The following is a 114865-nucleotide window of genomic DNA, read 5'->3' on the forward strand; positions in this document are numbered from 1 at the left end:
CCATCCGGGTGGCGAACTGCTTGTTCAGCTTCACCCGCCCCGCGTCCGGAGCGACGACCACCAGATCGTCGTCCAGACTCGCGAAGTGGTCGGCGAGCATCATCAACGCGGTCATGTGATCCACCGGGATGCCGAAGAAGCCCTGCAGCTGACCCGCGTGCAGGTCCATGGTCAACACCCGGTCCACCCCGACCGCCTCCAGCGTGCGGGCGACCATCCGGGCCGAGATCGGCTCGCGCGGGGCGGACTTCTTGTCCTGCCGTGAGTAGCCGTACCAGGGGGTCACCGCGATCACCCGGTGGGCACTCGCCCCCACGGCGGCATCGACCATCACCAGCAACTCGAGCAGGGCGTCGTTGGCGTTGACCCCGGCAGCGGGGTTGGCACACATCGGCTGGACGAGGAACACGTCCGCGCCACGGATCGACTCCTCGAACCGGCAGTACATCTCGTCGTTGGAGAACGTCTTCAGGGTGATCGGGCCGAGATCCACCCCCAGCTGCCGCGCGATGGCGGCCGCCAGCTCGGGGTTCGCCCGGCCCGAGAACAACATCAGCCGCTTGTCGTAGCCCCGCCGCAACGACACCGCCATCGGTACGCCCTTCGTAGAGGTCATGAGGTGGAGCGAACAGCACCGACGGCGCCGACGGCGCCGACGGCGCTGTCGATGGCGTCGCCGCGCGGCATGCCCGAGCGCGCCCCCACCGTGCCGACCGACAGCGAGGCGGCGGCGACACCGCGGGCGGCGGCCTCGCCCACCGGAGCGCCCGCCGCCAGGGCGACCGCGAGCACCCCGTTGAACGTGTCGCCCGCGCCGGTGGTGTCCCGGACCTCCGCGGACGGGGCGGGCAAAGCCGTCGGCCCCCGCTCGGGATCGACGACGAGCACCCCGTCCCCGCCGAGCGTCACCACGACCGGCGCACCCGTCCGCGCGACCACCGCGGCCGCCATCTCGGCCGTCTCCCCCGCGCCCTCCCCGACCAACGCGTACAGGTCCCGCAGCTCGGAGCGGTTCGGCGTGACGACCGGGCCCAGACCCAGCAGCTCCACCAACCCGGCCGCCACCGGCGCAGGATTGAGCACACACGACATGCCGTGCGCGGCCGCGGTCTCCACCGCGGCGGCGACCGCCTCCGCGGGGATCTCGGTGCTGACCAGCACGCAGCCCGCCCAGCCCGCCGAGCGGGCCACCGCGGCACGCACCGCCGCCGCGTCGACGACCGCGTTGGCCCCGGCACCCACCGCGATCTGGTTCTCGCCCCCGCCGTCCACGACGATCAGGGCCACCCCGGTGGCCACGTCGGACAGCACCGCCACGTCCTCGACGTCGATCCCCTCGGCACGCAGCTCGGCCAGCGCACCGGCCCCGGTGTCGTCCGCACCGACCGCGCCGCAGTAGCGCACCTCGGCACCCGCCCGGGCCGCCGCGACGGCCGCGTTGGCGCCCTTGCCGCCGCCGTACCGCTCGACCCCGGGCCCGACCACGGTCTCCCCCGGACCCGGCAGCCGGTCGGTGCGCACCACCAGGTCGACGTTCACCGCGCCGACGACCAGCACCCGCGGCGTCACGCGTCCGCCCTCGGCGGGCACACGGAGTCCCGCACCTGGACCACGGCGGGGAGCTCGCCGATGGCGCCGGACTCCTCGTTCTCCAGCAGGTCGAACAGGGCCGACGCGGCCCGGAAGCCCATGTCGTGCGCGGGCTGGCGGACCGTGGTCAGCCGCGGCGTGAGCAGCGCGGAGACGGGGAGGTCGTCGAACCCGACGATGCTGACGTCCTCCGGGATCCGCAGCCCCGCCGCGCGGCAGTGCTCCATCGCCCCGATGGCCATCAGGTCGTTCATGCAGACCAGCGCGGTGGGCCGCGGCTCGGTGGCCAGGGCCCGCGCCGCGAGCTCGCGCCCGGACGCCTGCCGGTAGTCCCCCGCGAACACCGGCACGGAGTCCGGGTCCAGACCCGCCCACGCGAACGCCTCCCGGTACCCGGCGAGCCGCTGCTGGGCGGTCCAGAGGCTGGGCGGCCCCCCGATGACGGCGACGCGGCGGTGTCCGTGCTGCATCACGTGCGCGGCGACCTCCCGGGCGCCCTTGCGGGCCTCGCACACCACCGCGGGGAGGTCCAGGCCGGGGATCTGCTCGTCGACCAGGACGACCGGCCCCACGCGGGCCAGCTCGTAGATCGACGCCGGCATGGACCCGGTGCCGGACAGGTAGATCACGCCGTCGATGCGCTGGCTGCGCAGCAGCTTGGCCTGCTTCTCCTCCGGCTGCTCGGTGGCGTCCGGCACGACCAGCACCACCAGCACGTCCCGGGCGGACGCGGCCCGCTGCACGCCCTCGGTCACCATCGCGAAGAACTGGTTGGTCAGCTCCGGGACGATCATGCCGATGGTGGCGGCACCGCGGCGCTTGAGGTTGCGGGCGGACTCGTTGGGCGAGTACTCCAGCACGCGGACGGCGTCGAGCACCCGGTCCCGCCGTTCGGGCGCGACCGGCCCGGAGTCGTTGAGCACGTAGCTCACCGTGCTCAACGAGACCCGGGCGTGCTCGGCCACGTCCTTCATCGTCGGCCGCCTTCGCCTGCGGTCGGACTGCGTCACGTCAGGTCACCTTCGCGGTGTCAGGGGCTCTCGCCTGCATCGGGACCGCCTGCGGCCCAGGACAGTATCGACGTCCACAGCCTCGCGTAGTGCTCCCACTCCACGAATTCCGGCGGCGCCCAGTGCGGCGCGAGGTCGGAGGTGAAGGCCACGGAGCGGCCCCGGCCGTAGCCGCCCACCACGAGCAGCGGGTCGTCCCCGGTGCGCGCGACCACTGTGGAGCCCTCCTTGGGGAAGGTCCGGTTGTAGCCCAGCAGCATCGGCCACTCGGCGGGCGTGTCCCCCAGCACGGGGTGCGTCGGCTCGCAGACGTCGACCTTCAGCCCGTCGGACATCTCCACCCGGTCGTCGGTGGGCATCAGGTCCACCGGCAGGACGCCCGCCAGCGGGCTCATCCCGTAGCGGGCCTTGCCGTCGATGCCGGTGAACGACAGGTACCCGCCGATCATCACGAGCCCGCCGCCGCGACCCACGTAGTCCGCGACCAGGGAGAGCTTGTTGGGGGACTTCTGCGACCGCAGGAACGTCTCGTCCGGCAGCAGGAAAGAGTTGGAACCGATGTCGGAGATGACGACGACGTCGAACGCGGCCAGCGCCTCCGCCGTCTTCGGGAAGCTCGCCGAGATCTCGTGTCCCCGCACGTAGGTCAGCTCGTGGCCCGCCGCCCGCAGGCAGTCCAGGAAGACCCCGGCCCCCTCCTCGTACTCGGTGGAGTGGAACTGGTCGAAGCCCTTCATGTGGATCGTGTGCTTGATCCAGGACTCACCCGCGACCAGGACGCGCAGGGATGGGGAGCTCAGGTTGTCGGGCACGTGCCCTCCTCTCGTCTGCGCTGACTATAAACGATTCTTGTTACCGCTCGATGACGGCTGCGGACGGGCACCCGCCAACAGCTCGCGACCGAGCGCGTACGCCTCGCGGATGTCCGTGCCCTCGTAGGTGGCCGCCGCCAGCTCGACGACGGCCGGGGTCGCGTTCACCGCGACGGTGTGGCGCAGCCGGGCGAACAGCGCGAGGTCCGACCGGGAGTCGCCGTACGCGACGCAGTCGGCCTCCGCGATCCCGTACCGGGCCCGCACGGCGTCGGTGATCTCGACCTTGGCCGCGGCCGACAGCGTGACACCGGGCCGCAGCGGCCGACCGAGCTCCAGGTCCGTGCCGTAGGTCTCGTGCGCGCCCCAGTCCTCGAGCCTGCGCACGAAGAAGTGGGGGGACTGCGACACCACGATCGCGATCTCACCCCGGCCACGGATGTCGGCGAAGGTCTCCGGGACGCCGGTCATCCACGCCGCCCCGCGGAAGGCGGCGTCCACCTCCTCGGCGGAGGCGTCGCCGCAGACGTCGAGCAGGGTCTGCCAGAACTCGTCGTCGCTGATGTCGCCCGCGATCCAGCGGGCCTCGATCGCGTGGCCGGTCTCGGGATCGCCGAAGTGGCGGGTCAGCTCGAGCGCGGCGGCGCCGCGGAGCAGCGTGCCGTCCATGTCGAAGACGTGTAGGCGGGGCGCCACAGAGCGTCCTTTCCGCAGGAATCGTTTCTAGTCTGAACTCTGACGACCGGCGACGCTGCGCGCGCACGCCGCCGCTGCGCTCGACCCTAGCCGCGAACGGGAGCGCAGAACAACATCACGAACGTTTCCATCTGGTTAGCCGGCTCGACCCGGCCCGCGCTCCGGCCCGCCCGGTGGGCGGCCCCCGAACGGCGCAGGACCCAGGTCCGCACCGGACCCGACACAGGTCGATTGTCGTGCGCACCCCCGGCTGGAGACGATCACCGCGACCCACGGCGACCGGGAGGCGACCGCGATGAGTGCCCGACGACGGGGAGCGGCGGCGGTGATCGGCGTGCTCGCGCTCGCCGGCTGCGCAGGCAGCCCCCCGCCCGCCGCCCCCGCGTCCACGTCCGCGTCCACGTCCACGTCCACGACCGCCGCACCCGCCGCCTTCAGCCCCGCGGCCTGCCCCAACCCGATCTACCCGGGGGTGACCCAGCTCGACCTCGGCCCCGGCGTCGAGTGCGGCTACCTGACGGTCCCGCAGGATCGCACGCGGCCGGACGGCCGGACCCTCCGTCTCGCCGTCGCCCGCGCCGCGGCCACCGCCCCGAACCCGAAGGCCGACCCCCTCGTCTACCTCGCGGGCGGGCCGGGCGGCAGCGGGTTGATCAGCGCGGCGCCCCGGATCGCCGCGGGCTGGAACCGCGACCGGGACGTGATCTTCCTCGACCAGCGGGGAACCTGGAAGTCCGATCCGCTGCTCTCCTGCCCGGAGATCGACGCCTTCCAGGCCGAGCTCGTCGGCCTGGTCACCACCGATCCCGCGACGGCCGCGCGCAGCGCCGCGGCGACCGCGGCCTGCCGGGAGCGCCTGACGACCGCCGGCTGGGACCTCGCCGCCTTTGACACGGCCGAGAACGCCGCGGACCTCGCCGACCTGCGGACCGCGCTCGGCATCGACGAGTGGGACCTCTACGGCGTCTCCTACGGCACGGACCTGGCCCTGCAGACCTTGCGCGACCATCCCGACGGGATCCGCGCCGTCGTCCTCGACTCGGTCGTGCCGCCGCAGCTCAACACCCCGGAGAGCTTCTGGCCGTCCGCCCGCAGCGGGCTCGGCGCCCTGTTCGCCGCCTGCGCCGCCCAACCGGCCTGCCGGACGACGTACCCGACCCTGCGCGAGGACTTCTTCCGGCTGGCCACCGACCTGACCACCACCCCGCGCACGGTGACCGTGGAGGGAACCACCGTCGTCGTCGACGGGTACAAGCTGGTCAACCTCGCGGTCACGGCCGGCCTCGTCCCCGGCACGATCGGCGGGATACCCGCGCTGGTCGAGAACCTGGCCCGCGGCGACGGCCGACTCGCCGCGACCGCCCTGCTCGCCGGGCTGCCGCCCTCCGGCGTCACCGCCTACGGCCTGGCGCTCGGGGTGTTCTGCGCCGAGTCCCCGACCACCCCGGACGCCCTGCTGGCGAGCGGCCGGGCGGCGCTGCCCGAACTGCCGGACGCCCTGCTCACGCACCCTCCGCAGATCCCCTTCCTGACCGGCGACTGCGCCGCGTGGGACGTGCCCGCGGCACCCGGCGCCCTCCGCGAACCGGTGCGGAGCGACCGGCCGGTCCTCGTCCTCGACGGCGCGCTCGACGCGATCACCGCTCCGGCCAACGGCGACGCGGTCGCCGCGACCCTCCCGCACAGCACCCGGGCCCGGTTCGCCGACGCGGCCCACGACGTCCTGCTCTGGTCGCCGGAGTGCTCGCTGCGGATCATGCAGGACTTCCTCGACGATCCGGCCGCGGTGGACACGAGCTGTGCCGCCGCCACCGCGCCCGCCCCGTTCACCTGAGCCCCCATCGGCAGAACGACCGATTGCCGCCGCCGCCCACCGGAAGGACCGTGAACCCTCGGCCCAGGGACGACGGAGAGCGGTGACGATGGGCGCCTCGCTGCCCGAGAAGTGGAACCCGGAGAACGAACCGGCACGCGTCGGGGCGAACGCGGTGACCCTCGTGGAGGGGGCGTCGTTCTGCATCTGCACGTTCGGCGGGGACATCGGCGGCAACGGGCCGTGCGGCGTCTTCTTCCGGGACACCCGCATCCTGTCCCGCTGGGAGCTGCGGGTGGACGGCGAGGTCCCCGACCCGCTGGCGGCGATGAACCCCGATCCCTACCGCGCCATCTTCCTCGGCAGGCTGTCCCGCCGGTTCGGGCGGACCGACACCAACGTCCTGGTGCAGCGGGAGCGGCGGATCGGCAACGGGCTCCGGGAGGACCTGGTGCTGCGCAACCCGGGGGCCGAACCGACGACGTGCAGCGTGACGCTCTCCGTCGAGGCGGACTTCGCGGACCTCTTCGAGGTCAAGGAGGGGCGCGTGCACCCGCGCGGCGAGCCGGGCGCACAGGCCCAGGACGACCGCCTCTACCTGGGCCTGCACTGGCGGGGGACCCACCGCGGCACGGTGGTGGAGGCGCCCGCGGGCACGGTCGCCGTGTCCTCGGGCGGCGCGGGGGCGGCAACCATCTCGTACGACGCCTACGTCCCCGCGGGCGGTCGGTGGTCGATCTCGCTGCTGGTGCGTCCCGTGCTGGACGGTGAGGCCGTCGAGGCGTCCTTCCCCCTGAACCAGCCGGAACGGGAGTCCCTGCCCGCCCGGCGCCTGCAGCACTGGCGGGAGACCACCCCGCTCGCCACGACCGGGCACGACAGCCTGCAGCGGACGTTGCGCCGCAGCCAGGAGGACGTCGGGGCGTTGCGCATCTTCGACCCGGAGGACCCCACGCTCGCCGCGGTCGCCGCGGGCGCCCCCTGGTTCATGGCGCTGTTCGGCCGGGACTCGCTGCTCACCGCCTACATGGCGCTGCCGGTCGACCGGAGCCTGGCGCTGGGCACGATGCGGACCCTCGCCCGCCACCAGGGTCGCGCGACCGACCCGGTGACCGAGGAGGAGCCCGGTCGGATCCTGCACGAGGTGCGGCTGGGGGTGGACTCGGGCCTGTCCCTGGGCGGCGGGCGCATCTACTACGGCACGGTGGACGCCACGCCGCTGTTCGTGGTGCTGCTCGCGGAGTTCGCCCGCTGGGGCGGCGAGCGGAGGTCCGTGGAGGAGCTGCTGCCGCATGCGGACCGGGCGCTGGCGTGGATGACCGACCACGGCGACCGCGACGGGGACGGCTTCCTCGAGTACCGCCGGGCGACCGACCGCGGGCTGCAGAACCAGGGCTGGAAGGACTCCTGGGACGGGATCACCTTCGCCGACGGCCGCCCGGCCGAGGCACCGATCGCGTTGTGCGAGGTCCAGGGCTACGCCTACGACGCCTTCCGCGCCCGCGCCGAGCTCGCCCGCCGGCTCGACGACGACGCGGGTGCCCGACACTGGTCCGCGCGGGCGGCGGCCCTCAAAACGGCCTTCAACGAGCGGTTCTGGCTCCCCGAGCGAGGCTGGTACGCCCTCGCGCTGGACCGGGACAAGAACGCGGTCGATGCCTGCGCGTCGAACATGGGCCACTGCCTGTGGAGCGGCATCGTGGACGACGACAAGGCACCCCTGGTCGCCGAGCACCTGCTCTCCCCCGAGATGTTCACGGGCTGGGGGGTGCGCACGCTCAGCAGCGCCATGGGCGCCTACGACCCGGTCAGCTACCACAACGGCTCGGTCTGGCCCCACGACAACGCCCTCGTCGTCGCCGGGCTGATGCGCTACGGCTTCGTGGCACAGGCGCAGCGGGTCGCAGAGGGGATCCTCGACGCGGCGGAGCACTTCGGGGGCAGGCTCCCGGAGCTGTTCTGCGGCTTCGACCGCGACGAGTTCCCCGAGCCGGTGCCCTACCCCACCTCCTGCTCACCGCAGGCCTGGGCCTCGGCCACCCCGGTCCAGCTCATCCGGACGCTGCTGCGCTTCGACCCGGAGCTCCCCCGGGAGCGGCTGTGGGTCGCCCCCGTGCTGCCCCGGGCCTTCGCCCCGCTGCGGGTCGAGGGGGTCGGCGTCGGGGAGGGCCGGCTCAGCGTGGAGGTGACCGACGCCCAGACGCGGGTGGAGGGCGTGCCCTCCGGCGTCGACCTGCGCTGCGCGCCCCGCCCGGCGGAGGACCCGTCCGGCTGACGGGACTCCGTCGCGCTCAGCGTCGCCCGCGCGGCCCAGGGTCCGGCGGGTCGTCGAGCGTTCCCGTGAGGATCAGCGTCTCGGCCAGCTCCCGCACCTTCCTGTTGCGCCGCTGGCTCTCGGCGACGAGCGCGGTGATGGCCTGCTCGTCGGTGAGCCGGCGGCTGCACATCAGGATGCCGACCGCGACGCCGATCCGTCGGTTGCTGAGCAACGCGCGCTCCAGGTTGGCCACCCGCTCCTCCGCCGCCCGGAGCCGGGCCTGCAGCTCGTCGAGCTCGGGGTCGGCGTCGGAGCGCGGTGCCGGGACGACGGAGGCCTGCGCGGACGAGCTGGTGATCATCGAAGTCCCGGTCCTCCCCCGCACGCCGCCGCGTGCGCACCGTGTGGCGCCGACCTCCAGCGTGGCGGCCCGTTCCGGCGCCCGAAATCGGCAGTGCGACCTATCCGCCGCACGACGCGGGCCGGGATGGGCAACTCTGCCGATACTGCTGCGCCGGCGGGCGGAGTCGGATGGAGCGGCGGGACGGGGTGCGACGAGGTGCGGACGAGGAGGCGGCGTGGACGCTGGCGACCAGGACGCCCGGATCATCTCCTGGCGTCGCGTGGCGGTGTCGTTCGCCGCGGGTACCGCCGCCGCGGTCGCCGTGGTCCTGCTCGGTGCGGCCGAGCTGACGGTGCTCGTCGGCTGGGCCGTCGCGGTGACGATCCTGCTGGTGTGGGTCTGGCGCATCAGCTGGCCGCAGGACGAGCGGGGCACCAAACGCCTGGCGGAGGAGGAGGGTCGGTCCCACGTCATGGACACGGTGGTGCTCGTCGCGGCCGTGGCCAGCCTGGCCGCGGTGCTCGCGGGCGTGGTCACCGCAGGCCGGCAGGACGCGGTGGCGGTCGCCGGCGTCGTCCTCGCCGTCGTCGACGCGATCCTGTCCTGGGCCCTGGTGAACACGGTCTTCGCCCTCAAGTACGCGCGGCTCTACTTCGAGGGGAACGACGGCGGCATCGAGTTCCCCCGGAACGACCACCCGGTGTACGCGGACTTCGCCTACCTCGCGTTCACGGTCGGCATGTCCTTCGCCGTGTCCGACACCGGTCTGGAGACCACCCGGATCCGCACGGTGGGGTTGGGGCACGCGCTGCTGTCCTACCTGTTCGGGAGCGTCCTGATCGCGGTGGCCGTCAGCCTGCTGACCAACGTGTGAGAGCGACCCGGGCACCGACATCGGCAGGACGACCGATTGCCGACGCCGGCCCGCACGGGCCAGCGTGGACGGTGTGAACGGCCGCAGTCCGACGTGGTCGCCGCAGCAGCTCTCCCGTCGACCCGTCAGGAGGAACACTCCATGTCCCTGAAGGACCCGATTGGCGCGCGCGGAGGCGCCGCCGTGGATCCGTGGTCGCCCGGCAGCCCCGGTGCCTCGACCCGTTCGGCCAGGCGGACCGTCGCCTCGTACGCCGACTACGCCGACGCCGAACGTGCGGTCGACCGGCTCGCCGACCGCGACTTCCCGGTCGAGCGGGTCGCCATCGTCGGCCAGGACCTGCAGGCCGTCGAGCAGGTGACCGGGAGGATGAACCACCCCACCGCGGCCTGGCGGGGCGCGGTGAGCGGGGCCGTCCCGGGCGCGCTGCTCGGCTGGCTCTTCGGGATCTTCGGCTGGGCCGACCCGTTGGTCGCCGCGATCCTGCTCGCCGTCTACGGACTGCTCCTCGGCGCGGTGATCGGCGCGGTCATCGGGATGATCGTCTACGCGTTCCAGCGGGGTCGCCGGGACTTCGCGTCCGTGGCCTACACCCGCCCCCAGCGGTTCGAGCTGGTCGTCGACGACGAGGTGGCCGACCGGGCCGCCCGGCTGCTCGCAGAGGAGGACTGAGATGGCACGCGCGGTGGGTATCGACCTCGGGACGACGAACTCGGTCATCGCCGCCTGGGAGGGCGGCGAGGCCTCGGTCGTCCCCAACGCCGAGGGGGCTCGGACGACGCCGTCGGTGGTGGCGTTCACCGAGAGCGGCGAACGCCTGGTCGGCCAGCTCGCCCGCAGGCAGGCGATCCTCAACTCCACGGGGACGATCTACTCGGTCAAGCGGTTCATCGGCCGCCGGTTCGAGGAGGTCGAGGAGGAGGCCGGTCAGGTCACCTACGACGTCGTCCCGGACGAGAACGGGAACGCCCGGGTCAAGGTGCGGGACAAGCTGTACGCGCCGGAGGAGATCTCCGCGCAGATCCTGCGCAAGCTCGCCGACGACGCCGGACGGCACCTCGGCGAGCGGGTCACCGAGGCGGTGATCACCGTCCCCGCCTACTTCAACGACGCGCAGCGCACCGCCACCCGCGACGCGGGGCGGATCGCGGGCCTCGAGGTCCTGCGGATCATCAACGAGCCGACCGCCGCGGCGCTGGCCTACGGCATGGACAAGGGCGGGCACGAGACGGTGCTGGTGTTCGACCTCGGCGGCGGGACGTTCGACGTCAGCGTCCTCGACGTCGGCGACGGTGTGGTCGAGGTGCGGGCCACCGCCGGTGACACCCACCTCGGCGGTGACGACTTCGACCGCCGGATCGTCGACCACCTCGCCGACGGATTCCAGCAGGAGAACGGCATCGACCTGCGGAAGGACCCGCAGGCGCTGCAGCGGCTCTACGAGGCCGCCGAGAAGGCGAAGGTCGAGCTCAGCTCCGTCAGCCAGACCCAGGTCAGCCTGCCGTTCGTCACCGCGGACGCCACCGGGCCGAAGCACCTGACGACGACGCTGATGCGCTCGACGTTCGAGCAGCTCACGGAGGATCTCGTCGAGCGGACGATGGGGCCGGTGCGCCAGGCCATGGCGGACGCCAAGGTCGGGGCGGACGACGTCGACGAGGTCATCCTGGTCGGCGGCTCCACCCGGATCCCGGCGGTGCAGGCGCTGGTGCGCAGGCTGACCGGCGGCAAGGACCCGAACATGACCGTCAACCCCGACGAGGTCGTGGCGGTCGGCGCCGCGATCCAGGCCGGGGTGCTCAAGGGCGAGGTGTCCGACGTCCTGCTGCTCGACGTCACCCCGCTGTCCCTGGGGGTGGAGACCCAGGGCGGGCTGATGACCACGATCGTCGAGCGGAACTCGACGATCCCGGTCCGGCGCAGCGAGGTCTTCTCGACCGCGGTGGACGATCAGCCCGCGGTGGACGTCGTGGTGCTCCAGGGCGAGCGGGAGCGCGCGGCGGACAACCGGGTGCTGGGCCGGTTCCAGCTCACCGGCATCCGGCCCGCTCCGCGCGGGGAGCCGCAGGTCGAGGTCGTCTTCGACATCGACGCCAACGGCATCCTCAACGTGACGGCGCGCGACAAGGACACCGGCGCCGAGCAGGGCATCACGATCTCCGAGAGCGCCAACCTCGACACCGCCGAGGTGGAGCGGATGGTCACCGAGGCCGAGCGGAACCGGGCGTCGGACCAGCAGCTGCGGCAGGAGGTGGACGCGCGCAACCAGCTCGACAGCGCCGCCTACCAGGTGCAGCGCCGGCTCGACGAGCTGGGCGACGCGGCCCCGCCGCACGAGCGCGCCCGGGCCGAGCTGCTGGTGACCGAGGCCCGGCAGGCCGTCGCCGACCAGGTGCCGCTCGACCGCGCCCGCGAGCTGACCGGCGAGCTGCAGCAGGTGCTGGCCGGGCTCCAGGCGGCCTCGGGCGGCTCGGCGGGCTCGAACGGCTCGGCCGGGGGCGGGGCGACCGATGACGGGGCGACCGTGGACGACGACGACATCGTCGACGCCGAGTTCGACCGGAGGTGACCTGCGGCGATGCGTGAGCCCGGACCGAACCCGCCGTCCGCCCCGCCGGAGGACGCACCGGACGCGGAGGCCGCCGAGACCCGATCGCCGCCGGAGGGACGTGCGGAGGGAGCGCCGCAGCCGGACGGAGCCACCCGGCGGGCGCTCGAGGCCGCCGAGGACCGTTGGCGGCGGGCCGCGGCGGACCTGGACAACCTGCGCAAGCGCTACGCGCGAGAGGTCGCCCGCGAGCGCGAGAACGAGCGCGGCCTGGTCACCTCGGCCTTCCTCCCGGTGCTCGACACCCTCGACCGGGCGCTCGAGCACGCCGCGGCGAACCCCGACGCCCTGGTCGAGGGCATCCGCACCCTGCGTGAACAGGCCCTCGCCGTCGTCGCGGGGCTCGGGTACGGACGCGAGGACGAGCCCGGGGTGCCGTTCGACCCGGCGCGGCACGAGGTGGTCGGGGTGGTCGACGCCGACGGGTCCGGGGCCCCGCCCGGTGCGGTGGCCGCCGTGGTCCGCCCCGGCTACGGCGCCCCCGGGCGCCAGCTCCGACCGGCCGCCGTCACCGTGGCGCAGCGGTCGGAGGGCTGAGCGGTGGCCCGCGACTTCTACGACGTCCTGGGGGTGTCCCGGGACGCCGGTGCCGACGAGCTGCAGCAGGCGTTCCGGCGGCTGGCGCGGCAGAACCACCCGGACGTCACCAAGGACCCGGGGGCGGAGGAGCGGTTCAAGGAGATCAACGAGGCGTACTCCGTGCTGTCGGACCCGGAGCTGCGCAAGCGCTACGACCGGTTCGGGGAGGACTTCCGGCGGGTCCCCGACGACTGGGAGGAGCGCGTCGGCGCCGGGGCGGGCGGCCGGGGCGGGCGCCGGGCGACCTGGACCACGGGGGGCACCGACGGCGACGGGGGGTTCGGTGGGGGATTCGAGGGCTTCGACGGTGTCGAGGGCTTCGACGGGATCGACCTGGAGGACCTCCTCGGCGGCATGTTCGGCGGCCGAGGTCGTGGGACGGGCGCGGGCCGCACCGCGGGCGCGGACCAGGAGGCCCAGCTCCCGCTGACCGTGGAGGAGGCCTACCGCGGCGGGCGCAAGGAGATCACCCTCAACGGACCGGAGGGACCGCGCACCTACACGGTCACCATCCCGCCCGGCGTCACCGACGGCAGGCGGATCAGGCTGGCCGGGGAGGGCGGGCAGGGGCTCGGCGAGGGCCCGGCGGGGGACCTCTACCTGGTGGTGCGGCTGCGACCGCACCCGCGCTTCCGCGTGGAGGGCCGCACCATCCGCGTCGAGCTGCGGCTCGCGCCGTGGGAGGCGGCCCTCGGCGCGACCGTCCCGGTCGCCACCCCCGGGGGCGAGACCACGGTGACCGTGCCGCCCGGCTCGTCGTCTGGCCGCCGTCTGCGCCTGCGCGGGCAGGGCATGCCGAACCCTCGCGGGCAACCGGGCGACCTGTTCGCCGAGATCAGGATCATGGTGCCGACCCGGCTCGACGACCGCGAACGCGAGCTGTACGCCCAGCTCGCCGCGGCGTCGACGTTCGATCCGCGCCGCACGACCGACGACGCGAAGGGCCGCCGATGAACTCGCAGACCCGCTACGCGCTGGTCCGGGCCCGGGGACCGGCCCTGCTCGACGAGGCGGAGCTCGCCCGGCGGTGCGGCCTGCACCCCGAGCTGGTGCGCCGGTTCTGGGCGTTGGGGCTGATCCCGGCCGCGCGGCACGTCGACGGCTCCCCGTGGTTCAGCCCGACCCAGGTGCCGGCCGTCGCCCGGTTGCAGCGGCTGCGGGCCGCCCTGCCGCTGAACTACGCCGCCCTCGGACTCGTGTGCGACCTCCTCGACCGGATCGCCGACCTCGAGACCGCGCTGCGCGTCCGCGGGCGCACCGAACCGGTGCGCCGACCCCCCACCCCCCAGCCGACCGACGACCGATCGGAGCGGAACTGAAGCGATGGACCCGAACCGACTGACCCAGAAGTCCCAGCAGGCCCTGTCCGAGGCACAGGACCTGGCCACCCGCGCAGGTCACACCGAGGTCGACGGCGAGCACCTGCTGGCCGCGCTGGTCGAGCAGCCGGACGGGTTGGTGCCCCGGCTGCTCGGCGAGATGGACGTCGACGTCCAGGCGGTGCGCGCCGACCTGGAGGCCGAGCTCGGCCGCAAGCCCCGCACGACCGGGCCGGGTGCCCAGCCGGGCCAGGTCGCGGTCACCCGCCGGCTGGCGGCGCTGCTCGACGCCGCCGACCGGGAGGCGCGGCGGATGAAGGACGAGTACGTGTCGGTCGAGCACCTGTTCGTGGCGCTCGCGGACGAGGGGTCCGCAGGCGGTGCGGGCCGGGTGCTGGCCCGCCACGGCGTCACCCGCGAGGCCTTCCTCGCCGCGCTGACGCGGGTGCGGGGCAACCAGCGCGTCACCTCCGCCACGCCGGAGGGGGCGTACGAGGCGCTGACGAAGTACGGGTCGGACCTGGTGGAGGCGGCCCGCGCCGGTCGGCTCGACCCGGTGATCGGCCGCGACGCCGAGATCCGCCGGGTCGTACAGATCCTGTCCCGCAAGTCGAAGAACAACCCGGTGCTGCTCGGCGAGCCCGGGGTCGGCAAGACCGCCATCGTCGAGGGCCTGGCCCAGCGCATCGTCGACGGGGACGTCCCCGAGGGCCTGCGCGACCGCACGATCTTCGCCCTGGACATGGGGCTGCTCGTGGCCGGGGCGAAGTACCGCGGCGAGTTCGAGGAACGGCTGCAGGCGGTGTTGTCCGAGGTCAAGGCCGCGGAGGGCCGCATCCTGCTGTTCGTCGACGAGCTGCACACCGTCGTCGGAGCGGGGGCGTCCGAGGGCTCGATGGACGCGGGCAACATGCTCAAGCCGATGCTCGCCCGCGGTGAGCTGCACATGATCGGCGCGACGACGCTGGCCGAGTACCGGCAGAACGTCGAGAAGGACGCCGCGCTGGAGCGCCGGTTCCAGCCCGTCTTCGTCGAGGAGCCCACCGTCGAGGACTCGGTGTCCATCCTGCGCGGGCTGCGCGAGCGGTTCGAGGTCTTCCACGGCGTCCGGATCCTCGACGGGTCACTGATCGCCGCGGCGACGTTGAGCCACCGCTACCTCACCGGCCGGTTCCTGCCCGACAAGGCCATCGACCTGGTCGACGAGGCCTGCGCCCGGCTGCGCACGGAGATCGACTCCATGCCCGCCGAGCTGGACGAGATCACCCGCAAGGTGATGCGGCTGGAGATCGAGGAGGCGGCGCTCGCCCAGGAGGAGGAGGACCCGCCGTCCCGGGTGCGGCTCGACCAGCTCCGCCGCGAGTTGGCCGACCTCCGCGGCGAGGCCGACGCGATGCGTGCCCAGTGGAACGCCGAACGACAGGCGATCAAGCGGGTCCAGGACCTCCGGGCGGAGCTGGAGCAGGTCCGCCACGACATCGCCGAGGCCGAGCGCTCCTACGACCTCAACCGCGCGGCGGAGCTGCGCTTCACGCGCCAGGCCGACCTCGAGCGCAGGCTCGAGGCCGAGCAACACCGGCTCACCGAGAAGCAGGGCGAGCACCGCCTGCTGCGCGAGGTGGTGACGGCGGAGGAGATCGCCGAGATCGTCTCGGTGTGGACCGGCATCCCGGTCTCCCGGCTGACCGAGGGCGAGCGGGAGAAGCTGCTGCGTCTGGACGAGGTGCTGCACCGGCGCGTGGTCGGGCAGGACGAGGCGGTCCAGGCGGTCGCGGACGCGATCATCCGGGCCCGGTCCGGGGTGAAGGACCCGCGCAGGCCGACGGGCTCGTTCCTCTTCCTCGGCCCGACCGGGGTCGGGAAGACCGAGCTGGCGAAGGCGCTGGCCCAGGCGTTGTTCGACTCCGAGGACAACATCGTCCGGCTCGACATGAGCGAGTACCAGGAGCGGCACACCGTGTCCCGGCTGGTCGGCGCCCCGCCCGGCTACGTCGGCTACGAGGAGGGCGGCCAGCTCACCGAGGCGGTCCGGCGGCGTCCGTACGCCGTCGTGCTGTTCGACGAGACGGAGAAGGCGCACCCGGACGTCTTCAACACCCTGCTGCAGGTCCTCGACGACGGCAGGCTCACCGACGCGCAGGGCCGCACCGTCGACTTCCGCAACACGGTCATCATCATGACGTCCAACATCGGGTCGCAGTACCTGCTCGACGGGGTCACCGCGGACGGCAGGCTGGAGCCGAAGGCCCGTGACCTCGTGCTGGCCGAGCTGCGGGCCCACTTCCGGCCCGAGTTCCTCAACCGGGTGGACGACACCGTGCTGTTCACGCCGCTGAACGAGGGCGAGATCGAGAACATCGTCGAGCTCATGCTGTCCGACCTGCGGGTGCGGCTCGTCGAGCGCGACATCACCGTGGAGATCGACGACGCCGCCCGCCGCTTCATCGCCCGCGAGGGCTACGACCCGGTGTACGGGGCCCGTCCCCTGCGCCGGTTCATCGCCCGGGAGGTCGAGACCCAGGTCGCCCGCGCGCTGCTGCGCGACGGGGCCATCGAGGGCTCCACCGTCCGGGTCGACGTGGGCGACGACCGGCTCGTCGTCACCCACGAGCCCGTCGGGGCGCCGGCATGAGCGCCGCGGCGGCGGAGAGCACGCGCACGATCCCCTGCCCGCACTGCGGGACCCGGAACCGGGTGCCCGCCTCCGCGGCCTCGGTGCCGAAGTGCGGCCACTGCCACGAGCCCCTGCCCTGGATCGCCGACGCGGGGGACGACGACTTCGCGGTCGTCGCGGAGCAGGCCCCGGTCCCGGTGCTCGTGGACCTGTGGGCGACCTGGTGCGCCCCCTGCCGGATGGTGAGCCCGGTCCTCGAACGGCTGGCCACCGACCGCGCTGGCGTGCTCAAGCTGGTCAAGGTCGACATCGACCGGTCGCCCCGGCTGGCGCAGCGGTTCGAGGTGCAGGCCGTCCCCACCCTGATGGTCCTGCGGGACGGCCGGGTGCTGGCCCGCCAGCCGGGTGCCGCGCCCGAGCCCGCGCTGCGGAGCTGGCTGGACGAGGCGCTGCAGTCGAGAGGAACCGAGAACCCATGACCCTTCCGCTGGGCATCGACCCCCACCTGGCCTACGTCCGCGCGGACGTCGAACCCCGCACGCCGCAGGGGTGCGAGGAGTGCCTGCGCACCGGATCCCCCTGGGTCCACCTGCGGCTCTGCCTGACCTGCGGGCACGTCGGCTGCTGCGACCAGTCCCCGGGCCGCCACGCCCGCAGGCACGCCGGCCTGGTCGGCCACCCGATCATCCGGTCGTTCGAGCCGGGTGAGGACTGGCGCTGGTGCTTCGTCGACGGGGCACCGGTGTGACCACCCGGGAGCCCGCCGACGTGCCGCCCGGGGAGACGCCGGACGTCTCCGGGGCCTTCCCCCGCCTCGAGGAGACGCGCCTGCGCGAGCTCGAGGAGTGGGGGGAGCGTCGGCCCACGACGCGCGGGGAGGTGCTCATCACCGAGGGCGAGCCGGAGGACACGTTCTTCGTGCTGCTCTCCGGCCGGGTCGCCGTCGTCGAGGCGCTGGGGACGCCCGACGAGCGGGTGGTGCGGGTGCACGGGCCCGGCCGCTTCCTCGGCGAGCTCGGGGTCCTCACCGGGCAGCCCGCCTTCCTGAGCGATGTCGTCGTCGACCCGGGTGAGGTCCTGGCGGTGCCCGCCGCCAGGCTGCGCAGCCTGGCGGCGCGCGACTCCGCCTTCGGCGACCTCGTGCTGCGGGCCTACCTCGTCCGCCGTTGGCTGACCCTCGGCGAGGGCGTCGGGTTCCGGATCATCGGCTCCCGCTACTCGGCCGCCACCCGGAAGCTGCGCGAGTTCGCCGCCCGCAACCGGCTGCCCCACCGGTTCCTGGACCTGGAGACCGACCCCACCGCCGAGCAGCTGCTGCGGTCGCTGGGGCTCGGTCCCGCCGACACCCCGATCGTGCTCTACCGGGGCACGTTGCTGCGCAACCCGTCGACCGCCGAGCTCGCGCCGACGTTCGGGCTGCGTGACCTCGGCCACGGCGGCGAGATCTGTGATCTCGTGGTCGTGGGCGCCGGTCCGGCCGGACTCGCGGCGGCCGTCTACGGCGCCTCGGAGGGCCTGGACACCACCCTGCTCGACGGCGTCGCGGCGGGCGGGCAGGCGGCGCGGACGTCCTGCATCGAGAACTACCTCGGCTTCCCCTCCGGGATCTCCGGGGGCGAGCTGGCCGAACGCGCCGTGCTGCAGGCAGAGAAGTTCGGGGTGCGGCGCTCCGTCCCGTCGGAGGTGGTGGGGTTGGCGGAGCGCGACGGGCACCACGTCCTGCGCTTCGCCGACGGCGACGAGCTGGTCACCCGCACGGTGATCGTCGCGTCCGGCGTGCGCGTCCGCAGGCTGCCGGTCCCCGGCCTGGACCGGTTCGAGGACACCTGCGTCTACTACGCGGCCACCCCGCTGGAGGCCCAGCAGTGCGTCGGGGATCCCGTGGTGGTCGTCGGTGGGGGCAACTCGGCCGGTCAGGCCGCGATCTTCCTGTCCGGCCACGCCGCCGAGGTGCACCTGGTGGTCCTCGAACACACGCTCGGCGAGAACATGTCGCGCTACCTCGCCGACCGCATCGCCCAGGACCCGCGGGTCGAGGTGCACCTGCACACCGCCGTGGAGGAGCTGGCGGGTGCGGACGGCCGCCTCGAGGCCGTCGGGGTGCGGGACACGGTGACGGGGGCGCAGCAGCGGCTGCCCGCGCGCGACCTGATGGTGTTCATCGGGGGCGAGCCCAGCACGTCCTGGCTGCCGGACTCGGTGGCGCTGGACTCCGGCGGCTACGTGCTGACCGGGCCCGGTGCGCGACGGCCCGGGCGAACGGGAGCGCCCGGGGACGCCGAGCCGCTGCTGCTCGAGACCAGCCTGCCCGGGGTCTTCGCGGCGGGCGACGTGCGCAGCGGGTCGGTGAAGCGGGTCGCGTCCGCCGCGGGCGAGGGCGCGATGGCGGTCCGGATGGTGCACGAGCACCTCGCCGCCCTCCGCTGAGCCCGGGGGATCAGGGCGCGGGGACCGGCGGCGCGCCGGCCCTGCGGGGGTCCGGGGTCGGACCGGGCAGGAGGTCCTCGTAGAGCCGGACGTGCTGGGCGACCATCCGCTCGGTGCTGAACCGGTGGGCGGCGGCCGCCCGGCAGGCGGTGCGGTCGAGCAGCGCGGCGTCCAGGAGCGCCGCGGCCAGCGGGAGGGCGCCCGAGCGCAGGAACCCGGTGACCCCGTCGTCCACGATCTCGGGGGCGGACCCGGCCGGGGTGGCGACGACGGGGGTGCCGGTGGCCAGCGCCTCGATCATCACCAGACCGAACGGCTCCGCCCACTGCATGGGGTTGACGAGGGCGAACGAGTCCCCGACGAGCTCGAGCTTCTCGCTGTGGCCGAGCTCGCCGACGTACTCGACGTCCGCGCACAGCAGCGGCTTGACCTGCGCGTCGAAGTACTCGCGCTCCTCCGGTTCCCGCAGCTTGGCGGCCATGCGCAGCGGGACGCCCGCGGCCCGGGCCGCCAGCGCGGCCTCGCGCGGTCCCTTCTCCGGGGACATCCGTCCCAGGAAGCTCGCGTACCCGCCCTGCCCGTCGCCCACCGGGACCGACTCGACGTCCAGGCCGTGGTGTATCACGCCGGCGAGCGGCACCCCGTCGGCGGTGTCCGCCTGGTGCTGCGAGATCGCCACCACCGCGACCCCGCGCATCGCGCGGTAGAGCGGACCCAGGGTCGCGTCGAACGGGCCGTGGGCGGTGGTCACGACCGGCTGGCCCATCGGGGGACGCCGGTAGAGCGGACCGGCCATCGTGTGGTCGTGCACGAGGTCCACGTCGGTCATGGCGGCGTAGCTCGTGATGGCGTGGCGCAGCTCGGTCACCATGTCGGCGCACACCGGCCCCGCCCTGCCGACCTTCGCGGTCCCGCCCACCCGGGGCACCGGGCACTCGCTCTCGGCCGCGGCGGCGAGCAGCACCTCGTGACCGGCCCGGACCAGTCCGCGGGCCAGTCGGTCGATGACCGACTCGGTGCCGCCGTAGGCGAGCGGGGGAACGGGGACCCCCGGAGGGGCGATGAGACCGATGCGCATGGATGTGGTCCTCGGGAGCGGGCGCGAGTCCTGGCTCGCGACGGGACGGATGCCTGGTCCATGACACCGCCCGGCCGACCTCGTCGACCATCGGCAGAGCGACCCATTCCCGAGACGCCGCCCGCTCAGGCGCTCACCGTCCTCCCTCCGCCCCCGAGACCCCGCGCGCGAGGTGTCGGACCACCCGATAGGCGCGGACGACCGCGGAGGCCAGGGTCGCACCACCGCCCGGATAGCCGTCCCGGAACAGGGTGGCCGCGCAGTTCCCCGCCGCGTACAGCCCGGGGATCGGGTCGCCTGCCGGATCGACGACGCGGCCGTCGAGGTCCGTCGCGAGCCCACCCGCCGTGCCGAGCGCGCCGGCGTGGACCGGGACGGCGAAGAACGGCCCCTGTGCGACGGGGGCGAGGCAGGGGTTGGGCGTGATCGCCGGGTCACCGAGGTGGCGGTCCTGCGGGTTCGCGCCCCGCCCGAAGTCCGGGTCCGCGCCGCGGCGGGCGGCGGCGTTGAACCGGCCCAGGGTCGCGACCAGGCCCGCCGGGTCGATCCCCACCCGCCGCGCCAGCTCGGCCGGGGTGTCCGCGGTGACCATCCAGGGCTCGACGGCGCCGGGTGGCGACCCGGCCACCGGGTACCGCTCGCGGTAGGCCCGGTCGAACACCAGGAACGCGGTGCGACCGGCGAAGGCCCGGTTGAGGTCGTGGTAGTTCAGGGCCTCGTTCACGAACCGTCTGCCGGTGGTGTCGACGGTGACCGAGCCCGGCAGGGTCATCTCGACGTTGCCCATCCGGCCGCTCGGCATGCCGTCGTAGCGGTCGCCGGGCGGCGTGATCACGGGGACGCCCCACACCGCGGTCATCTCGTCGAGGGCCGCCCCGCGGGCGAGGCCGAGCGCGTCGCCGGTGTTCGACGGTGCGCTGATCGGCGTGATCTCGGCCGCGAGGTGGCGTCGACGCAGGTCGGCGTTCCACTCGAAGCCGCCCGACGCGAGCAGGACCGCGCCCGCCGCGACCGTCTCCTCCCCGAGCCGGACGGTCCCGTGGCCGAGCGCGGTCACGGGCGTCGCGGCGAGGATCTCGACGCCCCGGTCCAGCGCGGCGACCAGCAGCCGCCCGACGAGCGCGCCGCCCATGGTGCGGACGCCGCCGGCCTCGCGCTGTTTGACCACCTCCGGGCCGGCCGAGCGGTCGTCCCGTTCGGACATGGTGAGCAGCGGGAAGTAGGTCGGCGGGCGGATCCGCTCGGCCAGCCCCGGCCACGGGCGCGGGTCGAACGGCTCCTGGTCGAGGCCCCGCCCGTGCGCCGCGCCGGGCCGGTCGGGGTGGTAGTCGGGCCGGGGCAGCGGTCGCATCCGGACGCCGACCCGGGTGAGCAGCGCGATCGCGCGCGGCACGTCCTCGACGAACGCCGCGATCTCGGACGCCGACATCCGGCCGGTGCCGAGGTACGCCCGCGCCGCCCCGGGGCTGTCCGGTGTGGACATCAGTGCGTTGTTCGGGGCCCAGATCACACCCCCGCCCACGGCGGTGGTGCCGCCCAGCCGCGCCGCCTTCTCCACCACGAGCACCGACAGCCCGGCCTCCGCGGCCCCGACGGCGGCGGTCAGCCCGGCCGCCCCCGATCCGACCACCACGAGGTCGTGGCCGCCGTTCACAGGAGCACCGCGATCTTGCCGAGCTCGGTGCGCAGGAGCCCGAAGGCGTCGCCGACCTCGGCGAACGGCACCCGGCGGGTGACCAGCGCGGCGGCGGGTTCGGGATGGGCGGCCAGCAGCTCGAGCGCCTCCCCGATCCGCCGCAGGCTGTTGCGGCTGCCGAGCAGGTCGAGGTCCTTGACCGGCAGCGTGCGCATCGAGAGCGTGACGGGCCGGTCGGAGATGCCGACGAGCACGACCCGACCCGCGGTGGCCACGCTCTCGACCGCGGTCGTGAACGCGCTCGGCGCGCCGGTCGCCTCGAGGACGAGCGACGGCTGCCGCCCGTCCGGCTCGATCGCCCCGAACCCGCGCGCGAAGGCGGCACGGTCGGGGTTCACGTCCGTGGCGACCACCTCCACGCCCAGCGCGGTGAGGTGCAGGGTGGCCAGCAGCCCGATCGGCCCGCAGCCCAGGACGAGGGCCCGCTCGTCCTTCTCCGGCCGCCCGCGCAGCACCGCCTGCATGGCGATGCTGGTGGGTTCGGCGAGCGCCGCGACCTCCGTGGGCATCCCGTCCGGCACCCGGAACAGGTCGGTCACCGGCACGGCGACCAGCTCGGCCAGGCCGCCGTCGGTGTAGCAGCCGAGCACCGACGAGCGGGCGCAGGCGTTGATCCGCCCGATCCCGCACGCGTGGCACTCCCCGCACCAGCGGATCGGCGAGACCGCCACCCGGTCGCCGGGGAGGAAGCCGGATCCGGCGGGCGCGGTCTCCACGGTCCCGGCCAGCTCGTGGCCCTGGACGATCGGCAGCTCGGTGGCGTAGTCGTCCTCCCAGATGTGCAGGTCGGTGCCGCACAGGGTGACGGCGCGGATCCGGACGAGTGCCTCCCCCGGTCCGGGCACGGGCGCGGGCACCTCGTCGATCACGACGTGCTCGCGGGAGAGGGTCCGCGCGACCCTCACCGCAGACCGCCGAAGACGATGGACCAGCCGCGCACGGTGCGCTCGCCGATCAGTCCCTCCTGCCGGAACGGATCGCCGTCCAGGAGGTGCTCGACCTGCGCGTCGGACTCCGCTTCGAGGAGCAGCAGCGCGCCCGTGCCGTCGGCCAGCGGGCCGGAGGCGCGCAGGGTGCCCGCCTCGTGCAGATCGGCCAGGAAGTCCTTGTGGCGGGGCCGGTGCGCGTCGCGGGCGACGTCGGTGTCCGGGCCGTAGGTGTAGGTGACCGCGTAGATGCCCATGTCCTTCACGGTGCGCCCCGCGGACTGCGCCGGTCCAACACTCGATTCAGGACGGTTCATGTGCGGATCGCACAGGATCGGGCAGCACGCGGGCGGCGACCGCGAGCAGGGCCCGGACCGCCTCCGTCATCCGGCCCTCGTCCCACAGCAGCGCGCTGCGCAGCTCCGGGGCGGGGGCCGCGAGGGGGATCCAGACCGCGCCCGACGGCATGATCGGCCGCACGCACGTCGGCGCCAGCGAGACCCCGAGACCGGCCGCGACCAGCGACAAAACCACGTACGGATCCTTCACCTGCTGGGCGATCCGCGGCCGGAAGCCCGCCGCCTGGCAGGCCGTGAGCAGGACCGCCCGCAGCGCGGACTGGCCCGGCATCAGCACCCAGTCCTCGCCCGCGAGCTCGGGCAGGGCGATCTCGCCGCGGTCGGCGAACCGGTGATCCGGCGACACGACGGCGCCGAGCCGCTCGATGCTGATCGTGCGGGTGGACGGGGTGCCGGGCACCGGGAGCCCGACGAAGGACACGTCCAGCGCGCCGCGCTCGACCATCCCCAGCGCGTCCTCGGTGGTGACCCGGTCCACCAGCTCCAGCTCGACGTGCGGGTGCCGGGTCCGCAGCGCGCGGGTCAGCGGCGGGAGCGTGAGGTGGTTGAGCGCCCCGGACAGGCCGAGCCGGACCCGGCCGTAGACCTCCCCGGGACCGGCGCGCGTGGCGCGGAGCGCGAGGTCCAGGTCCTCGACGATCCGGCGGGCGTGCGGCACCAGCGCGTGCCCCGCCGAGGTCAGCGTGACGGCCCGGGTGGTGCGGTCGAACAGCGGCGCGCCCACCTGGCGTTCGAGCTTCTTGATGGTCTGGCTCAGCGGGGACTGGGCCATGTGGAGGCGCTCCGCCGCGCGCCCGAAGTGCAGCTCCTCGGCCACGGCGAGGAACGCCTCCACCCAGCGGACGTCCATCAGCTCTGCGCGGCGTGCCTTGCCGCGAGGTAGCCGAAGGTCAGGCCCGCGCCGACCTGGCAGCCCGCACCGGGGTACTCCGACGCCATGATCGAGTTCGCGTCGTTGCCCACGGCGTAGAGGCCCGGGACCGGTCGGTCGCGGTCGTCGAGCACCCGGGCGTCGACGTCCGTGCGCAGACCCAGCGCGCTGGCCAGCGGCGTCGGGACCACGGCGATCGCGTAGAACGGCGCCGTCTCGACGGGCCCGAGGTTGGGGTTCGGACCGTGGGCCGGATCGCCCGCCGCCAGGCCGAACCGGCTCTGCCCCTTGCCGAACTCCTCGTCGATCCCGGTGCGCGCGAAGCGGTTGGCGTCCGCGACGGTGCGCTCCAGGCCGTCAGGGTCCACGCCGATCTCGGCCGCCAGCGCGCGCAGGGTGGCACCGGTGCGCAGGTAGCCGCTCCTCAGGAAGGGCCGCAGGCGCAGCGCGGGCAGGTGCGGGTGCACCATCCCGAGCCCGTAGCGCGCCAGTGTCCGGGAGTCGACGACGAGCCAGGCCGGGACCGTCGGGACGTCCTTGTGCGAGTCGTACATCGCCCGGGTGAAGCGGTGGTAGGACACCGACTCGTCGACGAACCGACGCCCGGCGGAGTTGACCGCGAGGATGCCCGGCTTCGCCCGGTCCCAGATGTGCGGGAACACCGCCGTCGACCCGTCCCGGCGGCGCCCGATCGAGCTGGGGAACCACAGGGCGTTATCGTCCCGGGGCTCGCCGAGGGCGCCGCCCACCGCCTCCGCGAGCGCGATCGAGTCACCGGTCGCGCCCTCGCCGACCCGGGTGAACTGCGGCGTCGGGCTCGGCATGTGGCGCTCGCGCAGCTCGGGGCTGGCCCCGAACCCGCCCGCCGCGAGGACCACGCCCTTGCGCGCCCGGACCCGGACCGTCTCGCCCCGCCGGGAGACCACCGCTCCCACGACCCGGCCGTCCTCCCGCACCAGCTCGAGGCTCCGGGCGGTGAACCAGACCTCGCCGCCGCGCCGCTCCAGCTGGTGGTACAGGTTCGCGACCAGCGCGTTCCCCATCGCCAGCCGGGTGCCGCGCGGGTAGCCGCGGAGCAGGTCGAGCACCCAGCGCACGCCGAGCCGCAGCGCGGTGGCCAGGCCCCGCGGCGACCCGCTGAAGAGCGTGAGCAACTCGTTGACCTCGGGCCGCCGGACCATCAGCGTGCCGCGGAACAACGCGAACTCCGGCACCGGGCGGCGGACCCGGCCGAAGCGGCCCCGGCCGAGCACCCGGCCGTCGAAGGTCTTCGGTTCCAGCGCCCGCCCGAGCCCGTAACCGCTCACCTCGGGGTGGTAGTCCACGACGGCCTTGCTGTGCCAGAAGTCGACCCCGAGCTCCCGCAGCCGGGCGAGCATGGCGGGGCCGTGGTCGAGGTAGGCCTCGCGCAGCGCGCGCGGCGCCCGGTCGCCGACCAGGGTGTCCAGGTAGCGGCTCGCCTCGGCGCGGTCGTGCGCCGGATCCGCCTGCATCGGGTGGCCGGGCACCCAGCAGGTGCCCGCGGAGTACGCGGTGGTGCCGCCGAGCCACTCGGTCTTCTCGAGCACCAGCGTGCGCAGCCCCTCCCCCGCCCCGACGACGGCGGCGCCGAGCCCGCCGGCGCCGGACCCGAGGACCAGCAGGTCGACGTCGTGGTCCCAGTGGTCGGACACGTGCTCAGACATCGGTGAGTTCTCCCAGGTGGCGGCGCATCCGAGCGAGGTCGGGGGTGGCGCCGGTGAGCAGGGCGAGGGTGTCCGCGGCCTGCGCGACGAGCATCGCGCCGCCGTCGAGGACGCGGTGGCCACGGGCGCGGGCCACCGCGAGCAGCTCCGTCTCCAGCGGACGGTAGACGCACTCGGCGACCCATTGCCCCGGCCGGAGCAGCGCGGGATCGAACGGGAGGCCGGGATGGCCGGTCATCCCGATCGGGGTGGCGTTCACGATCCCGTCGAGATCGCCCTCCCCGCCGACGCCGATCTCGGCGGCCGGGAACGCGGCCCGCAGCCGGCCCGCGAGCGCGCTGGCGCGCGCCGGATCGGCGTCGACGATCCGCACCGCCGCGCCGACCCCGACCAGCGCGTACGCCACCGCCGATCCGGCTCCCCCGGCGCCGATCACGGCGACCCGGCCGAGTGCCGCGTCCGGCAGCCCGTGCCGCAACCCCGCCAGGAACCCGCTGTGGTCGGTGTTGTGCCCGGTCAGGACCCCGTCCCGCACGACGACGGTGTTGACCGCGCCGAGGGCGGCGGCCGCGGGCGACAGCGCGTCGAGCTGGGCCAGCACGGCCTGCTTCACGGGGTGGGTCACGTTGAACCCCGTGATCCCGTCCGCCACTGCGGCGCGCAGGGTGAGGTCGGGCTCGACGTCCAGGTCGCGCACCGAGTACGTGTAGTCCAGGCCCAGGGCGGCGGCTTCGCGCTCGTGCAGCGCGGGCGAGAGCGAACCGCCGATCCCGGCGCCGACCAGCGCGACCCGGTGCGCCGTCAGGAAGGTGGTCACGCGACCAGCTCCCGGACGGCGTCGAGGTTGCGCCGGGCGAGATCGAGGTCGGCCAGGCCCAGGTGCGGCACCTCGACGCTCAGCGGGGTCCCCGCAGGCGCCGCGGCCACCAGCTCGGCCAGCGGGAGCTCCCCGGAACCGATGATCCCGCGCTGCACCCGCGCCTCGACCTGCAGCACCGATCCGTCCGCCTTCATGCCGAGCGGCAGCTCGGCGGGCAGGTCGAGGTGGGTCGGCGCCTCCAGGGGGCCGTCGCAGAGCTGCAGGCAGGGGACGAGCGCGGGGTCCAGGGCGCGGACGTCCTCCAGCGAGCTGCCGCCACGTCGGAGGTGGAGGGCGTCGAGCAGGACCGCGGCGCCCGCCGCCGCGGCCAGCTCGCCTGCTTCCAGGACGGTGCTCACCGGCTGGTAGCTGATGGGCTCGAGGGTGGGCAGGATGCCGACCGCGCGGGCGTCCGCGGTCAGGGCGGCGAGGGTGTCCGTCAGCCGCGAGCGGTCCGGGTCCACCCCGACGACGCTGAGCGTGCGGGCGCCGAGCGCGGCGCCCGCGTCCAGCGCGGGCTTCCAGTCCGCGGGCCCGGTCTCCGGGCCGAGGGTCAGGAACTCGACGTCTCGCACCTCGAGACCGGTGTCGGCGAGTCGCCGCAGCGTCTCCTTCGACATCGGCGAGCCCGGCTCCATGGGGTACTGGTGCTCGCCCGCGGTCACGGCCTTCACCCGGACGCCGACGAAGTCGTAGCCCGCCGCGGCGGCGGTCGCGACGAGCTCGGGCGGGCTGAGCCGCAGGAGCGTGAGGTGTGCGATCCCGATCGGGGTCATGCGGGGATCTCCTCCCTGGTGGTGGGGACCGGTTCGGGGTGGCCGGACGCGGCCGAGCGGTAGAGCGCGGTGAGGATCGCCAGCGACTTCGCCGCCTCGCGGCCGGTCACGGCGGGTGCACGCCCCTCCCGGACAGCGGCGACGAAATCGGCGATCTGCAGGGCGTGGAACGGGGCGAGCGACCCGTTGATCGCGGCCAGGTCGAGGTCCGGGACGAGCCCGCCGCCGAACGGGGACGAGACGGCGGCGGCGCCGGGCACGGCCCACACGTCGAGCCGCGCCTCGCTCCCCTCCGGATACTCCGCGAGCCCGACCGTGGCCCCGGTCGAGCCGCTGACCTGGACCCGCGTCCCGAGACCCGGGGTCACCGCCGTCGACGCGGCGAGCGTGGCCAGGCCGCCGCCCGCGAACCGGATCGTCGCGACGGCGGTGTCCTCGACCTCGACGGGGTGCGTCACGGTGGTGTGCGCGGCCGAGACCTCGACGGCCTCGCCCGCGCCGTTCATGAACCACTGCAGCAGGTCGATGTTGTGCACGGCCTGGGTCATCAGGACCCCGCCGCCGTCGGTCGCCCAGGTGCCGCGCCAGGCCGCGGCCGTGTAGTACTCCGGCTCGCGGTGCAGCAGCACCGAGGCGTGCGCGAGGACCGGGCGGCCGAGCGCCCCGTCGTCGAGCGCGGCCCGGATGCGGCGCGCGGCGGGCCAGAACCGGCGTTGGAACAGCACGCCCAGCTGCACGCCCGCCGCCTCCGCGGCGGCGATCATGCGGCCCGCCGCGCCGAGGTCGACGGCGATCGGCTTCTCGCACAGCACGTGCACCCCGTGTGCCGCGGCCCGGACGACGACGGCCTCGTGGGTGGGGTGCGGCGTGCACACGCTCACCAGGTCGAGCCCCAGCCCGAACAGCTCCTGCGGGTCGACGGCCCGGGTACCGAACCGCGCGGCGAGGGCGGCGGCACGAGCCGGGTCGACGTCCGTGACGGCGACCAGCTCGACATCCGCGAGCTCGCGGTAGGCGGCGGCGTGATTGCCGGCCACGTTGCCGCAGCCGATCACTGCGGCCCGCATCATGAGGCGACGCGTGCCGGGACGGGCGCGCTGGACCGCGGCCTGCCGAGCTCGGCCGTGGGGACCTCGAAGGTCTCCGGCCCGGTCAGCGCCGCGATCGCCGAGGCGGCCACGAAGCCCACGCACAACCAGGCCACCGGGAGCCAGTTCGCCTGGTCGCCCGCCGTCAGCGCGGTGGCCCAGAGCGGGGTGAACCCGGCCGCCAGCAGGCCGACCATCAGGCCGATCGCCATGCCTGAGTAGCGGACCCGGGCCGGGAACTGCTCCGGGAAGTAGGCCGGGTAGATGCCGTTCGGCGCGGCGTAGCAGAGGCCGATCAGCAGCACGGCGCTCAGGTAGATCCACGGGACGTTCTGGGTGCCGATGGCGTGGAAGAACACGAAGACCATCGCCCCCACACCGACCAGCCCGGTCACGAACACGGGCTTGCGGCCGACCCGGTCGGCGAGGATGCCGTAGAAGGGCTGGGTCAGCACGGCGACCGCGTTGGCCACCGAGATCACCGCGAGCATCGTCGGCCGCGAGATCCCCTCGACCTGGGTGGCGTAGGCGAGGGCGAAGACGTTGACGATGGTGTTGACCATGGCGAAGCTGGCGCAGACGGCGATCCGGAGCACGGTGAGCCAGTGGTCGCGGAACAGCTCGACGATCGGGGCCTTGGCCGTCTCCGCGGTCTCCTGCAGCTCGTGGAAGACCTCGGGCTCCTGCAGCGAGCGGCGCAGGAAGTAGGCGACCCCGGTCACCGCGATGGACAGCCAGAACGGGATCCGCCAGCCCCACGACAGCAGCTGGTCCTCGGGCAGGGCCGCGACCGGGATGAACACGAGGCTCGACACCACGATGCCGAACATGATGCCGCTCATGGTGAAGCTGGCGAAGAACGCGCGCCTGCGGTCGGGGGCGTGCTCCATGGACAGCGAGCTGGCTCCGGGCGACTCACCTCCCGCCGACAGGCCCTGGAGCAGGCGCAACAGCACGAGGATGATCGGCGCGGCCACGCCGATCGACTGGTAGGAGGGCAGGCAGCCGATCAGGAAGGTCGAGAGGCCCATCAGCAGCAGGGTGGCCATCAGCGCGTTGCGCCTGCCGAACCGGTCGCCGAAGTGGCCGAACAGGATCGCGCCGAGGGGACGGGCGACGTAGGCCACGCCGAGTGTGGCGATGGACAGCAGCGCCCCGGTGGCGCCTGCGTCGGGGAAGAAGACCTTCCCGAACACGAGCGCCGCGGCGGAGCCGTAGATGAAGAAGTCGTAGTACTCGAGGGTGCTGCCCAGGAAGCCGGAGACCGCGGCCTTCCTCGGGTTGTTGCGGGTCGGGGCCGATGCCGTACTGGACATGGCGTTCCTTTCGAACCGGCGACGTCGACGGGGGCGCCTGACGAGGAGCCCTGCGGAGATGACGACGAGGGTTGCACCGGAAACCAAGTCCGTCCAACACTCAGTTTCACAGACTCCATGCTTCCAGCGCACACAATCAGTCCGCGGGCGTCGGGAGGACCTCCTCCGCGATCTCCAGGACCGCCTTCAGCACCGGGGAGGGGTTGTCCGGCAGCCAGGCCAGCGCGTGCCGCATGTAGGTGGGCTCGCCACGGAGCGGGACGAACACCGACGACGCGGGCATGATGTGCTGCACCCCCTGGGCCATCAGCGCCACGCCGACGCCCGCCGACACCAGCGTCAGGATCATGTACGGGTCGGTGATCTCCTGGACGATCCGCGGCCGGAAGCCGGCGTTCGCGCAGGCCTGAGCCGTGAGCTGCGCCAGCGAGGACCCGACGTCCAGGGGCAGGGTGATGAACCCGTCCTCGGCGAGGTCGCCGAGGTCCACCTCGGTCTCGCCCGCGAGCGGATGGTCGATCGGCAGCGCCACGCCGAGCCGCTCCTTCCCGATCAACCGCGTGCACACCGGCGAGGGCTCGAGGGGCAGACCCACGAACACGATGTCCAGGGCGCCGCGTTCGACCTGCTCCACGCCGTCCCGGGTCATGACGCGCCCGGTCAGCGAGAGCGTGACGTCCGGGTAGCGCTGGCGGACCGCCCTGGTCAGCGGCGGGAGCGTGAGGTGGTTGAGCGCGCCGGAGAAGCCGATCGAGACGGTGCCGTAGACGACCCCGTCGGTCGCTCGGCTGGCCTGCCTGCCCAGCTCCAGCTCCTCGAACACGCGCCGGGCGTGGGGCAGCAGCGCGTGCCCGGCGGGAGTGAGCGACACGCTGCGGGTGCTCCGGTCGAACAGGCTGGTCCCGAGCTCGCGCTCCAGCCTGCGGATGGTCTGACTGAGCGGGGACTGCGCGAGGTTCAACCGCGCCGCCGCACGCCCGAAGTGCAGCTCCTCGGCGACCGCGATGAACGCCTCCAGCCAACGGATCTCCACGACGACTCCTCCCTTGCGCAGGACGGAATCCCACATATAGTCGGCTGCCGACACAGTAAGTGTGAGATTCAGCATCGAATCCTACACAGTCTCAGACCGTTTCACACAGAGGGGACCAACGCCGTGACCCGGTACGACGTCGTCGTGGTCGGCTCGGGAGCCGGTGGGCTCGCCGCGGCCGTCGCCGCGGCCCATGGGGGACAACGCGTCCTCGTCCTGGAGCGGGACACCGTCTGCGGCGGTGCGACCGCGTGGTCCGGCGGCTGGATGTGGGCGCCGGGCAACCCGCTCGCCCGCGCCGACGGCGTCGACGAGGACCCCGCCCAGTTCCGCAGCTACCTGCACGCCGCGCTCGGCAAGGACTACGACGCCGAACGCGTCGACGCGTTCCTGGACGCCGCACCCGAGATGGTCCGGTTCTTCCACACCGAGACCGCCCTGCGGTTCGTGCCGGGCGCGCGGATCTGCGACGTCTACGGCGACCTGCCCGGCGCGGGCACCGGCCATCGGTCCGTCGCACCGCAGCCCGTGGACCTGCGAGAGCTCGGTCCGGAGGTCGCGCGGCTGCTGCGCCACCAGCTCTACGAGACCTCGTTCCTCGGCATGGGGATCATGGCGGGCGACGACCTCGGGCTCTTCCTGTCCGCCTCCCGGGGCGACCCGCGCGGGCTGCTGCACGCGACCCGCCGGGTCGGGCGGCACCTGCTCGACCTGGTGCGGTTCCGGCGCGGGATGCAGCTGGTCAACGGCACCGCGCTCGTCGGACGGCTGCTGCGCGCTGCGCTCGACGCCGGCGTCGAGATCCAGACGTCCTCCCCCGTACTGGAGCTCGTTCGCGAGGGCGACCGGGTCACCGGTGTGGTCGCGTCCACACCGGACGGACCCCGGACGATCGCCGCGGGCCGCGCGGTGGTGCTCGCCACCGGCGGGTTCCCGCAGGACGTGCAGCGGCGCCGGGCGGTCTTCCCCCGCGGGGAGGAGCACCACACGCTCGCGCCCCCCACCGCGGACGGCGCGGGGATCACGCTCGGCGAGTCCGTGGGCGGCCGGTTGCGCACCGACCTGGCCTCGCCCGCCGCCTGGTGCCCCGTCTCGCTGGTGCCGTTCCGGGTCGGCCGCCGCACGGGCGTGTTCCCGCACATCATGGACCGGGCGAAACCGGGCAGCATCGGGGTGCTGCGCACCGGGCGCCGGTTCGTCAACGAGGCGAACGGCTACCACGACTACGTCACCGCGATGCTCGCCGCGACGCCTGCGGACGAGCCGGTGCAGTCCTGGCAGATCGCCGACGCGCGGTTCGTGCGCCGGTACCCGCTCGGCATGGCCAAGCCGCTGCCCGTGCCGCTGACCCCGTACCTGCGCAGCGGGTACCTCACCCGCGGCCGCACGCTGGAGGAGCTGGCGCGAAGGTGCGGCATCGACGAGGCCGGGCTGGTGTCGACGGTCGCCGAGTTCAACCGCGCCGCCCGCCGCGGCGAGGATCCCGAGTTCGGTCGCGGCTCGACCCCGTTCAACCGCTACGGCGGCGCGCTCGCCCCCCTGGAGAAGGGCCCCTTCTACGCGGTCCGGGTGGTGCCGGGCAGCTTCGGGTCGTTCGCCGGGCTCGCCACCGACGCCCGCGCCCGCGTCCTCGACGCCGCGGACGCCCCGATCCCCGGCCTCTACGCCGTGGGGTGCGACCAGGCCAGCGTGATGGGCGGGCACTACCCCGCCGGGGGGATCAACATCGGGCCCGCGATGACCTTCGGGTTCATCGCCGCCCACGACATCGGAGGTCGGTCGTGAGAATGGACCAGGTCGGCGTGGTCGTGCGGAGCCTCGACGCGGCCGCCGACGGGATGCGCGCGGTGTTCGGGCTCGAGCCGCACACGCGCGTGGAGAACACCTACCGCCGCACCGAGTACCGCGGTACCGAGATCGACGCGACGGTCGGCGTGCTGCTCTACGACCTCGGCGGCGTCGAGCTCGAGTTCCTCGCCCCGCGCACCGAGGGGAACGTCTGGGCGGACCACCTGGCGGAGAAGGGCGAGGGCATGCACCACCTCCGATTCGCCGTGGACTCGCACGCCACGACCGCCGCGGACCTGCGCGAACGCGGTGTGGAGACCTACCAGCAGGGCGAGTCGATGCGCGGCGGAGGCGTCCGCTACGCCTACTACGACACCGTGTCGCAGCTCGGTTTCCTGATCGAGACGCTCAACCCCGGAGGCACGCCGTGAGGTATCCCGAGGGCGTGCTCGCGCTGGTCACCGGTGGGGCGAGCGGCATCGGCGCCGCCACCGCGGCGCGACTGCGGGAGGCGGGGGTCCGGGTCGTCACCGCGGACCTCGCCCCCGGCGCGGACGAGAAGCTCGACGTGACCGACCCCGATGCCGTCGCCGCGATGGTCGCCGGCATCGGGCCGGTCGGGATCCTGGTCAACAGTGCCGGGATCGTCGGCCCGTCCGGGCCGCTGGTCGATCTCGACCTGGACGCGTGGCGGACCACGTTCCGGGTCAACGTCGAGGGCACGTTCCTGCTCTGCCGCGCCGTCGCTCCGCAGATGGTGGCGGCGGGCTGGGGCCGGATCGTGACGCTGGCCAGCATCGCCGCCAAGGACGGCAACCCCGGCCAGAGCGCCTACTCGGCGTCGAAGGCCGCGGTGATCGGGCTGACCAAGTCCCTCGGCAAGGAGCTGGCGCGGACCGGCGTGCTGGTCAACGCGGTCGCCCCCGCCGCCGTCTCGACGCCGATGAACGCCCACACCGACCCGGCCGTCCTCGCCCGCTCCCAGTCCCTGACCCCCATGGGTCGGTTCGGCACGGCCGCGGAGATCGCCGAGCTGATCGCCTGGTTGTGCTCCGCGCAGGTCAGCTTCTCGACCGGCGCCGTCTACGACGCCAGCGGCGGCCGGGCGACGTATTGAGTCGGCGCCGCGGTTCCGCGGCGGGGCACCGGGGCGGCGCTCACGCCATGTCGACGTCGCGGGTCTCGGGGCCGAGCCAGGCGCCGACGCTGACGAGGAGGCCGCCGATCGCCATCAGGATCGCCGAGGCGTAGGTGGTGCCGAACAGCGCGCCGAGACCGACGAGGTAGTAGGCGTAGAAGGCCGGGACGACGAGGGCGAGGCTGTACCCGATGCCGTAGCCGGTGGAGCGCAGCGCGGCCGGGAAGCGCTCGGTCATGTAGGCGGCGATCGGGCCGAAGGTCAGGATGCCGACGACGAACGCGACGGTCAGCAGCAGGGTCGCGAGCCCGAAGCCGGGATCGGTCGCCCCGGCCAGCAGCGCGGTGGCCCCGCCACCCACCACGGCGACCAGCAGACCGACGCCGATGTAGAAGGGCCGCCGTCCGATGCGCTGGCTCAGCACCCCGGCGATCGGGTAGGTCACGGCGCTCACCGCGGAGGCGATGATCAGGGCGACGGTGAGCTGGGTCGGGGTGAGCCCGGCGACCTTCGAGGTGAGGCCCGGCAGGACCGATGCCGAGATGTTCAGCGCGATCCAGACCCCCGTCATCAGCACGAACACCTGGCCGAGGCTGCGGCGGTTGGCGCCGGTGAAGAGCTGCCGCAAGGGCGAGACCCGCTTGGCGGCGGGCTCGGCGTTCGCCCAGGCCTCGGACTCGGGGACCCGCCGGACGAAGTACACCAGGAACCCGGCCGCCAGCAGGGCGCCGATCACGAACGGGATCCGCCAGCCCCACACGGCGTAGGCCGAGTCCGGGGACCCGGCGGGGAAGATCTGCAGCAGGAGCAGGGTCATCGCCGAGATCAGGCACAGCGCGCCGGGCGAGGTCATGGTGATCAGGCCGCTGGCCAGACCCCGACGCCGCTTCGGCGTCCACTCCATCGCGAGCGGGATCGCCGCGGTGTACTCCCCGCCGAGGAACACGCCGTCGACCAGGCGCAGCAGGATCACCAGCGCGATCCCCCACAGCCCCACCGACGCGTATCCCGGCAGCAGCCCGATGAGCAGCGTCGTGACCGCGATGCCGGCGATCGCGATGATGGTCGCCTTGCGCCTGCCGGTCCGGTCCGCGATGACGCCGAAGATCGCCGCACCCACCGGGCGGCCGAGGAGGGTGGCGGTGAAGACGAACGCGGCGATGATCGCGGTCGTGCCCGCGTCGAGGCCCGGGGGCACGAAGTACCCCATCGCCGGGGCGAGCACGATCACCGGCAGGTAGATGTCGAACTGGTCCACGAAGTAGCCGACGATCCCGCCGGTCAGGGCACGTCTGCGGTTGGCCCGGTCGAGGGCGACGGGCTGGTCCTGGTCGGGACTGTGGGCGGTCTCGGTCATGGTCTCTCCGATGGGGACCGAGCGTTCCCGCGGGGCGGCAACGCTGCGCGCGATGGGGGTGGGTGGTACCGAGCCGACAGCGCGGAGCGGTCGGCGCCGGGGGTCAGAGCAGGGTCAGAGCAGGGCGGTGAAGTCCTGCGGGAAGTGGTGCTCGCCGCCGAGCTCCTTGCTGAGCTCGTAGGCGGCGCCCGCGAGATCCCGCCACGCCGCACCGGTGGTGTCGACGGGCAGGGTCCGTGCGGTGCCGATGACGGCCATGGAGGCGCAGATCCCCGACTCGTCGAAGACGGGGGCGCCGACCGCGGTGATGTCGGAGTCGAGCAGGTGGGTGCTGGCGAGCCCGGTGTCGCGGGCTCGGGCGACCCCCTCGGCGAGCCGGCGGCGCTCGGCCCCGGCGACGGAGGACACGAGCCGTTCGGCCCGCAGCTGATCCGCCATGAACGCGAGGAACACCTGGCACTGCGCGGAGTCGACCGGGAGCTGGTGGCCGATCCGCACCGTCACGACGACGGGGTTGCTGTTGTCCTCCTCCACCCGCGTGACGACGGGTCCGCTCGCGCCCCACAGGCTGAGCGCCGCCGACAGCCGGGTGCGGCGGGCCAGCGCCACGAGGTGCGGCGGGGCGAGATCGACGACCGCCCGGCGCCCGAGCGAGAAGGCGCCGAGCTGGACGAGCAGCCCGCCGGGGACGAAGGCCGAACCGTCCCGGCTACGCTCGAGCAGGCCCGCCGAGACCAGTGACCCGAAGTAGCGGTGGGTCGTGCTGCGGTTGAGACCCAGCTCGGTCGCGGCGTCCGCCACCGTGAGCAGTGGGCGGTCCGGTCGGAACAGCCCGAGGATCTGGCTGGCGCGGGTCACCGCCTGGATGTCGCCCTGCGAGGCGCCTGGCTCGGTCATCGTGGAACTTCACCATCCGAACGTCGTGTTCGCAATACGGTAGCCAAGTGCCCTGATTTCGACAAGACCCGCCCTTGTGCGCGGGCACACCCCCATGTCAGGCTCAGACGTGTTCGCAATGTGAATCTCATACGCACAATGCGAACACGATCCAGCAAAGGAGCTCTCATGGCCTACGGACCCGGCGACCCGCGCAGCGGGCTCGCCACCGCCCCGGCGCGCTCGGCGGAGCCGAACGCCCCCGCGCAGTACGTGGACTTCTCCGCCGAGGAGCCGGACGAGGTCAGCGCGCACGGCAGCCGCACCTGGTGGGTGCGCGGACAGAACTTCGCCCTCGCCTACACCCACGCCCGGGCGGGCGAGATCCTCGACCGAGCGGACCAGCCGGACGAGTACGTCGTGCTGTTCCCGCAGGACACGGCCGCCGCCAAGCTCACCGCCGGCACGCAGGAGACCGCGGTCGAGGGCGCAGCGATGGTCGTCGTCCCGGCGGGCGGGAGCCGGGTGGAGATCGGCGCGGACACCGCCGTCGTGCGGTTGTTCTCGGCGGCCTCCCCGGACCTGCTCGCCCGCTGCCGCAACCACGCCGCCTACGCCGAGCCGCATGCGAACGTCGCCCCCTTCGCCCCCTGGCCGGAGCCGGTGGACGGGCAGGCGCTGCGCGTGTACCCGGTGGCCGAGCATCCGTACGCACCGGGCCGCTTCGGGCGGCTGTTCCGCTGCAGCACCTTCATGGTCAACCTGTTCGACCCCGACCTCGGTCCCCGCGACCCCGCCAAGCTCTCCCCCCACCACCACGACGACTTCGAGCAGTGTTCGCTCGCGGTCGACGGGCGCTACGTCCACCACATCCGCAACCCCTGGACCCCGGACATGGCGGACTGGCGGGAGGACGAGCACGTCCACGTCGCCAGCCCGTCCGTGGCGATCATCCCGCCGCCGTCCGTGCACACCAGCCAGTCGGTGAGCCAGGTCCGCAACCAGCTGATCGACATCTTCTGCCCGCCACGCCACGACTTCTCGGCGAAGGACGGCTGGGTGATCAACGCCGCCGAGTACCCGGTGCCGTCGTGACCGTCTTCCGCACCCCCGGCCGCACCGCGATCGGGACCTGGGTCAAGCTCCCGACGAGCGACTCCGTCGAGCTGCTCGCCCGAGCCGGATTCGACTTCCTCGTCGTCGACATGGAGCACGCCCCGCTCGACGTGCTCACCGTCCACCAGCTGCTCGGCACCGCCCGCGGCTGCGGTGTCCCCGCCCTGGTCCGGGTCCCCGACCGCTCCCCGTCGACGATCTCCCGGGTCCTCGACTCCGGAGCGAGCGGGGTGCTCGTCCCGCACGTCGACACCGTGGCGGACGCCCGGTCCGTCGTCTCCGCAGGCCGATTCCCGCCGCACGGCTCCCGCGGCTACGGCCCGACCGTGCGCGCGGGCGCCTGGGGCGCGGACGTCCCGGGCTACCGCGCGGCCGGCGAGCAGGTGGCGGTGGTGCCCCAGCTCGAGAGCCGCGAGGCGGTGGCCGCGGCGCGCGAGATCGGCGCGGTCGAGGGGGTCGGTGCCCTGTTCGTCGGGCCCGCCGACCTCGCCGTCGCCACCGGGCTCGACGCCTCGTCGGCCGAGTTCGCCGCCCTGCTCGACGACGTGGCGAGCGCGGCGACGGAGCTCGAGCTGCCCCTCGGGACGGCGGTCGGCACGGCCGCCGCCGCCCGCGCCCTGCCCCGCCACCACGACTTCGTCCTCATCGGCAACGACGCGTCGCTGCTCGGCTCGGCCGCCCGCGCGGTCGTGGCCGACGCACGCTGACAGGAGATCACCATGAGCACCACCATCGCGATCGACCAGGTCCTCGACGGGCTCGTCGACATGCACTGCCACTCCGGGCCCTCCCCCATGCCGCGCGAGTTCGACCACGCGGGCGGCGCCCGGGACGGCTGGGACCGGCTGCACATGCGCGCCCTGGTGGCCAAGTGCCATCACCACAACACGCAGATGGACGTGCTGTCGCAGAAGGCCCTGCTGGCGGACATCCCGACCGAGGTGATCGGCGCGGTCGCCCTGAACTCGACCGTCGGCGGGCTCAACCTCGCCCAGGTGCAGCTCTGCCTCGGGCTCGGCGGTCGGGTCGTCTACCTGCCCACCGTGTCGTCCGGCAGGCACATCGACTGCCACGCCGAGAACCTCGGCTTCCCCACCCCGACCGTCAAGCTGACCGCCGAGCGCATCGAGGTCGTCCGGGACGGCGAGGTCGTGCCCGAGCTGCTGCCGATCTTCGACCTGATCGCGGAGCACGACGCCGTCCTCAACGGCGGGCACCTGCACCCCGAGGACATCACCGCCTGCTTCGCCGCCGCCCGCGAGCGCGGGGTCCGCCGGTTCGTGGTGTCCCACCCGGACTTCGTGATCGGCGCGGACCCGAAGCAGTGCCTGAGCTACATCGAGCAGGGCGCGCTGATCGAGCACGAGCTGCACATGTACGACCCCGCCGCGACCATGCGCTGGCCGATCGAACAGCTGCTGGAGTGGATCTCGGTGCTGGGGCCGGAGAACACGCTGATCGGCTCGGACCTGGGCCAGGCCGGGTTCCCGCGCCCCGTCGACGCGTTCCGCAGGGTCGGCGCGGCCCTGCTCGACCTGGGTCTGGCCGAGAAGGACCTGCGCCGGATCGTCCACGACAACCCCCGCGAGCTGCTGTCGCTCACCGACTGAGCGCCACCGCGGCACGGGCCGGCCGGCCTCAGGCGCGGTCGGCCCGGCCCAGCAGGGCGTCGGAGATGATGCGCCGCTGGATCTCGGAGGTCCCTTCGAAGATCGTGGTGAGCCGGGCGTCCCGCCAGTAGCGCTCGGCCGGGAAGTCGGTGGTGTAGCCGGCGCCGCCGTGGATCTGCAGGCCCTCGCTGGTCACCCGCTCGGCCATCTCGGAGGCCACGAGCTTGACCATCGAGGCCTGCGTCGGGCTGGGCTGCCCGGCGTCGACCGCGGTGCACACCTGGTACATCAGGGCCCGCGCGGCCTCGACCTGCGCCGCCATGTCCGCGATCTTGAACCGCAGCCCCTGGTTGACGCCGATCGGACGGCCGAACTGGACCCGCTCGCCGACGTAGGCGATCGAGTCCTCCAGCGCCCCGCGGGCCAGCCCGATCGCGCGGGCCGCGGTGTGGATGCGGGCGGTGTCCAGGTCGCCCATGGCGATCCGGAAGCCCTTGCCCGGTTCGCCGACGATCTCGCTCGCGTAGGCGCCGTCGAAGGCGAGCTCCCAGGTCTTCCAGCCGTGGTAGCCGATCTTGCGGACCGGGGTGCCGGTGACGCCCTCGGGCAGGGTGCCCCGCTGCTTCGGCATCAGGAAACAGGTCACCCCGCGGGAGCGGTGGGCCGGGTCCGCGGGCTCGGTCCGCGCGAAGACCTGCAGGTAGTCCGAGCCGTCGGCGAAGGTGCACCACATCTTCTGGCCGGTGATCCGCCAGCCCTCGCCGTCCGGGACGGCGCGACAGCTCAGGTTCGCGACGTCCGACCCCGCCTCGGCCTCGGACAGCGCGAACGCGCTGAGGAACTCGCCGCGCGCCATCGCGGGCAGGTAGCGGTCGCGCTGGTCGGCGTCGAACCCGGCGGTGAACTGCTGCCCGCGGGCGATCAGGCCGGCCACACTCATCCAGGCGCGGGCCAGCTCCTCGACGATGATCGCGTACTCGGACAGGCCCAGGCCGAGCCCGCCGTACTCCTCCGGGATGAGGATGCCGAAGAAGCCCAGCTCGGCCATCTTCTCCCGCAGGGCCATCGGGATCTCGCCGTGCCGGGGGTCGAGCTCGTTGGCGACGGGCAGGACCTCCTTCATCGCGAAGTCGCGGGCCATCGCCTGGATGGCCAGGCGGTCCTCGGTGAGGAACGGTTCGGTCATCTCTCCGTCTCCGTGGGTCGATCGCGCAGGTGGATGCCGAGCCCGGCCCGGCCGGGGGCGAGGTGGTCGCGCAGGACGAGCTCGTCGTCGTAGTCCCCGCCGTTCTGCCCGCGGAACGGGAGCGGGGTCGTGTGCGGGATGGCGAGCACCCGCTCGCACACCTCCTTCGCGGCCGTGGCGAACTCCTCGTCGGACACCCGGTTCGCGCCCGTGACGACGACGGGCGGCAGGACCTCGTAGCCCACGTAGAACAGGGTGCCGTGCTGCAGGGGGAAGAGCAGCTCGTCGAGGTGCCCGTGGACGCCGCGGGGTCCGAGGTCCGGCCCGCGCCCGCCGACGGTGGTCAGGACGAGGGCCCGCTTGCCGGCGAGCGTGTCGGCGGCCGCGACCTTGTCCTGCTCGACGCGCACGTCCGCGCTCAGCGCCCCGGCCGCGTACGCCTGCGCCGACACCGGCCCGACCCGGAACCGCTCGTCCGGGTCGTGGCCGTAGTCCGCCGCCGTGACCACCGGGTTCCAGGCCATGGCGTGCAGGTCGGAGACGACGACCTCGTGCCCGGCCTGCTCGAGCGCGGCGACGCCCGCGTCCTTCAGCGCACCGTTCAGCGAGCGGGGCTCGGGATGGGCGAGGACCCAGAGGACCCTCACGCGACGAGCTCGACGATCGCGGCGAGGCCCTGGCCGCCGCCCATGCACATCGTCTCCAGGCCGTAGCGGCTCCCGCGGCGGCGCATCTCGTACGCCAGGGTGGTGAGGATCCGGCAGCCGGTGGCGCCCGCGGGATGACCGAGGGAGATCCCCGAGCCGTTCACGTTGAGCCGCGGCTCGTCCGAGGGGAGGCCCCATTCCCGCAGGCAGGCGATGACCTGGGCCGCGAACGCCTCGTTGACCTCGATCAGGTCGATGTCCGCCCACCCCAGCTCGGCGCGCTGGAGCGCCGTGGCGACCGCGGGGACCGGGCCGATCCCCATCGTCCGCGGCGGCACCCCGGCCAGCGCGGAGGTCACGATGCGGAGGAACGGGGTGAGGCCCAGCTCGGCCGCCCGCGCGGCGGTGGTCACCACACAGACCGACGCGCCGTCGCTCTGCCCGCAGGCGTTGCCCGCGGTCACCGTGGCGTCCGGGTCCTCGTGGCGGCGGACCGGCCGCAGCCGCGCCAGGTCGTCCAGGGTGAGACCGGCGCGCGGGTGCTCGTCGAGGGTCACCACGGTCTCCGGCGTGCGGCGGGTCCCGGGCACCGTGACCGGCACGATCTCCTCGGCGAACCGGCCCTCCTTCGTCGCCGCGACGGCCTTCTCCTGCGACCGGAGCGCGAACTCGTCCTGCTCGGTGCGGCTGATCGCGTACTCGGCGCGCAGGTTCTCGGCGGTCTCGAGCATGCCGCCGGGGACCGGGAAGTTCACCCCGCCTGCGGTGGTGCGGCCCCGGGTGATCCGGTTGACCATCCGCAGCTCGTCGCCGCGGACGCCCTTCTGCAGGCCCAGCGCGTAGTACTCGGCCTGGCTCATCGCCTCGACGCCGCCTGCGACGACCAGGTCCGCCCAGCCCTGCCCGACGGTGAGCGCCGCCTGCAGGACGGCCTGCAGCCCGGAGCCGCAGCGGCGGTCGAGCTGCATGCCGGCCACGCCGACGCCGAGCCCCGCGTTCAGCGCGGCGACCCGGCCGATGGCGGGCGCCTCGCTCGTCGGGTAGCAGTAGCCGAGCACGACGTCGTCGACGTCGCCCTCCCCCAGCCCGGTCCGGGCGATCAGGCCCTGCAGGGCCTGGGTGGCCAGGTCCGCGGCGGTCAGGGTGGCGAACACCCCGCCGTCGACGCCGACCGGCGTGCGCACCGGGTCGCAGACGACCACGTCGGACGGGCTCACTTCGGGACCTCCGTGCTGTACAGGCGCGCCGCGAGCTCCCGCAGCGCGGCGGCCTTGATCTTGGAACCGTTGGTGCCGACGGTGGTCGGCATCTCCTCGACGAGGTGCACGGAGTCGGGCACCTTGAACTTCGCGAGGGCCTCGGCACACCAGGCCCGCAGCGCGGCCGGGTCCGGGGTGGTGCCGGGCACGGCCTCGACGAACGCGACGGCCTTGGTGTCCCCGTCCACCGTGACGCCGACGACCTTGCTCCGGGCCACGTCCGGGTGCTCGGCCAGGCGGATCTCGATCTCGGCGGGCTCCACGAGGAAGCCGCGCAGCCGGAACGAGTCGCCCATCCGGCCCGCGTAGTCGAACGCGCCGTCCGGGTGGACCGTGCCCAGGTCGCCGGAGCGGAACCAGCCGTCCTCGGTGAACGAGCGCGCGCGGATCGCGCCGTCGGTGTCACCGAGGTAGCCGTCGACCACGGCGTAGCCGCGGAACTGCAGCTCACCGGGCTCGCCCTCGGGCGGCGGCCCGCCCGTGACGGGGTCGACGGCGCGCACCTCGATGTCCGGGGACACGGGTCGACCACCCGCCCGCCAGCGCGCGGGCGCCGGGTCGTGCTCCTGCCAGAACGACAGCAGCGAGAACAGCTCGCTGGAGCCGAAGATCCCCATGGTCGGGGTGTCGGTCTCCTTCTCGGCCCACTCCGCGACCTGGAGGGACTTGCCGTAGAAGTCCCCGATGAGCAGGCGGCGCCACGCGGACAGGTCGCCGCCGTGGGCGCGGTGGCTCTCCATCAGCCGCCCGGCCACGTCGTCCGCGCCGGCCAGGTGCGTCACCCCGAACTCGCCCATGTGGGCCACGACCAGGTCGTCGTCGAACGTGGGCTCCAGCAGCACCGCCCCGCCGGCGGCGATCGCCGCGAGCGCCGGGACGTAGCCGAAGACCCCGGACAGCGGCAGCACGACCAGGCTGACCGACTCCGCGTCCCAGCCGCCCGCGGCGGCGACGTTCCGGGCGTGGGTGGCCACATTGCTGCCCAGGTGGGCGGCGAGCTTCGGCATCCCGGTCGAGCCGGAGGTCGTGAACGCCACGGCCGGGGCGTCCCGGGTGCCGCGCAGTGCCTGGGGGTCGGCCGCGCCCGACGGCGGGCTCGGCACCCAGGCCCCGGCGCCGACGTCGTAGGTCGCGGCGGCGGCCTCGTCCGCGGGTGGACGGCCGGGTCCGGTCACGACGGCGATGCCGGGCGCGGGCACGTCCGCCTCGGCGACCGCCTCGCGCAGCCGCGCGCGCAGGTCCAGGCCGAGGAAGTCGTGGGCGATCAGCACCACCCGCGGCCGGGCCCGGTCCAGGACGTGCGCGACGTCCGCCACGCCGTAGCGGGTGTTGATGCCGATGACGTGGGCGCCGAGCGCGGCCGCGGCGAACTGCGCCACCAGCGACTCGGACCAGTTCGGCAGCCACACGCCCACGCAGTCGCCCTCGCCCACGCCGTGGGCCCGCAGGTCCTCGCGCAACCCGAGGACGCGCGCGACCAGCTCCGCCCGGGTGACGCGGCGCGGCGCGGGCCCGCCGTCGATGACCACGGTGCTCTCCGGGGCGGCCGCGGCGGTGTCGGCCAGCAGGTCGGCCAGGGTGGTCGTGCGGCCGGTCATGCGGCCCCCCGGCTCTCGCGGGCGCCCAGCTCACCGAGCCAGCCGTGCAGGACGTCCGCGAAGCCCTCGACCTCCTCCATCGGGTAGTGCCCGATGCCCTCCAGCAGGGTGTAGCGGGAGTCCGGGATGAGATCGGCGGCGCGGCGGACGTCCGCGGGGTCGAGCCACAGGTCGTCGTCCCCGACGACGAGGTGGGTCGGACAGGCGACGCCGTCGAGCGTCGCCAGCACGTCGTGGGTGGCCCAGCCGATGAGGTCGCTGGTGGAGATCTCGGGGTCCTCGCGGCGGTGCATGCGCGCGATCAGCTCCGCCCGCTCGGCCGCCACCCGCCGCCCGACGACGGCGAGCGTGCCGAAGTAGGTCCGGTCCGAGCGGCTGGGCGCGGCCGAGTCGACCAGCTCCCGCTCCAGCCCGCGCACGCTCAGCATGGCGGAGTCGGTGCCGCCGTGCGCCGCCATCGCGACGGCGCCTGCCAGGCGCGCACCGCGGCGCACCGCCAGCTGCAGGGTGATCGCCCCGCCGATGGAGCATCCGACCACGAAGGGCCGGTCCATCCCGAGCCGGTCCATCAGCTCCTCGCACCACTGCGCGTAGACGCCCAGGTCCCGCACCGGGCCGCCGGCGGCGGGCTCCGAGCGGCCGTGCCCGGGCAGGTCCGGGACCACCACGCGGTAGCCCAGCTCGGCGAGCCGCGGCTGGACCTCCCGCCACTGCACACCGTTCTGGCCCGCGGTGTGCAGGCACAGCACCGGCTGTCCCTCGCCCTCCTCGAGCACGAAAGCGCGGGTCCCGCCCACCTCGACGTAGTCGGCCCTCATCGTGTCCCCTCCGTCCGGGCGAACGCCCGGGCCTCGTCGACCAGCGCGACGATCGCCGCGGTCAGCCGCAGGTACTCGTAGGCACTGCCCTCGACCTCGAACTCGTCCCGCAGGGTCCGCCGGGTGAAGTCGTTCCGCGGGCCGGTCAGCAGTCCGGCCCACACCACGTCCGGCGCGGAGAGCACGAACGTCGGCCCGTCCGGGGTCCGGGTCCCCGCCTCCAGCACCCGTCCACGGTAGACGCGCAGCAGCACCGGGTCACTGCCGAAGCGCAGGCCGATCGTGCCGTCCCAGGTGCTCGTCGCCCGGGTGAACGCGGCCGAGTCGCCGAGCCGAGTCGCCAGCGCCCGCACCCACTCCACCGACGGGAAGGCCCGGCCGAGCCGGGCGGCCCGGTCGTCCACGGCGTCCCGCGCCGTCACCAGCGCGGCGGTGCGGCCCACCTGCACGGTCTCGCCGTGCTGGTTGCGGACCACCACATGCCTGCCGACGACGCCGTTGCGCAGCGCCGACGTGCGACGGGTGCGGGTCACCGTCATCTCGTAGGTGACGGAGTCGCCCACGTGGATCGGGGCCACGAAGTCCCAGTGCGTGTCGAACGCGGCCTCGACGTGCACCGACAGGCCGCGGTCGTGGTGCCAGCCGAAGAAGCCGGCCAGGCCCAGCGGGCCGTGCACCACCGGGCGGGCGTCCGCGGACGGGCCGCCGTCGGTGTGCAACGCGGCCTGGTCCCCGCTGACCTCGGCGAACGCGGCCACCACGGCGGCGGAGAAGGTCCGCGCGGGACCGGTGTACACCCGCCCCACCTCGAAGTCCTCGAAATAGGGCGCCTCCGGCCGTGGTGCGGAGCCCGACGCCTCCCGGGGGGCCTCGGTGGTGCTGCTGACCATTGACCGTCCTCTCCGACGGGCTCGCCGGTGGCACCGGCCACACGAACGAACGTTCTTACGCATCTCACGGAATCATCCGATCTCCCTTCTGTCAAGGTCGGCTCGTCCAGGATACGGTGCGCTACCCTGCCCGACATGAACACCCGTTCTGGCGCTCTCGTCACCGACACGGGGCGGCGGAACGAGGCCGCGATCCTCAACGCCGCGATCCAGGCGTTCGGCTCGCAGGGCTTCAACGGCGCCTCGATGCGAGACGTCGCACGGGGCGCCGACACCAGCCTGTCGAACCTCTACAACTACTTCCCGTCGAAGTCGAAGCTGCTGGCCGAGGCTCTGCGGCACGCCAACGCCGAGCTGCGCGGTCGCGTCCTGGCCGCCGTCGAGCTCGCCGGGGACGACGCCCCGTCCCGCCCTCGCGCTGCTCGAGACGCCGCTCGCGCGATGAGTGCGCCCCGACGGGCCGCCGTCGGGAAGTCCGCAGATCCCCTTGCCCTCGTCGAGCCGGGGAGCTAGCTTCTGCGAACGATCGTTCGTACCGAGTGCCGGGCACCTCCCGGCACCAGCGCGGCCGCACCGCTGCGGCCTGGAGGTGGACTCCGATGGACCAGCACGCACCCCCCGAGAACATGGGCAGGCTCGCCGCCGCGGCGGTCTTCGCCACCGCGCTCGAGTGGTTCGACTTCCTCATCTACGCCACGGCCGCGGCCCTGGTGTTCGGCCACCAGTTCTTCCCGTCGGTCAGCCCGGTGGCAGGCACCCTCGCCTCGTTCGCCACGTTCGCCGTCGGCTTCGTCGCGCGGCCGCTCGGCGGCATCATCGCCGGACACGTCGGCGACCGCTTCGGACGCAAGCCCCCGCTGGTCGCCGCCATGCTGCTGATGGGCGTCGCCACCTTCGCCATCGGCGTCCTGCCCGGGTACGCGACCATCGGCGTGTGGGCCCCGATCCTGCTGGTGGTCGCCCGCCTGGTCCAGGGCCTGGGCGTCGGCGCCCAGTGGGGCGGGGCCGCACTCCTGCTCACCGAGCACGCTCCGATCCAGCGGCGCGGGTTCTACGGCTCGCTCGTGCAGACCGGGGCCATCGCGGGGGCGGTCGCGGGCAACCTCTTCTTCCTCCTGCTGACCACCATGCTGTCCGAGGAGCAGTTCGCCTCCTGGGGATGGCGCGTCCCCTTCCTCTCCGGGCTGGTCCTGGTCCTGATCGGCACCTACGTGCAGCTGAAGATCGAGGACACCCCGGTCTTCCGCGAGCTGCAGCAGCGCTCGGCGGAGTCCACGCGCGAGGCCGGGCTGCGCAAGGCCCCGCTGGTCCAGGCCGTCCGGCACTACTGGCGCCAGATCCTGCAGGCCGCGGGCGCGTTCTTCGTCGTCAACGCCACCTTCTACATCCTGATCAGCGGCATGCTCAACTACGCCACCACCCAGGTCGGGATGTCCCGCTCCGCGATCCTGTGGTGCGTCATGGGCGCGGGCCTGACCCAGGTCGTCTCGATGCCGTTCTTCGGCGCGCTGACCGACCGCATGGGGAGCCGCAAGAAGCTCTACCTCACCGGGACCGTGCTGATGGCGGTGTGGGCCTTCCCGATGTTCTGGCTGGTCGACACCGGTTCCGTGGTGCTGGTGTTCCTCGCCCTGCTGATCGGGTTCACGATCCACGCGACGATGTACGGGCCGCAGGCCACCCTGTACGCGGAGATGTTCCCGGCGGACGTCCGCTACTCCGGCGCCTCACTGGGCTACCAGTTCGCCTCGGTCTTCGCGGGCGGCCTGGCCCCGTTCATCATGACCGCGCTGCTCGCGGGCACCGGCGCGTCCTGGTCGGTCGCGCTGTACATCGTCGCCACGGCCGTCGTCACCTTCGCCGCGGTGGTGACCATCAAGGAGCGCTTCCGCCGCGACCTCTACGAGACCTCCGACGCCGACGTCGCGCGGCCCGTGGCCGCCGCGGAGTGACCGTCGGGTCCGGACCGCGGACCTGCCGACCGCTCACCGAGACGGCCGAGGCTGCCGCGGGAAGACGTCCGGGGTTCGCCGTCGGCGCGCCGTCTCGTCGGGCGACGGTCATCGAGAACGCCAGACCGGCGCCCGCTTCTCGGCCAGGGCCCGTACACCTTCGACTCGGTCCTCGGAGGTGTACGGGTTCGGGCCCGCGTCGAGCCGCAGTGCCGTTGCGATCGGTAGCTCCCATCCGCGCAGGTACATCGCCTTGTAGCGGAGCAGGGTGAGTGGTGCGTTGGCAGCCATCACGGCGGCCATCTCCTCGACGTGCGTCGTCACGGCGTCGTCGTCGACCAGCGCGTTGAGCAGTCCGACGTCCGCGGCGCGCTCGGCGGTGAACCGCGCGCCCGAGCACATGAGCTCGAACGCGAGGTGTCGCGGGATCAGCCGCGGCAGGAGCACCGATGCGAAGTTCGCGCCCATTCCGATTCGGGCCTCGGGCAGCCCGAAGGTCGCCGACCGCCCGGCCACCCGCATGTCACAGGCCAGGGCCAGCTCCAGCCCGCCCGCCAGCACGTACCCGCGCAGCGCAGCGATCGTCGGCTTCGGAATCTCGAGCACTGCCTCGAAGATGTTGCGCTGAACCCCTGTCATCGGCGTGGGCGGCGGCAGCCCGCCGTCGTCGTCGGCCCGCCGCATGTCCTTCAGGTCGGCGCCGACGCAGAAGGCACGGTGGCCCGTGCCACCGAGTACCACCACGCGGACGTCGGTGTCCCTGCCGACCCGGTCGACCACGTCGAGCAGGGCGACGCGCAGGTCCTCGCTGATCGCGTTGAGCCGATGGGGCCGGTTGAGGGTCACGTGTGCGACGTGGTCACGTACCTCCAACAGGACCGGGGCGTCGGCCGCGCTCATCCGCCGTCCTTCTCCGGGGTCACGAGCGCGCGCACGTCCGCTCCGTGCTCGTCCAGTCCGGGCGGTCTGCGCCCGACCGGCACTCGCCGCCCGTCGAACTCCAGTGGCAGGCTGAGACCCACCTGCCCGTCCGCAGGATCGCCCTGATCGACGAGCAGACCCAGTTCGTCGAGGAGCCCGTCACTCGCCATCGCGTCGACCCCGCGCACCACCGAGCACGGGATGCCGGACCGCGCCATCGCGGCCTCCCACTCGGCGGCCGGACGGGTGCGCAGCACCGACTCGATGACCGCCACCAGCTCCTCCCGGTGCCGTACCCGGTCCGCGTTGGTCGTGAAACGGGAGTCGTCGGCCAGCTCCGGGCGGCCCAGCTCGATGCAGAGCCTGCGCCAGATCCGATCGTTGCCCGCGGCCACCACCAGCGGCTCGTCGGCCGTCTCGAAGGCCTGGTAGGGCGCGATCCCGCCGGTGGCCGAGCCGGTCCGACGCGGTGTCGTGCCGTCCGCGAGGACACCGGCCAGCTGATTGGACTCCCAGGTGAGCGCGGTCTCGAAGAGCGACGTCGACACCTCGGCGCCGGCGCTGGTGCGCTCCCGCACCCGCAGCGCGTCGAGGATCCCGATGACCAGCCACATGGCGGAGCCCTTGTCCAGGATCGAGACCGGGATCCGGGCGACGGGCGAGCCGGGCGCACCGGTCATCGCCATCAGCCCGGTGTAGGCCTGCACCAGCGGGTCGTAGCCGAGCCGCGCCGCGGCTGAGCCGCGTGACCCGAATCCGGTCACGCGAGCGTAGATCAGGCCCGGATTGGTTGCCCGCATCGACTCGGCCGTGAAGCCCAGGCGGGCGAAAGCCCCCGGCCGCATGTTCTCGACCAGCACGTCCGCAGTGTCGATCAGGCCTCGGAGGACCTCGAGGTCGGCAGCGTCGTGCAGGTCGAGGGCGATGCTGCGCTTGCTGCGGTTCAGGGAGGAGAAGGTGACCCCGGTCCCGTCCGGCCAGAAGGGGGGGCCCCAGTCACGGGTGTCGTCGCCGCTGCCCGGCCGCTCGACCTTGATGACGTCTGCGCCCAGATCGCCCAGGATCTGGGTAGCGAACGGGCCCGCCACGTTGGTGGTCACGTCGACGACCCGAAGGCCGGCCATCGACCGGGGGGAGCCCTGCATCATGATCGCTCCGTCGACGTGAGCACGGGCCTCGCCGGGGACTGGATGGGCTCGTTCCACGGCCTGAGTGCCCCCTCGTAGACCTGCTCACCGAGTCGGAAGTGCTGCGCCTGCCGCTCGGTCTGGACCATGGGCATGTCCATGGCGAACAGGGCGTCACCCCGGGGGCGGGGACCGACTTTGGAGACGTGGCCCCACAGCGCGTGCCCGACGACCTCCTCGGCGACGTGCGCCGCCTCGATGAGCAGGGCCAGATCGACACCGGTGTCGATGCCGCGCTCGTGGAGCAGGTCCACGACGTCCTCGGTGGGAGCCATCCGAGTCATCTGTCCGTGTCCGGAATACGGGCAGCCGCCCATGCCTCCGATCGCCGTGTCCAGGACCAGCCTGTGCCGCGCGTCGAGGACCCGAACCGCCTCGTGGATCGACGCGAGCGCCGAGCCCCTGGCGTTGTGCAGGTGCAGGTGCACCGTGGTGACCTCGGGCCAGGTCTGGGTGATCTCAGTCAGCTGTTCACCGACCGTCCAGGGCGTGTTCCAACCCATGGGGTCACCCAGCCAGACCCGATCGACGGGGATGCCCGCGGCACTCCACACCCGACGCTGGCGTTCCAGCATCTCCATGCGCAGCCCAGCGGGTACGTCACCGGTCCAGTTCGAGCCCCACGCGGCGTTGACGCCGACCGTCGCGCGGGCGGCACCCGCCTCCACGGCGCGCTCGACGATCGACGGCCACAGCGCGATCTCCTGTTCCTGTGAGCGGTTGGTGTTGCGGCGCGCGAAGACGTCGCACAGGTGCACCATCGTCCGCCCGGCGATCGCGGGCTCGGCCAGCGGCGGCATGTGGGCGCGCATCCGCTCGCGCCCGCGTTCGTTGAGCGCGAGCCCGGTGTAGGTCACGCCGGGGTGCGGGGTCATGCGCCCCACCAACTCGTCGATCCAGGCCATCTGCGGGGTCCAGCGCGGGCTGACGAAGGAGCCGACCACGATCGTCCCCAACCCGGTCACCGACAAGGCGTCGAGCAGCCGGAGCTTGGCGTCGACCGAGATCGACTCGCTCTCGATCTGCATCCCCTCCCGCATGCCCTCCTCGATGATCTCGACAACGGGCAGCGTGTGGGCGGGCTCGCGCACCGTGCCGTTCGTCCCGCTCAGGACGCACGCCCAGCCGGGGCCATGCTGGCGTCGTTCTTCATCCGCCAGTACTCACCCGCGGCGATCGGCGCGAATTCCGGTGTCGCGCCGGCTGCCACGCAGGTCGGGATGGCTTCGATGACGGTGTCGTGGTTGGCGCTGTGGAAGAAGGGGACCGACAGCCTGCGGCTGCCGATGGTCTCGTCCCGAGACGGGTTCACCACCCGGTGCACCGTCGAGACCCAACGACCGTTGGTCCACCGGGCCATCGCATCCCCGATGTTGACGACGAACGCCCCGGGCACGCTGCCCACGGCGTGCCACACCCCCGCCCGGTCCCGTACCTCCAGCCCTCCTGGCGCGTCCTCCACCTTGAGGATGGTCAGCGTGCCGTAGTCGGTGTGCTCCGCGGCCCGGAGCTGACCCGGCTCCGGGTCCCGCTCCTGCTCGGGGTAGTGGTTGAAGCGCAGATTGCTCGGGCTGCGGTCGGTCTTGTCCGCGAAGTGCTGCTCGTCCAGGTCGAGGGCGAGAGCGAACACGCGCATGATCGTCGCCGCGAGACCCCTCATGGCGGCGTAGTACTCCTCGACCCGCCGCTGCAGTGTGGCCGGGGTCTGTGGCCAGCGGTTCGGCGCGAAGTGGATGTGGTCGTCGGCGGAGCCCGTGGGTTCGGCGAACGGACCCATGGGCCCGAACGTGAGTGCTTCGAGCAGGTCGGTGGTCGTCCCTGTGCCCATCGCGGCCGCGATGGACTGTTGACCCACGGTGAAGTAGCCGCGGCTCACTCCGGCGTGCGGACGCCTGACCGCCATCTTCTCCTCGAGCGGGAGGTCGAAGAACGCCTTGGCGTCGCTGTAAAGAGAGTCGATGAGCTGCTCGTCGACGCCGTGGCCTGCGACCAGGAAGAAGCCGATCTCCTCACACGCTGTACGGACACCGTCGACGATCTCCCCCCGCCGGGTCGGATCGGTGTCGAAGCCCGAGAGGTCGATGAGGGGGACGGGGCCGTGTGCAGCCACAGGTGTTCCTCCAGGAATGCGTTCCGGACAGGTATGCCCTCCGACCACGCCGTCGGTGGAATCGCCGAGTCAGTGCGAATACATGGTACGGTATACCGACTACCGAATTCAGGCAACCGGTTCCCGCCGCCAGTCGAGAGGATCGACCTGTGTCGTCGACGCCCTACCGGCACCATCCGCTTCCGCCCCTTCCCGAGCGCACCGTCTTCCGCGCACTCGAGGCGGCCGCGACGGCGGACCACGGCGTCCGCGTCCGCGACCGGGCCGAGAGCCTCTCCCCAGCCGGTCTGATCCAGGACGCCACCGCCCTGGCTCACGGCCTGCGAAGGTTGGGAATCGGGGTCGGCGAGCCGGTGGCCACCGTGCTCGACAACCATCTCGACCACGTCCGCCTGTGGTTCGCGCTCTCGCTGGGCGGGCACGTGTCGGTCCCCCTCAACACGGCGCTGCGCGGCGCCCAGGCCCAGTTCATGATCGCGGACTCCGGAGCCGAGGTACTGGTCTGCGAGGAGCGGATCCTGCCCGCACTCGCGGACGTCCTGGGTGCGCTTCCGCGGCTGCGCGCAGTGGTCGTTCGGTCGGCAGCGGGTGACACCCCGGAGGCGGTTCCCGGCCTGACGGTGCTCCCGTGGGAGGCGCTGTGCACGTCGGGCGGCGGCGCGTTCCCCCATGTGGGCCCGGAACACGTCCAGGCGGTGATGTACACGTCCGGGAGCACTGGACGCCCCAAGGGGGTCGTCGTGACCCAGGCTCAGACCTACACCCGGGCCGCGGTCGTCGACCAGCGGGTGGAGTCCGACCGGGCGGTCATGCTGAGCCCGCTCCCGCTGTTCCACGTCGCGGGTCAGTGCCGCGGTGTCCTCGGCCCGGTCGTGCAGGGCATCGACAGTGTGGTGCTGCCCCGGTTCAGCGTGCGCTCGTTCTGGGAGGACGTCCGGCACTTCGGGGCCACGTCCACTCTGCTGATGGGGACGATGGCCGGCTATCTGCTCTCGGTCCCCCCTCAGGAGACCGACCGGGACCACCCGCTGCAGCTCACCATCATGTCTCCGGTCACTGCGCGCAGCGTGGAGTTCGCGGACCGCTTCGGGACCCGCGTCGTAGCCAGCTACGGCACCACCGAAGTCGGGACGATCGCCTCCGGCGAGACGCGCACGCCGGGATCGTTGGGCTGGGTCCACCCGGAGTTCGAGGCGCGTGTCGCCGGTGCCGACGACCGTGAGGTCCCCGCTGGCACCGAGGGCGAGCTGCTCGTCCGCGGTCGCGAGCCGTGGACGACCACACCGGGCTATCACGACAACCCCGCCGCGACCGTCGAGCTGTGGCGCAACCAATGGCTGCACACGGGGGACCGGGTCCGCCGCGAGGCAGACGGCGAGCTCGTCTTCGTGGGCCGTTCCAAGGACGTCATCCGACGCTCCGGGGAGAACATCTCGCCGTCCGAGGTCGAGGAAGCCGTGCGGCGGGTTGCGGGCGTGCGCGACTGCGTCGCCCTGGGTGTCCCGTCGCTCGAGGGCGAGGAGGACGTCAAGATCGTGGTGATCGGCGAGCCGGGCCTGCACGCGGCCGGCCTGCATGCGGCACTCGTCGAGACCCTGCCCCGGTTCATGCAGCCCCGCTACATCGAGCTGGTGGAGGCATTCGCCCTCACCCCGACAGCCAAGATCGACAAACCCGCGATGCGCTCGATGGCGGAGCCGCAGGTGTGGCGGGCGCCGTGAAACGCCCACCCGCACCGGCGAGGTCGCAGAACCCGCCTCACCAGCGCTCCGCCAGCTCACCGGCCCGATCGACCCCTACCTGCTCCGGATCCGCGCCCCGGCCGAGCACCCACATCAGCTTGACCAGTGCCGCCTCGGCGGTCATGGCGCCGGCCCCGACCAGGCCCGGGACCACCTCAGGGGTGAGGTCGCCGGAGTAGGCGCCAAGCCGTTCGCCCCCCGCGGCGGCCTGACTCGACATCACGACCGCGCCTCCGCGAGCCCCCAGGTCGGCCAGGACCGGCACGAGGTCGGCGTGCACGTGGCCGGTGCCGGTACCCGCCAGGACGACCCCCGACAACGGTGCGAGCCACCCGGCCAACAGCGGCGCCGTGGTGGTCGGAGTCACCGTCACCAGCGCGACGTCCTCGGCGAACGCCGGGCTCGGCCGCGGGGGTGAGCCCCCCTTCGGTCGAGCGTGCGCGGAGAGCACGACCGACTCCCCGACCGCGCCGAGCGGGGCGAGCGCGGGGGAGGCGAAGGCGTTCAGCGCCGTGGAGTGGACCTTGCGTGCGCGGTTGCCACGCAGGATGGTCGCCGGGCCCCGCCGGTCGGCGTCCCCGGAGAACACGACGACCACTTCGCCCAGGTCCGCCGTCGCCGCGGTCCGCACCGCGTCCCGCAGGTTCGCCGCACCGTCGGAGTCGGGGTCCCCGCCCGGGCGCATGGAGCCGGTCAGCACGACGGGGACAGGCACCGGACCGAGCACGAACGACAACGCCGCCGCCGTGTAGTGCATGGTGTCGGTGCCGTGCACCAGCACCACCCCATCGGCCCCCGCCGCGATCTCCTCGACCACGGCGGCGGCCATCGCCAGCCAGTCCGTCGCGCGCATGTCCTTGCTGCCCTTCGCCGACACGGACCGCACGGACAGGGCGACGTCGAGCCGGTCGCCGGGCAGCAGCCGCGTGACGTCGAACCCGGGAACGGCCACTCCCAGGGCACCCGATGCGGTCGTCCTCGCAGTCTGCTGCGCGATGGTCCCGCCCGTGGTGAGGACCGACACGCCGGGCGCCCTCGTCAGGGCGTGCTCCGCAACGTCAGCACGGGCGAGGTCAGCCGGCTCGACCCGGAGGCCTCCACCAGCACGGTGCTGGCACAGGCGATCAGCACGGGATCGTCCACCAGGGTCTGGATGAGGATCGGGGTGCCCTCGAGCAGCACGTCTCGGCGGTCCCTGACCAGGTCCAGGGTGAAGTTGGTCAGGCCCATCGAGCCGCCGACGCGGCGGTAGTAGTCCTCCCCCTTCACCTCTCGGTAGGCGCCGCTGGCGGCGGCGAAGACCTCACCGGCGGTGACGCCGGCGCGGATCGCGGCGCGAGCCCGCTCGTGCATCTCGATGACGAGGGCGTGCGCGTCCCGGACCGCGCCGGGCACGTCCTCGCCGACGTGCACACTGGCCTGGCCGCCGGTGCGGTAGTGCCGGTGCACGCCCATGATCTCGACGGTCGCGAGGTCGCCCTCGACGAAGCGCTGGGTCACCGCCGTGTCGTGCATCCGCCCGCCCTCGGGGCCCGACCACACCGCGACCAACGACTTGTCGAAGTCGGTCTGGCCCGCCCGATACATCGCGTCGTGCGCGGCGGCCACTGCCTCGTAGGCGTGGTCACCCCGCCGCACCGCGTCCAGACCGGCGGCCAGTCCCACCTCGGTGATCACCGACGCCTGGCGCATGGCCTCGATCTCGACCGGCGAGGAGACCGAGGCCACCCGTTCGACGAGGCCGGACAGGTCGACGTACCCGACACCCGGCAGGACACGACGCATACCCTGGTCCTGCCGCAGCCGCAGGAAGCGCTCCTCGACCCCGAGTCGGGTGATGTCGACACCGGCCAGGATCTCCGGCAACATCGCGAACGGGTCCTCGTGATCGGCGAACAGCACCGGGGTCGCCCACTGTGCTGTGACCGTCTGGCGCTCGAGGGAGCGCGCGAAGATCACCGGGTGCCTGCCGGGCACGATGATCGCGGCGTGCAGCTCGCAGGTGCGGGCAGCGATGTGGGCGGCCCGGTAGCCGGTGACGTAGAAGATGTTCTCCGGGCGCGTCACCACCAGCGCGGACGCGCCCGCCCGGTCCAGCTCGGCCACCAGCGCGTCGTAGCGGCGCTGGTACTCGTCGGCCGGGAACGACAGTCCGAGGACATCGGTTCGGGTGGCCAGGACCTCGGTCATGCCTGCACCTTCTCGGTCTCGGCGGCACGCTTGGGGTGCTCGTACTGGTGGACGTAGTCGACACCCTCGAACGGGATCGCGGACGCGGTGGCGACGAACTCCTCGAGCGCAGCCGCGTAGGCGTCCTCCGCCCGGTAGTCGAAGGGATCGCCGAGTTGCTGCTCGTCCCTACCGCCGCGAGGCAGCGGGTTCGCCACGTAGTACTCGACGGTGCGGCGGACCGCCTCGCGGTAGGGCACGACGTCCCGGTAGCCGAGCTGCCGCGTCATCTTGCCGACGTCGAGCAGCTTGTGCGTGGTGCGCGGTGGACGCCCCTCGCGGGAGAAGCTGAGGTCGCGCCCGACCCCCCAGAACGACGCGGGACCGGTGGCCTCCCGCGGGAGGTTGAGCAGCTCGACCTCGGTGCCCATGGCCGCGGCGATGTCGCGGACCCGGGCGGCGTCGGTGGGCGTCTGCTCGTCGGCGACGTTGTAGATCTGCCCCGCCGACTCGGTCGGCAGGTCGACGGCCAGCAACACCGCGTGGGCGGCGTTCTCGACGAACGCCTTGCTCTCGAGGGTGAGGCCGCCGTCGGCCACCGGGATGCGGGTGCGGCCGTCGAGGATGCGACGCACGACGCTCCACTCGCGCGGGGCCAGCTGGCGGGGGCCCCACAGGTTCGGGTAACGGAAGTGCGACAGGGAGAACCAGGAGGCCTCGTGCGCATCGAGCAGCGTGCGCTCGGTCGCGACGATCTTGTCGACGATCTTGTTGCGGTAGCGGGGTGCGGTCTCGTCCGCGGGCCGCCCGTCGAGGTCGGCGAAGGCGGTGCCGCCGACGGTGATGAGTCGCTCGGTGCGCCCGCGCAGGATCTCCGGCATGACCCGCAGCCGCCCGTAGGTGGCGAGGACGAGATCGAAGGAGCGGTCACCCACCCCCGCGGCCAGGGTGTCCGCGAAGTGCGGGTCCGCCTTCACCAACTCGACGTCGTCCAGCTCCGGCAGCGGGTGGCTGCCCCGATTGAGCATGGCGACCCGGTAGCCACGGGCCTCGAGGCCACGAATCAGGAGCGGACCGGTGGGGCCCGTCCCGCCGATGACGAGTGCTGTCCTGGTCACGATGATCCGCTCTCCTCAGTGGGTGGTTCGGGGTGCCGGTCCAGGTCGACGCTCCACGTCGACGCGTCCTCGGCGGTGGCGATCGTGCGCAGCCTGCGGGCCGCGCGGATCGCGCGCTCGGTGCCGAGCAGGTGCTCGGTACACGACCGGAACTTGGCCTCGATCTCGTGGTCGTCCAGCGGGTTCTGCGCATGGCCGCGTGGGACGTCGACGCGGGTCTGGTCGACGCGCCCGTCCCGGTGCTCCACCCGGACGACCGCGTACCCGTCCTGCCACTCCGCCGCACCGAGCGGCGGGGTCGGCGACTCCGACCACCGCACTCGGCGGGCGAGCTCGCGCACGCCGGGACGCGCCACGGCCGCGTCGGTGAAGTCGGCCAGGGTGAGCTCGCGCTGCAGCATCGCGGCCGCGATCACGTAGGGCCCGCTGAACTTGCCCTCGAGGCCGGTGTGGGGATCGTCGTACTTGAGTGCCGACAACGAGCCAGGAGGCACCGTGACCTCGATCCACGCGACGTCGTCGGGAACCGGGACGGGCAGCTCCAGTACCGCGTCGACAGCTCGATGCGCGAAGTAGCAGCACGGGTAACGCTTCACGTTCAGGCCACGCCGGCCCGTCAGCACGGAGGGGCCCGCAAGGGCGCCCAGTGCGCCTTCGACATCCCCGGCCCCGAGGACGTGCAGCATCCCGAGCGGACCGCCGAGCGCCGCGCCCTCCGACGTCACGCCCGCGGCGCCGAGCAGGCACGCCCGCACCGCGCCCTCGGCGGCGATCCCGGCGTGGAGCACCTTGGTGTCGGTGCCGAAGTTCTGCCGTAGGCCTCCCGCGAACGAAGCGGCGACGCCCAGCGCATGACCGACCTGGGCAGCGCTCAACCGGAGGAGCCTGGCCACGCCGGCCGTTGCGGCGACGACGCCGACGGTCGAGGTCGCGTGCCAGCCGCGCGCGTAGTGGTCCGGCCCGAACCCGCTCCACACCGCCGCGCCGACGTCCAGGCCCACGCCGTACGCGTCGACGAGATCGCGGCCGGTCGGGGCCGTCCGGTCGGCCACGGCCAGGAGCGCGGGGACCAGCACGGTGCTGGGGTGTCCCTTGACCGAATGGCACACGTCGTCGAAGTCGAGCGCGTGCGCCGCGGCGCCGTTGAGGAGGGCGGCGTGGTCGGGGGCCGTCCGCCCCCGTACGCCCACCACGAAGGCGGGGCCGGGCGGCGGGGTGAGTGCCTCCCGGAGCCCGACGGGCGCAGGCTCGTGGGCGCCGGCGAGCATGACCGCCACCGTGTCCGCGACGGCCCGGCCCACCAGCGCCGCCCCAGCCTCGTCGACGCCCGGGCCGGCGACGGTCCGCTCGATCAGCGCCGCGGTCAGTCGGCTTGCCGCCGAAGGCCCTGGCATCAGTAGGACCGCGGCATGCCGAGCGTCGCCGTCGCCACGTAGTTGAGCACCATGTTGTTGCTCACCGGGGCCACCAGCGACAGCCGAGCCTCGCGGAACTTGCGCTCGATGCCGTACTCCTCGGTCATCCCCCAGCCGCCGAAGGTGGTCATGGCCGCGTTCGCCGCGGCCCACTGGGCCCGCGAGGCGAGGAACTTCGCCGCGTTGGCCTCGTAGGCGGGTTGCTCACCGCGCTCGAACCGCTCGATGGCGCGCCACCGCATGGCGCTGGCGGCGCTGAGCTCGATGTGTGCCTCGGCGATCGGGAACTGGATGCCCTGGTTCTGGCCGATGGGGCGGCCGAAGACCACCCGCTGCTTGGCGTACTCGGCGGCCCGGTCGACGAACCAGAAACCGCCGCCGAGCTGGCCCGAGGTCGTCAGAATCCGTTCGGCGTTGAGGCCGCTGAGGATGTAGCGGAAGCCCTTGCCCTCCTCACCGACGAGGTTTGCGGCGGGGACGACCAGATCATCGAAGAACAGCGCGGTGGTCTCGTGGTTGACCATGGTCCGTACCGGCGTGGCCTTGATGGCGTCCCCGGCCTCACGGACGTCCACGAGGAAGGTGCTGATCCCCGCGGTCTTGTTCGCGGGGTCGTACGGCGCGGTCCGCGCCAGCAGGAGCATCAGGTCGGTGTGGAAGAAGCGGGAGATGAACATCTTGGAGCCGTTGATGACGTAGTGATCCCCGTCGCGGACGGCCCGCGTGGCGATGCGGGTCGTGTCCGACCCGGCATCGGCCTCAGTGACGCCGAAGGACTGCAGGCGCAGCTCCCCAGCTGCGATCCCGGGGAGGTAGCGCTCCTTCTGCTCCGCGGAACCGTGCCGCAGCACGGTGCCCATCGTGTACATCTGAGCATGGGCGGCGTACGCGCTCCCGCCGGTGCGGTTGATGGTTTCGAGGATCACCGAGGCGGCGCTGATCCCCATCCCGCCGCCTCCGTACTCCTCGGGGACCAGCACCGACAGCCAGCCGCCCTCGGTGAGCGCGTCGACGAACTCCTCCGGGTACTGCAGGTTCCGGTCCTTGTCCTGCCAGTAGCTCAGCGGGAACTTCTCGCACAGCGCGAACACCGCGGACTGGATGTCCTTGAGGTCGCCCTCGAGGGGCTCGGTCGTCAGCATGGGTGGGGCGGGACCTTTCGGGAGGACGGGCCGGCGGGACGGACGGACGGCCGCCCGTCAGTCGATCGTGATCCAGGTGGTCTTCAGCTCGGTGTAGTTGTCCAAGGCGTGCAGCGACTTGTCGCGGCCGAGTCCGGACTGTCGGAACCCGCCGAACGGCACCACGATGTCGGCCTCGTTGATGGTGTTGACGTACACCGTGCCCGCGCGGAGCCTGCCGCTGATGCGGTGCGCCGCGGCGACGTCCTTGGTCCAGACCGCGGCGGCGAGGCCGTACTCGGAGTCGTTGGCCTGTGCCACGGCCTCCTCCGGGTCGTCGAACGGGATGATCACGACGACGGGGGCGAAGATCTCCTCGCGCGCGACCCTCATCGACGCCGTGGCGTCGACCAGGATCGTCGGCTCGGCGAAAGCACCACCGCTGTCGGGGAGGGCCCTGGCACCGCCCAGGGCCACCCGGGCGCCCTCCTCGACGCCGAGCCGCACGTAGTAGTCGTAGCGGTCGAGCTGAGCCTGGTCGACCAGGGCGCCGAGGCCCGTCGCCGGATCGAGCGGGTTGCCCGGCGTGAACTCGGCAGCCGTCGCCTCGGCCAGCGCCGCGGAGAACTCCTCGACGATCTCGCGCTGCACGAAGATCCGCGTCCCCGCGTTGCACATCTCGCCCTGGTTGAAGAACGCGCCGCGGGCCGACAGGACGGCCGCCCGCCGGAGGTCGGGCACGTCGGCGAGGACGATCGAGGGCGACTTGCCACCGCACTCGAGCGAGACGGCCTTCATGTTGCTCTGGCCCGAGTACTCGAGAAGCTTCTTCCCGACCGCGGTCGACCCGGTGAACGCGATCTTGTCGACGTCGGGGTGCAGTGCCAGCTGCGCACCGGCGCCGGGCCCGTCGCCGGGAACCACGTTGAACACTCCCGCCGGGATGCCTGCCGCGGCGGCGAGCCGCCCCAGAGCGAGCACGGCCAGCGGCGCGCGCTCCGACGGTTTGATGATCACCGAGTTGCCTGCGGCGAGAGCCGGCGCATACTTCCACGCCGAGAGCATGAGCGGATAGTTCCAGGGCACGATCGCCCCGACGACGCCGATGGGCTCCCGGGTGACGGTGACCAGTGTCCCTGCGCGGGTGGGCGCCACCTCCCCACTCACCTTGTCGCAGCTCTCCGCATAGTAGGTCAGGCAGCCCGCGGCAGCACCGACCTCGATACGGGCCTGGGTGATCGGCTTGCCGACGTCCACGGAGAGCAGCAGCGCCAGCTCGTCGGTGTGCGCCGTCAGCTGCTGGGCGAACGCGAGCAGGGTCGCCTTGCGTGCCTTCGGGTCCAAGCCTGCCCAGCGCCCGTCGTCGAACGAGGCCCGGGCGACCGCGACCGCGCGGTCGACGTCCGACGCCCCCTCCCGCACCGTGGCGATCGGCTCGCCGGTCAGGGGAGTGGTGACCGCGCGGTCGACCCCTTCGGAGGGCTCCTGGTAGGCGCCGTCGATGAAGGGCCTCGTCTCGGGCTGCGGCAGGGAGACGCCCGCCCCGGCGAGGAGGTCGGCGAGGGTGGGGGCGACGGCGGTCGTCATGGTTCTCCAGGTGTGGGGCTCGGGACGGGACGGGATCAGCTCTGCTGCGACCGTTGGATCCGGACCTGCCAGGACAGGCGGTTCTCCAGCCAGCCCAGGAGGTAGAACGAGACCGTCGCCAGGAACACGAAGACGAAGATCACCGCGAACAGGGCGGCCGTGTCCTGGGTCGAGTTGTAGAGCACGAGCAGGTAGCCCAGGCCGCGGCCGGACGCGATCCACTCGCCGACGATCACGCCGATGAACGCGACCGTCAGGGCGAGCCGGAGCCCGGCGAAGAGGTACGGGACCGCCTCGGGTAGCCGGATGTGCCGGTACACGGCCCAGCGGGAGGCATTGACCGACTTCATCAGGTCGAGCCTGCCCTTGCTCACCGACTCCAGGCCCGCGGCGGTGTTGATGAACACCGGGAAGAACACCAGCAGCGCCACGATGATGACCTTGGGGAGCAGACCGATCCCGAACCACAGCGTGAACAGGGGCGCCAGGGCGATCTTCGGAGTCGTCTGGGTGGCGATCACGACGGGGTAGACGACGGCCTTCAGGAGGGGCACGCCCGCTATCAGCATGGCCAGGCCCACCCCGACGACGACGCCCACGCCGAACCCTTCCCCGGTCGCCACCAGCGTCGGCTGCAGGTTGCGCAGCAGGGCGTCCCGCTTGATGTAGACCTGCGCGAAGACGTCCGTGGGCGCCGGGAGGATGAACTGCGGGACGTGGGCCACCCGGACCACGAGCTCCCACAGCACGAACAGCGAGACGATCACCAGGACCGACACCCACATCGGTGCTCCGGACGCCGTCGTGCGTCTGCGCCGGGGGGTGGCCCGAGCGGCGGGTGCCGTCGCTGCGGGCGCGGTCGCCACCTCGGTCACGAGGCTTCCCCCTCACCGGTGAGCGCACCGTGCAGACGGGCCACGACCTCGGCCATCTCGCTGCTGAACCGGTACTCGGTCGTCCGCAGACGGGGAGCGTCGATGCGCACGTCGGCGACAAGCCGACCCGGTCGGCCGGACAGGACGACGACCCGGTCGGACAGGAACGCGGCTTCGCTGAGGCTGTGCGTCACGAACACCACGGTCTTGCGGTGCTCGGACCAGATCCGTTGCAGCTCCATGTTGAGCTTCTCGCGCGTGATCTCGTCCAAGGCACCGAACGGCTCGTCCATCAGCAACAGCGCAGGGTCGAGGAGCAGCGCCCGCCCGATTGCCGCCCGCTGCTGCATGCCGCCGGAGAGCTCGTGGGGGTAGCGGTGGAGGAAGTCCTGCAGACCGAGCGTCTCGGCCATGGCCTCGGTCTGCTCGCGCGGCACGGTCTTGCCGGAGAGCTTGGCCAGCAGCACGAGATTGTCGGCGATGGACTTCCACGGCAGCAGCTCGGCACTCTGGAAGACCTGCCCGATGCGTTGCCGCTCACGCAGCTGACGCGGCGAGAAGCCGTCGATCTCCACGGAGCCGGCGGTCGGCGCGAGCAGGTCACCCATGATCTTGAGCAGCGTGGTCTTGCCGCAGCCGGAGGGCCCCACGAGACTCACGAACTCGCCCTCGGCGATGTCGAGGTCGAGATCGGTCAGGGCGATCACCTCGCCACCGTCCGCCCCCTGATACACCAGACCCGTACGGCGGCACGAGACGAACGCTCGGGGCTCGGCCGTTGGCTCCGCAACGCCGTTCGGGCTCGGCACCGTCTGGCTCGCGCTCACGGCGCCAGACTCCAGGCGCCGCTGGGCAGCAGGTCGTTGGTGAAGACCGCGTCCACCTGTGGGGTGGAGGCGAGCATGCCGCCACCGGCGAGGATGTTGATGAGTCCAGACCACAGCTGGGGGGACATCTGGCCCCAGCCCGGAGCCAGCGACGGGTCGTCGCGCGTCAGATAGGGCTTGGTGATCCCGATGGCCTCCTTGAGGAAGCCGTTGGAGGTGTCGACATCCGGGTACTGCGCGCCGAACATCGCCACGGCCGCGTCGACGTCCTCGTACGCCTTCTCATATCCCTCGGCGGTCGCGGCGAGCAGTGCCGTGAGCTGGTCGCGGATCTCCGGGACGTGCTCCGCGCGGGTGAAGAGGACCGGCCCGATGATCGGGTTCTGGGCGGAGTCGAAGGAGATGAAGTCGACGTCCGTTCCCGCACGCTCGAGTAGCGGGACCTGGTAATTCGCCAGACCGGTGCAGGCATCGGACTCGCCACCCTGCATGACGGTGCACTTCGATTGGGGCTCGACGTACACCATGTCGGGTGTGCTACCCCCGTCGAGGGCCTGCAGCAGAATCGGCTCCGGGCTGGCGAGCGCGCTGCTGACCTTCTTGCCGCCCACGTCGGCCAGGGTCTTGATGTCTGATCCCGCGGGGGTGATCAGCCCGGCGTAGTTGCGCGGGACGACGTTCGCGATCGCCACCAGCGGAAGCCCCTGGCTGACTCCGACCAGGAACGAGTCCGCGCTGGCGAATCCGACGTCGACCTGGCCGGAACCGACCGATTTCACGACGTCCGCCGAACCGGAGAGGTTGGAGAACTGGACATCAAGCCCGGCGTCGCGATACAGCCCGCTCTGGTTGGCGACCAGCATCCCCGTCCACTCACTGGACGGGGCCGGCGCGAAGTTGAGGGCCACGCTCAGCGGAGTCGTGCCGCTGTCGGCCGAGGGCGCGCTGGTGGAGCAGGCACTGAGCATGAGGCTCACGCCACAGGCGATCGCAGCCGCGACTGCGATCGGTCCAGGACGTCTACGCACGGTGGACTCCGTTCCTCGGTGGGGACCAATGCGGCCTCCTGCAGTCATACAATATTCGGTATACAGAGATGACAAGAGGTTGCGGGTTACATCCGTGCAAAGTGTTGCCGGCTCCGACGACCGTGGCTGTGGCTGTGGCTGCGAGTCCAGGTCCTCATCCGAGCACCATCAGAGTCACCGTCGAGATGGCCACGACGGAAGCGCTCACCTCGGCCCCCCGGCGGACCGCCGACTCGAACACCATCGTCGACCGACCGAGGTGCCGCGGGACGGCCTCCGCCCACAACACGTCTCCAACGCGACCTGCACGGACGACGTTCGTCGACATCGTGAGGGTGACGAAGCGGGCCTCGCTGGGCAGCGCCGTCCTGGCCGCCCAGCCCGCGGTCGCGTCGGCCAGCGCAACGACCAGACCACCCTGACAGACCCCGGCCTGGTTCAGGTGGCGCTGCCCCACTTCGAGTGACGCCTGCGCGCGGCCCCGGCCCACGCACTCCAGCCGCATGGCCATGACATCGAGGAAACACCCGTCGGGCACAGTCTTGCGCAACTCGGCCGACGCAGGCAGGTAGGTGTCGGGGCCCGCCGAGGCGACATAGTCGCGGAACGACACGGCAAGCGGCTCGGTAGTCATGTATGTCAGTATACGGAAGTCGATGTGCGAAACGATGGTGTACCGTCGCATCATGACTCTCGCCCGGGACGCCGACCCGACGCCGAGGATCCACCGCCAGGTGTCGCTCGGTCAGCAGGTTGCGTCAGCTCTTCGGCGAGACATCATCCGCGGCGTGATCCCTCCCGGGACGGTGCTCGCACAGTCCGGGCTCTGCGAGATGTACGACGTGAGTCGCATCCCGGTTCGCGATGCCCTCCTCACCCTCGCGAACGACGGGCTGGTGACCCGTAACCGGCGGAACCAGATGATCGTCGCCGAGGTGACGACCCAGGACCTCATCGACACCTTCCGTGCCGAGGCCTTCCTGAGTGGCCTCGCCGCCCGCCGGGCCGCCGAGCTCGGCACCGAGGCGGACCACGACCATCTCCAGAGCGTGATCGACGAGTCGCTCGGACTGGACCCGGTCTCGGACAAGCACGCGCTGTCCGACCTCAGCTGGCGGTTCCACCGGCGGGCCAACCAGATGGCGCGTTCCCCCCGTCTCACGGCGACCCTGCGAGCGGTGTCGATACCCCTGATGCGGGACTTCGTCGGCGACGTCCCGCACTGGTGGGACCCCAACCAGGACGAACACATCCAGATCCTCGCGGCGCTGCGGGCTCGGGACGCGGACCGGGCCGAGGTCCTGACCGTGGCACACTTCGAGCACATCGGCCAGGCACTCATCGGCTTCCTGCGGGGCCCCTCGGACCGACCCGAGCCTCGGACGGTCCGAGGAGCCGCTCCGCCGCAGTAGACCGAGCCCCCGTCCCTCAGGACGGGGGCCGCAGGATCTGCCAGGCCCGCGCGGCGACGTGCAGGTTCAGCCTGCTCTCGACGTCCCGCAGGTCGCGGCCGCTCAGCTCACGGATCCGCTGCAGGCGGTAGCGCAGGGTGCTGCGGTGGATCGTCAGGGCGCGCGCGGTCGCGTCGTAGTTGCCGCCACACTCGTAGTACTGCCAGAGCGTGGTGACGAGTGCGGAGCGGTTCGCGGCGTCGTAGTCGATGAGCGGGCCGAGCCACTCCCGGACGAAGCCGCGCACCTCGTCGTCCCCCGCGCCCGCCGCGAGGAGCCGGTAGATGCCCAACTCCTCGAACGTGGTGACGCCACCGGTCGTCGCCGACGCCAACCGGACCTCCAGCGCACGCTCGCCCTCGACGAGGGACTGCGGCAGCTCCGACGGCAGCGCGCGCGGCCGGCCCACCCCGATCGACCCGTTCGGCGACCGCAGCAGGGACGCGGCGGCGCGGTGCAGCTCGCCCCATGGCATCCCTCCGCCCGTGTCCGGCTGGGGGACGACCAGCACCACGGCACCCCCGCGCCGGGCCGTGAGCGGCTCCGCCCCCAGGACCCGCGTCGCCGCCGTGCCCAACGCCGCGACGATCTCCTCGTCCTGCGCCACGTCCGCCCAGCGGGCGACGAGCACCTGATGGGGCGGGTGCAGGTCGTGCCCGAGCGCCAGGGACCGCGCCCGCGCGCTGACGTCGTCGGTCCCGGTGATGAGGTCCTCGCCGAGATCCCGGCGCAGGCGCAGCTCGGTCTCGGCGAGCCCGCGCTGGTGGGCCAGCTCGGTCGCGAGCACGAGGGCCCCGTGCTCCAAGGCGAACAGCTCGCGGTCGCCCGCACGACGGCCCGGGTCCACGAGGCTGAGCACGCCGAGCACCTCGTCACGGGGCTGGGCGACGGCCAGCACCCGGTCGCGGCTGCGCACGGCCCGCCCGCTCCGCCGGATCGCGGACAACAGCTCCGCCCGCGCACCCCGACGCGGGCGGGGGTAGGGGTGCGGGCGGTCCGGTCCGGCCCAGGCCACGAGGTTGCCGAACGGGTCCTCCACCGCGACCGCCATGCCGGTCAGCCGGTGGACCCCGGCGGCGATCCCCGCCGGACCGGTCCCGGAGGCCGCGACCCGCATGAGGGACTGGTGGATCCGGTCGCGCCACTCCAGGTCGGTCACGGCCGCGGCGAGCTGCTCGTTGGTGCCTTCGAGGCGGGTGTTGAGCGCGCTCAGCGCGGTGGACGCGTCCCGCTCCCGGCGGTGCAGACCGGCGCTGACCAGCGCCGCACCCGTCAGCTGGGCCAGCGTTGACAGCAGGGACCGCTTGTCGGCGGACGGTTCGGCACCCGCCGACACCACGAGGTACCCGGCGTGGCTGCCGACCGCCCGCATCGGGAAGGCCCACGACCACCGCCGGTCGTCCACGGTTACGGACCCGCCCGCGCCGGCGAGCGCCCGCAGTCGGGCGCTCAGCTCGTCGTCGCCGTCGGGGGTCTCGCGACGCGCGAGGTGGGCGCCCTCCGCCCGGAAGGGCCCCAGCGTGGCCACCGAGCTGAGCGCCAGCCGCAGGATCTCCGCCTCGTCGGCGCTGTCGAACATGATCATCACGAGGGCGAACATGTCGGAGATGCTCGACAGCTGAGCCCGCAGCGCGCCCAGCTCCTGCCGATCGTCCATTGCGGAGCCCCCCGCCCGTCCCTCGGGTGAGGCTACTGCGTTCCCGGCGCGCCGGAGCCGGGAAGACCGCGGCGCCCACCCGGCCCGGCAGGCCCAATCCCGCCCCCGAGGTCCGACCCGGCGGGCGGAGGCGACGGCCGCCCGGGCCCCCGACGCTGACGGGCACGGAGATCGCGAACCACCGGTCGGACGAACCCGAGGAGAGAACCATGTCGGTCGCAAAGGGGCTGTGGGTGACGCTGGAGGCGCAGCCGGGCAAGGAGGCGGACGTCGAGGAGTTCCTCAACGTCGGTCGCTCGCTGGTCGACGAGGAGCCGGCCACCATGCCCTGGTTCGCCGTCAAGCTCGGACCGACGACGTACGCGATCGTCGACTTCTTCCCGGACGACGCGGGCCGCACCGCCCACCTGCAGGGCAGGGTCGGCCAGGCGCTCGGGGAGCGGGCCGACGAGCTGTTCGCGAAGGCCCCGGACATCGTGCAGCTCGACGTCCTGGCGGCGAAGCTGCCGTGACCCGCGTCAGGCCAGCGGCTCAGAGGCCGGCGCGGCGGTGTTCGAGGAAGCGGCGTTCCGGGCCGGTGGTCGCCAGCGCCAGGGCCCGGTCGTAGGCCGCCCGCGCGCCGTCCCGGTCGCCGAGGCGGCGCAGCAGCTCGGCGCGGGTGGAGTGCAGGTAGCGGTAGTCCCCGAGCTCGAGCCCGTCGACGATCGCGAGCGCGGCGGCCGGTCCGCCGGTCTCGGCCACGGCGACGGCCCTGTTCAGCGCGACGACGGCCGAGCCGGTCGCCGCCAGCAACGCGTCGTAGAGGCGGCGGACCTCGACCCAGTCGACCGGGTCCTCGGTCTGCAGCTCGGCGATCGCGGCCTGCAGGGTGTAGGGGTCGCGTGCGCCGCGGGCGATCGCCCGATCGAGTAGCGCGCGACCGGCCGCCAGCTGCGCGGAGTCCCACCGGTCGCGGTCCTGCTCGGCCAGCGGGACGAGCATCCCGTTCCTCATCCGGGCTGCTCGCCGCGAGTCGTGCAGCAGCATCAGGGCGTGCAGCGCCGTGACGCGCGGCTGGGCCGGGAGGAGCCCGTCGAGGAGCGCGACGAGCCGGATCGCCTCGGCGGCGAGATCGGCCCGGCCGTCGCCCCATCCCTGGTTGAAGATCAGATAGAGGACGGCGAGGACGGTGTCGAGCCGCTCGGGCAGCAGCGCCTCGTCCGGCACCCGGAAGGGGATGCCGGCGTCGCGGATCTTGGTGCGGGCCCGGGTGAGGCGCCGCTTCATGGTGTCCTCGCTGACGAGGAACGCCCGCGCGATCTCCGCGGTGGTCAGGCCGCCCACCGCGCGCAGGGTGAGCGCCACGCGCGCCTCCGGGGCCAGCGCCGGGTGGCAGCAGAGGAACACCAGCTCCAGCCGGTCGTCGATGTCCGACACGTCCTCCGCCTCCGGCGGTGGTGGCTCGAGCGCCCGCAGCTTCTCCGTGTGTCGCCGCTCGCGGCGCAGCAGGTCGACGGCGCCGTTCCGGGCGGTGGTGATCAGCCACGCGCGCGGCACGTCGGGGACGCCGTCGACGGGCCACCGCCGGGCGGCCGCCGCGAACGCCTCCTGGGCGGCGTCCTCGGCGACGTGCAGGTCGCCGCAGAACCCGACGAGTGCGGCGACGACGCGCGACCACTCCGCACGGAAGGTCTCCTCGACCCGGTCCGGGACGCTTCCCGTCACAGCTCGACGAGCGGCCGGATCTCGACCGATCCGCCGAGTCGGACGGCAGGCATCCGGGCCGCCAGCTCGAGTGCGGAGTCCAGGTCGGGCGCCTCGACCAGGAAGAACCCGCCGAACACCTCCTTGGTGTCGGCGAACGGACCGTCGGTGAGCAGGCCCCCGGCGCGCAGCGTGGTCGCCGTGGACGCCGGCCGCAGCCGCTCCCCGGAGAGCACCCGCTCGTCCCGGCGGATCGCCACGTACTCGGCGGTGATCGCGGCCAGCTGCGCGTCGTCGAGGCCGGCGTAGGCGTCGGGGAGCTCGTTGATCAGAAGTGCGTAGCGCATCAGGCGTCCTTCCGCTCGTAGGTCTGACGCAGCACGCCCGCCCCGGCGTCCTCGCTCGACACCAGCCTCCGGTCGAGTGGGGCGCTCGCGGCGTCGAAGATCCGACGACCCTTGCCCAGGACGATCGGGAACACGAGGAGCCGGAACTCGTCGACGAGGTCCTGGGCGATCAGCTGGTCGACGAGGCTACCGCTGCCGGTGACCAGGACGTCCTGACGGCGGACCCGCTCGCGCACCGTCGCGGCGAGCTCGCCGGTGAGCAGGGACGAGTGCGCCCAGCGGGCGAGGTCGGGGCGGCCCCGCGACGCGACGAGCTTGTCCATGGCGCTGAGGCTGCGGGAGAAGTCGTCGTCACGGGTGGCGAACAGGCCGGCGAACAGCTCCCACGTGGTGCGGCCGAACAGGTTCACCCCGGTGTCGAGGACGCTCCCGAGCCCGAACTTGTCGCCCGAGACCGGACCGGGGCCGTAGCGGAACGCCCAGCCGCCGTGTGCGGAGCCCGCGGATCCGTCGGGGTCCTCGGTGACGCCGTCGAGCGAGACGAACTGGGCGACGATGACCTTGTGCATGATGCCTCCAGGTGAGTCGGTCATCGGGGGACGACCGGCGAACGTCCCGAGGGACCGACCCGAATGTGATCTGCATCACTTCTTGCCGAGCGGGTCGAGATGGCGGCGCACCACGGCCCGGGCCGTCTCCGGCGACAACGCGGCGGGGTGCAGCGTCCCGGCGAACCCCAGGCCGTCGACCAGCGAGGCGAGCCGCTCCGCCTCGACCGCGACCCACTCCTCCGGCACCCGGCTCTCGACGATCCGGCGAGCCAGCTGTCGGACGCCCGCGTGCAGCAGCTCCGCGGTCGCCCGGTAGGCGGGGGTGGTCCGGGCGGCGAGGGCGAACTCGAGCCAGACCGCCGTCTCCCGAGTGCTCACCGCGTCCCACGGCAGCAGCTCGGCGATCATCCGCTCCGCGACGACCGCTCGGTCCGTCCCCGCGTCGAGTGCCGCCCGGTGCACGTCGAGGCGCGCGGTGACCCGGGAGATGACCTCCGCGGCGGCGGCCACGAGCATCTGCTCGACCGAGTCGAAGCAGTGCCGCACCGAGCCGGCTTGGCGGTGGTGGTCGCCCTCGCGTGCGTGGCGATCCGGAGGCGCTCCCGCCGCTGAGGCCGCGTCCGGCGCGGGTCAGTCGGGCGGCAGGGGGACGAACGGGGCGTGGGTGACCCGGCCCTTCTCGACGGTCAACGCCGACCCCGCAGGCACCTCGTGCCACAGCCCGGGCAACGCGACGAGCGGCTCGGAGACGACGGCGCGCGCCTCCGGACCGAAGTGGGCGAACCGCTCCTCCACGGGGTACAGCTGCCGCAGCGACTCCATGTCCGCGCTGTAGTAGAGCGAGTTGACCACCGGGCCGGTGGCGTAGCGCGCGGCGTACAGACGCTCCCCGTCGGTGACCCCCACCGTCATCTGCAGCGGCTCGGCCACACCCGCCGCGGCACCCAGCGCCTCCACGAACCCCGCCATCCGCGCGAGCCCGCCGAGCGGGTCCTCCTCCAGCCCGAACGTGAGAGCCAGGTGGAACATCAGCTCCGAGTCCGTGGTCCCGCGGATCTCCGGGAACAGGTCCGGGCGGACCGCCAGCATCATGTCCCGGCGCAGCCGGTCGTACTCCGCGACGTAGCCGTTGTGCACGAACAGCCAGCGCCCGTGGGCGAAGGGATGGCAGTTGGTCTCCTGCACCGGTGTCCCGGTCGCCGCGCGGACGTGCGCGAGGAACAGCGGCGACGAGATCTCCGACGCCAGCGTGTGCAGATTGCGGTCCCCCCAGGCCGGCGTGGCGCTGTGGAACACCGCCGGGACCTCACGACGGCCGTACCAGCCCAACCCGAACCCGTCCCCGTTCGGGACCGACATGGCCGGCGCGTGCCGCCTGCTCTGCTCGATCAGCGAGCGCTCCGGGTCGTACAGCAGCTCGCGCGGTTCGATCGGGCTTCCGACGTACCCCAACCAGCGACACATACCCGCTCCTCACACAGAATCCCCCGGATCGAGCATGGTGATCGGGCCGGGACGGCGATAGGACCAGGGGCACCAACATTCACCCGGGCCTCGGGTCTCGCCGTCGGGGCGCAGGAGGTAAGACGGAGGGATGAGGTTCGGGATCGCCACATTCATCACCGACGAGGGCATCAGGCCCGACACGCTGGGGGGTGCGCTCGAGGACCGCGGGTTCAGCTCGCTGTTCATCGCCGAGCACTCGCACATCCCGGCCGGTCGCGAGTCCCCCTACCCCGGCGGTGGGGAGCTCCCGCGGAAGTACTACCGCACCCTGGACCCCTTCGTGGCCCTGACCGCGGCCGCCGCGGTGACCTCGCGCCTGATCCTCGGCACCGGCATCGCCCTGCTCCCCCAGCGGGACGTCATCCACACCGCCAAGCAGGTCGCCAGCCTCGATCTCGTGTCCCGGGGCCGGACGGCCTTCGGGGTGGGCGTCGGCTGGAACCGCGAGGAGATGCGCAACCACGGCACGGACCCCTCCACGCGAGGCGCGCTGATGGACGAGCAGCTCCGGGCGCTCAAGGAGATCTGGACGACCGAGCGGGCCGAGTTCCACGGCGAGCACGTCGACTTCGACCCGCTCTACTCGTGGCCGAAGCCCGTGCAGCAGCCGCACCCGCCGATCTACCTCGGCGGGGAGAGCCCGGCCGCGCTGCGCCGGCTCGCCGCCCTCGGGGACGCCTGGCTGCCCCGCTCCCACACCTCGCCCGAACGCATCGTGGAGGTGCGGGAGTGGCTGAAGGAGCAGGGCCGCCACGACGTGCCGTTCACGGTGTTCGCCGCCGGGACCAAGCCGGAGTCGCTGCGCGGGTACGCCGAGGCCGGGGTCGACGAGGTCACCCTCATGCTCGAGACCCTCCCCGAGGACGAGACCCTCCGTGTGCTGGACGACCTCGCCGCGGTGGCCGCCGCACATCACTGATCATCCGGTGCCGGCGTAGAGCGGTTCGGAGGCCTCCAGGCGAGGCACCGGGATCCCCCGCCGACGTGCGTCGGCCAGGACGTCTCGGCAGATCTCGCGCGGCTCCCGGGCGTCGGGATCGGAATGGGCCGCGAAGCTGGCGCGCGCGAGCGGGACGTGCGCGATCAGCAGGGACAGCACCCGGGCCACGAGCCGGCTGGGCGCGCGGAACGGGAGGAGGCCGGCGCGGTGTCGACGCAGGTCGACACCGCGCGCCTCGAGCAGCGGCAGGAGCTCGCGGACCGTCAGCAGCGCCTCGCGCAGGTCGGCGGAGGACCCGATCATGTTCGCCAGGGACCCCCGCCGGAGGCCCTGGGAGAGCACGCCGGCGTCCGACACGAAGTGGACCAGCAGCCACCCGCGGAGGTCGGGCTGTTCGCGGATCCCGAACCCGGCCTCGCGGAACAGGCGGCGGACCGCCTGCTCCCGTTCGGTCGGCGGCGTCCCGAAAGTGCCGAGGACGACCGACGGCAGCAGTCCGCCGTGCAGCACTCCGTCCTCCCCGAAGCCGCCGCCCGCCTGCGGGAAGCCCCACGCCAGCTGCTCGGACGGGAGGGCGCCGAGCGCCTCCGCCGGCTCCACCCAGACGTTGCCGAACACCAGCACCGTCGCGTTCCCGATCCGCGGGGCCAGGAAGGACACCGCCTCCTCGAGCCGATGGTGCGGAACGCTCAGCACGATCAGGTCGAACCCGTGGTCGGCCGACAGCTCCTCCCGGAGGCGCACCGGCCACTGCTCGACGACGCGCCGCCCCCAGGGCCGCCGTCGCGCGTCGAGCAGGTCGAGGCCCGTCGTGGCGCCGTACTCCGCCGCGCGACCGGGCCGGACGTAGAACTCGACGTCCTGCCCCGCGCGTTCCAGGGCCCAGCCGTAGAGGGTGGCGATCACGCCTCGCCCGACCATCAGAACCTTCACGCAGCACCTCGGAACCGGGCATCATCTGGAGACCATCTCCGATTCGAGAATATGGAGATGATCTCCACTTGTCAAAGGAGTCCCCTGTGGCCGCCAAACCGCTCCGCGCGGACGCCCGGCGCAACCGCGATGCCCTGGTCGCCGCCGCGCGGGAGGTCTTCGACACCGGGCGCTTCTTCGACCTGCGCTTCGACGACTTCGCCGCCCTCGCGGGGGTGGGCACCGGAACCCTGTACCGACACTTCCCCACCCGAGAGGCACTCGCCGAGGCCGTGTACCGGGAGGAGGTCGCCGCGTTGTGCGACCGCGCCCGTCGGCTCGGGGACACTCTTCCCCCCGCGGACGCGCTGGCGACCTTCCTCCGCGGGATGGTCGACTACCTGGACTCCCACCAGGGCCTCGCCCGCACGCTCGCCACCCTGATGACGAACGCCGCGGGGGCGCAGGCCGAGGGCGGCCACGCGCTGGAGCAGGCCGTGACCGATCTGGTCGCCGCCGCGGTGCGGGCCGGCGAGGTCCGCGACGACGTGGGCGCGGGAGCGATCATGATGGCGCTGCACGGCATCGGAGCCGCCCACGACCGCCCCCACTGGCGGACCGAGGCGGACGACGTCGTCACCCTGCTGCTCGCCGGGCTGCGACCCCTCGGGCACTAGGGCGTCCGCTGTTCCGAGCGGGGTCGCTCACGGCGCCGCTCACCGGGTGAGCTCGGGGAACTGGTCGTCCCGCCACTCCGTCCCGGTGGTCTCGCCCGCCACCTCGCGGGCCCGCAGCTCGACCCGGCGGATCTTGCCCGAGACCGTCTTGGGCAGGTCGAAGAACTCCAGCCTGCGCACCCGCAGGTAGGGGGCCAGGTTCTCGCGGGCGTGCCGGAGGATCTCCAACGCGGTCTCCCGGGTCGGCTCCCAGCCCGGCGCCAGCGCGACGTAGGCCTTCGGCACGGCCAGCCGCACCGGGTCCGGGGCCGGGACCACCGCGGCCTCGGTCACCGCCGGGTGCTCGATGAGCACGCTCTCCAGCTCGAACGGGGAGACCTTGTAGTCCGACGCCTTGAACACGTCGTCGGTGCGCCCGACGTAGAACAGGTACCCGTCGTCGTCCCGGGTCGCGACGTCACCGGTGTGGTAGTAGCCGCCCTCGGTCGCCTCGGCCTGCTTCTCCGGATCGCCGAGGTACCCGGTCATCAGGGAGAGCGGGGCCCGGGCGAGGTCGAGGCAGATCTCGCCCTCGACGCCGCTCGGCCGCCCGGTCACCGGGTCGACCAGCACCACCGGCACGCCCGGCAGCGGCCTGCCCATCGAGCCCGGCTTCACCACCGAGCCCGGGGTGTTCCCGACCGACGCCGTGGTCTCGGTCTGCCCGAACCCGTCGCGCAGGGTGAGCCCCCACGCCCGCCGCACCTGCGCGATCACCTCCGGGTTGAGCGGCTCGCCCGCCGCGATCACCTCGCGCAGCGCGCCCGGCCCGCCGGACAGATCGGCCTTGATCAGCATCCGCCACACGGTGGGCGGGGCGCAGAAGGTCGTGACACCGTGCTCGCGGATGCTCCGCAGCAGGGTCGCCGCGTCGAAGCGCGCGTAGTTGTGCACGAAGATCGACGCCTCGGCGATCCACGGCGCGAAGAAGCAGCTCCACGCGTGCTTGGCCCACCCCGGCGAGCTGATGTTCAGGTGCGTGTCGCCCGGCCGGATCCCCAGCCAGTACAGCGTGGACAGGTGCCCCACCGGGTAGGACTGCTGGGTGTGCTCCACCAGCTTCGGTCTGCTCGTGGTGCCGGAGGTGAAGTAGAGCAGCAGCCGGTCCTCGGCCGCCGTCCCCGGGTGCGGGAGGGGGGCGTCGGACCGGGCCGCCGCGTCGGCGTAGGGCGACCAGCCCGGCGCCTCCCCGCCGACGACGAGCCCGGTCAGGCCGTCGATCCCGGCGAACTTCGGCGCGTCCGCAGCGCCGGCGATCACGTAGCGGGCCCCGCCGCGCGTGACCCGGTCCGGCAGGTCCGCGGCCCCGAGGGCGGTCGTCGTGGGCATGATCACCGCGCCCAGCTTCATCACCGCCAGCATCGACTCCCAGAGCTCGACCTGGTTGCCGAGCATCAGCAGCACGCTGTCCCCGGTCCGCACACCCCGGTCGGCGAGCAGGCGCGCCACCTGGTTGGAGCGTCTGCGCAGCGTGTCGAAGTCGTAGGAGGCGACCGTGCCGTCCTCCTCCACGATGGTCAGGGCGGTCCGGTCGACGCCGTCGGCGACGACGTCGAACCAGTCGTGCGCCCAGTTGAACGGCGCGTCGAACGTCGGCCACGCGAACTCGGCGACGGCCTTGTCGTGGTCGTCCCGCAGGGTGAGCAGGTGGTCGCGGGCCGCCCGGTAGCGGTCGTGGCTGCTCGTCATCTCTCTCCTCAGGAACTCGGGGGGTGGATCAACTGGTGGCGGGCGCGGCGCTCTCGACGAGCGTCCCCCGCGGCGCTTCGCGGAGCGCGAGCGTGCACACGAGGGCGATCACCCCGGTCACGCTGTGCATGACGCCGATCGCGATGCTGCCGAACGACGCGGCGAGCCCGGGTGCGAGCAGCGGCGGGATCGCGCCGCCGAGCCCGACGGCGAACGTCGCGAAGGACGCGACCGTGCCCGCGGTCGCCCCCAGGGCCGGGAAGAAGACGGTGGGGAACACGAGCGCGGCCGCGGTCCCGTAGATGAAGAAGTCGTAGAACTCGATCGTCGTGCCTGCGCAGCTGGCGATCGCGACGCGCCGCAGCGACGCCTTCGGCGCGGCGGACTGGTCGTCGGTGGACATCGACGTCCTCCTGAGCTCGGGCCTGCACGGCGGCAGGGGGTCGGGGAAGAGTGGCCCGGGCAGGGCGGGCCCCACTACGCACGGACGGGGGTAGTCCCCGGTCGACTGCCCCCGAACGGGGGTGCCCCCGGGCCTCGACCAGGCCGGATGGGCAGGAGATCGTTGTCAGGACGACGTCGGGTCGGTCACCATGAAAGTCCGAGAGCGGAGTGGACGAGGAGGTCGCCGTGGTCGACGACCCGCAGACGCAGGTCATCCAACGGGTGCTCGCGCAGCGGCTGCGGCAGATGCAGCACGTCACCGGGCTCCCCGTGGTGTTCGGCGGGGCGGTGCAGCGGCGCGCCGACCGCACCGAGCTGCTCATCACGGAGCTGCGCGGCACGATGAGCGACACGCTCAGCGGCCTGCAGGTGCGCTCCGGGCGCGGTCTCGGCGGCACGGCGCTGCTGAGGGGCACGGCGTGCCGGGTCAACGACTACGCCACGACCACCGCGATCACCCACGACTTCGACCGCCACGTCGTGCACCACGAGAAGATCAAGTCGGTCGTCGCGCTGCCGATCCGCGTGCACGGGCACATCGGCGGGATCGTCTACGGGGCGGTGCGGGCGGACCGGCCGATCGGCGACGTCGCGGTGCAGCGGGCGAGCGCCTTCGCGGGCACCGTGGAGCGCGAGATCCAGTCGCTGACGGCGCGGCCGCTCCCCTCGGGCGCCGCGCGGATCGATGCCGCCGTGGACGAGCTCGCCGAGATCGCGCGCACCACCGCGGACCCCGTGGTCCGGGCCCGCCTGCGGCGGATCGCCGCCGAGCTGGCCGGGACGACGGGCGTCCCGACGGCGGACCCGGCAACGGCCGGCACCGCGGTCCACCTCGCTCCGCGGGAGATCGAGCTGCTGCGCCTCATCGCCGTCGGCAAGAGCAACCGGGAGGCCGCCGAGGCCCTGAACCTGAGCCCGGAGACCGTCAAGGCGTACCTACGCAGCGCGATGCGCAGGCTCGAGGTCGGCAACCGCACGGCCGCGGTCCACGCCGCGCGGGCGCAGGGCCTGCTCTGAGGCGACAGGGTTGACCGGCCCCGGCCTCGGGGTAGTGGTGTCCCGCCGGGTCGGTCGAGCACACAGCCGCCGGGGTCGAACAGTGGCCCCTCCGGCGCACGGGCGCCGCACGACCGGGCGCGAGTGGTCCGTCCGGCCGAGGCGACCTCGGGCGGGCGGGCCGTGCCGTGGCGTCTCCCCTGGGCCCGATCCTGCTCCGCGCGGGTCAGGGCAGCGACCGCCCGGTCTCGCGCGGGGTCGTCGCCCGCAGCCGCGCGGCGTCCTGGCCCGGGGGCATCCCGAACAGGCGCCGGTACTCCCGGCTGAACTGGGAGGGGCTGTCGTAGCCGACGAGGTGCCCGACCCCGGCGACGTCGTCCGGCCGCGCCACCAGCAGGGACCGGGCCTCCTGCAGCCGGATGCGCTTCTGGAACTGGATCGGGCTCAGCGCGGTGATCGCGCGGAAGTGTCGGTGGAAGGTCGACGGGCTCATCCCGGCCCGGGCGGCGAGGTCCTCGATCCGGACGGGCTCGGCGTAGTTCTCGCGCAGCCAGGCGATCGCGCGGCCGACGTACCAGAGGCTGCTGCGGGTCTGCCCGATCTCGCGGAGCACTCCGCCGTGCGGGCCGGTCAGCACCCGCCAGAGGATCTCCCGTTCGATCAGCGGGGCGAGCACCGGCGCGTCGGCGGGGTGGTCGAGCAGGCGCAGCATCCGCCCCACGGCGTCGAGCAGGTCGGTGTCGACGGGCCCGGTCGCGACGGCGGGGCTCGGGACGTCCCGCCGAGTCCGGGGCGGGGCGGGTGCCTCCAGCGACAGGGACGCGATCAGCGACGGGCGCAGCACGAGTGCGAGGGCCAGCGCGGGCGCCTCGGGTGTGGCGTCGAAGAAGTGGCCCGTCACGGGCAGGGTGGCGGTGACCAGCAACAGCTCGCCCGCCCGGTACTCGTGCACGCGATCGCCGAGCAGCAGGCGCTTGCCGCCCCGCGCCATGATCACCAGCAGCGGCTCGGTGAGGCTGTGCTCCGGCTCCACGCCGCCGCTCGCCCGGCCGAGCAGCAGGCCGTCGACGGCGGTCGCGACACCCGCCCCGGCATGCGCGTCGATGAGCGCGCACAATTCGGTGAGGAGCTCGGACGCCGTGTTCTGCACAGGTGCACGCAAGCACCCCGGGGCAGGCTATGACAACCCGATCCTGCGGAAGATGAGCGGATCGTGCATGAGGTGGGCGGGATCGGTCTACTCCGCGAGGGCCCGCGGAGGCTTTGCTGGACACCTCGTCCCGACGACCTGCGGAGGCCCCGTGCCACTCGACCACTACGTCACCCTCGGCCGCTCCGGGCTGCGGGTCAGCCCGTTCGCACTCGGCGCCATGACCTTCGGCGAGGATGCAGGCGGCGCGGGTTGCAGCGTCGAGGAGTCCGAGAAGATCCTCGATCTCTACGTCGCCCACGGCGGGAACGTCGTGGACACCGCGAACTTCTACACGAACGGTCACTCCGAGAAGATCCTCGGCGACTGGCTGGCCGCGGCCCCGGGGCGGCGGGACCGCGTCGTCGTCGCCTCCAAGTTCTTCGCCAACCTCTTCCCCGGCAACCCCAACGGCGGCGGTGCGGGCCGGTCCGCGATCCTCGCCCAGCTCGACGAGTCCCTACGGCGGCTGCGCACCGACCACCTCGACCTGTACTGGCTGCACAACTGGGACCGGCACACCCCGATCGAGGAGACGATGCGGACCCTCGACGACGTCGTGCGGGCCGGGAAGGTCCGCTACCTCGGCTTCTCCAACGTGCCGGCCTGGGTCACCGCCCAGGCCCAGACGCGGGCGCTGCTCGCGGGCTGGACGCCGCTGATCGCGCTGCAGGTCGAGTACTCGCTGCTCGCGCGGACCGTCGAGGGCGAGATCGCGCCGTTCGCGCGGGACCAGGGCCTGGCGCTGGTGCCGTGGAGCCCGCTGCGCAACGGCTTCCTGTCCGGCAAGTACCGCCGGGGGGCCGCGGTCGGGGACTCCGCACGCACCGCCTTCGTCGGGCAGCCGGACGAGCGGGAGTACGCGGTGATCGAGGCGGTCGCGGCCGTCGCCGAGGAGCTCGACACCACCTCCGCCGCCGTCGCCCTCGCCTGGCTGCGCACCCGGCCCGGCACCGTCGTGCCGATCCTCGGGGCCCGCCGGGTCGGGCACCTCGAGCAGAACCTCGAGGGACTCGACGTCGAGCTCACGGACGCGCAGCGCACCCGGCTCGACGACCTGTCGGCACCGACCCTGGACTACCCCGCGCCGATGCACGGGTCGATGCGGGCGATGCTGCAGTTCGCGGGCACCACGGTCGACGGCGAGGCGTCCGAGGTCTACCCACCGCTCCTGCAGAGCGACGTGCGGTACTAGCGTCCTGAGCCTTCAAGCCTCCGGCGGTGGTTGGCGACGTCGGCCGTGATCTCCTCGGCGGTCCTGGTCCAGACGCAGGGGTTGGGGTTGTCGATCCAGGCGCGGACGTCGGCGTTGAGCTCGGCCACGGAACGGTGAAGACCGCCCGGGTTGTCATGTTCGCCGATCTATGACTCTCACCCTGCTAGCCCGCTGCACAGCCTCGAAATTGCCGGGGATAGCGCGTGGGATCCCATGGGGCTTGAGGTCAGGACCCGGTCCCGCGCCGGCATCGTCAGGTTAAGAAGCTGACGTTCTGTGCGAGTGTGAGATTGCCCGAGTAGTTGATGGTGTTCGTCGCTCGGCGCATGTAGGCCTTCCAGGAGTCCGAACCGGACTCGCGACCGCCGCCGGTCGCCTTCTCTCCGCCGAACGCGCCGCCGATCTCGGCGCCCGAGGTGCCGATGTTGACGTTGGCGATGCCACAGTCCGAGCCGTCGGCGGCCAGGAACCGCTCGGCCTCCTGCTGGTCACGAGTGAAGATCGACGACGATAGCCCTTGGGGGACGTCGTTGTGCAGCGCGACCGCCTCCTCGAACGCGTCGTAAGTGAGGACGTAGAGGATCGGGGCGAAGGTCTCCTCGCGCACGACGTCGGTCTGGGCAGGCATCCGGACGATCGCAGGCTCGGCGTAGACGCCACCCCCGTACTCCCGCCGCCCCCCACCCGCGACGACCTTGCCCCCGTCGGCCTGGGCCCGCTCCAGCGCCGCAGCCATCGCTTCGCCCGCCCGCTCGTCCACGAGCGGACCGACCAGGGTGTCCTCGACGAACGGGTCGCCAATCGGCAGCCTGCCATACACGGCGACCAGGCGGTCGACGAGTTCGTCGGCCACGGTGTGGTGCACGATGAGCCGACGCAGCGAGGTGCAGCGCTGACCCGCGGTGCCGGCGGCCGCGAAGACGATCCCCTGCAGCGCCAGGTCCAGGTCGGCGGACGGCGTGACCACCGTGGCGTTGTTGCCGCCCAGCTCCAACAGCGACTTCCCGAAGCGGGCGGCGACCCGTGGTCCGACCTGCTGTCCCATGCGGGTGGACCCGGTCGCGCTCACCAGCGCTACGCGGGGGTCGTCGACTAGCCGCTCACCGCCCAACCGGTCGGCCAGGACCAGTCGGTGCACCGCAGCGGGCGCTCCGACGCGCTCGATGGCTCGATCAAGCAGGTGGGCGGCGGCGATCGAGGTCAGCGGGGTCAGCTCGCTGGGCTTCCACACCACGGTGTCGCCACAGACCAGCGCGATGGCCGTGTTCCACGACCACACTGCGGCCGGGAAGTTGAACGCCGAGATGACCCCCACCACCCCGAGCGGGTGCCAGGTTTCGGCGAGACGGTGGCCGGGCCGTTCGGACGCGATGGTGCGGCCGTGCAGCTGCCGGGACAGACCGACGGCGAACTCGCAGACGTCGATCATCTCCTGGACCTCGCCGAGGGCCTCGGAGCGGATCTTGCCGACTTCGATGGTGATCAGGTCGGCCAGGTCGGACCTGTGCTCGCGCAACAGCTCGCCGAGGACGCGGACCAGCTCGCCACGTGCGGGTGCGGGCCGCGCGCGCCACTCCGCGAAGGTGTCGGCGGCCTCGGCGACCGCGCGGCCGACGTCGCCCGGGGTGTCAGCTCGCAGACCGAACAATGACTCTCCGACGATGGGCGACCGTGCGATCAGACCGCTGCCGTCCGGCACGGTGGCGCCGACCGCGCGCAGCGCGGCGTGGGCGTGGTCGCGGAGCCCCTCGACCGTCGACGGGGTGGGGGTACTCATGCTCTCTCCATTCTTGTGGCGGCTCAACGCCCGGCCGAGACGAACGCCACGGCGACACGGTCGAGGGACCGGGCCTGCTGGGCGGCGTAGAGGCTGAACGGGTCGTGGACGGCGCGGCCGATGGCCGCCGACATCCAGGCGGCGTCGTGGTCGGCACCGCGTCGGGAGCGGTGCCGGGTGCCCTCGCCCGACAGGTTCGACTGGAAGATCCCCGCCGCGGAGCGGGGCAGGAAGTCCTCGTAGACGATCGGGGTCGCGGTGACCCAGCCGCCGTCGAGGAGGGCGACGGGCGACTCGACGGGCGGACGCCCGGGTGGGTGCCCCGCCGCGACCTCGAAGGTGAAGTACGCCAGCCCTTCGGCCAGGAGACCGCGCTCGGTGGCGGGCCAGCTCTCGCGCCACAGCTCCCGCGCCACGTCGGCACGCGCTCGGCTCGGCTCGGCCGCGAGTAGCGCGTCGATCCGGCGGAGCAGATCGTCGTAGCGGGCTCGGCCAGCCGGTGTGAGCGCGATCCCGCGGGCCTCGACCTCGCCGAACCTGACCCGCAACGCTCCCGGCACGACCGACCCGTCGGGCTCGCGCATCGCGCGGGTCTCGGCCAGCGCCCGGAACGAGGTCTGACGCAGCAGCACATCCGGCCCCTCCCAGTCCGGCGGGCCCTGGATGGCGTCGATCATCGTGACGCCGCGCGCCACCATCCGCCGGTACAGCTCGTCGATGTCGAGCACCCGCGGGGTCAGGTGGTTGATGTGGGTGCTGCTCACGCCGCCGATGTCCGCGGCCACCGAGGACACCCGCTCCAGCCGCTCGTACCAGGCGCGGTCCACCGGCGCAGCCGAGAGCTCGAACGCGCCGACCGCCAGACCCAGGAAGCGGTCGGCCACGCGGGCAGGCAGGCCGCCCTCGTGCTCGGCCCGGTCCGCGAGCTCCAGGAGGTCCTCTCCGAAGAGCACCCGGCCGGCGAGGAACGCCTCGACCTCCGCGCGGAGGTCGTCGTCGAAGAACCGCGGGTCGGCCGTGGTGAGCACGGAGGTGAAGACCCGAAAGGGGTTGCGGGCGAGCTCGTCGGCGTCGACGGGCCGAAACGCCGTCGACACGACCGGGACGGCGCTGGCAGCGGCCTCCCGCAGATCGTAGAAGCCTACCGGGTGCATGCCGAGCCCCCCGAACACCCGAGCCACCTGAGCGAGCTCCTGCGGAGTGCCGACCCGGATGGCGCCGTGCCGCTCGGCGGTGACACGCTCGATCGAGCCGAACCTCTCGGCGGCGGTGCCGTCCCGGCTGATCACATCACGGTTGACCTGAGCGGACACCTCGACGAGCGTGGTGTAAGCGGGCACCTCGCGCCCGTACATCTCCGAGAGGCTGCGGGCGAACCGGGCCCGCAGTTCCCAGGTGGGGACCGTCGTCACAGCGCGTCCACGTCCTTCGACCGGCGGCGGACCCTACCCGCCGCCACCACGACGCCACCGGCCGCGATGACCAGCATGACCGCCAGCACGAACAGCAGGGCGATCGCGTTCGTAGCGGGCGACACGCTGAACTTCACCTGGCTCATGATGTAGACGGGCAGCGTGACCACGTTCCCCGCGCCCATGAACAGCGAGGTCAGCACGTTGTCCGCCGAGACGAAGAAGGTGAGCACCCCCGCGCCGACGACCGCGGGCGTGATCAGCGGGAGGGTCACGCGGCGGAAGACCCGGGCAGGCGTGGCGCCCAGGTCGCTCCCCGCCTGCTCCAGGGTGGTGTCCATCGTCGCGAGCCGGGTCTGGACGATCACGAAGGCGAAGGCCGAGGCCAGCACCACGTGCCCGAGGACGATCCCCATCAGCCCCAGGGGCAGGTCGAGTCGGCGGAAGAGGATGAACAGGCCCACCGCGAAGACGACCTCGGGGAGCGCGATGCGCATGTACGTCGAGACGTCGAGCAGAGCCTGACCCCGACGCGAGGCGCTCCGCGCCCACAGCGCGGCGGGCACCGTGATCGCCAGCGTGATGACGACGCAGAGGAGCGCGACCTGCAGCGACGTCACGGCCGCCCCGACCGCCGCCTGGTCGGTCAGGGCGCTGCCGAACCACTGGAAGGTGAAGCCGCCCCAGCCCGCCAGCGTGTCGTCGCGGTTGAACGCGTTGGCGAACACGGTCAGGATCGGCAGGAACAGGAACGCGATGACCAGTGCGGTCCACGCGGCCAGGAACGGTGAGCGGCGCACGGCCCCGCCGCGGCCACCCCTGACGAGCCCGCCCTGGAACGTCACGTTCTGGGTGCGCCCGCGGAGCAGGACCACGCACAACAGCACGATCGCGGTCAGCGACGTGGACAACGCCGCGCCCAGCGAGTAATCCCCTGTGCCCTGGAACTGGTCCGCGATGATGTTGCCGAACATCAGCGTCCGCCCGCCGCCCACGATGGCGGGCACGGTGTACTCGCCCAGCGCCGGGATGAACACGAGCAGGCAGCCCGCGTAGATGCCGGGCTTGGCGAGCGGGATCGTCACCCGCCGCAGTGTCCGTCTGCCGTTCGCCCCCAGGTCCGACGCCGCCGTGTGCAGCGAGAGGTCGAGCCGGTCGAGGGCGACGAACATCGGCAGCACCATCAGCGGCAGGTACGCGTACACCAGCACGATGGCGATCGCGGTGGGCGAGTACGCGATGGTCAGGCCGTTGCGGGTGATGCCGAGGGAGTTCAGCACGTCACTGATCGGGCCGGCCGAGCTGAGCAGGTCGAGCCACGCGTAGGCACGCACGACGAAGCTGGTCAGGTAGGGGATGACGACGCAGGCGAGTAGGACCACGCGCAACCGGCCGCGCGTGCGGCTGACGAAGTACGCGACGGGGAAGGCGACCAGGGCGCAGAGCACCGTCGTCCCGGCCGCGAGCCCCACCGACCGCAGGATCGGCGCCAGGTAGAAGGACTCCGCGAGGGACTGGTAGTTGGCGAGGGTCCAGCCGAGGACGAGCCGGTAGGTGACGAGGTCCGTCTGGCCGAACGAGTAGGCGACCAGCACGGCCACGGGGGCGAGGGAGCATAGCGCCCAGAGCAGCAGCGTCGGCATCGCGGGCAACCAGCCGACGAGCCGGGCCCGGGTGGGCCGCGGCGGGACCTCCGGGGGCCGTTCCTCGGTGAGGACGCTGGTGCTGCTCATCGCAGGCTCGGTGTGTCGAGGCTCAGCTCGGCAGCGAGCGCCGCGGCCTCGCCGTCGGCGGCCGCCTCGCCGCCCCCGGGCGTCACGGCACCCACCAGCCAGGGGCCACGGCGGGGAAGGCGGACGCCGACCGCCGCGCCCGGGGCGATGTCGAGCTCGACGTCGTTGTGCAGAAGGACGCTGAGCCTGCCGAGCTCGGCGGTGTCGACGACGACGGCGCTGTCGGGGCCGCGGTACGCGGCGTCGACCACCTTTGCGGCCACCGCACCGTCTGCGTCGGCATCGACGAGTCGCAGGGACTCGGGCCGCAGCACCATGTGCGCGGCCGATCCCGCGAGCCCAGCGGGCCCGCACGCCTCGAGTTCGAGGCCGCTCTCCTCGACCCGGGCGCGGTAGGCGCCCGGGCCGAGGGATTGCACGACGACCGGGACCATGTTCGACGCGCCTGCGAAGTCCGCGACGAACTGCGACGCGGGCTGCTGGTAGACCGCCTGCGGCGTCCCGACCTGCTCGAGCTCGCCGCCGTTCATCACGCCGACCCGCGTCGACATGGAGAAGGCCTCCTCCTGGTCGTGCGTCACGTACACAAAGGTGATCCCCACCTCCCGCTGGACGGTGCGCAGGAGCGTCTGCATCTGCCTGCGGAGCTTGAGATCGAGCGCTCCCAGCGGCTCGTCGAGCACCAGGACCTCGGGCCGCAGCACCAGGGCCCGGGCGAGGGCGACCCGCTGCTGCTGGCCGCCAGAGAGCTCGCCCGGCATCGCGCTGCCACGGCCGCCGAGATGCACGATGTCGAGCATGTCGGACACTGCGGCCCGGACCTCGCGCTTCGGGATCCGGGCCTCCTCCAGGCCGAATGCGACGTTGCGGTAGACGTCGAGGTGCGGGAACAGGGCGTAGTTCTGGAAGACCGTCTGCACGGGCCTGCGGTGCGCGGGCACGCGGGTGACATCCCGGCCGTGCACGCGGATCGTGCCGGAGGTGGGCTGCTCGTGGCCGGCGATCATCCGCAGCGTCGTCGTCTTGCCACACCCGCTCGGCCCGATCAGGGAGAAGAACTCGCCGTCGTCGATGACGAGGTCCAGCTCCTTCACAGCCGTCGCCTCGCCATAGCGGCGATGCAGCCTGCTGAGCTCGATGGCCGTCATCCCGAGATCACCTCCTGCCACATCCGGTTCATGAGCGCCGTCGTCTGGGGCGAGACCGGGGCGAGGGTCACGGGCTTCGCGGCGGGCTCGTACTGGGGTGCGGTGGCGATGGAGGCGAGGTCGCCGCTCAGCAGTGGGTACACGGCGTCCGCCTCGGGGCTGGCGAGCCCGGTCTTCTCGGTGTGCTTCACGGCGACCGACGGGGTCAACACGTGGTTGAACCACTTCTCGATGCCGTTGGCCATGCCCTGTCCGCCCTTGAGCAGGCAGTACATCTGGACGAACGTCGCGGAGCCGTCCGACGGGGTGACCCACTTGAGGTTCGGGTCGGACTTGAGGAGCGACCCGGCCACGCCGTCGTAGTTGAAGCCCATCACGACGGAACCGTTGAGGAAGGCGTTTGTCACGTTGACGTTGTCGAACGAGAGCACGGTGGGCTTGAACTGCTTGAGCAGGTCCTGGGCCTTGGTCAGGAGGTCGGGGTCCTCGGTGTTGGGGTCGATGCCGAGCGCGATCTGCGCTGCCGAGAACGCGTCGCGGGGCGAGTTGGTGTACAACACCTTGCCCGGGTGCTCCTGGGCCACCCGGAAGAAGTCCGACCAGCTCGTCATCGGCTCCGCGATGACGCTCGAGTCGTAGACGAAGCCCTCCTTGAGCACGTCCGTCGGGACGCAGGAGTCCTTCGGGAAGCCCGCCAGCGCCTCGGGGGAGACCCACTTCGCGAGGTCCACGTACTGGAGGTTCGGGACGTTCGCCGGGTTGAAGGTCGCCAGGCCACCCTGTTGGGCCATCTGCGGGCCCGACGCCGTGTCGAGCCACGCGACGTCGTAGTTGTCCGGGTTCTGGTTGATGACCTGCGGAGCGCTCGACGTCGAGGTCATCGGGAGGACCTTGATCGAGTAGCTCGGGAACTGGGCGGCGAAGCCGTCGGTCTCCTCCGGCGCCATGTACGAGGGAGGGGCGAAGACGCTGATCTGGCCGCCGCTGTCCGTCGCCGGGGAGGACGAGCCGGACGACGCCGTGTTCGACGTGGCCCCGCAGCCCGCCACCAGAGTGGCCGCGGCCACGAGTCCGACGAGGCTCAGTACTGGTCGCATGTGACCACCTCACGTGTTCGGGAAGGCTCATCACCGGCCGTGGGCACGGTCGAATGAGGGGATTCTGGTGTGCCTGATGCCAAGATCGGGCTTGACTTCAGAAAATCTAATACCTGTAATCGGCCCGGTGCCGCCCACGCTGCCCGACGCCCGCAAGCTCGCCACGTTCGTGGAGGTGGCCCGCCGCGGCAGCATCTCCGCGGCCGCCCGAGCCATGCTTCTCACCCCATCGGCGGTGTCTCAGCAGGTGTCCGCCCTGGAGGACGAGTGCGGCGTCCCCCTCGTGGAACGGCAGCACCGCGGGGTGGCGCTGACCGGGGCCGGCCTGGAGCTGCTCAAGCGCGCCGAGGAGGTCGTGCGCCTGCTGGAGCAGACCGCGACGGCGATGTCGCAGCTCAACGGGGAGACCGCGGGCCGGGTCCAGGTCGGATCGATCGCCTCGGGTGCGGCCGCACTGCTGCTTCCCGCGATCACGGTCCTCGCCCGCAGCGCGCCGCGGGTCACCATGGGCGTGTCCACGCTGGAGCCGTCGGAGAGCCTGGAGGCGCTCGTCGCCGGCAGCCTCGACCTCGCGGTCATCGACGTCTACGACCACGTTCCGGTGCCGATGCCCACCCACCTCGTGGCGCAGGAGGTGCTTACCGAGTCGCTCGTGCTCGTCAGCAGCGCGGAGGACGACCTGCCCGAACGACCGTCGCTCGCCGCGATGCACGACCGGGAGTGGGTGCTGCCGCCCGCGAACGCCGCCTGCGGCCTGGCCACCCGCTACGCCTGCCGGTCCGTCGGCTTCGAGCCGATGGTGCGCTGGGAGACCGACGACCTGCTCCTGCTGGCCGCCGTCGTCGCGCGAGGGGAGGGTGTCGCCCTGCTTCCCCGCCGGGCCGCGATCGACACCGTCGCCGCCGTGAAGCTGCGCAGGCTCAGCGACCCCGACCTGCGCAGGCGGATCCTCACCGTGGTCCGGGCGGACACCGCCCAGCGGCCCATCCTGCGGGCCTGCCTCGCCGCGATCCACCATGTCGGACGGATCGTCGGCGACGGCGACCCGCCGCTGGACGGCCTGGCCGGGCGACACGCCGCGCCGGGGCGGCGGACGAGCGGGAGCTGATCGCGGGCGCCGCTCAGGTGCCCCGGCCGTGTGCCATGTGTTCGACCATGACCCGCTCGGCGTCCTCGGGCGAGCGGGCCATGATCGCGTCCAGCAGGTCGCCGTGCTCGGCGGCGGAGCGGACCAGCGCCGCCTGCTCGCGCAGGATTCGCATCCCGGCGATCCGGGTCTGGTCGCGCAGCCGGTCCACGGTCGTCACCAGGCGCCCGTTGCCCAGCAGCCCGAGCAGGGCCAGGTGGAAGGCGCGGTCGTGCACGAGGAACTCGCTGCTGTCGCCCGCGCGCGCCGCCTGCGCGCACAACTCGACGCTCTCGCGCAGCGCGGACTCGCTCCCGCCCACGCCCGTCCGCGCCAGCATGCCCATCGCGGGCACCTCCAGCATCCGGCGCAGCTGGTAGACCTCGGCCAGGTCGTGCTCGTCGAACACGACCATGCGGAACCCCCGGTTCGGGACCACCTCCATGATGCCGCCGTGCACGAGTTCCATCATCGCATCGCGCACTGGGCTGTTGGAGACACCGAGCCGCTGCGCCAGGGCCGACGCCGAGAAGATCTGGCCGGGCTGAACCTCGCCCGCCACCATGGCCCGCCGAACGACAGCCATCGCCTGATCCTTGAGGGTGGCGCGGACGAGTGGGCGTTCGCCAGCAAAGCCGTCCACCAGCACACCGTCCTCGCCTACGCGGCGCTCCGCGCGTTGACAACCCGACCGCGTCCGAGTCTACTCTCACCGTCGGTAATCGATTACTGCTTACTGCGAGGCGAGGTACGTGGACACATCCCTCACCACGAGCGTCCCGGACGCGGCCGAGATGGGACCGCCCGGCTGGAGGTCCATGGTCGATGCCCTGGAGCAGGCATTGCGCGCTGGATTGGACCCAGAGGCGGACCCACCGCGGTCCCGGGTCACCGCCGAGGGGTGCGAGCTACTGCTCATGCCGTCGCGGATGCCCGGCTGGACCGGTGCCAAGCTGATCACCCTCGCCGAGGACAACCCAGGCCGGGGGCTACCCCTGGTGCAAGGCATCTACGTGCTGTTCGAGGCGGACGGCGGCACTCCCACGGCGATCCTCGACGGCGCGGCGCTCACCGCCGTGCGTACCCCCGCGGTCTCGGCGCTGGCCGTGCGCCACCTCGCGACGAAGCCGGTCGAGCGGGTCGCCCTGCTCGGCACCGGGGTCCAGGGTGCCGCGCACTCCTACGCATTGCTGGCCACGACAGGCGCCGCCCGGCTGGACGTGATCGGCCGGACCCCCGAACGGGTCGCCGCGCTCGCCAGGTCCCTCGGCGGGCCCGACGCCGGCGTCCGACCGGCCGGGATCGAGGCGGTCGCGAAGGCGGACCTGGTCATCTGTACCACTGGTTCGGCCACCCCCCTGTTCGCGGGCGACGCGGTGCGACCGGACGCCGTCGTGGTCGCCATCGGCAGCCACACTCCCGACACCCGGGAGGTCGACACCGCGCTCGCCGCCCGGAGCTCCGTGGTCGTCGAGTCACGGCAGAGCGCGCTGCGGGAGAACGGTGACGTCGTCCTCCCGCTGGCCGAGGGGGCGATCGCCGAGTCCGACCTGCTGACGCTGGCCGACGTCGTCACGGGTCGAGTGGTCCTCCCGACCGATCGGCCCCGGCTGTTCACCGGCACCGGGATGCCGTGGCAGGACCTCGTCGCCGCCGCCGCACTCGCCCGACCCACCACGATCATGAGGACGGACCACCGATGACGAACGCGCTGGACCTGGTCGACGACTGGGGCCCGGAGAAGGTCGTGGTGGTGGCGCACCGGCGCACCGGCATGAAGGGTGTGCTGGTCATCGACAACACCGCCCGCGGGATGGGCAAGGGCGGCACCCGGATGGCGCCGACCGTGACCGTCCCGGAGGTCGCGCGGCTGGCGCGCAACATGACCTGGAAGTGGGCGGGCGTCGATCTGTTCTTCGGCGGCGCCAAGGCCGGGATCGTCGGCGACCCGACCGCCCCGGACAAGGAGGCGGTGCTGCGCGCGTTCGCCAGGGCACTGTCCAACGAGGTCCCGGCCGAGTACGTGTTCGGTCTCGACATGGGCCTCACCGAGGACGACGCGGCAATCATCCAGGACGAGCTCGGCGACCGGGGAGCCGCCGTCGGCACCCCGACCCACCTCGGTGGGGTGGCCTACGACGAGATCGGGGTGACCGGGTTCGGGGTGGCGGAGGCGGCCGCCGCGGCGGCCTCGGTGGCCGGCCGACCGCTCGCTGGGGCGCGGGTCGCCCTCCAGGGCTACGGCGCGGTCGGATCGGCCGCCGCCCGCCGCTTCGCCGAGCTGGGCGCGACCGTCGTCGCCGTGTCCACCGCGTACGGTGCGCTGCACCATCCCGACGGGCTCGACGTCGGGACGCTGGATGCCGAGCGGGCCGAGCATGGTGACGCGTTCGTCACCCGGTCCAGCGCCGGTACGCGGCTCGTGGGCGGGGCGGAGCTGGTCGTCGACTGTGACGTCCTGGTGCCGGCCGCACTGCAGGACGTGATCGACGTCGACACCGCCGGGGCGCTCAAGGCGCCGCTCGTCGTCGAGGGCGCGAACCTCCCGACCAGCCCGGCGGCTCAGAAGGTCCTCGCGGATCGCGGGATCACGGTGGTGCCGGACTTCATCGCCAACGCCGGTGGCGTGATCGCCGCAGCGTTCGCGATGGACGCCCGCTACTCGGGCTTCCGGACCACCACCGACGAGGTGTTCGACTCGATCTCGGACAAGCTGCGGTCCAACACCGTGCTGGTCCTGGCGGAGTCGGCCCGACGCAACAGCACGCCGCACGAGGCCGGACGGGCGATCGCGCAGGACCGCGTGCGCGCGGCGATGGAGAGCATGGGACGGCTGCCCCGTCCCTGACCGCAGTCCGGGCCGGGAACCTCGCGCGGGTTCCCGGCCTCGTGGCCTACTCCGCGAGCCCGGACGCCAGGAGCTGCGCGAGGTGGATCGCGCGCCGGTCACCGGCCTGCGCGATCTGGGTCCGACAGCTGAAGCCGTCGGCCAGCACGGCCGTGTCCGGGGCCGCGGCGCGCACCTCCGGCAACAACCCCTGCTCGGCGATCGTCCGTGACACCTCGTAGTGCCCGCGCTCGAATCCGAAGTTGCCCGCGAGGCCGCAGCACCCCGTGTCGAGCACCCGGTTGTCGACACCTGCGGCGGCGAGGAGACCCGCGTCCGCGCCGAATCCCACGGTCGCGTGCTGGTGGCAGTGCGTCTGTGAGACGGCGGACCCGGCGACCCGTGGCGGTGTCCAGCCGGGGGTGTGCTCCTGGAGCTGCTCGGCGAAGGTCCGGACCGCGCCTGCGAGGCGACGCGCGGCCGGGTCGCCGTCGAGCAGCTCCGGCAGGTCGGTGCGCAGCGCGGCGGTGCAGCTGGGCTCCAGTCCGACGATCGGGGCGCCCTGCGCGAGCGCACCGGCCAACGACCGCAGCGTGCGCGCCATCACCCGCCGGGCGACGCCGAGCTGGCCGGTCGTCATCCAGGTCAGTCCGCAGCACTGCACCCCCGGGGGTACCTCGACCCGGTAGCCCGCGTCCTCCAGCACCGCGACGCCGGCATGGAGCACCTCGGGGCTGAAGTGGTTGTCGAAGGAGTCCACCCACAGCAGCACCGGGCCCCGTTCCCCGGCTCCTCGGGGAGTGCGTTCGGCGAACTCCGCCAGGAAGGTCCGCGCGGCGAACCGCGGGAGCTGCCGTTCGGGAGCGATCCCACCTGCCCGCTTCAGCACTGGTGCGAGCCGGGAGCCGAGCACACGGTTGGCCAGCCGGGGGGCCAGCGCGGCGACCCGGGACAATGCGGGCAGCCAGCCCATCGAGTAGTGCGAGGCCGGTCGGACCCGGCCGCGGTAGTGGTGGTGCAGGAACTCGGACTTGTAGGAGGCGATGTCGACCCCGACGGGACAGTCCGAGCTGCAGCCCTTGCAGGACAGGCACAGGTCGAGGGCGTCGCGGACCTCAGTCGACCGCCAGCCGGCGGTGATCACCTCGCCCTGGGTCATCTCGTACAGCACCCGAGCCCGGCCCCGGGTGGAGTCGCGCTCGTCGCCGGTTGCGCGGTAGCTGGGGCACATCACCCCGCCCCGTGGTTCCGCCGACCGGCACTTCCCGACCCCGACGCACCGGCGGGTCGCACGGTCGAGGTCGCCGCCGTCGGCGTGGAAGGGCAGCACGGTGGCCAATGGCAGCGACCGCCGGGCCGGGTCAACCCGAAGGTCGCTGTCGAGTGGACGCGGGTCGGTGATCACACCGGGGTTGAGCCCGCCGTCGGGGTCCCAGGCCACCTTGAACGCCGCGAACAGGTCCAGCACCTCGCGCGGGTACATCAGCGCCAACAGCTCGGAGCGGGAGCGCCCGTCACCGTGCTCACCGGACAGCGATCCGCCGTGGCGGGTGACCAACCGGGCGGCCTCGGTGACGAACTCGCGGAACCGGGCCACGCCCTCGTGAGTGGCGAAGTCGAAGTCGATTCGGACGTGCAGGCAGCCCTCACCGAAATGGCCGTACACCGGGCCCGAGTAGCCGAAGCGGTCGCGCAGTGCGGTGAAGTCACGCAGGTAGTCCGCGAGCGCGGCAGGAGGGACCGCGGCGTCCTCCCAGCCCGGCCACGCCTCACTGCCGTCGGGCAGGCGGGTGGCGAGCCCGGCCCCGTCCTCGCGAATCCGCCAGAGCCCGGCCGCCCGGACGGGATCGGCGACGATCTCGTGACCTCGGTGGCCGTCGTGTCGAGCGGCGTCCGCGACGAGCTCGCGGGACCGCTCGGCCACCTCGTCGGGCGCGCCACCGAGCTCGGCGAACAGCCACGCGTCGCCCGCGGGAAGGGTCGCGATCGTCCTGCGCGTCTCCGCGCGGACGACGATGTCGGTCAACGCGCGGTCCAGGCCCTCCAGAGCCTGCAGACCAGGCCGGCCGATGAGCGCGGGGACGGCCGCCGCGGCGGCTATCGCGTCGGCGAACCCGAGCACGACGAGGCCGCGGTGCGCCGGGACCGGGACCAGCCGCACCGTCGCCGAGAGCACGACCGCGCAGGTCCCTTCGCTCCCGACGAGCGCGCGAGCCAGGTCGAAGCGACGTTCGGGCAAGAGCTCGGCCAATCCGTAGCCGGACACCTGCCGTGGGAACCGGTCGAAGCGGGTCCGCAGCGTCGCGAGGTTGGCTCGCGCCAACGCCGCGAGCCTGGCGACAAGCTCGCCCCCTTCGCCCCCCGCGGTGACGGCGGCGTCGATCTCGGCCTGGTCCATCGGCCCGACGGTGAGGACCGCGCCGCGGTAGGTCAGAACCTCGAGCTCGAGGACGTTGTCCGAGGTCCGACCCCACACCACGGAATGCGATCCGCACGCGTTGTTGCCGATCATCCCGCCGATGGTGGCGCGGCTGTGGGTGGAGGGATCAGGCCCGAAGCGGAGCCCGTACGGGGCCGCCGCGGACTGCAGTGCGTCGAGCACGAGACCCGGCTCGACCCGCGCGACCCGCCGCTCGGGGTCGAGCTCGAGGAGGCGGTGGCAGTGCCGGGACAGGTCGAGCACCGCGCCCGAGCCGACGGCCTGGCCGGATGTGCTGGTCCCGGCCCCACGGCAGGTGACCGTGATCTCGAGTTCACGGCACACCGCCACCGTGGTGACGATCTCGGTGCGGTTCCGAGGGAACACCACGGCCAGCGGGGGACGGCGGTAGATGGAGGCGTCGGAGGCGTACTGGGCGCGGCGGGACGGGTCGGCGTAGGCCTCCGGTACCCCGCGCCTGCGAAGTTCGGTGACCAGCTCCTGCCCGCGGTCGGGCTCGGTGGGCGGCATCCCGACACGATCGCCGAGCCCGCCGACGGTCCGCCAGCCCCAGCAGTCCGATTGTTTCTCATCCTGAGCACCAGCAATACTGGGCCTGTGTACCGCCTCCAGCACCTGGCGACCTTGCACGCCGTGGTCGCCACCGGCTCCTTCGCTCTCGCCGCGCGCGAGCTCGGCTACACCCCGTCCGCGGTGTCCCAGCAAGTCGCCGCCCTGGAGCGGGACACCGGCCTGGTGCTTTTCGAGCGCCAGGCCCACGCGGTCCGGGTCACCGCCGCCGGACACCGGATCGCCGAGCTGGCCCGCGGGATCCTGGCCGGTGTCGAGGAGCTGCGCGCCGAGGCAGGGCGCTGGGCGGACGGGCAGGCCGGGCAGGTCCGGATCGGCGCGTTCCCCACGGCGGGCGAGCGGATCGTGCCGGGAGCCCTCGCCGCCGTCGCAGCCAAGCACCCGCACGCGGAGGTGATACTGACCGAGGGCGAGCCGTCGGCGCTGCTCGACCCGCTCGCCGCGGGCGAGCTCGACATCGCGCTGGTCTACGAGTACGCCCTGCGGCCGCGGTCCTGGCCGGACGCACTCGTCGATACACCGCTGCTGCATGAGGACCTGCTCCTCCTGCGTCCGGCCGAGGAACGGGAGACCACCCCGTCGGCCCACGAACTCGCCACCCGGCGTTGGATCGCCAGCGGGCGCGCCTCCGACGGGGCCACCGCGCTCGTGCGGTGGTGCGCCGCGGCCGGGTTCGAGCCGAACGTCGTTCACCACAGCGATGACTACGACGTCGTCCGCGAGCTCGTCGTCGCCGTCCGCGGGGTCGCCATGGTGCCCGCACTCGGGCATCGCCCGGACACCCGGATCACCGCGACGGCGACCGGGGCCCGGCGAACAGTGCACGTGCTGCATCGGCGTGGCGACACCAACCCGCTGCTGCCCGTCGTCCTCAGCGCTCTGCGTGCCGCGATGCCCACCTCGGCTCACCTGGTCGAGGTCACGCGGCTGCCGCACCAGTGAGCACGTCGAGGAGCGCCGCCACCGACGGCCGCGACCGCGCGGTCTTCCGGATCACGGCCACGACGTCTCGCTCCACCGGCTCCACCAGCGGCAGCACCGCCACCCGTGCCGGTCGCAGCCGGAGCATCAAGTCGGTGACCGGCGCGATGCCGACCCCCGCCTCGACGAGCGCCAGGGTCGCCGCGGTGTCCGTGACCTCGTAGCGCACCTGCGGCTCGACCCCGGCCCTGCGGAGCGCCGCGCGAAAGGCCTGTCCGTAGTGGGTCCGCTCGTACGCCAGGATCCATCCGGGGCCCTCGGTCCGCGTGAGCGAGAACGGTTCGTGCGCGGGGAGTGTCCCGAGCGGGGCCGCGACCGCGAACCGCTCGCGGAGCAGGCGCACCACCTGCAGCTGGGGGTCGCGCCGGATCGGCACCTCGGGGTAGTCGAGACCCACAGCAACGTCGAAGGTCTGCGAGGACACCACGTCGTAGACGTCGTCGACGTCCATCTCCTGGCACCGCAGGTCGAGCCTCGGGTGGAGCTCCGCGGTGCGGGCGAGCATGACCGGCAGGATCGTCGCCGCGGACGCGAACAACGCGATCCGCAGCGTGCCCGCGATCTCCCCGGCGTCCCGCTCGAGCGCGGCGACGGCGTCCGCCTCGACGTCGAGTATGTGCCGGGCGTGGGCCGCCAGAACCACCCCGGCGTCGGTGAGCTCAACCCGGCGCCCGACCCGACGCAGTAGGGGCATGCCCGTCGCCCGCTCCAGCGCGGCGAGCTGCTGCGACACCCCGCCCGGGGTGTAGCCGAGGGCCTCGGACACGGCGGTCACGGTGCCCCGGCGCTGAAGCTCGACGAGCGACCGGAGCTGCACGCTCGTCCAATCCATCGAGGAAACCTTAACATTTAACTTCAGACACTGTGACTGGACGTGAAAGGTTCTGCTGCCCAGCATGGGTCCCGACGAGCCATCCCGCCCCCGTCGAGGAGACCGCATTGCCCCCAGCCGCACTCCCCGCCCATGCCGAGGTCGTCGTTGTCGGCGGCGGTGCCGTCGGCACCAGCATCGCCTTCCACCTGGCCGAGGCCGGGGTCACCGACGTAGTGCTCCTGGAGCGCGGCGAGCTCGGCCAGGGCTCGACCTGCAAGGCCGCGGGCGGCGTCCGTGCCCAGTTCTCCGACCAGATCAACATCGAGCTGGGGGCCCGCAGCCTAGAGGCCTTCGCCCGGTTCTCCCAGCGCCCCGGGCAAGAGATCGACCTGCACCGGGTCGGATACCTGTTCCTGCTGTCCAGACCGGAGGACGTCGCCGCCTTCGAGCGGGACGTCACGCTGCAGAACGACCTCGGCGTCACCACGCGCATGGTCGATATCACGGAGGCCGCGCGACTGGCCCCGCGGATCTCCACCGACGGGCTGCTGGCCGCCGCCTTCTCCCCGGACGACGGCCACTGCACGCCCGAGTCGGTCGTGCTCGGCTACGCCACGGCGGCACGCCGGGAGGGCGCCCGGCTGATCACGGGGGTGACCGTCACCGGCATGGACGTCCAGGGCGCCGAGGTGCGCACGGTCCACACCGACCGCGGTTCCATCGCGGCGGACGCGGTGGTCTGCGCCGCGGGTGCCTGGTCATCCGCCATCGGGGCCATGGCGGACACCCCGTTGCCGGTCACGCCGGTCAAGCGGCAGGTCGTATTCACCGAACCACTGGCCGACCTCGAGCCGACGGTGCCGTTCACCATCGACTTCACGACCTCCTTCTACTTCCACCGGGAGGGGCGCGGTCTCCTGCTCGGCATGTCCGACCCCGACCAGGAACCCGGCTTCGACTACACCTACACCGAAGACTGGCTGCCGCGGCTCGGCGACGCGATGGCCCGGCGGGCGCCCGGCCTGCTCGACGTCGGCCTGACCGACGGCTGGGCCGGCCTCTACGAGGTGACACCGGATCACAACGCGCTGATCGGCCGCTCGTCGACGGTCGGCAACCTGCTCTACGCGACCGGCTTCTCTGGACACGGCTTCCTGCAGGCCCCCGCCGTCGGCGAAGTCGTGCGCGACCTGCACCTCGATCGCGCCCCGTTCGTCGACGTCGCGCCACTGTCCGCGGACCGCTTCACCGACGGTTCGCCAGTGCGGCACGAGTCCCACATCGTCTGACCCCGGACCACTGACGGAGGAGAACCATGACAGAAGACAACGAGATCCGCGCCAAGCTCGATGGCGCGGCGCCGAGCCGCATCGTCGACGTCCGGGTGGAGGTGTTCGGCCTTCCCCCGGTACCCGGCAAGTGGAGCGTCATGATCGGTGGGCAGGCGATCAACCAGTACATCGCCGAGTCCGTGGCGATCTCCGTGCGGAGCGAGCAGGGCATCGTCGGCGAGTCCATCACCGTCGCGGGGGGGCTGGGCCTGGGGCACTACATCGCCGGACTGATCCGGCCCTTCCTGATCGGCCGCGACGTCCGCATGCTTGAGCAGATCTGGCAGGACATGTGGCTGCGCAACCGGTTGTGGCGCCTCCCCCAGTTCGCCATCGGCTGCGTCGACGTCGCGCTGTGGGACCTGTGGGCCAAGACCCTCGACGTCCCGCTGTACCAGTTGCTCGGCGGCTACCGGAGCCGCCTGCCCGCCTACGCGAGCTCGCCGACGCGGGACACAGTGGAGGAGTACGTCGCGGAGGCCCTTGAGTACCAGCGCCGCGGACTGGCGGGTTACAAGATCCACCCGCGGGGCGAGGTCGAGTTCGACATCGAGACCTGCACGGCCGTCCGCGAGGCCGTCGGCCCGGACTGGCCGCTGATGCTCGACCCGGCGGGAGGATACAACCAGCGCCAGGCACTGCGCGTCGGGCGCGCCCTGGACGCGCTCGACTACTACTGGTTCGAGGAGCCGATCCACGACTGGGACGCCCACGGCCTGCGCTGGCTCGCCGACCAGCTCACGACTCCCCTCTGCGGAGTGGAGAGCAACGAGGGCGGCATGTACTCCACACCCGAGTTCATCACGACCCGGGCCGTCGACATCGTGCGCTCCGACGTGTGCTTCAAGGGCGGCGTGGGGGCGGTGAAGAAGACGGCAGGGCTCTGTGAGGCGTTTGGGCTCAACCTCGAGCTCCACGCCAACGTGAACCCACTGCTCAACGCAGCCAACCTCGCCATCGCCCTCAGTGTGAAGAACACGGACTTCTACGAGCTGCTCGTGCCGGAGACGCTGTTCGACTTCCCGACCACAGGAGACGTCCTGATCGACGGAGACGGGTGCGCCGTGGCACCCGAGGGGCCTGGCCTGGGCGTCTCGATCGACTGGGACGCCCTGGCCGAGACCTCCGTCGCCCGGCTCTGACCCCATGGGGTCGTGAGATCATCGGATCTGACGCAGAAGCGGCTGTAGTCGATCAGATGAGTAGGGAGCGCCGACGGAGCAGCGCGGAGTCGGCTCCGCTGTACGCGTGTCGCCTGAGCAGTCGACCTTGCTGTTCGCCCTCAATGGGGCCGTTGCCATAGGACATGTGCACCACGCTCGCCGGCTGATATCACGGCTCACGGAGACCCCGGGCCTGCTGTCGAGGATGCTGACGAGTTCTCCATCCCGTGGGGCCTGGTATGAGCACGCGGATACAACTCGATAGCGCTCTTCCAGCCAAGAGGCGCCGGGGGGCTCCCTGCCACAGTTCCTGGTGTGAGCGGCACCACCTCCCGGTGGTCGCCGACAAGCCACGACAGGCACGGCATCGGGGCGTGCGGCGCTGCAGCCGCTGCCCCCGGAGGGGAATCAATGTCGAACCAACCCGCGATGTCCGTCGTCAGCCCCCGGGGGTTGCTCTCGGACCAGTCGGACAACGTCGCTGCCGGTGACACCGTCGACGCCCTCGTCGTCGGCGCTGGGTTCTCCGGCATCCGGATGCTGATCGAGCTCCACAAGCTGGGGCTCTCGGCCCGCGTCCTCGACGCCGGCGAGGACGTCGGCGGCACATGGCACTGGAACCGGTACCCCGGCGCGCGGACCGACAGTGAGAGCCACATCTACTGCCTCTCCTTCTCCCAGGAGATCCTCGACACCTGGGACTGGAAGGAGCGTTACCCGCAGTGGACCGAGGTCGGCGACTACCTCAAATTCGTGACGGACAAGTTCGACCTCCGGCCGGACATCCAGTTCAACACCCGCGTCGTCAGCGCGCGGCACGACTCCACGACGAACCGATGGACCGTGGTGACCCACACCGGTCAGACGTTCACCTGCACCTACCTCATCACCGGTCTGGGCATCCTGTCGCTCCCGGTCGTCCCCGAATGGGAGGGCCGGGACCGGTTCCGCGGGGAGATCCTGCTGACCGCCGACTGGCCCAAGGAGGGCGCTGACCTCTCCGGCAAAAGGGTCGCGCTGGTCGGCACCGGTGCCACTGGCATCCAGGTGGTCCCGGTCGTGGCCGAGGAGGTTGCGGAACTGACCGTCTTTCAGCGCACGCCCAACTACGCCGTACCAGGCCAGAACTACGAGCTCGACGACGCGAAGCGCGCCCAGATCCGGGCGGACTACGACTCGATCTGGACCAAGGCGCGCAACCACGTGTTCGGCTTCGCCCTCTCTCCCGCCGGCCGCATGTACGACGACGTCACCGACGAGGAACGGGAGCGCATCTTCGAGGAGAACTGGCAGCGCGGGGGCTGGGAGTTCCTCTTCGAGACCTTCGACGACATCGTGATAGACCGTCGGTCCAACGACGCGGCGGCCGAGTTCATCCGCAACAAGATCCGGTCCATCGTGACCGACCCAGACACCGCCGAACTCCTCTGCCCCAAGGGCTATCCGTACGTCGGCAAGCGCCCGCCGCTGGCCCATGGCTACTACGAGGCGTTCAACCGAGACAACGTCACGCTCGTCGACGTGAGCGAGGACGGGCTCGCCGCCTTCACCGAGACCGGGCTGCGCACCCGGGACGGCCGCGAGTTCGAGGCGGACGTGATCATCTTCGCCACAGGGTTCGACGCGGTGACCGGCCCGTTCGAGCGGATCGACATCCGCAACGGCGCGGGGGCATCGCTCAAGGAGCAGTGGGACGAGGGTGCGAGCACCCACCTCGGCCTCGGTGCGCCCGGGTTCCCGAACCTGCTGATGATCTCCGGTCCCCAGTGCCTCTACGCCAACTTCCCGATGGTGTCGGAGATGAATGTCGAGTGGATCGGCGAGCTGCTCGGGAGCATGCGGGAAAAGGGGCTGGACAGCGTCGAGGTCACCGCCGAGGCGGCAGAAGCGTGGTCGGCACACCTCGACGAGGTGTTCCAGATGACCGTGCTGACCGACGGCGCGAAGGTCGGCAGCTGGTACCTCGGCGCGAACATCCCTGGCAAGCCGCAAAAGATCCTCTTCTACTTCGGCGGGGCCGCTGCCTATACCGCCGCCTGGGAGCGCACTCGCGACAACGACTTCGCGGGCTTCACCCTGACGTCGTCCGACGCAGAGTCGAAGGAGGCGGCAGCCGTCGCCGGCTGAGCCTCGCCCCCCTCCCGCCCTGCCGAAAGGAACCCTGCACCATGCCCGCTATCGACAACCCCTACTACAGCTCGGCCTTCCACGGTGACTACGAGCTGGTCAGCGTCGGACGCCTCGAGCTCGAGGAGGGCGGTGTCATCCCGGACTGCCACCTGGCGATCACCACCTGGGGGCAGCTCAACGAGGCCAAGGACAACGCAATCCTGATCCCCACGTGGTTCTCAGGGAGCCACCAGATCTTCCGCGACGTCTATGTCGGCCCCGGGCACGCATTGGACCCGGACATCTACTTCATCGTCGCCGTCAACCAGATCGGGGGTGGGCTGTCGACGTCCCCGCACAACGCAGACGGGGCGAACGCCGAGATCGCGATGTCGCGGTTCCCGCACGTCCGCATCGGCGACGACGTGGTGGCGCAGGAACGCCTGCTCCGCGAGCACCTCGGCATCGACAGACTCGCGCTCGTGGTCGGCGGCTCGATGGGCGCCCAGCAGACCTACGAGTGGGCCGTGCGCTTCCCGGACAAGGTCGAGCGTGCCGCATCGATCGCCGGGACCGCGCAGAACACCCCACACGACTTCCTGTTCGCCAAGGCGCTGATCGAGGCCATCACGTCCGACCCGGGCTTCGCGGGCGGCGAGTACTCGTCGAACGCCGACGTCGTCGCGGGGCTGACCCGGCACGCCGGGATCTGGGCCGTCATGGGCTTCTCCACCGAGTTCTGGAAGCAAGAGGTCTGGCGCGCCCTCGGGTTCGAGACCAAGGAGGCCTTCCTTGCCGGCTTCCTCGAGCCGTACTTCACCGTGATGGACCCGAACGACCTGCTCTGCCAGGCGTGGAAATGGCAGCGCGGCGATGTCGCCCGGCACACCGGCGGCGACCTAGCCACGGCGCTGGGCCGGATCACGGCGACGACCTACGTCCTGCCCATCAGCGAGGACATGTTCTTCTCCGTACGCGACCACGAGGCGGAGCAGGCCCTGATCCCCGGCAGCACGCTGCACGTCGTCGACGACGTGCTAGGCCATCTCGGGCTGTTCGGCGTCGCGCCCACGTTCCTGCCCCAGATCGACCAGCACCTCGGCGAGCTGCTGGGCACGAAGGTCTGACGCCCTCCCGTCCAGACCCGGATCCCGAGAAAGAGAGCACAGATGCCCGGCTCAGCGAAGATGGTCGTCCTCATCAACCCCGCCTCCGCCGCCGACGAGCAGGAGTTCAACCGCTGGTACGACGAGGTGCACGTCCCCCAGGTCGTCGAGCGGATCCCGGGGATCGTCGGTGCGACCCGGCTGCGGCTGACGAAGGAGCAGCTGCTCCCCGAGGAGGCCCTCCCGAGCAGGCGGTACCTCACCATCTACGACGTCGAGACGAACGACGTGCAGGCCACCGCGGACCGACTCGGCACCGCGCTGGGTGACGGGACGCTGGACCTGTCCTCGGCCGTCGACTTCACCGAGGCAGGCGGCCCCCAGATCCACTTCTACGGACCGGTGTCCTGATCCCGCGGCGCGGGCCCGGGAGGATCCCCTGGGCTCGCGCCGTCCCTCAGCCGTCGGCTCGGAAGCGGCCGGGCGTCACGCCGATCCGACGGCGGAACTGCTTGGTCATGTGGCTCTGGTCGGTGAACCCGCAATCCGCGGCGATCTCGCGGAGCGGGGCCTGAGTCCGGCGCAGCAGTGATTGTGCCTTTTCGATCCTCTTCAACATGACGAACTCGTGTGGGTTGTGGCCGGTCGCCTGCCGGAATCGCCGCGCGAAGTGGTAGCGGCTCAGCGACACGGAGTCGGCCAGCTCCTGCAGCGCGATGCCGCGGCCCAGGTGGGTGAGCACGTACTCCTCGACCTGGCGGACCAGAGCAATCGGCAGCCCCTGGTCTGGGTGGTACTCGCGGAAGGTGAGCTCGGTGTGCCTGCGGAGCAGGTGCACCGCCAGCTGACAGGCCACTGACTCGACGAGCAGCTGGGCCCCCGGCCCGTTGGCCCGAGCCTCATGGGCGACGATGCCCACCGCACGGAAGACCGCCGGATCATCGGCCCGCAGCTCGTCCCGGAGCCGGACGTCGGCGATGTCGCGGTCGTACATCTGTCTGCAGACGGACTGGACGAAGTCGTGGGTGAGGTGCAGGTGCGCGACGTCGATCGGCTCCCGCCACGTCCAGTGGGTCTCGACCGCGCGGGTCAGCAGCGTGACGTCGCCGGGACTCAGCTGCTCGTGGGATACACGACCGTCGAGCGTCCGACGCATGTCCACCTGACCGCGCTGATACGCGACGATCAGGTAGTCGCGGACCGGCGGGAGGACGACGTCGAGGGCACCGTACCGGAAGGCCCGCAGGGACACGCCGTCCCAGCTGTCGTCCGCACCGCGAAGGATCTCCTGGCCCGGCACCCACTCGGGGTACTGGTCGGGCACGATGAGTTCGTCCATGCTCGCTCGTCCACCTTGACGCAAGCTCGGTCCCGCGGCACGCCGCTCTCCTGTCTTCCCGCGACCGTAACCCCGCTCTCCCAGGACGAAAAGGTCCGGAGGCGAGCACAGCACTTTGGTACAAGGCGTCACCGCTCGTCTTGCCAATCGGGGCCGTCGCCAGGGGGTCCGGATTCAGCCGCCGTTGGCACGGAGATCGCCCGCTGTGCTTTCGCTCGCAGCGTCGTGAGGTCACCCACCAAGAGCTCCGCAGCCCTCTGGTCGGCGGGCTTGGTCCAGCTCGCAGAGTCGCGCAGCGTGGTGGCGCCACCGTCGCTGTGGCCGAGCCGGCCCGCAGTCGTCCGCAGAACTGAGTCAGCAGCTCGACCGAGACCGAGTCGAGAGACAGCAGTCGCTCCTCGCCGGTCGTGGTCCCCTTGAGCCGGCGCTCCCCGGAACGGACGACGTAGCTCGAGCCGACACGCAGCAGCCCGCGCTCCATCTCGAGGTCCGACCAACGCAACGCAACGAGCTCGCCACGGCGGGCCCCCGTCGTGACCGCGAGCCACAGGAACACTGCGAGCTCCTCGTCAGCAGCACCAGCCGCGTTCAGGAGCGCAGCGACCTGTTCCGGACGCGGTGGGAGGGCCTGGCGACAGGCGAGCTTGGGCGGGTGCGCGTGGTCAGCTGGGTTGCGCTCCATCCAGCCCCAGGAGACGCCGTAGTTCAGAGAGGCCGAGAGGATCGCGTGCACACGGCGAACCGCCCCCGCGGACATCGGCTTGCACACGTGGCTGGGCGACGGGTTCCTGCAGAGCTTGTGGGTGCTGTCGTTGTCACAGATCCGGTGCACGTCGAGCTCGTCGGGGACCTCGTTGTCCAACGAGATCGAGAAGCTCGTCACCGAGCACCCCGGCCCCTGGCTCGCCAGCATCACGCGCATCGGAGCGTCGATCTTCGACGACCGAGGTGCGGCCTGAGCGCGAGGACGATGCGGTTCCTCCGCTTTCCAACGCATGGAGCAGGCGCTGGCGATCTGCTCCCTCCGCGCCTCGTCTGCAGCGAGGTCCCGGCAGGCTGCCGCGATCACCGGAACCGCGCTGCACTCCCAGCGCGGCGTGATCGTCCACGGAACACCCGAGGGAGGCGTTGTCGATCACGAGTCGATGCGCCGCCGCGGCATCGACCCCGGGTATGCGCGCCCAGAACGTGGTCGATTCTCAGAAAAACGTTTGCGCAAACGATTTTCCCTGCTACGTTCCCGAGCCAGGCAGCGAAGCCCGACGGGAGAGATCATGACCCACAGCGACTCGACCACCGTCGAGACCACACGAGACATCGCGTCACCCGCCGCCGAGCTGGTGGGCGTCGCCAAGCGATTCGGCCACGTCGTCGCTGTGAGCACCATGAATCTCACGCTGAGAGCGGGCGAGGTGGTCGGCCTGGTGGGAGAGAACGGTGCTGGGAAGAGCACCTGCGTGAAGATGCTCGCGGGCGTGCACGGCCCGAGCAGCGGCGAGATCAGGGTCCACGGGCGGCCGGTCGAGCTGAGCAGCCCGAGCGAGGCGCGCCGACACGGCATCGCCGTGGTGCATCAGCACCCGGGACTGTTCCCCGACCTCCCCGTCTACGAGAACGTGTTCGCCGAGAACCGCCTCACCGACTCGTGGGGGCGCCTCGACCGCGGGACGATGCGACAGCGGTCCGGCGAGCTGCTGCGCAGCCTCGGCCTGCAGGTCGACCCTCGGCTACGCACCGGGGAGCTCTCCACGAGTGAGCAGCAGCTCGTCGAGATCGCGAAGGCACTGGCCTCGGACGCGTCGGTGCTGGTGCTCGACGAGCCGACCGCGTCTCTGACCGTGGGGGAGACCCGCCGCCTGTTCGAGGTCATCGACGGGTTGCGCCACCGCGGGGTCGCGATGATGTTCGTTGGGCACCGACTGGAGGAGATCCTGCAGGTCTGCGACACCGTCACAGTGATGCGCGACGGCGCCTGGGTTGCGGACCTCACGAGTGCGGCCACCGACGAACACGAGTTGGTCAGGCTGATGGTCGGACGGGAGCTGGGCGATCTCTACCCCCCGCGGCGTCCGCCGACCGACGACGTCGTGCTCTCGGTGGAGGGGCTCACGGTCCCCGGCCAGTTCGACGACGTGTCGTTCCAGGTCCGCGCCGGCGAGATCGTCGGTCTGGCGGGACTGGTCGGGGCGGGGCGGACCGAGGTCGCCAGGGCACTGTTCGGCATCGAGCGCCCCTCCGCCGGAACTGTGGTGCTCGGAGGCGAGCGGGTGACGGTCCGCTCGCCGTCCGACGCACTGGCGCACGGCATCGCCTACGTCTCCGAGGACCGGCGGGGCCAGAGCATCATCGAGGACTTCTCGATCCTGGACAATGCGGTGCTCCCGATGGTCGGGAACGCGACCCGACTCGGCCTCGTGCGTCGACGGCTGGAGTTCGCGCTGGTCAGCGACTCGCTCCAGCGCATGCGGCTGAAGTACGACAACCTGGGGCAGCCGATCCGGCAGCTCTCCGGAGGCAACCAGCAGAAGGTGGTGCTCGCCAAGTGGCTGGCCACCGGGCCGCGGCTGCTGATCCTCGACGAGCCGACCCAGGGCGTCGACGTGCAGGCCAAGGCCGAGGTGCACCGCATCATCGCCGGTCTGGCGGCACAGGGTCTCGCGGTGCTGTTGATCTCGTCCGACATGCCCGAGCTGCTGGGCATGTGCGATCGGATCGCAGTCATGCACGCCGGTCGGGTCACCGCACAGTTCGACGCGGGCGAGGTCGACCAGGTCGACATCGGCTTGGCAGCGACGGGGGTGCTCTCGTCCCCTCCACACGCGGCTGACGACGTCGCCCCGCCCACCGGCGAGTGCGAACGCGAACAGCTGCGCGCAGAGGCGGAGCAGCAGCCGGTCACGGTGGTGAGCGAGCCGCGCCGACACCGGTGGCGAGATCTCCTGCAGCGCCGCGAGACGGGTCTGGTCGGAGCGATCGTGCTGGTGCTGATCCCGCTCATCGCGGTGAACCCGGCGATCGCGAGCGGGGCGAACCTGCGTGACCTCTCGAGCAGTCTCGCGCTCTACGGCATCGTCGCGCTCGGCCAGATGTTCGTGATGCTCACCCGTAACATCGACCTGTCGGTCGGTTCCACCATCGGGCTCTCGGCCTACGTCTGTGCGGACTTCATGGCCGGACACCACGGGGCGCCCGTCGTGGTCGGGATCGCGATCGCCGCGGCGGTCGGGCTGCTGGCCGGCCTGGTGAACGGCGTCGTCGTCGCCTGGGCCAAAGTGCCCTCGATCGTCGTGACCCTGGGGACCCTGGCCATCTACCGCGGGATCGACGCCACCCTCTCCAACGGCAGGCAGATCTCCAGCGGCAGCGTGGCCCCGGAGTGGCTGGCCTGGACCAACGGGACGTGGTTGGGCGTACCGAAGGTGGCGGTGTACGGCCTGCTCGCCGTCGCGATCGTGGGCTACGTGCTGTGGCTGACCGGCTTCGGTCGGGACGTCTACGCGACCGGCTCCAACCCCGAGGGCGCCGAGTTGATCGGGATCAGGACCCGCCGCGCGGTCGTCGCCGCCTTCGCCGTCTCCGGGGTCCTGGCGGGCACCGCGGGCGCGATGTGGGCCTCCTACTACGCCACCGTCGACGGACAGCTCGCCTTCGGTACCGAGCTGACGATCATCGCGTCCGTCGTCGTGGGCGGGGTGTCGCTGCGCGGGGGGGTCGGCACGGTCACCGGGGTCGTCCTGGGCACACTCGCGCTGGTCGTGATCCAGAACGCCATCACGGTCGCCCGCATCGACCCGATGTACCTCCAGGCGTTCTTCGGCGCCGCGATCCTGCTCACCGTCGCGGTCGACGTCGCCCTCTCCGGTCGCACTCGCCACTCGTTGCGGAGGTCGCAGTGAACGCCGCCATGAAGCCGGGTCCCAGACACACCTCGTCCCCGGCATCGAGGGTGTCCACGGCTCTCTCGACCGTCGTGGCCGGGCTACGCAGCTGGTCGGGGTTGCTGGCCGGAGCAACCCTGCTGGTGATCGCGGTCGGCGCGGCGAGCGTGCCGAACTTCCTCACCCCGTTCAGCCTCGCCACGGCGATGGCCACGCTCGGCCCGGCAGCCCTGATGGCGTTTCCGGTCGCTCTGCTCGTGATCACGCGTGACATCGACATCTCTGTGGCCAGCACTGCGGCGCTCACCGCCGCCTGTTCCGGTCTGGTCTTCGCCGCACAGGGCCCGACGCCGGTCGCCGTCGCCGTGGCGTTGGCCGTCGGTGCGGTGTGCGGGGCCGTCAACGGGTTCTTCGTGGCGGTCCTGGAGCTGCCCGCCCTGCTCGTCACCCTCGGCACTTTGGCTCTGTTCCGCGGGCTGTGCTATGTGATCCTGGGCAGTACTCCGATCTCGCCGATACCCGACTTCTACGCAGCGTTGGGCAACAACACCGTCGGGCTCACGATCCTGCCGTGGGCCCTGGTGCCCGCCATCGTCGCCGCCCTCGTGGCGGGCGTGGTGCTGCGCGGCCTGCCGACGGGCCGTCGCGTCCTCGCCACCGGTGGCAATCCCGCGACCGCTCGCTACTCCGGGGTGCGCACCCGGCGGCTGCGCTTCGGCCTCTTCGTGGCGAGCGGGCTCGCCGCCGCGGTCGCCGGGATGATCCAGGCCGGCCTGACGTCGCAGGTCTCTCCCGATCTGGCGCTCGGCATGGAGCTCGACGTCATCACGATGGTGTTCCTCGGCGGGGTGAGCGTGCTGGGCGGGAAGGGCAGTATCCCCGCAGTGGTCTGGGCGGCAGCGCTGCTGATGTTCATCCGCAAGTTCCTCCAGCTGAACAACGTGTCCGGATACGCGCAGGGAATTGTCATCGGCGTCGTGCTGATCGGGTCGCTGGTGGTGACGAACGCGGCTTCCGCGCTGGTCGAGCGCCGTCGCCGCTCCGCCGTATCGGCCGAGTCCACACCAGCCACAACGAGTTGACCGTGTTCGACACCAACCCTCGGAGAGGAACAATGAGGTTTCGAATCGCCACCGCCACCGCCGTCCTGGCGATGGGAGCACTCGTCTCGACAGCCTGCTCGTCCGGAACCGTCTCGGGCACCTCGTCCACGACAGCCGGGGCCAACGGCTGTGTGAGCGGCCCGGTCAAGGTCGGGATCATCCCCAAGTTGGGCACCGACCCCTACATGGTGACGGTGAAGAACGCCGCCGAGGCCGCGGCGGCGGCCTCGGGCAACAGCGACGTCATCTACACCTCGCCGAGCGACGCCAGCGGCGCAGCGCAGATACCGTTCGTCAACCAGCTCATCAGCCAGGGCGTCAACGCGATCATGATCTCCGGCTCGGACGTCAACTCCACCTCGGCGGCGTTGAAGAAGGCCCAGGACGCCGGGATCAAGGTCGTATCGTTCGACTCCGACGTGGCCTCGGGCTCCCGCGGGTTCTTCGTCAACCAGGCCGACACCTCGCTCATCGGTGCGCAGATGCTCACCGCGATGGGGGACATGATCGACCACGAGGGCGACTTCGCGGTGCTGTCGTCCACGCAGACGGCCGTCAACCAGAACGCCTGGATCGACACCATCCGCGCCACTCTGAGCTCGGACCCGAGATACGCGAAGATGAACCTGGTCACCGTCGCCTACGGCGAGGAGAAGGCCGACGTCAACTCTCAGAAGGCGTTGGAGCTCGTCCGTGCCTACCCGGACCTCAAGGGCATCATCGTGCCGGCCGGGATCGGCCTACCCGCCGCGGCCGAGGCACTGTCGAAGAACGGCTACCTGGGCAAGGTCAAGCTCTCCGGGCTCGCACCGGTGAGCCTGGTCAAGCAGTACATCGCGACGGGTAACGTGCAGGACGTGTGGTGGAACGTGCCGGACCTCGGCACCCTCGCCTACCACACCGCGGTGCAGTACGCGAAGTGCCAGATCGAGCCGAAGGACGGTGCGAAGTACTCCGTTCCGGGGCTGGGCGAGTTCACCGTGGGCGCGGACGGGCAGGTGCTGCTCGGTCCTCCCACGATCGTCACTCCGCAGAACACGGACTCCTTCCCGTTCTGATCCTGCTGTCGGGGCCCGCCACTCCCCGGAGTGGCGGGCCCTGCCGCATCCGGCCCGAGGAAGGTTGATCCGTGGCCACCATCAGAGACGTCGCCCGCGCCGCTGGAGTGTCGGTCGCCACCGTCTCCCACGCGCTGAACGGCACCCGATACGTCTCCCCGCAGACGATGGAGCGGGTCCGAAGCGCCGTCGACGCGGTCGGGTACGTCAACGACGCTTTGGCGCGCTCACTGCGCCGCGGCCAGTCCGACGCCATCGGTCTGGTCACCTCTGCGCTGCGCAACCCCATGTTCTACGGCGCGCAGCGGCGCATCGACGCCTCCCTGCACGAGCGAGGCTTCACCACACTACTGGTGGATCACGACGACCAGCACGAACGCGAGTTGCAGGGGTTGCGGCGACTCATCAGTTGGCGGGTCGGCGGCATCATCCTGCAGCCCTCCCTCGACCCGGAGGGTGCGCTGCGCTGGCTCTCCGAGCGGGATCTACCGGTCGTGCTGGTCGACCGTAAGCCCCCCGCCGAGCTGCAGGATCGGTATGACTTCGCCGGGACCGAGAACACCGAGGGCGCCGTGGCTCTCGTCGACCACCTGGTTGAACACGGCCACCGGCGCATCGCCATGATCTGCAGCGAGCTCTCGAGCTCGACGATGGCCGAGCGGCTCGCCGGCTACCGTGCGGCGCTGCGCCACGCCGGGCTCCCCCTCGACCCGGACATGGTCCGGGAGGTCCCGGCCCACACCGATGCTGCCGCCGGTGCCGCCCGGGAGTTGATGAGCGCGGTCCAGCCACCATCCGCCATCTTCGCCGGCAACGACCTGACCTGCCTGGGGACGCTGCAGGGCCTGCGGGCGAGCGGGCTGTCGGTGCCGCACGACGTCGCGCTGGTGACCTTCGACGACATTCCCTGGGTGGCCGGGTTCGAGCCGAGCCTCACCTGCGCGCGCCAGCAGGTGGACGAGATCGCGGAAGCCGCAGCCGAGCTGCTGGTCACCCGCCTGGAGCCCGGCGGGCGCGACCAGCCGGTCCGACGACGCGTGCTGTCCACGGAGTTCGTCCGCCGCGAGTCCTGCGGGTGCCCGGGCTGAGAGGCCGCCGCGGGTCCTCCGTCCGCCCTTGGCGTCACCGCACCCGCGACACGGGCTCCGGCGGGGGCATGGCGCCGGTCATGATCGCGACCGCCTCGGCCATCGAGTGCGACTCGGGGGTGATCACGGTGGCGCGTCTCCCGAGGCGGTGAATGTGGATCCGGTCGGCGATGTCGAACACGTGTGGCATGTTGTGGCTGATCAGGATCACCGGCAGGCCCCAGTCACGGACGTCGCGGATCATCTGGAGCACGCGGTCGCTCTCCTTGACCCCGAGCGCGGCCGTGGGTTCGTCGAGGATGACGACCTTGCTGCCGAAGGCGGATGCCCGGGCCACCGCGACCGCCTGGCGCTGCCCGCCGGACAGGCTCTCCACGGCCTGGCCGATGTCCTGCAACGTCGCGATACCCAGTTCTCTCATCTGGCGGCGAGCCACGGTGCGCATGTCTTGTTTGTCCAGGAGACGCAGAACCGACCCGAGGAAGCCGGGCCGACGCTGCTCACGGCCGAGGAACAGGTTCTCGGCGATGTCGAGCCCGGGGGCCACGGCCAACGACTGGTAGACGGTCTCGATGCCCGCGCGGCGGGCGTCCATCGGGGTGCGGAAGGTGACAGGTCGGCCGTCGAGCAGGATTCGCCCCGCGTCGGGGACCAGCGCCCCACACAGGGCCTTGATCAGACTCGTCTTGCCCGCGCCGTTGTCGCCGATGACGGCGAGGATCTCGCCCGGGTACAGCTCGAGATCGCCTTCGGCGATCGCCGTGACCGCCCCGTAGCGCTTGACCAGCCCTTCGGCCTGGAGCACGGGCGGCACGGCCGCGGTGCCGTGATCGGCGCCCGGTGTCGACCGCGCGGCGGGCCCGGAGGTCTCGAGGGGACGTCCCGCTGGGGTGCTGTTCATCTCTTGACCTTTCGGATCCGCTGGTCGACGGCGACGGCCACGAGCACGAGCAATCCGATCGCGGTGCCCTGCCACACCACGTCGACTCCCGCGAGCTGCAGTCCGTTCTGGAACACCCCGACGATGAGGGCGCCCACCAGCGTGCCCACCACGAGGCCCCGGCCGCCGAACAGGCTCGTCCCGCCGATCACGACCGCAGTAATGGAGTTGAGGTTGTACTCGGCACCGATGTTCGGACTGGCAGCGGCGAGGCGGCCCATGAGCACCCACGCCCCGATGCCGTAGATCACGCCGGCGACCAGGTACACCGACAGCAGGACGCGGCCGGTGCGGATGCCGGCCAACCGTGCGGCCTCGAGATCGTCGCCGGTGGCGTAGACGTGCCTGCCCCACGCCGTGCTCGACAGGCTGTAGGAGAACACGACGAAGAGTGCGAGCATGATCAGCGAACCCCAGGTGACGCCGAAGGCACCGATCCGGAAAGCGGTATCGCCGGTAGCGGTCATGATCGGGGGCATTTCAGCGCCGCGAATGGTCTCTCCGTGCGACACCACCGCGTTGAGCGAGAAGAACACGCTCAGCGTGCCGAGGGTGACGATGAACGGCGGCAGTCGGACCACTGTGACGAGCCAGCCGTTGAACGCTCCCATCGCGGTGCCCGCGAGGATCCCCAGGATCAGCGCCACCGGGCCCGGCACTCCGAGCGTGTGCGCCGCGCCGGCCATCAGCATGGAGGCGAACACCGCGATCGCGCCCACGGCGAGATCGATGCCCGCGGTGAGGATCACCAGCGTCTGCCCGAGCGCGAGCGTCGCGATCACGGTGACCTGCTGCAACACGAGTCCCAGGTTCGCCGCGGCCAGGAAGCGGGGATTGACCAGCGAGAACGCCAGGATCGCCAGGGCCAGCACGGCGAGCGGCCCCACGATGGGGTTGGCGTGCAGGAGATTCTGCAGCCGCCGCCCCGGTGTCACCGGGGCCGTCGGAGGCGGTTCAGAGGTTGAAGGGTCTGCGGTGTCGGTCGCCATGAGGAGTCCTTGCTGGGCGGTGGTCACGGTCAGGGGACCAGGGTGCGATCGAGCCGCCCACACCCTGGTGAGTACCGCCCGCGAGATCGCGGTCACGGGCGGTCGCCGGGGAGCGGCGTTCAGCCCCAGCACTGGGCCGAGCCGAAGGCGGTGTCCTTCGACTCGACGCCTGCCTGAGGTTCGTCGGTGATCAGATTGACACCGGTATCGGTGAAGGTCTTGCCCGCTGTCACCGCAGGTCGGGTGCCGTCCTGGGCGTAGCTGACGATCGCCTCCACGCCGTCGGACGCCATGGCCAGCGGGTACTGCTGCGCGGTCGCACCGATCTGCCCGGCCTTGACCGCGTCCACGCCGGGGCATCCGCCGTCGATCGCGACGATCGTGACGCCCTGCTCCTTGCCCGCGGCCTTCACCGCCTGGTAGGCCCCCGACGCGGCGGGCTCGTTGATGGCGTAGACCAAGTTGATCGACGAGTCCTTCTGCAGCAGGTTCTCCATCGCGGTGCGGCCGCCGTCCTCGTCTCCGTCCGTGGCCGCGTGCCCGACGATGCGGGGATCGCTCTCGTCGCCGATGCGGTTCTCGTCCACGACGTCGACCCCGAACCCGGCGAGGAAACCCTGATCGCGCTGCACGTCGACCGACACCTGGTTGGCGTTGATGTCGAGCATCGCGATGCGGGCCTGCGCCGCCGCCGGCCCGAGCTTCGCCGCCGCCCATTGACCGATGAGCTTGCCCGCTTGGAAGTTGTCGGTGGCGAAGGTGGCATCGGCCGCATCGGCCGGGTCCGTGGGCGTGTCGAGCACGATCACCAGCAGCCCCGCCTGGCGAGCCTTGTCCAGCGACGGGACGATGGCCTTCGAGTCGTTCGGAGTGATCAGAAATCCCTTCGCGCCCACGGAGATCAGGTTCTCGATGGCCTGCACCTGCGACTCGTTGTCGCCGTCCTGCCGTCCGGCGAAGGACTGCAACTCGACACCGCGGGCGTCCGCAGCCTCCTGCGCCCCGCGCTTCATCGTGACGAAGAAGGGGTTCGTGTCGGTCTTCGTGATCAGCCCGACGATCGCCTGGTCCGACCCGCTCGAGCCCGCGACGGGAGTAGACCCGCTCCCACAGGCGGAGACAGTCAGCACGACGGCGGTACCGACAGCTGCGGAGACCAGCGCCGCCCGACGATTCACCCATGCCTGATTCATCTGCGTCGTGACTCCCTCGTCGTCGGCTCGCCACCGATCGGCTCCGACACGAGCATCTGCTCGCTGAGCCCCGTGGCGATCGATGTGAGGCTAGCCACATAGCAACGGTTTGCGCAATACTTTGGCTGGGCTCTCGACAGACCGAGCCCGCTCGCCTTAGGTTCGCGCAGATCGTTGCGAACGAAGAGAGACAGAGGTCGGGAGTGTGCGGAACCGGTGGCAGCTCAGAAGGCCGTCTCCACACCCAGGACGCGGAGCTCGAGATCGCGAACCTGATGGAACGGGCTCGGCGCCTCGTCGAGGACGGCAGACGGGCGTTCCTGGGGATCGTCGGCCTACCCGGATCCGGCAAGAGCACCTTGGCCGAACGGCTCCTCGCCGAGCTCTCCGGGACACCCCCCGAAGGCCACGAGGCGGGCGAGTGGGTCGCTCACCTGCCGATGGACGGATTCCATCTGGCCACCGCCGAGCTCGCGCGGCTGGGCCTGAGCAGCCGACGGGGCGCGCCCGACACCTTCGATGCCGCGGGCTACGTCGCGCTGCTGCGTCGCCTCGCCGCCGACACCGCCGAGGTCGTCTACGCCCCGAGCTTCGAGCGCAGTCGTGGCGAGCCGTTGGCAGGCCGGATCGCGGTCACGCCTGCCGCGCGCCTGATCATCACGGAGGGCAACTACCTGCTGGTCGACGACCCGGCCTGGCTGCCACTGCGTACGGTGCTCGACGAGGTGTGGTTCTGCGCGACCGACGACCAACGACGGCGCCGTCAGCTCATCGCACGTCATGTCGCGTTCGGGAAGACCGAGGCCGCGGCGGAGGCCTGGGCGGACGGCGTGGACCAGGCCAACTGCGCGATCATCAGCAGGACGAGCCACTTGGCGGACCTGGTCGTGTCCGAGGACGTCATGAGCTCACTCCTGCTCATCGCCGCCGACGCATGAACTCGACGGACGCGGGCGACGGGCAGCACCACGCGAACCGTTGCTATCGTCGGGGCATGCCCGGACGAGGCCCGCGGCGACCGGTGTCGATGGCCGACGTCGCCCAGCTGGCCGGGGTGTCGGTCACGACCGTGTCGCACGTGGTGAACCGAACGCGAACGGTGGCGGCGGCCACAGAGCAAGCCGTTCGCTCCGCCATCGCCGAGAGCGGCTACGTGCCCGACAACGTCACCCGCTCCCTGCGCAGCGCGGGCTCCCGTGTGGTCGGCCTCGCCATGTCGGCGATCTCCAACCCCTACTTCGGAGACGTCGTCCACGGCATCGACCGCGCCGCGACGCGGCAAGGCTACTCACTGCTGCTCGCCGACACCCACGACGACGTCGACGGAGAGCTGCGCGCCGTGTCCGACCTCCTCGGGCGAGGAGTCGAGGCGATCGTGCTCGCTCCGTCCGCGGACCCGTCCACCGCCCTGCGGCACGCACGACACCGCGACGTACCCGTCGTGCTCATCGACCGCTTCAGCGACGCCGCGGACACGGATCAGATCGGGGGTGAGAACGTCGAGGCGACCGCGCTGCTCGTCGAACACCTCGCGACCATCGGGCACACCCGCATCGCCATGATCAGCGGCCAGCCCGGGCTGGGGACCACACAGGAGCGCCTCGAGGGATACCGGCTGGGCCTGCACCGACACGGCCTGACCCCCCGCCCCGGTTACATCGTCACCGGCCATTCCTCGGGTGAAGCCGCGCGCGCAACACTGAACGAGCTGCTGACTCAGGCCGAACCGCCCACAGCGGTGGTCGTCGGCAACAACCAGATGACCATCGGAGCCATGCGGGCCGTCCGCGACGCCGGCATCAACGTCCCCCGCGACCTCGCTCTCGTCGCGTTCGACGACTTCGAGTGGGCAGACCTGTTCCATCCCCGGCTCACGGTGATCGCCCAACCGACACAGGCGTTGGGCGAACAGGCGCTACAGCTCGTCCTGTCCCGACTCGCGGATCCGGGCGCACCCGCCAGACGAGTGGTGATGAAGCCGACCTTCGTCCATCGAGACTCCTGCGGATGCGGACAGGACTCGCCCACCCAGGACACCACGACACCTCTCTGACACCGCTCGTCGTCCCGTCGCCTCGGCACTCTCGCAACCGAGACATCCACCGCCCAGGGCGTTCCCGGCCGCCGTCGCCCGGCGGCCACCCCGACCGCCATGAGGAGACCGTTCATGTCGAACGCACCGTTCTCCGCCGACATCATCGTCGTCGGCGGCACAGGTGACCTGGCCATGCGCAAGCTGTTGCCCGCGCTGCGGCACCGCGACCGTGCAGGACAGCTCGCCGACGACAGTCGCATCATCGCCGTGTCCCGGGCCGGACTCGACCACGACGGCTACCGGGACAAGGTGTCCGCAGAGCTCGCTGGGAACTCCGACGATCCCCTCGACACCACGGACCATCGCTTCCTACGACGTCTGCACCATGTGACGATCGATGCCACCGGCTCCGAGGACTGGGACGCGCTCGTCGATCTCCTGGGCCCACCCGATCATCGGATCCGAGTGCTCTATCTGGCCTGCGCGCCGACCCTCTTCGGTTCGGTGTGTACGGGCGCGCAGCGCAACGGGCTGCTCGACGAGCGTGCACGCGTGGTGCTGGAGAAGCCGCTGGGCCACGACCTGGCCTCCGCGCAGCGCATCAACGGCGAGGTCGGTGCGGTGTTCACGGAGGAGCAGATCTTCCGGATCGATCACTATCTCGGCAAGGAGACCGTGCAGAACCTGCTCGTGCTGCGGTTCGCCAACAGCCTCTTCGAGCCGTTGTGGAACGCCGCGGGGATCGACCATGTGCAGATCTCCGTAGCCGAATCGGTCGGCGCAGGGAGTCGGGCGGGCTACTACGACGAGTCCGGCGCTCTGCGGGACATGATCCAGAACCACCTTCTGCAGCTGCTGTGCCTGGTCGCGATGGAGCCCCCTGCGACCCTGGACCGGGAGGCGGTCCGCGACGAGAAGCTCAAGGTCCTCCGCGCTCTCGCACCGATCACCGGAGAGGACGTACACCGGCACACCGTCCGCGGCCAGTACGTGGCCGGGGCCATCCACGGACAGCCCGTCGAGGGCTACCGAGCCGAGCTCGACCGGACTCGCGGGCCGGACGGCCCGCCGACGGCATCACGTACCGAGACGTTCGTGGCGTTGCGTACCGAGGTGCGCAACTGGCGGTGGGCCGGGGTTCCGTTCTATCTACGCACCGGCAAGCGCATGGACCGGCGAGCGTCCGAGATCGTCGTGCAGTTCCGACCGGTCCCACACTCGATGTTCCCGCAGCTCGACGAGCAGGCCCCGCCGAACCGCCTGGTGTTGCGGCTGCAGCCCGATGAGGGGGTCCGGCTCCACCTCGCCGCCAAGCTTCCCGGACCGGGTGGGATACGGCTGCACCCC

Annotated in this window: 105 protein-coding genes and 1 pseudogene (1 of these 106 cut by a window edge); 44 read left to right on the forward strand and 62 right to left on the reverse strand. The window is 72.2% G+C overall.

Annotated elements, in window-relative coordinates; translation table 11 throughout:
* The 5 genes from BLS43_RS15945 to BLS43_RS15965 all read right to left on the reverse strand — a co-directional run.
* Positions 1 to 616, reverse strand: a 616-nt coding sequence (locus BLS43_RS15945) for a ribose-phosphate diphosphokinase (protein WP_245707527.1), incomplete at its 3' end; no start/stop codon positions are given.
* Positions 613 to 1569 carry a PfkB family carbohydrate kinase gene (locus BLS43_RS15950; protein WP_093085623.1) on the reverse strand — a complete coding sequence of 319 codons (957 nt, stop codon included), beginning with the start codon at positions 1567 to 1569 and terminating at the stop codon, positions 613 to 615. The genes BLS43_RS15945 and BLS43_RS15950, both read right to left, overlap by 4 nt.
* A complete protein-coding gene (locus BLS43_RS15955; RefSeq protein WP_218129855.1) occupies positions 1566 to 2600 on the reverse strand; it encodes a LacI family DNA-binding transcriptional regulator in 1035 nt (344 codons plus the stop codon). The genes BLS43_RS15950 and BLS43_RS15955 overlap by 4 nt, the downstream gene beginning before the upstream one ends.
* A gap of 20 nt (positions 2601 to 2620) precedes the next feature.
* Entirely contained in the window at positions 2621 to 3412 is a 792-nt protein-coding gene (locus BLS43_RS15960; RefSeq protein WP_093085082.1) for a glutamine amidotransferase, read from the reverse strand.
* 24 nt (positions 3413 to 3436) lie between these two features.
* Positions 3437 to 4108, reverse strand: coding sequence for an HAD family hydrolase (locus tag BLS43_RS15965; protein ID WP_245707528.1), 672 nt, complete (start codon positions 4106 to 4108; stop codon positions 3437 to 3439).
* Between the two features lie 295 nt (positions 4109 to 4403).
* Between BLS43_RS15965 and BLS43_RS15970 the strand changes: the two genes are divergently transcribed.
* Together BLS43_RS15970 and BLS43_RS15975 are read left to right on the forward strand one after the other, a co-directional pair.
* On the forward strand, positions 4404 to 5942 hold the full coding sequence (locus BLS43_RS15970; protein WP_093085088.1) for an alpha/beta fold hydrolase: 1539 nt from the start codon (positions 4404 to 4406) through the stop codon (positions 5940 to 5942).
* Between the two features lie 88 nt (positions 5943 to 6030).
* The gene (locus BLS43_RS15975) at positions 6031 to 8196 is read left to right on the forward strand and encodes an amylo-alpha-1,6-glucosidase (protein WP_093085629.1); all 2166 of its coding nucleotides are present in this window, start codon (positions 6031 to 6033) and stop codon (positions 8194 to 8196) included.
* Positions 8197 to 8212: 16 nt separating this feature from the next.
* Here BLS43_RS15975 and BLS43_RS30040 read toward each other — a convergent pair whose 3' ends face one another.
* Positions 8213 to 8539, reverse strand: a complete 327-nt coding sequence (locus BLS43_RS30040) for an ANTAR domain-containing protein (protein ID WP_245707529.1) — start codon at positions 8537 to 8539, stop codon at positions 8213 to 8215.
* A gap of 217 nt (positions 8540 to 8756) precedes the next feature.
* Between BLS43_RS30040 and BLS43_RS31145 the strand changes: the two genes are divergently transcribed.
* The 10 genes from BLS43_RS31145 (at position 8757) to BLS43_RS16030 (ending at position 18942) form a co-directional block, all read left to right on the forward strand.
* Positions 8757 to 9395 (forward strand): DUF1345 domain-containing protein, encoded by a 639-nt coding sequence (locus tag BLS43_RS31145; protein ID WP_245707530.1) that lies wholly within the window; start codon positions 8757 to 8759, stop codon positions 9393 to 9395.
* A gap of 183 nt (positions 9396 to 9578) precedes the next feature.
* Positions 9579 to 10067: a general stress protein gene (locus BLS43_RS15990; protein ID WP_093085091.1), complete on the forward strand. Its 489-nt coding sequence runs from the start codon at positions 9579 to 9581 to the stop codon at positions 10065 to 10067.
* A gap of 1 nt (position 10068) precedes the next feature.
* Complete coding sequence (gene dnaK, locus BLS43_RS15995; RefSeq protein WP_093085094.1) at positions 10069 to 11964, forward strand: molecular chaperone DnaK; 1896 nt, start codon at positions 10069 to 10071, stop codon at positions 11962 to 11964.
* Between the two features lie 9 nt (positions 11965 to 11973).
* Positions 11974 to 12540, forward strand: a complete 567-nt coding sequence (locus BLS43_RS16000) for a nucleotide exchange factor GrpE (RefSeq protein WP_093085097.1) — start codon at positions 11974 to 11976, stop codon at positions 12538 to 12540.
* Between the two features lie 3 nt (positions 12541 to 12543).
* A complete protein-coding gene (locus BLS43_RS16005; protein ID WP_093085100.1) occupies positions 12544 to 13536 on the forward strand; it encodes a DnaJ C-terminal domain-containing protein in 993 nt (330 codons plus the stop codon).
* The gene (locus tag BLS43_RS16010) at positions 13533 to 13901 is read left to right on the forward strand and encodes a chaperone modulator CbpM (protein WP_093085103.1); all 369 of its coding nucleotides are present in this window, start codon (positions 13533 to 13535) and stop codon (positions 13899 to 13901) included. Before BLS43_RS16005 ends, BLS43_RS16010 begins: the two co-directional genes overlap by 4 nt.
* Before the next feature lie 4 nt (positions 13902 to 13905).
* On the forward strand, positions 13906 to 16533 hold the full coding sequence (gene clpB / locus BLS43_RS16015; RefSeq protein WP_093085106.1) for an ATP-dependent chaperone ClpB: 2628 nt from the start codon (positions 13906 to 13908) through the stop codon (positions 16531 to 16533).
* Positions 16530 to 16994, forward strand: a complete 465-nt coding sequence (gene trxA, locus BLS43_RS16020; protein ID WP_093085110.1) for a thioredoxin — start codon at positions 16530 to 16532, stop codon at positions 16992 to 16994. Before clpB ends, trxA begins: the two co-directional genes overlap by 4 nt.
* Positions 16991 to 17263, forward strand: a complete 273-nt coding sequence (locus BLS43_RS16025; RefSeq protein ID WP_093085113.1) for a UBP-type zinc finger domain-containing protein — start codon at positions 16991 to 16993, stop codon at positions 17261 to 17263. The genes trxA and BLS43_RS16025 overlap by 4 nt, the downstream gene beginning before the upstream one ends.
* Positions 17260 to 18942 carry an FAD-dependent oxidoreductase gene (locus tag BLS43_RS16030; protein WP_245707531.1) on the forward strand — a complete coding sequence of 561 codons (1683 nt, stop codon included), beginning with the start codon at positions 17260 to 17262 and terminating at the stop codon, positions 18940 to 18942. The genes BLS43_RS16025 and BLS43_RS16030 overlap by 4 nt, the downstream gene beginning before the upstream one ends.
* 10 nt (positions 18943 to 18952) lie before the next feature.
* Here the strand turns inward: BLS43_RS16030 and BLS43_RS16035 are convergent, their stop codons facing one another.
* The 11 genes from BLS43_RS16035 to BLS43_RS16085 form a co-directional block, all read right to left on the reverse strand.
* A complete protein-coding gene (locus tag BLS43_RS16035) occupies positions 18953 to 20020 on the reverse strand; it encodes a glycosyltransferase family 4 protein (protein WP_093085119.1) in 1068 nt (355 codons plus the stop codon).
* A gap of 133 nt (positions 20021 to 20153) precedes the next feature.
* Positions 20154 to 21674, reverse strand: a complete 1521-nt coding sequence (locus tag BLS43_RS16040; protein ID WP_093085122.1) for an FAD-dependent oxidoreductase — start codon at positions 21672 to 21674, stop codon at positions 20154 to 20156.
* Positions 21671 to 22621, reverse strand: coding sequence for an alcohol dehydrogenase catalytic domain-containing protein (locus BLS43_RS16045; RefSeq protein ID WP_093085124.1), 951 nt, complete (start codon positions 22619 to 22621; stop codon positions 21671 to 21673). Before BLS43_RS16045 ends, BLS43_RS16040 begins: the two co-directional genes overlap by 4 nt.
* Positions 22618 to 22899, reverse strand: coding sequence for a YciI family protein (locus BLS43_RS16050; RefSeq protein ID WP_093085638.1), 282 nt, complete (start codon positions 22897 to 22899; stop codon positions 22618 to 22620). Before BLS43_RS16050 ends, BLS43_RS16045 begins: the two co-directional genes overlap by 4 nt.
* A gap of 46 nt (positions 22900 to 22945) precedes the next feature.
* Entirely contained in the window at positions 22946 to 23851 is a 906-nt protein-coding gene (locus tag BLS43_RS16055) for a LysR family transcriptional regulator (protein ID WP_093085127.1), read from the reverse strand.
* On the reverse strand, positions 23851 to 25557 hold the full coding sequence (locus tag BLS43_RS16060) for an FAD-binding protein (RefSeq protein ID WP_093085130.1): 1707 nt from the start codon (positions 25555 to 25557) through the stop codon (positions 23851 to 23853). The genes BLS43_RS16055 and BLS43_RS16060 overlap by 1 nt, the downstream gene beginning before the upstream one ends.
* Complete coding sequence (locus BLS43_RS16065) at positions 25550 to 26374, reverse strand: shikimate dehydrogenase (protein ID WP_093085136.1); 825 nt, start codon at positions 26372 to 26374, stop codon at positions 25550 to 25552. Before BLS43_RS16065 ends, BLS43_RS16060 begins: the two co-directional genes overlap by 8 nt.
* Complete coding sequence (locus BLS43_RS16070) at positions 26371 to 27192, reverse strand: hypothetical protein (RefSeq protein WP_093085139.1); 822 nt, start codon at positions 27190 to 27192, stop codon at positions 26371 to 26373. The genes BLS43_RS16065 and BLS43_RS16070 overlap by 4 nt, the downstream gene beginning before the upstream one ends.
* Positions 27189 to 28262: a Gfo/Idh/MocA family protein gene (locus BLS43_RS16075; protein ID WP_093085142.1), complete on the reverse strand. Its 1074-nt coding sequence runs from the start codon at positions 28260 to 28262 to the stop codon at positions 27189 to 27191. Before BLS43_RS16075 ends, BLS43_RS16070 begins: the two co-directional genes overlap by 4 nt.
* Positions 28259 to 29596 carry an MFS transporter gene (locus tag BLS43_RS16080; protein WP_093085145.1) on the reverse strand — a complete coding sequence of 446 codons (1338 nt, stop codon included), beginning with the start codon at positions 29594 to 29596 and terminating at the stop codon, positions 28259 to 28261. Before BLS43_RS16080 ends, BLS43_RS16075 begins: the two co-directional genes overlap by 4 nt.
* Before the next feature lie 136 nt (positions 29597 to 29732).
* The gene (locus BLS43_RS16085; RefSeq protein WP_093085148.1) at positions 29733 to 30629 is read right to left on the reverse strand and encodes a LysR family transcriptional regulator; all 897 of its coding nucleotides are present in this window, start codon (positions 30627 to 30629) and stop codon (positions 29733 to 29735) included.
* Positions 30630 to 30752: 123 nt separating this feature from the next.
* Here BLS43_RS16085 and BLS43_RS16090 point away from each other — a divergent pair, with 123 nt between their 5' ends.
* From BLS43_RS16090 to BLS43_RS16100, 3 genes are read left to right on the forward strand one after another with little or no spacing between them, the layout of a single operon-like run.
* On the forward strand, positions 30753 to 32414 hold the full coding sequence (locus BLS43_RS16090; RefSeq protein WP_218129856.1) for an FAD-dependent oxidoreductase: 1662 nt from the start codon (positions 30753 to 30755) through the stop codon (positions 32412 to 32414).
* Positions 32415 to 32416: 2 nt separating this feature from the next.
* Positions 32417 to 32848, forward strand: coding sequence for a VOC family protein (locus tag BLS43_RS16095; protein ID WP_093085151.1), 432 nt, complete (start codon positions 32417 to 32419; stop codon positions 32846 to 32848).
* Positions 32845 to 33534: an SDR family NAD(P)-dependent oxidoreductase gene (locus tag BLS43_RS16100; protein ID WP_093085154.1), complete on the forward strand. Its 690-nt coding sequence runs from the start codon at positions 32845 to 32847 to the stop codon at positions 33532 to 33534. The genes BLS43_RS16095 and BLS43_RS16100 overlap by 4 nt, the downstream gene beginning before the upstream one ends.
* Before the next feature lie 40 nt (positions 33535 to 33574).
* On the opposite strand, the gene BLS43_RS16105 is transcribed toward BLS43_RS16100, so the two are convergent.
* Entirely contained in the window at positions 33575 to 34912 is a 1338-nt protein-coding gene (locus tag BLS43_RS16105; RefSeq protein WP_093085157.1) for an MFS transporter, read from the reverse strand.
* Positions 34913 to 35026: 114 nt separating this feature from the next.
* Positions 35027 to 35809 carry an IclR family transcriptional regulator gene (locus tag BLS43_RS16110; RefSeq protein ID WP_093085160.1) on the reverse strand — a complete coding sequence of 261 codons (783 nt, stop codon included), beginning with the start codon at positions 35807 to 35809 and terminating at the stop codon, positions 35027 to 35029.
* A 168-nt stretch (positions 35810 to 35977) separates the two neighbouring features.
* Between BLS43_RS16110 and BLS43_RS16115 the strand changes: the two genes are divergently transcribed.
* The 3 genes from BLS43_RS16115 to BLS43_RS16125 are packed head-to-tail and all read left to right on the forward strand — an operon-like array spanning position 35978 to position 38514.
* Positions 35978 to 36883, forward strand: a complete 906-nt coding sequence (locus tag BLS43_RS16115; RefSeq protein ID WP_093085163.1) for a cupin domain-containing protein — start codon at positions 35978 to 35980, stop codon at positions 36881 to 36883.
* The gene (locus tag BLS43_RS16120) at positions 36880 to 37611 is read left to right on the forward strand and encodes an HpcH/HpaI aldolase family protein (RefSeq protein WP_093085167.1); all 732 of its coding nucleotides are present in this window, start codon (positions 36880 to 36882) and stop codon (positions 37609 to 37611) included. Before BLS43_RS16115 ends, BLS43_RS16120 begins: the two co-directional genes overlap by 4 nt.
* 12 nt (positions 37612 to 37623) lie before the next feature.
* Positions 37624 to 38514, forward strand: a complete 891-nt coding sequence (locus tag BLS43_RS16125) for a DUF6282 family protein (RefSeq protein ID WP_093085170.1) — start codon at positions 37624 to 37626, stop codon at positions 38512 to 38514.
* Positions 38515 to 38542: 28 nt separating this feature from the next.
* Here the strand turns inward: BLS43_RS16125 and BLS43_RS16130 are convergent, their stop codons facing one another.
* Genes BLS43_RS16130 through BLS43_RS16155 form a run of 6 tightly spaced genes read right to left on the reverse strand, consistent with a single transcriptional unit; the run spans position 38543 to position 44912 of the window.
* Entirely contained in the window at positions 38543 to 39700 is a 1158-nt protein-coding gene (locus BLS43_RS16130; RefSeq protein WP_093085174.1) for an acyl-CoA dehydrogenase family protein, read from the reverse strand.
* Entirely contained in the window at positions 39697 to 40347 is a 651-nt protein-coding gene (locus BLS43_RS16135) for an NAD(P)H-dependent oxidoreductase (RefSeq protein WP_093085177.1), read from the reverse strand. Before BLS43_RS16135 ends, BLS43_RS16130 begins: the two co-directional genes overlap by 4 nt.
* Complete coding sequence (locus tag BLS43_RS16140; RefSeq protein ID WP_093085180.1) at positions 40344 to 41564, reverse strand: acetyl-CoA C-acetyltransferase; 1221 nt, start codon at positions 41562 to 41564, stop codon at positions 40344 to 40346. The genes BLS43_RS16135 and BLS43_RS16140 overlap by 4 nt, the downstream gene beginning before the upstream one ends.
* Positions 41561 to 43204, reverse strand: coding sequence for an AMP-binding protein (locus tag BLS43_RS16145; RefSeq protein WP_093085183.1), 1644 nt, complete (start codon positions 43202 to 43204; stop codon positions 41561 to 41563). The genes BLS43_RS16140 and BLS43_RS16145 overlap by 4 nt, the downstream gene beginning before the upstream one ends.
* The gene (locus tag BLS43_RS16150) at positions 43201 to 44022 is read right to left on the reverse strand and encodes an alpha/beta fold hydrolase (RefSeq protein WP_093085186.1); all 822 of its coding nucleotides are present in this window, start codon (positions 44020 to 44022) and stop codon (positions 43201 to 43203) included. Before BLS43_RS16150 ends, BLS43_RS16145 begins: the two co-directional genes overlap by 4 nt.
* On the reverse strand, positions 44019 to 44912 hold the full coding sequence (locus BLS43_RS16155) for a hotdog family protein (protein ID WP_176921353.1): 894 nt from the start codon (positions 44910 to 44912) through the stop codon (positions 44019 to 44021). The genes BLS43_RS16150 and BLS43_RS16155 overlap by 4 nt, the downstream gene beginning before the upstream one ends.
* A 135-nt stretch (positions 44913 to 45047) precedes the next feature.
* Between BLS43_RS16155 and BLS43_RS16160 the strand changes: the two genes are divergently transcribed.
* On the forward strand, positions 45048 to 45425 hold the full coding sequence (locus BLS43_RS16160) for a TetR/AcrR family transcriptional regulator (RefSeq protein WP_093085191.1): 378 nt from the start codon (positions 45048 to 45050) through the stop codon (positions 45423 to 45425).
* An 86-nt stretch (positions 45426 to 45511) separates the two neighbouring features.
* On the forward strand, positions 45512 to 46864 hold the full coding sequence (locus BLS43_RS16165) for an MFS transporter (RefSeq protein WP_093085194.1): 1353 nt from the start codon (positions 45512 to 45514) through the stop codon (positions 46862 to 46864).
* A gap of 108 nt (positions 46865 to 46972) precedes the next feature.
* Here the strand turns inward: BLS43_RS16165 and BLS43_RS16170 are convergent, their stop codons facing one another.
* The 4 genes from BLS43_RS16170 to BLS43_RS16185 are packed head-to-tail and all read right to left on the reverse strand — an operon-like array spanning position 46973 to position 51082.
* Positions 46973 to 47764 carry an enoyl-CoA hydratase/isomerase family protein gene (locus BLS43_RS16170; RefSeq protein ID WP_093085201.1) on the reverse strand — a complete coding sequence of 264 codons (792 nt, stop codon included), beginning with the start codon at positions 47762 to 47764 and terminating at the stop codon, positions 46973 to 46975.
* On the reverse strand, positions 47761 to 48933 hold the full coding sequence (locus tag BLS43_RS16175) for a CaiB/BaiF CoA transferase family protein (RefSeq protein ID WP_093085203.1): 1173 nt from the start codon (positions 48931 to 48933) through the stop codon (positions 47761 to 47763). Before BLS43_RS16175 ends, BLS43_RS16170 begins: the two co-directional genes overlap by 4 nt.
* Positions 48930 to 50063, reverse strand: coding sequence for a beta/alpha barrel domain-containing protein (locus BLS43_RS16180; RefSeq protein WP_245707532.1), 1134 nt, complete (start codon positions 50061 to 50063; stop codon positions 48930 to 48932). Before BLS43_RS16180 ends, BLS43_RS16175 begins: the two co-directional genes overlap by 4 nt.
* A 17-nt stretch (positions 50064 to 50080) precedes the next feature.
* Positions 50081 to 51082 (reverse strand): isopenicillin N synthase family dioxygenase, encoded by a 1002-nt coding sequence (locus BLS43_RS16185; protein WP_176921354.1) that lies wholly within the window; start codon positions 51080 to 51082, stop codon positions 50081 to 50083.
* A 149-nt stretch (positions 51083 to 51231) separates the two neighbouring features.
* On the opposite strand from BLS43_RS16185, the gene BLS43_RS16190 reads away from it, so the two are divergent.
* Entirely contained in the window at positions 51232 to 52803 is a 1572-nt protein-coding gene (locus tag BLS43_RS16190) for an AMP-binding protein (RefSeq protein WP_176921355.1), read from the forward strand.
* Positions 52804 to 52840: 37 nt separating this feature from the next.
* Here BLS43_RS16190 and BLS43_RS16195 read toward each other — a convergent pair whose 3' ends face one another.
* The 10 genes from BLS43_RS16195 to BLS43_RS16240 all read right to left on the reverse strand — a co-directional run bounded on the left by BLS43_RS16195 (position 52841) and on the right by BLS43_RS16240 (position 63598).
* Positions 52841 to 53848: an asparaginase gene (locus tag BLS43_RS16195; protein WP_093085212.1), complete on the reverse strand. Its 1008-nt coding sequence runs from the start codon at positions 53846 to 53848 to the stop codon at positions 52841 to 52843.
* A 14-nt stretch (positions 53849 to 53862) separates the two neighbouring features.
* Positions 53863 to 55014 (reverse strand): M24 family metallopeptidase, encoded by a 1152-nt coding sequence (locus BLS43_RS16200; RefSeq protein WP_093085215.1) that lies wholly within the window; start codon positions 55012 to 55014, stop codon positions 53863 to 53865.
* Positions 55011 to 56111: a hypothetical protein gene (locus BLS43_RS16205; protein ID WP_093085218.1), complete on the reverse strand. Its 1101-nt coding sequence runs from the start codon at positions 56109 to 56111 to the stop codon at positions 55011 to 55013. Before BLS43_RS16205 ends, BLS43_RS16200 begins: the two co-directional genes overlap by 4 nt.
* Positions 56108 to 57505, reverse strand: coding sequence for an MmgE/PrpD family protein (locus BLS43_RS16210; RefSeq protein ID WP_093085220.1), 1398 nt, complete (start codon positions 57503 to 57505; stop codon positions 56108 to 56110). Before BLS43_RS16210 ends, BLS43_RS16205 begins: the two co-directional genes overlap by 4 nt.
* Complete coding sequence (locus tag BLS43_RS16215) at positions 57505 to 58668, reverse strand: acyl-CoA dehydrogenase family protein (protein WP_093085223.1); 1164 nt, start codon at positions 58666 to 58668, stop codon at positions 57505 to 57507. The genes BLS43_RS16210 and BLS43_RS16215 overlap by 1 nt, the downstream gene beginning before the upstream one ends.
* 57 nt (positions 58669 to 58725) lie before the next feature.
* Positions 58726 to 60234, reverse strand: coding sequence for an aldehyde dehydrogenase family protein (locus BLS43_RS16220; protein ID WP_093085226.1), 1509 nt, complete (start codon positions 60232 to 60234; stop codon positions 58726 to 58728).
* Between the two features lie 35 nt (positions 60235 to 60269).
* Positions 60270 to 61019 (reverse strand): ABC transporter permease, encoded by a 750-nt coding sequence (locus BLS43_RS16225; protein ID WP_093085228.1) that lies wholly within the window; start codon positions 61017 to 61019, stop codon positions 60270 to 60272.
* 86 nt (positions 61020 to 61105) lie between these two features.
* The gene (locus BLS43_RS16230) at positions 61106 to 61936 is read right to left on the reverse strand and encodes an ABC transporter ATP-binding protein (protein ID WP_218129857.1); all 831 of its coding nucleotides are present in this window, start codon (positions 61934 to 61936) and stop codon (positions 61106 to 61108) included.
* Complete coding sequence (locus BLS43_RS16235; RefSeq protein WP_245707543.1) at positions 61933 to 62904, reverse strand: ABC transporter substrate-binding protein; 972 nt, start codon at positions 62902 to 62904, stop codon at positions 61933 to 61935. The genes BLS43_RS16230 and BLS43_RS16235 overlap by 4 nt, the downstream gene beginning before the upstream one ends.
* Positions 62905 to 63118: 214 nt before the next feature.
* Positions 63119 to 63598, reverse strand: a complete 480-nt coding sequence (locus BLS43_RS16240) for a PaaI family thioesterase (protein WP_176921357.1) — start codon at positions 63596 to 63598, stop codon at positions 63119 to 63121.
* Between the two features lie 52 nt (positions 63599 to 63650).
* Between BLS43_RS16240 and BLS43_RS16245 the strand changes: the two genes are divergently transcribed.
* The gene (locus BLS43_RS16245; RefSeq protein ID WP_176921358.1) at positions 63651 to 64376 is read left to right on the forward strand and encodes a GntR family transcriptional regulator; all 726 of its coding nucleotides are present in this window, start codon (positions 63651 to 63653) and stop codon (positions 64374 to 64376) included.
* 16 nt (positions 64377 to 64392) lie between these two features.
* Here the strand turns inward: BLS43_RS16245 and BLS43_RS16250 are convergent, their stop codons facing one another.
* Positions 64393 to 66072 (reverse strand): PucR family transcriptional regulator, encoded by a 1680-nt coding sequence (locus BLS43_RS16250; protein ID WP_093085239.1) that lies wholly within the window; start codon positions 66070 to 66072, stop codon positions 64393 to 64395.
* Between the two features lie 209 nt (positions 66073 to 66281).
* Between BLS43_RS16250 and BLS43_RS16255 the strand changes: the two genes are divergently transcribed.
* Positions 66282 to 66584: a putative quinol monooxygenase gene (locus BLS43_RS16255; RefSeq protein WP_093085242.1), complete on the forward strand. Its 303-nt coding sequence runs from the start codon at positions 66282 to 66284 to the stop codon at positions 66582 to 66584.
* Positions 66585 to 66603: 19 nt separating this feature from the next.
* Here BLS43_RS16255 and BLS43_RS16260 read toward each other — a convergent pair whose 3' ends face one another.
* The 5 genes from BLS43_RS16260 to BLS43_RS16280 all read right to left on the reverse strand — a co-directional run bounded on the left by BLS43_RS16260 (position 66604) and on the right by BLS43_RS16280 (position 70117).
* Complete coding sequence (locus BLS43_RS16260) at positions 66604 to 67776, reverse strand: RNA polymerase sigma factor (RefSeq protein WP_093085245.1); 1173 nt, start codon at positions 67774 to 67776, stop codon at positions 66604 to 66606.
* Complete coding sequence (locus tag BLS43_RS16265) at positions 67773 to 68102, reverse strand: YciI family protein (RefSeq protein ID WP_093085248.1); 330 nt, start codon at positions 68100 to 68102, stop codon at positions 67773 to 67775. The genes BLS43_RS16260 and BLS43_RS16265 overlap by 4 nt, the downstream gene beginning before the upstream one ends.
* The gene (locus tag BLS43_RS16270; RefSeq protein WP_093085251.1) at positions 68102 to 68671 is read right to left on the reverse strand and encodes a dihydrofolate reductase family protein; all 570 of its coding nucleotides are present in this window, start codon (positions 68669 to 68671) and stop codon (positions 68102 to 68104) included. The genes BLS43_RS16265 and BLS43_RS16270 overlap by 1 nt, the downstream gene beginning before the upstream one ends.
* Positions 68672 to 68746: 75 nt before the next feature.
* Positions 68747 to 69199, reverse strand: coding sequence for a TetR family transcriptional regulator C-terminal domain-containing protein (locus BLS43_RS16275; RefSeq protein ID WP_093085254.1), 453 nt, complete (start codon positions 69197 to 69199; stop codon positions 68747 to 68749).
* A gap of 84 nt (positions 69200 to 69283) precedes the next feature.
* Entirely contained in the window at positions 69284 to 70117 is an 834-nt protein-coding gene (locus tag BLS43_RS16280; RefSeq protein WP_093085257.1) for a class II glutamine amidotransferase, read from the reverse strand.
* A gap of 130 nt (positions 70118 to 70247) precedes the next feature.
* Here BLS43_RS16280 and BLS43_RS16285 point away from each other — a divergent pair, with 130 nt between their 5' ends.
* Positions 70248 to 71078 (forward strand): LLM class F420-dependent oxidoreductase, encoded by an 831-nt coding sequence (locus BLS43_RS16285; RefSeq protein WP_093085260.1) that lies wholly within the window; start codon positions 70248 to 70250, stop codon positions 71076 to 71078.
* Here BLS43_RS16285 and BLS43_RS16290 read toward each other — a convergent pair whose 3' ends face one another.
* Positions 71079 to 72032: a ketopantoate reductase family protein gene (locus BLS43_RS16290; RefSeq protein ID WP_093085263.1), complete on the reverse strand. Its 954-nt coding sequence runs from the start codon at positions 72030 to 72032 to the stop codon at positions 71079 to 71081.
* Between the two features lie 86 nt (positions 72033 to 72118).
* Here BLS43_RS16290 and BLS43_RS16295 point away from each other — a divergent pair, with 86 nt between their 5' ends.
* Positions 72119 to 72688, forward strand: coding sequence for a TetR/AcrR family transcriptional regulator (locus tag BLS43_RS16295; protein WP_093085267.1), 570 nt, complete (start codon positions 72119 to 72121; stop codon positions 72686 to 72688).
* A 39-nt stretch (positions 72689 to 72727) separates the two neighbouring features.
* On the opposite strand, the gene BLS43_RS16300 is transcribed toward BLS43_RS16295, so the two are convergent.
* Together BLS43_RS16300 and BLS43_RS32040 are read right to left on the reverse strand one after the other, a co-directional pair.
* Positions 72728 to 74416 (reverse strand): AMP-binding protein, encoded by a 1689-nt coding sequence (locus tag BLS43_RS16300; protein WP_093085270.1) that lies wholly within the window; start codon positions 74414 to 74416, stop codon positions 72728 to 72730.
* 28 nt (positions 74417 to 74444) lie between these two features.
* The gene (locus BLS43_RS32040) at positions 74445 to 74819 is read right to left on the reverse strand and encodes a hypothetical protein (protein ID WP_218129858.1); all 375 of its coding nucleotides are present in this window, start codon (positions 74817 to 74819) and stop codon (positions 74445 to 74447) included.
* A 209-nt stretch (positions 74820 to 75028) separates the two neighbouring features.
* On the opposite strand from BLS43_RS32040, the gene BLS43_RS16310 reads away from it, so the two are divergent.
* On the forward strand, positions 75029 to 75877 hold the full coding sequence (locus BLS43_RS16310; RefSeq protein ID WP_093085273.1) for a helix-turn-helix transcriptional regulator: 849 nt from the start codon (positions 75029 to 75031) through the stop codon (positions 75875 to 75877).
* A 205-nt stretch (positions 75878 to 76082) separates the two neighbouring features.
* Here BLS43_RS16310 and BLS43_RS16315 read toward each other — a convergent pair whose 3' ends face one another.
* A complete protein-coding gene (locus tag BLS43_RS16315; protein WP_093085277.1) occupies positions 76083 to 77006 on the reverse strand; it encodes an AraC family transcriptional regulator in 924 nt (307 codons plus the stop codon).
* A 151-nt stretch (positions 77007 to 77157) separates the two neighbouring features.
* Between BLS43_RS16315 and BLS43_RS16320 the strand changes: the two genes are divergently transcribed.
* Positions 77158 to 78240: an aldo/keto reductase gene (locus tag BLS43_RS16320; protein WP_093085280.1), complete on the forward strand. Its 1083-nt coding sequence runs from the start codon at positions 77158 to 77160 to the stop codon at positions 78238 to 78240.
* A 274-nt stretch (positions 78241 to 78514) separates the two neighbouring features.
* Here the strand turns inward: BLS43_RS16320 and amaB are convergent, their stop codons facing one another.
* The 5 genes from amaB to BLS43_RS16345 are packed head-to-tail and all read right to left on the reverse strand — an operon-like array spanning position 78515 to position 85428.
* Positions 78515 to 80038, reverse strand: coding sequence for an L-piperidine-6-carboxylate dehydrogenase (gene amaB, locus BLS43_RS16325; RefSeq protein WP_093085283.1), 1524 nt, complete (start codon positions 80036 to 80038; stop codon positions 78515 to 78517).
* Positions 80039 to 80061: 23 nt separating this feature from the next.
* The gene (gene hglS / locus BLS43_RS16330) at positions 80062 to 81450 is read right to left on the reverse strand and encodes a 2-oxoadipate dioxygenase/decarboxylase (RefSeq protein WP_093085286.1); all 1389 of its coding nucleotides are present in this window, start codon (positions 81448 to 81450) and stop codon (positions 80062 to 80064) included.
* Positions 81447 to 83183, reverse strand: a complete 1737-nt coding sequence (locus tag BLS43_RS16335; RefSeq protein WP_093085288.1) for an ABC transporter permease subunit — start codon at positions 83181 to 83183, stop codon at positions 81447 to 81449. Before BLS43_RS16335 ends, hglS begins: the two co-directional genes overlap by 4 nt.
* Positions 83180 to 84331 carry an ABC transporter ATP-binding protein gene (locus BLS43_RS16340; protein ID WP_093085290.1) on the reverse strand — a complete coding sequence of 384 codons (1152 nt, stop codon included), beginning with the start codon at positions 84329 to 84331 and terminating at the stop codon, positions 83180 to 83182. Before BLS43_RS16340 ends, BLS43_RS16335 begins: the two co-directional genes overlap by 4 nt.
* The gene (locus BLS43_RS16345; RefSeq protein WP_093085293.1) at positions 84328 to 85428 is read right to left on the reverse strand and encodes an ABC transporter substrate-binding protein; all 1101 of its coding nucleotides are present in this window, start codon (positions 85426 to 85428) and stop codon (positions 84328 to 84330) included. The genes BLS43_RS16340 and BLS43_RS16345 overlap by 4 nt, the downstream gene beginning before the upstream one ends.
* A 127-nt stretch (positions 85429 to 85555) precedes the next feature.
* On the opposite strand from BLS43_RS16345, the gene BLS43_RS16350 reads away from it, so the two are divergent.
* On the forward strand, positions 85556 to 86536 hold the full coding sequence (locus tag BLS43_RS16350; RefSeq protein ID WP_176921359.1) for a LysR family transcriptional regulator: 981 nt from the start codon (positions 85556 to 85558) through the stop codon (positions 86534 to 86536).
* 13 nt (positions 86537 to 86549) lie between these two features.
* Here BLS43_RS16350 and BLS43_RS16355 read toward each other — a convergent pair whose 3' ends face one another.
* Positions 86550 to 87140, reverse strand: coding sequence for a GntR family transcriptional regulator (locus BLS43_RS16355; protein ID WP_093085299.1), 591 nt, complete (start codon positions 87138 to 87140; stop codon positions 86550 to 86552).
* Positions 87141 to 87306: 166 nt separating this feature from the next.
* Here BLS43_RS16355 and BLS43_RS16360 point away from each other — a divergent pair, with 166 nt between their 5' ends.
* Together BLS43_RS16360 and BLS43_RS16365 are read left to right on the forward strand one after the other, a co-directional pair.
* Positions 87307 to 88257 (forward strand): ornithine cyclodeaminase family protein, encoded by a 951-nt coding sequence (locus BLS43_RS16360; protein WP_218129859.1) that lies wholly within the window; start codon positions 87307 to 87309, stop codon positions 88255 to 88257.
* Positions 88254 to 89402, forward strand: a complete 1149-nt coding sequence (locus tag BLS43_RS16365) for a Glu/Leu/Phe/Val family dehydrogenase (RefSeq protein ID WP_093085302.1) — start codon at positions 88254 to 88256, stop codon at positions 89400 to 89402. Before BLS43_RS16360 ends, BLS43_RS16365 begins: the two co-directional genes overlap by 4 nt.
* A gap of 46 nt (positions 89403 to 89448) precedes the next feature.
* On the opposite strand, the gene BLS43_RS16370 is transcribed toward BLS43_RS16365, so the two are convergent.
* The gene (locus tag BLS43_RS16370; RefSeq protein WP_093085305.1) at positions 89449 to 92331 is read right to left on the reverse strand and encodes an FAD-binding and (Fe-S)-binding domain-containing protein; all 2883 of its coding nucleotides are present in this window, start codon (positions 92329 to 92331) and stop codon (positions 89449 to 89451) included.
* An 87-nt stretch (positions 92332 to 92418) separates the two neighbouring features.
* Between BLS43_RS16370 and BLS43_RS16375 the strand changes: the two genes are divergently transcribed.
* Positions 92419 to 93333 (forward strand): LysR family transcriptional regulator, encoded by a 915-nt coding sequence (locus BLS43_RS16375; protein ID WP_093085308.1) that lies wholly within the window; start codon positions 92419 to 92421, stop codon positions 93331 to 93333.
* On the opposite strand, the gene BLS43_RS16380 is transcribed toward BLS43_RS16375, so the two are convergent.
* Entirely contained in the window at positions 93311 to 94204 is an 894-nt protein-coding gene (locus tag BLS43_RS16380) for a LysR family transcriptional regulator (protein ID WP_093085311.1), read from the reverse strand. The genes BLS43_RS16375 and BLS43_RS16380 overlap by 23 nt on opposite strands.
* A gap of 107 nt (positions 94205 to 94311) precedes the next feature.
* Between BLS43_RS16380 and BLS43_RS16385 the strand changes: the two genes are divergently transcribed.
* The 5 genes from BLS43_RS16385 to BLS43_RS16405 all read left to right on the forward strand — a co-directional run bounded on the left by BLS43_RS16385 (position 94312) and on the right by BLS43_RS16405 (position 100306).
* Positions 94312 to 95475: an NAD(P)/FAD-dependent oxidoreductase gene (locus BLS43_RS16385; RefSeq protein WP_093085314.1), complete on the forward strand. Its 1164-nt coding sequence runs from the start codon at positions 94312 to 94314 to the stop codon at positions 95473 to 95475.
* 26 nt (positions 95476 to 95501) lie between these two features.
* The gene (locus tag BLS43_RS16390) at positions 95502 to 96659 is read left to right on the forward strand and encodes an enolase C-terminal domain-like protein (RefSeq protein WP_093085317.1); all 1158 of its coding nucleotides are present in this window, start codon (positions 95502 to 95504) and stop codon (positions 96657 to 96659) included.
* 450 nt (positions 96660 to 97109) lie between these two features.
* Positions 97110 to 98807: a flavin-containing monooxygenase gene (locus BLS43_RS16395; protein WP_093085320.1), complete on the forward strand. Its 1698-nt coding sequence runs from the start codon at positions 97110 to 97112 to the stop codon at positions 98805 to 98807.
* A gap of 41 nt (positions 98808 to 98848) precedes the next feature.
* Positions 98849 to 99916 carry an alpha/beta fold hydrolase gene (locus tag BLS43_RS16400; RefSeq protein ID WP_093085323.1) on the forward strand — a complete coding sequence of 356 codons (1068 nt, stop codon included), beginning with the start codon at positions 98849 to 98851 and terminating at the stop codon, positions 99914 to 99916.
* Between the two features lie 42 nt (positions 99917 to 99958).
* Positions 99959 to 100306, forward strand: a complete 348-nt coding sequence (locus tag BLS43_RS16405; protein ID WP_093085326.1) for a hypothetical protein — start codon at positions 99959 to 99961, stop codon at positions 100304 to 100306.
* 46 nt (positions 100307 to 100352) lie between these two features.
* Here BLS43_RS16405 and BLS43_RS16410 read toward each other — a convergent pair whose 3' ends face one another.
* Both BLS43_RS16410 and BLS43_RS32045 read right to left on the reverse strand, forming a co-directional pair.
* Entirely contained in the window at positions 100353 to 101234 is an 882-nt protein-coding gene (locus BLS43_RS16410; protein ID WP_093085333.1) for a helix-turn-helix domain-containing protein, read from the reverse strand.
* Positions 101235 to 101589: 355 nt separating this feature from the next.
* Positions 101590 to 101991, reverse strand: a pseudogene (locus tag BLS43_RS32045) (tyrosine-type recombinase/integrase); the annotation flags it as partial.
* A gap of 4 nt (positions 101992 to 101995) precedes the next feature.
* Here BLS43_RS32045 and BLS43_RS31155 point away from each other — a divergent pair.
* The 5 genes from BLS43_RS31155 (at position 101996) to BLS43_RS16435 (ending at position 108361) form a co-directional block, all read left to right on the forward strand.
* Entirely contained in the window at positions 101996 to 102193 is a 198-nt protein-coding gene (locus tag BLS43_RS31155; RefSeq protein ID WP_176921360.1) for a hypothetical protein, read from the forward strand.
* Positions 102194 to 102508: 315 nt separating this feature from the next.
* Positions 102509 to 105130, forward strand: a complete 2622-nt coding sequence (locus tag BLS43_RS16420) for an ATP-binding cassette domain-containing protein (RefSeq protein WP_093085337.1) — start codon at positions 102509 to 102511, stop codon at positions 105128 to 105130.
* Between the two features lie 74 nt (positions 105131 to 105204).
* Positions 105205 to 106194 (forward strand): ABC transporter permease, encoded by a 990-nt coding sequence (locus tag BLS43_RS16425; RefSeq protein ID WP_176921361.1) that lies wholly within the window; start codon positions 105205 to 105207, stop codon positions 106192 to 106194.
* A gap of 32 nt (positions 106195 to 106226) precedes the next feature.
* Complete coding sequence (locus BLS43_RS16430; protein WP_093085343.1) at positions 106227 to 107273, forward strand: substrate-binding domain-containing protein; 1047 nt, start codon at positions 106227 to 106229, stop codon at positions 107271 to 107273.
* Positions 107274 to 107344: 71 nt separating this feature from the next.
* Positions 107345 to 108361, forward strand: a complete 1017-nt coding sequence (locus BLS43_RS16435; RefSeq protein WP_093085346.1) for a LacI family DNA-binding transcriptional regulator — start codon at positions 107345 to 107347, stop codon at positions 108359 to 108361.
* Between the two features lie 34 nt (positions 108362 to 108395).
* Here the strand turns inward: BLS43_RS16435 and BLS43_RS16440 are convergent, their stop codons facing one another.
* From BLS43_RS16440 to BLS43_RS16450, 3 genes are all read right to left on the reverse strand, one after another.
* On the reverse strand, positions 108396 to 109175 hold the full coding sequence (locus tag BLS43_RS16440; protein ID WP_245707544.1) for an ATP-binding cassette domain-containing protein: 780 nt from the start codon (positions 109173 to 109175) through the stop codon (positions 108396 to 108398).
* A gap of 83 nt (positions 109176 to 109258) precedes the next feature.
* Entirely contained in the window at positions 109259 to 110290 is a 1032-nt protein-coding gene (locus BLS43_RS16445; protein ID WP_093085352.1) for an ABC transporter permease, read from the reverse strand.
* Between the two features lie 119 nt (positions 110291 to 110409).
* A complete protein-coding gene (locus BLS43_RS16450) occupies positions 110410 to 111483 on the reverse strand; it encodes a substrate-binding domain-containing protein (protein WP_093085355.1) in 1074 nt (357 codons plus the stop codon).
* 203 nt (positions 111484 to 111686) lie between these two features.
* Between BLS43_RS16450 and BLS43_RS16455 the strand changes: the two genes are divergently transcribed.
* From BLS43_RS16455 to zwf, 3 genes are all read left to right on the forward strand, one after another.
* Positions 111687 to 112421 carry a nucleoside/nucleotide kinase family protein gene (locus tag BLS43_RS16455; protein WP_425438550.1) on the forward strand — a complete coding sequence of 245 codons (735 nt, stop codon included), beginning with the start codon at positions 111687 to 111689 and terminating at the stop codon, positions 112419 to 112421.
* 56 nt (positions 112422 to 112477) lie between these two features.
* A complete protein-coding gene (locus BLS43_RS16460; protein ID WP_245707535.1) occupies positions 112478 to 113536 on the forward strand; it encodes a LacI family DNA-binding transcriptional regulator in 1059 nt (352 codons plus the stop codon).
* Positions 113537 to 113650: 114 nt separating this feature from the next.
* Positions 113651 to 114865 carry the 5' portion of a glucose-6-phosphate dehydrogenase gene (gene zwf, locus BLS43_RS16465; protein WP_093085358.1) on the forward strand. Its footprint extends 276 nt past the window's final position, so the window shows 1215 of its 1491 coding nt (coding positions 1-1215); its start codon is at positions 113651 to 113653; its stop codon lies beyond the right edge, outside the window.

The organism is Pseudonocardia oroxyli (genome assembly GCF_900102195.1).
GTDB classification, from domain to species: Bacteria; Actinomycetota; Actinomycetes; order Mycobacteriales; family Pseudonocardiaceae; genus Pseudonocardia; species Pseudonocardia oroxyli.

Coding starts and splice junctions, on each gene's coding strand:
- BLS43_RS16365 (WP_093085302.1), top strand. CDS start 88,254: ATGACGAACGCGCTGGACCTGGTCGACGACTGGGGCCCGGAGAAGGTC.
- BLS43_RS16200 (WP_093085215.1), bottom strand. CDS start 55,014: ATGACCGAGGTCCTGGCCACCCGAACCGATGTCCTCGGACTGTCGTTC.
- BLS43_RS16345 (WP_093085293.1), bottom strand. CDS start 85,428: ATGCGACCAGTACTGAGCCTCGTCGGACTCGTGGCCGCGGCCACTCTG.
- dnaK (WP_093085094.1), top strand. CDS start 10,069: ATGGCACGCGCGGTGGGTATCGACCTCGGGACGACGAACTCGGTCATC.
- BLS43_RS16410 (WP_093085333.1), bottom strand. CDS start 101,234: ATGGACGAACTCATCGTGCCCGACCAGTACCCCGAGTGGGTGCCGGGC.
- BLS43_RS16150 (WP_093085186.1), bottom strand. CDS start 44,022: ATGAGGGCCGACTACGTCGAGGTGGGCGGGACCCGCGCTTTCGTGCTC.
- BLS43_RS16215 (WP_093085223.1), bottom strand. CDS start 58,668: ATGCTGACGACCGAGCCCCTCGAGGGCGACCTCAAGGACATCCAGTCC.
- BLS43_RS16270 (WP_093085251.1), bottom strand. CDS start 68,671: ATGCACAAGGTCATCGTCGCCCAGTTCGTCTCGCTCGACGGCGTCACC.
- BLS43_RS16220 (WP_093085226.1), bottom strand. CDS start 60,234: ATGACGACCGCCGTCGCCCCCACCCTCGCCGACCTCCTCGCCGGGGCG.
- BLS43_RS16165 (WP_093085194.1), top strand. CDS start 45,512: ATGGACCAGCACGCACCCCCCGAGAACATGGGCAGGCTCGCCGCCGCG.
- BLS43_RS16380 (WP_093085311.1), bottom strand. CDS start 94,204: ATGGATTGGACGAGCGTGCAGCTCCGGTCGCTCGTCGAGCTTCAGCGC.
- BLS43_RS16115 (WP_093085163.1), top strand. CDS start 35,978: ATGGCCTACGGACCCGGCGACCCGCGCAGCGGGCTCGCCACCGCCCCG.
- BLS43_RS16025 (WP_093085113.1), top strand. CDS start 16,991: ATGACCCTTCCGCTGGGCATCGACCCCCACCTGGCCTACGTCCGCGCG.
- BLS43_RS16285 (WP_093085260.1), top strand. CDS start 70,248: ATGAGGTTCGGGATCGCCACATTCATCACCGACGAGGGCATCAGGCCC.
- BLS43_RS16395 (WP_093085320.1), top strand. CDS start 97,110: ATGTCCGTCGTCAGCCCCCGGGGGTTGCTCTCGGACCAGTCGGACAAC.
- BLS43_RS16420 (WP_093085337.1), top strand. CDS start 102,509: ATGACCCACAGCGACTCGACCACCGTCGAGACCACACGAGACATCGCG.
- BLS43_RS16000 (WP_093085097.1), top strand. CDS start 11,974: ATGCGTGAGCCCGGACCGAACCCGCCGTCCGCCCCGCCGGAGGACGCA.
- BLS43_RS16055 (WP_093085127.1), bottom strand. CDS start 23,851: ATGGACGTCCGCTGGGTGGAGGCGTTCCTCGCCGTGGCCGAGGAGCTG.
- BLS43_RS16095 (WP_093085151.1), top strand. CDS start 32,417: ATGGACCAGGTCGGCGTGGTCGTGCGGAGCCTCGACGCGGCCGCCGAC.
- BLS43_RS16210 (WP_093085220.1), bottom strand. CDS start 57,505: ATGCCAGGGCCTTCGGCGGCAAGCCGACTGACCGCGGCGCTGATCGAG.
- BLS43_RS16160 (WP_093085191.1), top strand. CDS start 45,048: ATGAACACCCGTTCTGGCGCTCTCGTCACCGACACGGGGCGGCGGAAC.
- BLS43_RS16430 (WP_093085343.1), top strand. CDS start 106,227: ATGAGGTTTCGAATCGCCACCGCCACCGCCGTCCTGGCGATGGGAGCA.
- BLS43_RS16355 (WP_093085299.1), bottom strand. CDS start 87,140: ATGGCTGTCGTTCGGCGGGCCATGGTGGCGGGCGAGGTTCAGCCCGGC.
- BLS43_RS16010 (WP_093085103.1), top strand. CDS start 13,533: ATGAACTCGCAGACCCGCTACGCGCTGGTCCGGGCCCGGGGACCGGCC.
- BLS43_RS15970 (WP_093085088.1), top strand. CDS start 4,404: ATGAGTGCCCGACGACGGGGAGCGGCGGCGGTGATCGGCGTGCTCGCG.
- BLS43_RS16245 (WP_176921358.1), top strand. CDS start 63,651: ATGACTCTCGCCCGGGACGCCGACCCGACGCCGAGGATCCACCGCCAG.
- trxA (WP_093085110.1), top strand. CDS start 16,530: ATGAGCGCCGCGGCGGCGGAGAGCACGCGCACGATCCCCTGCCCGCAC.
- BLS43_RS16300 (WP_093085270.1), bottom strand. CDS start 74,416: ATGACGAGCAGCCACGACCGCTACCGGGCGGCCCGCGACCACCTGCTC.
- BLS43_RS16035 (WP_093085119.1), bottom strand. CDS start 20,020: ATGCGCATCGGTCTCATCGCCCCTCCGGGGGTCCCCGTTCCCCCGCTC.
- BLS43_RS16370 (WP_093085305.1), bottom strand. CDS start 92,331: ATGCCGCCCACCGAGCCCGACCGCGGGCAGGAGCTGGTCACCGAACTT.
- amaB (WP_093085283.1), bottom strand. CDS start 80,038: ATGAGTACCCCCACCCCGTCGACGGTCGAGGGGCTCCGCGACCACGCC.
- BLS43_RS16080 (WP_093085145.1), bottom strand. CDS start 29,596: ATGTCCAGTACGGCATCGGCCCCGACCCGCAACAACCCGAGGAAGGCC.
- BLS43_RS16060 (WP_093085130.1), bottom strand. CDS start 25,557: ATGTCTGAGCACGTGTCCGACCACTGGGACCACGACGTCGACCTGCTG.
- BLS43_RS16240 (WP_176921357.1), bottom strand. CDS start 63,598: ATGACTACCGAGCCGCTTGCCGTGTCGTTCCGCGACTATGTCGCCTCG.
- BLS43_RS16155 (WP_176921353.1), bottom strand. CDS start 44,912: ATGGTCAGCAGCACCACCGAGGCCCCCCGGGAGGCGTCGGGCTCCGCA.
- BLS43_RS16145 (WP_093085183.1), bottom strand. CDS start 43,204: ATGACCGGCCGCACGACCACCCTGGCCGACCTGCTGGCCGACACCGCC.
- BLS43_RS16255 (WP_093085242.1), top strand. CDS start 66,282: ATGTCGGTCGCAAAGGGGCTGTGGGTGACGCTGGAGGCGCAGCCGGGC.
- BLS43_RS16125 (WP_093085170.1), top strand. CDS start 37,624: ATGAGCACCACCATCGCGATCGACCAGGTCCTCGACGGGCTCGTCGAC.
- BLS43_RS16335 (WP_093085288.1), bottom strand. CDS start 83,183: ATGAGCAGCACCAGCGTCCTCACCGAGGAACGGCCCCCGGAGGTCCCG.
- BLS43_RS16105 (WP_093085157.1), bottom strand. CDS start 34,912: ATGACCGAGACCGCCCACAGTCCCGACCAGGACCAGCCCGTCGCCCTC.
- BLS43_RS16265 (WP_093085248.1), bottom strand. CDS start 68,102: ATGCGCTACGCACTTCTGATCAACGAGCTCCCCGACGCCTACGCCGGC.
- BLS43_RS16445 (WP_093085352.1), bottom strand. CDS start 110,290: ATGGCGACCGACACCGCAGACCCTTCAACCTCTGAACCGCCTCCGACG.
- BLS43_RS16130 (WP_093085174.1), bottom strand. CDS start 39,700: ATGACCGAACCGTTCCTCACCGAGGACCGCCTGGCCATCCAGGCGATG.
- BLS43_RS16075 (WP_093085142.1), bottom strand. CDS start 28,262: ATGATGCGGGCCGCAGTGATCGGCTGCGGCAACGTGGCCGGCAATCAC.
- BLS43_RS16405 (WP_093085326.1), top strand. CDS start 99,959: ATGCCCGGCTCAGCGAAGATGGTCGTCCTCATCAACCCCGCCTCCGCC.
- BLS43_RS16250 (WP_093085239.1), bottom strand. CDS start 66,072: ATGGACGATCGGCAGGAGCTGGGCGCGCTGCGGGCTCAGCTGTCGAGC.
- BLS43_RS16175 (WP_093085203.1), bottom strand. CDS start 48,933: ATGATGCAGGGCTCCCCCCGGTCGATGGCCGGCCTTCGGGTCGTCGAC.
- BLS43_RS16460 (WP_245707535.1), top strand. CDS start 112,478: ATGCCCGGACGAGGCCCGCGGCGACCGGTGTCGATGGCCGACGTCGCC.
- BLS43_RS16050 (WP_093085638.1), bottom strand. CDS start 22,899: ATGGGCATCTACGCGGTCACCTACACCTACGGCCCGGACACCGACGTC.
- BLS43_RS16280 (WP_093085257.1), bottom strand. CDS start 70,117: ATGTGTCGCTGGTTGGGGTACGTCGGAAGCCCGATCGAACCGCGCGAG.
- BLS43_RS16110 (WP_093085160.1), bottom strand. CDS start 35,809: ATGACCGAGCCAGGCGCCTCGCAGGGCGACATCCAGGCGGTGACCCGC.
- clpB (WP_093085106.1), top strand. CDS start 13,906: ATGGACCCGAACCGACTGACCCAGAAGTCCCAGCAGGCCCTGTCCGAG.
- BLS43_RS16170 (WP_093085201.1), bottom strand. CDS start 47,764: ATGAGCGCGGCCGACGCCCCGGTCCTGTTGGAGGTACGTGACCACGTC.
- BLS43_RS16340 (WP_093085290.1), bottom strand. CDS start 84,331: ATGACGGCCATCGAGCTCAGCAGGCTGCATCGCCGCTATGGCGAGGCG.
- BLS43_RS16450 (WP_093085355.1), bottom strand. CDS start 111,483: ATGAATCAGGCATGGGTGAATCGTCGGGCGGCGCTGGTCTCCGCAGCT.
- BLS43_RS15975 (WP_093085629.1), top strand. CDS start 6,031: ATGGGCGCCTCGCTGCCCGAGAAGTGGAACCCGGAGAACGAACCGGCA.
- BLS43_RS16235 (WP_245707543.1), bottom strand. CDS start 62,904: ATGCTCAGTGCCTGCTCCACCAGCGCGCCCTCGGCCGACAGCGGCACG.
- BLS43_RS30040 (WP_245707529.1), bottom strand. CDS start 8,539: ATGATCACCAGCTCGTCCGCGCAGGCCTCCGTCGTCCCGGCACCGCGC.
- BLS43_RS16390 (WP_093085317.1), top strand. CDS start 95,502: ATGACAGAAGACAACGAGATCCGCGCCAAGCTCGATGGCGCGGCGCCG.
- BLS43_RS16070 (WP_093085139.1), bottom strand. CDS start 27,192: ATGACCCCGATCGGGATCGCACACCTCACGCTCCTGCGGCTCAGCCCG.
- BLS43_RS32040 (WP_218129858.1), bottom strand. CDS start 74,819: ATGTCCACCGACGACCAGTCCGCCGCGCCGAAGGCGTCGCTGCGGCGC.
- BLS43_RS16400 (WP_093085323.1), top strand. CDS start 98,849: ATGCCCGCTATCGACAACCCCTACTACAGCTCGGCCTTCCACGGTGAC.
- BLS43_RS16225 (WP_093085228.1), bottom strand. CDS start 61,019: ATGTGGGTGTCGGTCCTGGTGATCGTCTCGCTGTTCGTGCTGTGGGAG.